The organism is Streptomyces endocoffeicus (assembly GCF_016741935.1).
Taxonomy (GTDB): Bacteria; Actinomycetota; Actinomycetes; order Streptomycetales; family Streptomycetaceae; genus Streptomyces; species Streptomyces endocoffeicus.
Window position 1 is genome coordinate 169,976 of sequence record NZ_JAERRG010000001.1, and the last position, 113,011, is coordinate 282,986.

General features: G+C 69.9%; 103 protein-coding genes, 1 tRNA gene and 3 pseudogenes (2 of these 107 cut by a window edge). 53 read left to right on the forward strand and 54 right to left on the reverse strand.

All coding sequences use genetic code 11. The features are described from left to right. The 4 genes from JK364_RS00805 to JK364_RS00820 all read right to left on the reverse strand — a co-directional run. A protein-coding gene (locus JK364_RS00805) for a hypothetical protein (protein WP_201849011.1) crosses the window boundary here: on the reverse strand, positions 1–11 show its beginning. The gene continues 175 nt to the left of window position 1, outside the view; only the first 11 of its 186 coding nucleotides appear in the window; it begins with the start codon at positions 9–11; the stop codon falls past the left edge of the window. Positions 12–57: 46 nt separating this feature from the next. Continuing rightward, positions 58–1,626: a murein biosynthesis integral membrane protein MurJ gene (gene murJ, locus JK364_RS00810; RefSeq protein WP_230991384.1), complete on the reverse strand. Its 1,569-nt coding sequence runs from the start codon at positions 1,624–1,626 to the stop codon at positions 58–60. Between the two features lie 489 nt (positions 1,627–2,115). Further along, entirely contained in the window at positions 2,116–2,715 is a 600-nt protein-coding gene (locus JK364_RS00815; protein WP_201846437.1) for an ALF repeat-containing protein, read from the reverse strand. A gap of 76 nt (positions 2,716–2,791) precedes the next feature. Then, complete coding sequence (locus JK364_RS00820) at positions 2,792–2,944, reverse strand: hypothetical protein (RefSeq protein ID WP_201846439.1); 153 nt, start codon at positions 2,942–2,944, stop codon at positions 2,792–2,794. 113 nt (positions 2,945–3,057) lie between these two features. On the opposite strand from JK364_RS00820, the gene JK364_RS00825 reads away from it, so the two are divergent. After that, positions 3,058–3,996 carry a 4-hydroxybenzoate octaprenyltransferase gene (locus JK364_RS00825; RefSeq protein WP_201846441.1) on the forward strand — a complete coding sequence of 313 codons (939 nt, stop codon included), beginning with the start codon at positions 3,058–3,060 and terminating at the stop codon, positions 3,994–3,996. A gap of 24 nt (positions 3,997–4,020) precedes the next feature. Next, positions 4,021–4,914: an oxygenase MpaB family protein gene (locus tag JK364_RS00830; protein ID WP_307841120.1), complete on the forward strand. Its 894-nt coding sequence runs from the start codon at positions 4,021–4,023 to the stop codon at positions 4,912–4,914. 56 nt (positions 4,915–4,970) lie between these two features. Here the strand turns inward: JK364_RS00830 and JK364_RS00835 are convergent, their stop codons facing one another. From JK364_RS00835 to JK364_RS00860, 6 genes and pseudogenes are all read right to left on the reverse strand, one after another. Continuing rightward, the gene (locus tag JK364_RS00835; protein WP_201849013.1) at positions 4,971–6,083 is read right to left on the reverse strand and encodes a glycerate kinase; all 1,113 of its coding nucleotides are present in this window, start codon (positions 6,081–6,083) and stop codon (positions 4,971–4,973) included. 59 nt (positions 6,084–6,142) lie between these two features. Further along, the gene (alc, locus tag JK364_RS00840; RefSeq protein ID WP_201846443.1) at positions 6,143–7,342 is read right to left on the reverse strand and encodes an allantoicase; all 1,200 of its coding nucleotides are present in this window, start codon (positions 7,340–7,342) and stop codon (positions 6,143–6,145) included. 24 nt (positions 7,343–7,366) lie between these two features. Then, a complete protein-coding gene (gene gcl, locus JK364_RS00845) occupies positions 7,367–9,145 on the reverse strand; it encodes a glyoxylate carboligase (RefSeq protein ID WP_201846445.1) in 1,779 nt (592 codons plus the stop codon). Positions 9,146–9,183: 38 nt separating this feature from the next. After that, positions 9,184–10,107, reverse strand: a pseudogene (locus tag JK364_RS00850) (2-hydroxy-3-oxopropionate reductase); the annotation flags it as partial. A 45-nt stretch (positions 10,108–10,152) separates the two neighbouring features. Beyond that, positions 10,153–10,983, reverse strand: a complete 831-nt coding sequence (locus JK364_RS00855) for a hydroxypyruvate isomerase family protein (RefSeq protein ID WP_201846449.1) — start codon at positions 10,981–10,983, stop codon at positions 10,153–10,155. Then, positions 10,983–11,372: an allophanate hydrolase-related protein gene (locus JK364_RS00860; protein WP_201846451.1), complete on the reverse strand. Its 390-nt coding sequence runs from the start codon at positions 11,370–11,372 to the stop codon at positions 10,983–10,985. Before JK364_RS00860 ends, JK364_RS00855 begins: the two co-directional genes overlap by 1 nt. Positions 11,373–11,845: 473 nt before the next feature. Here JK364_RS00860 and JK364_RS00865 point away from each other — a divergent pair, with 473 nt between their 5' ends. Next, positions 11,846–12,112, forward strand: coding sequence for a DUF3311 domain-containing protein (locus tag JK364_RS00865; RefSeq protein ID WP_307841121.1), 267 nt, complete (start codon positions 11,846–11,848; stop codon positions 12,110–12,112). Then, positions 12,109–13,611, forward strand: a complete 1,503-nt coding sequence (locus JK364_RS00870) for a sodium:solute symporter family protein (protein ID WP_201846453.1) — start codon at positions 12,109–12,111, stop codon at positions 13,609–13,611. Before JK364_RS00865 ends, JK364_RS00870 begins: the two co-directional genes overlap by 4 nt. Positions 13,612–13,725: 114 nt before the next feature. On the opposite strand, the gene JK364_RS00875 is transcribed toward JK364_RS00870, so the two are convergent. From JK364_RS00875 to JK364_RS00920, 10 genes are all read right to left on the reverse strand, one after another. Next, positions 13,726–14,499, reverse strand: a complete 774-nt coding sequence (locus tag JK364_RS00875; RefSeq protein ID WP_201846455.1) for an HpcH/HpaI aldolase family protein — start codon at positions 14,497–14,499, stop codon at positions 13,726–13,728. Between the two features lie 2 nt (positions 14,500–14,501). Continuing rightward, positions 14,502–15,374, reverse strand: a complete 873-nt coding sequence (locus JK364_RS00880) for a class II fructose-bisphosphate aldolase (RefSeq protein WP_201846457.1) — start codon at positions 15,372–15,374, stop codon at positions 14,502–14,504. Continuing rightward, complete coding sequence (locus JK364_RS00885; protein ID WP_201846459.1) at positions 15,358–16,776, reverse strand: four-carbon acid sugar kinase family protein; 1,419 nt, start codon at positions 16,774–16,776, stop codon at positions 15,358–15,360. Before JK364_RS00885 ends, JK364_RS00880 begins: the two co-directional genes overlap by 17 nt. 11 nt (positions 16,777–16,787) lie before the next feature. Continuing rightward, positions 16,788–17,948 (reverse strand): M24 family metallopeptidase, encoded by a 1,161-nt coding sequence (locus tag JK364_RS00890; protein ID WP_201846461.1) that lies wholly within the window; start codon positions 17,946–17,948, stop codon positions 16,788–16,790. 157 nt (positions 17,949–18,105) lie between these two features. Beyond that, a complete protein-coding gene (locus JK364_RS00895) occupies positions 18,106–19,539 on the reverse strand; it encodes a sugar porter family MFS transporter (protein WP_230991244.1) in 1,434 nt (477 codons plus the stop codon). A 163-nt stretch (positions 19,540–19,702) separates the two neighbouring features. Beyond that, positions 19,703–20,515 (reverse strand): SDR family NAD(P)-dependent oxidoreductase, encoded by an 813-nt coding sequence (locus JK364_RS00900; RefSeq protein ID WP_201846463.1) that lies wholly within the window; start codon positions 20,513–20,515, stop codon positions 19,703–19,705. A gap of 102 nt (positions 20,516–20,617) precedes the next feature. Then, positions 20,618–21,106, reverse strand: coding sequence for a VOC family protein (locus JK364_RS00905; RefSeq protein ID WP_201846464.1), 489 nt, complete (start codon positions 21,104–21,106; stop codon positions 20,618–20,620). Beyond that, positions 21,106–21,822, reverse strand: coding sequence for an SDR family oxidoreductase (locus tag JK364_RS00910; RefSeq protein ID WP_230991389.1), 717 nt, complete (start codon positions 21,820–21,822; stop codon positions 21,106–21,108). The genes JK364_RS00905 and JK364_RS00910 overlap by 1 nt, the downstream gene beginning before the upstream one ends. Before the next feature lie 2 nt (positions 21,823–21,824). Further along, a complete protein-coding gene (locus JK364_RS00915; protein ID WP_201846469.1) occupies positions 21,825–22,280 on the reverse strand; it encodes an SDR family oxidoreductase in 456 nt (151 codons plus the stop codon). 774 nt (positions 22,281–23,054) lie between these two features. Then, positions 23,055–23,741 carry a FadR/GntR family transcriptional regulator gene (locus tag JK364_RS00920; RefSeq protein ID WP_201846471.1) on the reverse strand — a complete coding sequence of 229 codons (687 nt, stop codon included), beginning with the start codon at positions 23,739–23,741 and terminating at the stop codon, positions 23,055–23,057. Positions 23,742–24,129: 388 nt separating this feature from the next. Between JK364_RS00920 and JK364_RS00925 the strand changes: the two genes are divergently transcribed. Continuing rightward, positions 24,130–24,870 carry a FadR/GntR family transcriptional regulator gene (locus JK364_RS00925; protein WP_230991245.1) on the forward strand — a complete coding sequence of 247 codons (741 nt, stop codon included), beginning with the start codon at positions 24,130–24,132 and terminating at the stop codon, positions 24,868–24,870. Between the two features lie 431 nt (positions 24,871–25,301). On the opposite strand, the gene JK364_RS00930 is transcribed toward JK364_RS00925, so the two are convergent. Beyond that, positions 25,302–25,664 carry a hypothetical protein gene (locus JK364_RS00930; RefSeq protein ID WP_201846473.1) on the reverse strand — a complete coding sequence of 121 codons (363 nt, stop codon included), beginning with the start codon at positions 25,662–25,664 and terminating at the stop codon, positions 25,302–25,304. 402 nt (positions 25,665–26,066) lie between these two features. Here JK364_RS00930 and JK364_RS00935 point away from each other — a divergent pair, with 402 nt between their 5' ends. Genes JK364_RS00935 through JK364_RS00945 form a run of 3 tightly spaced genes read left to right on the forward strand, consistent with a single transcriptional unit; the run spans position 26,067 to position 29,014 of the window. Continuing rightward, positions 26,067–27,083: a substrate-binding domain-containing protein gene (locus JK364_RS00935; RefSeq protein ID WP_201846474.1), complete on the forward strand. Its 1,017-nt coding sequence runs from the start codon at positions 26,067–26,069 to the stop codon at positions 27,081–27,083. A gap of 6 nt (positions 27,084–27,089) precedes the next feature. Continuing rightward, positions 27,090–28,154, forward strand: coding sequence for an ABC transporter permease (locus JK364_RS00940; RefSeq protein WP_201846476.1), 1,065 nt, complete (start codon positions 27,090–27,092; stop codon positions 28,152–28,154). Positions 28,155–28,162: 8 nt separating this feature from the next. Beyond that, positions 28,163–29,014 (forward strand): ATP-binding cassette domain-containing protein, encoded by an 852-nt coding sequence (locus JK364_RS00945; RefSeq protein ID WP_201846478.1) that lies wholly within the window; start codon positions 28,163–28,165, stop codon positions 29,012–29,014. A 321-nt stretch (positions 29,015–29,335) separates the two neighbouring features. Here the strand turns inward: JK364_RS00945 and JK364_RS00950 are convergent, their stop codons facing one another. Beyond that, positions 29,336–30,709 carry an MFS transporter gene (locus JK364_RS00950; protein WP_230991246.1) on the reverse strand — a complete coding sequence of 458 codons (1,374 nt, stop codon included), beginning with the start codon at positions 30,707–30,709 and terminating at the stop codon, positions 29,336–29,338. A 133-nt stretch (positions 30,710–30,842) separates the two neighbouring features. On the opposite strand from JK364_RS00950, the gene JK364_RS00955 reads away from it, so the two are divergent. Next, positions 30,843–31,325, forward strand: a complete 483-nt coding sequence (locus JK364_RS00955) for a winged helix-turn-helix transcriptional regulator (RefSeq protein ID WP_201846480.1) — start codon at positions 30,843–30,845, stop codon at positions 31,323–31,325. A 105-nt stretch (positions 31,326–31,430) separates the two neighbouring features. Next, positions 31,431–32,003 (forward strand): hypothetical protein, encoded by a 573-nt coding sequence (locus JK364_RS00960; RefSeq protein ID WP_201846482.1) that lies wholly within the window; start codon positions 31,431–31,433, stop codon positions 32,001–32,003. A gap of 19 nt (positions 32,004–32,022) precedes the next feature. On the opposite strand, the gene JK364_RS00965 is transcribed toward JK364_RS00960, so the two are convergent. After that, positions 32,023–32,631, reverse strand: coding sequence for an NADPH-dependent FMN reductase (locus JK364_RS00965; protein WP_201848801.1), 609 nt, complete (start codon positions 32,629–32,631; stop codon positions 32,023–32,025). A 148-nt stretch (positions 32,632–32,779) separates the two neighbouring features. Between JK364_RS00965 and JK364_RS00970 the strand changes: the two genes are divergently transcribed. After that, a complete protein-coding gene (locus JK364_RS00970) occupies positions 32,780–33,649 on the forward strand; it encodes a helix-turn-helix domain-containing protein (protein WP_201846484.1) in 870 nt (289 codons plus the stop codon). A gap of 118 nt (positions 33,650–33,767) precedes the next feature. Here the strand turns inward: JK364_RS00970 and JK364_RS00975 are convergent, their stop codons facing one another. Next, positions 33,768–34,337 (reverse strand): TetR/AcrR family transcriptional regulator, encoded by a 570-nt coding sequence (locus tag JK364_RS00975; RefSeq protein WP_201846487.1) that lies wholly within the window; start codon positions 34,335–34,337, stop codon positions 33,768–33,770. A 94-nt stretch (positions 34,338–34,431) separates the two neighbouring features. Between JK364_RS00975 and JK364_RS00980 the strand changes: the two genes are divergently transcribed. Both JK364_RS00980 and JK364_RS00985 read left to right on the forward strand, forming a co-directional pair. After that, on the forward strand, positions 34,432–35,361 hold the full coding sequence (locus JK364_RS00980; RefSeq protein WP_201846489.1) for an NADP-dependent oxidoreductase: 930 nt from the start codon (positions 34,432–34,434) through the stop codon (positions 35,359–35,361). A gap of 277 nt (positions 35,362–35,638) precedes the next feature. Continuing rightward, positions 35,639–37,060 carry a serine/threonine-protein kinase gene (locus JK364_RS00985; protein ID WP_201846491.1) on the forward strand — a complete coding sequence of 474 codons (1,422 nt, stop codon included), beginning with the start codon at positions 35,639–35,641 and terminating at the stop codon, positions 37,058–37,060. A 140-nt stretch (positions 37,061–37,200) separates the two neighbouring features. On the opposite strand, the gene JK364_RS00990 is transcribed toward JK364_RS00985, so the two are convergent. Next, positions 37,201–38,136 (reverse strand): LysR family transcriptional regulator, encoded by a 936-nt coding sequence (locus JK364_RS00990; RefSeq protein ID WP_201846493.1) that lies wholly within the window; start codon positions 38,134–38,136, stop codon positions 37,201–37,203. A 135-nt stretch (positions 38,137–38,271) separates the two neighbouring features. Here JK364_RS00990 and JK364_RS00995 point away from each other — a divergent pair, with 135 nt between their 5' ends. Further along, on the forward strand, positions 38,272–39,573 hold the full coding sequence (locus tag JK364_RS00995; RefSeq protein ID WP_201846495.1) for an MFS transporter: 1,302 nt from the start codon (positions 38,272–38,274) through the stop codon (positions 39,571–39,573). A gap of 1 nt (position 39,574) precedes the next feature. On the opposite strand, the gene JK364_RS01000 is transcribed toward JK364_RS00995, so the two are convergent. Further along, positions 39,575–39,988, reverse strand: coding sequence for a hypothetical protein (locus JK364_RS01000; RefSeq protein ID WP_201846497.1), 414 nt, complete (start codon positions 39,986–39,988; stop codon positions 39,575–39,577). A 140-nt stretch (positions 39,989–40,128) separates the two neighbouring features. On the opposite strand from JK364_RS01000, the gene JK364_RS01005 reads away from it, so the two are divergent. After that, on the forward strand, positions 40,129–40,566 hold the full coding sequence (locus JK364_RS01005) for an RNA polymerase subunit sigma-70 (protein ID WP_230991248.1): 438 nt from the start codon (positions 40,129–40,131) through the stop codon (positions 40,564–40,566). After that, entirely contained in the window at positions 40,544–41,149 is a 606-nt protein-coding gene (locus JK364_RS01010) for a hypothetical protein (protein ID WP_201846499.1), read from the forward strand. Before JK364_RS01005 ends, JK364_RS01010 begins: the two co-directional genes overlap by 23 nt. Before the next feature lie 122 nt (positions 41,150–41,271). Here JK364_RS01010 and JK364_RS01015 read toward each other — a convergent pair whose 3' ends face one another. Together JK364_RS01015 and JK364_RS01020 are read right to left on the reverse strand one after the other, a co-directional pair. Then, on the reverse strand, positions 41,272–42,864 hold the full coding sequence (locus JK364_RS01015) for an amidase (protein WP_201848805.1): 1,593 nt from the start codon (positions 42,862–42,864) through the stop codon (positions 41,272–41,274). Between the two features lie 179 nt (positions 42,865–43,043). Next, positions 43,044–43,457 (reverse strand): DUF4345 domain-containing protein, encoded by a 414-nt coding sequence (locus JK364_RS01020; protein WP_201846501.1) that lies wholly within the window; start codon positions 43,455–43,457, stop codon positions 43,044–43,046. A gap of 90 nt (positions 43,458–43,547) precedes the next feature. On the opposite strand from JK364_RS01020, the gene JK364_RS01025 reads away from it, so the two are divergent. Next, positions 43,548–44,186: a TetR/AcrR family transcriptional regulator gene (locus JK364_RS01025; protein WP_201846503.1), complete on the forward strand. Its 639-nt coding sequence runs from the start codon at positions 43,548–43,550 to the stop codon at positions 44,184–44,186. Here the strand turns inward: JK364_RS01025 and JK364_RS01030 are convergent. Continuing rightward, positions 44,168–44,935 carry an AraC family transcriptional regulator gene (locus JK364_RS01030; RefSeq protein WP_201846506.1) on the reverse strand — a complete coding sequence of 256 codons (768 nt, stop codon included), beginning with the start codon at positions 44,933–44,935 and terminating at the stop codon, positions 44,168–44,170. The two genes, JK364_RS01025 and JK364_RS01030, sit on opposite strands and share 19 nt — an antisense overlap. 98 nt (positions 44,936–45,033) lie before the next feature. Here JK364_RS01030 and JK364_RS01035 point away from each other — a divergent pair, with 98 nt between their 5' ends. The 3 genes from JK364_RS01035 (at position 45,034) to JK364_RS01045 (ending at position 48,439) form a co-directional block, all read left to right on the forward strand. Further along, positions 45,034–45,834, forward strand: coding sequence for a sulfite exporter TauE/SafE family protein (locus JK364_RS01035; protein ID WP_201846508.1), 801 nt, complete (start codon positions 45,034–45,036; stop codon positions 45,832–45,834). A gap of 268 nt (positions 45,835–46,102) precedes the next feature. Beyond that, on the forward strand, positions 46,103–46,984 hold the full coding sequence (locus tag JK364_RS01040; RefSeq protein ID WP_201846509.1) for a cation:dicarboxylate symporter family transporter: 882 nt from the start codon (positions 46,103–46,105) through the stop codon (positions 46,982–46,984). A 180-nt stretch (positions 46,985–47,164) separates the two neighbouring features. Continuing rightward, entirely contained in the window at positions 47,165–48,439 is a 1,275-nt protein-coding gene (locus JK364_RS01045; protein WP_201846510.1) for an alkaline phosphatase family protein, read from the forward strand. 111 nt (positions 48,440–48,550) lie between these two features. Here the strand turns inward: JK364_RS01045 and JK364_RS01050 are convergent, their stop codons facing one another. Both JK364_RS01050 and icmF read right to left on the reverse strand, forming a co-directional pair. Further along, positions 48,551–49,411, reverse strand: coding sequence for a 3-hydroxybutyryl-CoA dehydrogenase (locus tag JK364_RS01050; RefSeq protein ID WP_201846511.1), 861 nt, complete (start codon positions 49,409–49,411; stop codon positions 48,551–48,553). Positions 49,412–49,452: 41 nt separating this feature from the next. Next, complete coding sequence (icmF, locus tag JK364_RS01055; protein ID WP_201846512.1) at positions 49,453–52,683, reverse strand: fused isobutyryl-CoA mutase/GTPase IcmF; 3,231 nt, start codon at positions 52,681–52,683, stop codon at positions 49,453–49,455. Positions 52,684–53,057: 374 nt separating this feature from the next. Here icmF and JK364_RS01060 point away from each other — a divergent pair, with 374 nt between their 5' ends. After that, the gene (locus JK364_RS01060) at positions 53,058–55,475 is read left to right on the forward strand and encodes a SpoIIE family protein phosphatase (protein ID WP_230991250.1); all 2,418 of its coding nucleotides are present in this window, start codon (positions 53,058–53,060) and stop codon (positions 55,473–55,475) included. Here the strand turns inward: JK364_RS01060 and JK364_RS01065 are convergent. From JK364_RS01065 to JK364_RS01075, 3 genes are all read right to left on the reverse strand, one after another. Next, on the reverse strand, positions 55,472–56,605 hold the full coding sequence (locus tag JK364_RS01065) for a sensor histidine kinase (RefSeq protein ID WP_201846513.1): 1,134 nt from the start codon (positions 56,603–56,605) through the stop codon (positions 55,472–55,474). The genes JK364_RS01060 and JK364_RS01065 overlap by 4 nt on opposite strands. Then, positions 56,598–57,293: a response regulator transcription factor gene (locus tag JK364_RS01070; RefSeq protein ID WP_201846515.1), complete on the reverse strand. Its 696-nt coding sequence runs from the start codon at positions 57,291–57,293 to the stop codon at positions 56,598–56,600. Before JK364_RS01070 ends, JK364_RS01065 begins: the two co-directional genes overlap by 8 nt. 68 nt (positions 57,294–57,361) lie before the next feature. Beyond that, a complete protein-coding gene (locus tag JK364_RS01075; RefSeq protein ID WP_201846518.1) occupies positions 57,362–58,066 on the reverse strand; it encodes a VanZ family protein in 705 nt (234 codons plus the stop codon). A 161-nt stretch (positions 58,067–58,227) separates the two neighbouring features. Here JK364_RS01075 and JK364_RS01080 point away from each other — a divergent pair, with 161 nt between their 5' ends. After that, positions 58,228–58,830: a hypothetical protein gene (locus JK364_RS01080; RefSeq protein WP_201846520.1), complete on the forward strand. Its 603-nt coding sequence runs from the start codon at positions 58,228–58,230 to the stop codon at positions 58,828–58,830. An 82-nt stretch (positions 58,831–58,912) separates the two neighbouring features. Here JK364_RS01080 and JK364_RS01085 read toward each other — a convergent pair whose 3' ends face one another. Beyond that, positions 58,913–59,965 carry a hypothetical protein gene (locus tag JK364_RS01085; RefSeq protein ID WP_201846522.1) on the reverse strand — a complete coding sequence of 351 codons (1,053 nt, stop codon included), beginning with the start codon at positions 59,963–59,965 and terminating at the stop codon, positions 58,913–58,915. Positions 59,966–60,110: 145 nt separating this feature from the next. Here JK364_RS01085 and JK364_RS01090 point away from each other — a divergent pair, with 145 nt between their 5' ends. Continuing rightward, on the forward strand, positions 60,111–60,794 hold the full coding sequence (locus JK364_RS01090) for a DUF7019 family protein (RefSeq protein ID WP_201846524.1): 684 nt from the start codon (positions 60,111–60,113) through the stop codon (positions 60,792–60,794). Further along, positions 60,794–62,716 (forward strand): HEAT repeat domain-containing protein, encoded by a 1,923-nt coding sequence (locus JK364_RS01095; protein WP_201846525.1) that lies wholly within the window; start codon positions 60,794–60,796, stop codon positions 62,714–62,716. Before JK364_RS01090 ends, JK364_RS01095 begins: the two co-directional genes overlap by 1 nt. Positions 62,717–62,839: 123 nt before the next feature. On the opposite strand, the gene JK364_RS54950 is transcribed toward JK364_RS01095, so the two are convergent. From JK364_RS54950 to JK364_RS57980, 3 genes and pseudogenes are all read right to left on the reverse strand, one after another. Then, positions 62,840–63,379: a helix-turn-helix domain-containing protein gene (locus tag JK364_RS54950; protein ID WP_230991251.1), complete on the reverse strand. Its 540-nt coding sequence runs from the start codon at positions 63,377–63,379 to the stop codon at positions 62,840–62,842. 154 nt (positions 63,380–63,533) lie between these two features. Beyond that, entirely contained in the window at positions 63,534–64,526 is a 993-nt protein-coding gene (locus tag JK364_RS01105) for an aldo/keto reductase (RefSeq protein WP_201846527.1), read from the reverse strand. 339 nt (positions 64,527–64,865) lie between these two features. Beyond that, a pseudogene (locus JK364_RS57980) lies at positions 64,866–65,402 on the reverse strand (DUF4158 domain-containing protein); the annotation flags it as partial. 313 nt (positions 65,403–65,715) lie between these two features. Here JK364_RS57980 and JK364_RS01115 point away from each other — a divergent pair. Beyond that, a complete protein-coding gene (locus JK364_RS01115; protein ID WP_201846531.1) occupies positions 65,716–66,249 on the forward strand; it encodes an EF-hand domain-containing protein in 534 nt (177 codons plus the stop codon). A 58-nt stretch (positions 66,250–66,307) separates the two neighbouring features. On the opposite strand, the gene JK364_RS01120 is transcribed toward JK364_RS01115, so the two are convergent. Beyond that, positions 66,308–66,664 carry a hypothetical protein gene (locus JK364_RS01120; protein ID WP_201846534.1) on the reverse strand — a complete coding sequence of 119 codons (357 nt, stop codon included), beginning with the start codon at positions 66,662–66,664 and terminating at the stop codon, positions 66,308–66,310. Between the two features lie 213 nt (positions 66,665–66,877). Here JK364_RS01120 and JK364_RS01125 point away from each other — a divergent pair, with 213 nt between their 5' ends. The 5 genes from JK364_RS01125 (at position 66,878) to JK364_RS01145 (ending at position 73,766) form a co-directional block, all read left to right on the forward strand. Next, on the forward strand, positions 66,878–67,882 hold the full coding sequence (locus JK364_RS01125) for a LacI family DNA-binding transcriptional regulator (RefSeq protein ID WP_201846536.1): 1,005 nt from the start codon (positions 66,878–66,880) through the stop codon (positions 67,880–67,882). Positions 67,883–67,919: 37 nt separating this feature from the next. Further along, entirely contained in the window at positions 67,920–68,912 is a 993-nt protein-coding gene (locus JK364_RS01130) for a LacI family DNA-binding transcriptional regulator (RefSeq protein ID WP_201846538.1), read from the forward strand. A gap of 95 nt (positions 68,913–69,007) precedes the next feature. Next, the gene (locus tag JK364_RS01135; protein WP_201846539.1) at positions 69,008–70,375 is read left to right on the forward strand and encodes an MFS transporter; all 1,368 of its coding nucleotides are present in this window, start codon (positions 69,008–69,010) and stop codon (positions 70,373–70,375) included. Continuing rightward, a complete protein-coding gene (locus JK364_RS01140; RefSeq protein ID WP_201846541.1) occupies positions 70,372–71,904 on the forward strand; it encodes a sulfatase-like hydrolase/transferase in 1,533 nt (510 codons plus the stop codon). The genes JK364_RS01135 and JK364_RS01140 overlap by 4 nt, the downstream gene beginning before the upstream one ends. 110 nt (positions 71,905–72,014) lie before the next feature. Continuing rightward, positions 72,015–73,766, forward strand: coding sequence for a 3-keto-alpha-glucoside-1,2-lyase-like domain-containing protein (locus JK364_RS01145; protein WP_201846543.1), 1,752 nt, complete (start codon positions 72,015–72,017; stop codon positions 73,764–73,766). Between the two features lie 112 nt (positions 73,767–73,878). On the opposite strand, the gene JK364_RS01150 is transcribed toward JK364_RS01145, so the two are convergent. Further along, positions 73,879–74,922 carry a LacI family DNA-binding transcriptional regulator gene (locus JK364_RS01150; RefSeq protein WP_201846545.1) on the reverse strand — a complete coding sequence of 348 codons (1,044 nt, stop codon included), beginning with the start codon at positions 74,920–74,922 and terminating at the stop codon, positions 73,879–73,881. A 263-nt stretch (positions 74,923–75,185) separates the two neighbouring features. On the opposite strand from JK364_RS01150, the gene JK364_RS01155 reads away from it, so the two are divergent. The 9 genes from JK364_RS01155 (at position 75,186) to JK364_RS01195 (ending at position 89,354) form a co-directional block, all read left to right on the forward strand. Further along, on the forward strand, positions 75,186–76,334 hold the full coding sequence (locus JK364_RS01155) for a Gfo/Idh/MocA family protein (protein ID WP_201846547.1): 1,149 nt from the start codon (positions 75,186–75,188) through the stop codon (positions 76,332–76,334). Positions 76,335–76,504: 170 nt separating this feature from the next. Next, positions 76,505–77,842: an ABC transporter substrate-binding protein gene (locus JK364_RS01160; RefSeq protein WP_201846549.1), complete on the forward strand. Its 1,338-nt coding sequence runs from the start codon at positions 76,505–76,507 to the stop codon at positions 77,840–77,842. Continuing rightward, positions 77,839–78,810, forward strand: a complete 972-nt coding sequence (locus JK364_RS01165; RefSeq protein WP_201846551.1) for a carbohydrate ABC transporter permease — start codon at positions 77,839–77,841, stop codon at positions 78,808–78,810. The genes JK364_RS01160 and JK364_RS01165 overlap by 4 nt, the downstream gene beginning before the upstream one ends. Next, a complete protein-coding gene (locus JK364_RS01170; protein WP_201846553.1) occupies positions 78,807–79,643 on the forward strand; it encodes a carbohydrate ABC transporter permease in 837 nt (278 codons plus the stop codon). The genes JK364_RS01165 and JK364_RS01170 overlap by 4 nt, the downstream gene beginning before the upstream one ends. 8 nt (positions 79,644–79,651) lie before the next feature. Continuing rightward, positions 79,652–80,260 carry a hypothetical protein gene (locus tag JK364_RS01175; RefSeq protein WP_201846555.1) on the forward strand — a complete coding sequence of 203 codons (609 nt, stop codon included), beginning with the start codon at positions 79,652–79,654 and terminating at the stop codon, positions 80,258–80,260. Between the two features lie 55 nt (positions 80,261–80,315). Continuing rightward, the gene (locus JK364_RS01180) at positions 80,316–82,112 is read left to right on the forward strand and encodes a sugar-binding domain-containing protein (RefSeq protein WP_201846557.1); all 1,797 of its coding nucleotides are present in this window, start codon (positions 80,316–80,318) and stop codon (positions 82,110–82,112) included. A 33-nt stretch (positions 82,113–82,145) separates the two neighbouring features. Beyond that, positions 82,146–85,799, forward strand: coding sequence for an alpha-glucuronidase family glycosyl hydrolase (locus JK364_RS01185; protein ID WP_201846559.1), 3,654 nt, complete (start codon positions 82,146–82,148; stop codon positions 85,797–85,799). A 124-nt stretch (positions 85,800–85,923) separates the two neighbouring features. After that, positions 85,924–88,200 (forward strand): glycoside hydrolase family 43 protein, encoded by a 2,277-nt coding sequence (locus tag JK364_RS01190; protein ID WP_201846561.1) that lies wholly within the window; start codon positions 85,924–85,926, stop codon positions 88,198–88,200. A gap of 113 nt (positions 88,201–88,313) precedes the next feature. After that, positions 88,314–89,354 (forward strand): vWA domain-containing protein, encoded by a 1,041-nt coding sequence (locus JK364_RS01195; protein ID WP_201846563.1) that lies wholly within the window; start codon positions 88,314–88,316, stop codon positions 89,352–89,354. 92 nt (positions 89,355–89,446) lie between these two features. On the opposite strand, the gene JK364_RS01200 is transcribed toward JK364_RS01195, so the two are convergent. The 3 genes from JK364_RS01200 to JK364_RS01210 are packed head-to-tail and all read right to left on the reverse strand — an operon-like array spanning position 89,447 to position 91,265. Next, positions 89,447–90,343 (reverse strand): oxidoreductase, encoded by an 897-nt coding sequence (locus JK364_RS01200; protein WP_201846565.1) that lies wholly within the window; start codon positions 90,341–90,343, stop codon positions 89,447–89,449. After that, entirely contained in the window at positions 90,340–90,504 is a 165-nt protein-coding gene (locus tag JK364_RS01205) for a hypothetical protein (protein WP_201846568.1), read from the reverse strand. The genes JK364_RS01200 and JK364_RS01205 overlap by 4 nt, the downstream gene beginning before the upstream one ends. 17 nt (positions 90,505–90,521) lie before the next feature. Further along, positions 90,522–91,265 carry a GntR family transcriptional regulator gene (locus JK364_RS01210; RefSeq protein WP_201846570.1) on the reverse strand — a complete coding sequence of 248 codons (744 nt, stop codon included), beginning with the start codon at positions 91,263–91,265 and terminating at the stop codon, positions 90,522–90,524. A gap of 152 nt (positions 91,266–91,417) precedes the next feature. Here JK364_RS01210 and JK364_RS01215 point away from each other — a divergent pair, with 152 nt between their 5' ends. Next, positions 91,418–92,347 (forward strand): alpha/beta fold hydrolase, encoded by a 930-nt coding sequence (locus JK364_RS01215; protein ID WP_201846573.1) that lies wholly within the window; start codon positions 91,418–91,420, stop codon positions 92,345–92,347. Positions 92,348–92,444: 97 nt separating this feature from the next. Continuing rightward, on the forward strand, positions 92,445–92,702 hold the full coding sequence (locus JK364_RS01220; RefSeq protein WP_201846575.1) for a hypothetical protein: 258 nt from the start codon (positions 92,445–92,447) through the stop codon (positions 92,700–92,702). 82 nt (positions 92,703–92,784) lie between these two features. Here the strand turns inward: JK364_RS01220 and JK364_RS01225 are convergent, their stop codons facing one another. Beyond that, positions 92,785–93,258: a nuclear transport factor 2 family protein gene (locus JK364_RS01225; protein WP_201846577.1), complete on the reverse strand. Its 474-nt coding sequence runs from the start codon at positions 93,256–93,258 to the stop codon at positions 92,785–92,787. A 195-nt stretch (positions 93,259–93,453) separates the two neighbouring features. Beyond that, positions 93,454–94,440, reverse strand: a complete 987-nt coding sequence (locus JK364_RS01230) for an EamA family transporter (protein WP_230991254.1) — start codon at positions 94,438–94,440, stop codon at positions 93,454–93,456. A gap of 84 nt (positions 94,441–94,524) precedes the next feature. On the opposite strand from JK364_RS01230, the gene JK364_RS01235 reads away from it, so the two are divergent. The 5 genes from JK364_RS01235 to JK364_RS01255 all read left to right on the forward strand — a co-directional run bounded on the left by JK364_RS01235 (position 94,525) and on the right by JK364_RS01255 (position 99,880). After that, a complete protein-coding gene (locus JK364_RS01235; protein ID WP_201846580.1) occupies positions 94,525–95,424 on the forward strand; it encodes a LysR family transcriptional regulator in 900 nt (299 codons plus the stop codon). Between the two features lie 194 nt (positions 95,425–95,618). After that, complete coding sequence (locus JK364_RS01240) at positions 95,619–96,395, forward strand: (5-formylfuran-3-yl)methyl phosphate synthase (protein ID WP_201846583.1); 777 nt, start codon at positions 95,619–95,621, stop codon at positions 96,393–96,395. An 8-nt stretch (positions 96,396–96,403) separates the two neighbouring features. Next, complete coding sequence (locus tag JK364_RS01245; RefSeq protein WP_201846585.1) at positions 96,404–97,807, forward strand: aldehyde dehydrogenase family protein; 1,404 nt, start codon at positions 96,404–96,406, stop codon at positions 97,805–97,807. 31 nt (positions 97,808–97,838) lie between these two features. Next, positions 97,839–98,975: an NAD(P)-dependent alcohol dehydrogenase gene (locus JK364_RS01250; RefSeq protein ID WP_201846588.1), complete on the forward strand. Its 1,137-nt coding sequence runs from the start codon at positions 97,839–97,841 to the stop codon at positions 98,973–98,975. Next, positions 98,972–99,880, forward strand: a complete 909-nt coding sequence (locus tag JK364_RS01255) for a class I SAM-dependent methyltransferase (protein WP_201846590.1) — start codon at positions 98,972–98,974, stop codon at positions 99,878–99,880. Before JK364_RS01250 ends, JK364_RS01255 begins: the two co-directional genes overlap by 4 nt. 66 nt (positions 99,881–99,946) lie before the next feature. On the opposite strand, the pseudogene JK364_RS01260 reads toward JK364_RS01255, so the two are convergent. Further along, a pseudogene (locus JK364_RS01260) lies at positions 99,947–100,306 on the reverse strand (TetR/AcrR family transcriptional regulator); the annotation flags it as partial. Between the two features lie 188 nt (positions 100,307–100,494). On the opposite strand from JK364_RS01260, the gene JK364_RS01265 reads away from it, so the two are divergent. Then, positions 100,495–101,439, forward strand: coding sequence for an alpha/beta hydrolase family protein (locus JK364_RS01265; protein ID WP_201846592.1), 945 nt, complete (start codon positions 100,495–100,497; stop codon positions 101,437–101,439). 114 nt (positions 101,440–101,553) lie between these two features. Here JK364_RS01265 and JK364_RS01270 read toward each other — a convergent pair whose 3' ends face one another. Together JK364_RS01270 and JK364_RS01275 are read right to left on the reverse strand one after the other, a co-directional pair. After that, entirely contained in the window at positions 101,554–102,096 is a 543-nt protein-coding gene (locus JK364_RS01270) for an NADPH-dependent F420 reductase (protein ID WP_201846594.1), read from the reverse strand. 54 nt (positions 102,097–102,150) lie between these two features. After that, a complete protein-coding gene (locus JK364_RS01275) occupies positions 102,151–103,083 on the reverse strand; it encodes an NAD-dependent epimerase/dehydratase family protein (RefSeq protein ID WP_201846596.1) in 933 nt (310 codons plus the stop codon). Positions 103,084–103,219: 136 nt separating this feature from the next. On the opposite strand from JK364_RS01275, the gene JK364_RS01280 reads away from it, so the two are divergent. Both JK364_RS01280 and JK364_RS01285 read left to right on the forward strand, forming a co-directional pair. Further along, complete coding sequence (locus tag JK364_RS01280; RefSeq protein WP_201846598.1) at positions 103,220–104,152, forward strand: LysR family transcriptional regulator; 933 nt, start codon at positions 103,220–103,222, stop codon at positions 104,150–104,152. Next, positions 104,088–104,594: an SRPBCC family protein gene (locus JK364_RS01285; protein ID WP_201846601.1), complete on the forward strand. Its 507-nt coding sequence runs from the start codon at positions 104,088–104,090 to the stop codon at positions 104,592–104,594. The genes JK364_RS01280 and JK364_RS01285 overlap by 65 nt, the downstream gene beginning before the upstream one ends. A 103-nt stretch (positions 104,595–104,697) precedes the next feature. Here JK364_RS01285 and JK364_RS01290 read toward each other — a convergent pair whose 3' ends face one another. The 3 genes from JK364_RS01290 to JK364_RS01300 form a co-directional block, all read right to left on the reverse strand. Next, positions 104,698–105,207 (reverse strand): SRPBCC domain-containing protein, encoded by a 510-nt coding sequence (locus JK364_RS01290; RefSeq protein WP_201846603.1) that lies wholly within the window; start codon positions 105,205–105,207, stop codon positions 104,698–104,700. Between the two features lie 191 nt (positions 105,208–105,398). Continuing rightward, positions 105,399–106,559, reverse strand: coding sequence for a serine hydrolase domain-containing protein (locus JK364_RS01295; RefSeq protein WP_201846605.1), 1,161 nt, complete (start codon positions 106,557–106,559; stop codon positions 105,399–105,401). A gap of 286 nt (positions 106,560–106,845) precedes the next feature. Further along, positions 106,846–107,559 carry a GNAT family N-acetyltransferase gene (locus JK364_RS01300; protein ID WP_201846607.1) on the reverse strand — a complete coding sequence of 238 codons (714 nt, stop codon included), beginning with the start codon at positions 107,557–107,559 and terminating at the stop codon, positions 106,846–106,848. Positions 107,560–107,873: 314 nt separating this feature from the next. Between JK364_RS01300 and JK364_RS01305 the strand changes: the two genes are divergently transcribed. The 3 genes from JK364_RS01305 (at position 107,874) to JK364_RS01315 (ending at position 110,024) form a co-directional block, all read left to right on the forward strand. Beyond that, positions 107,874–107,951 (forward strand) — tRNA-Trp (locus tag JK364_RS01305). A gap of 293 nt (positions 107,952–108,244) precedes the next feature. Next, positions 108,245–109,378, forward strand: coding sequence for an FAD-dependent oxidoreductase (locus JK364_RS01310; protein ID WP_201846609.1), 1,134 nt, complete (start codon positions 108,245–108,247; stop codon positions 109,376–109,378). A gap of 103 nt (positions 109,379–109,481) precedes the next feature. Then, a complete protein-coding gene (locus tag JK364_RS01315; RefSeq protein WP_201846612.1) occupies positions 109,482–110,024 on the forward strand; it encodes an AAA family ATPase in 543 nt (180 codons plus the stop codon). Between the two features lie 206 nt (positions 110,025–110,230). On the opposite strand, the gene JK364_RS01320 is transcribed toward JK364_RS01315, so the two are convergent. After that, positions 110,231–111,199 carry an NADP-dependent oxidoreductase gene (locus tag JK364_RS01320; protein WP_201846614.1) on the reverse strand — a complete coding sequence of 323 codons (969 nt, stop codon included), beginning with the start codon at positions 111,197–111,199 and terminating at the stop codon, positions 110,231–110,233. 79 nt (positions 111,200–111,278) lie between these two features. Between JK364_RS01320 and JK364_RS01325 the strand changes: the two genes are divergently transcribed. Next, complete coding sequence (locus JK364_RS01325; RefSeq protein ID WP_307841122.1) at positions 111,279–111,866, forward strand: TetR/AcrR family transcriptional regulator; 588 nt, start codon at positions 111,279–111,281, stop codon at positions 111,864–111,866. A gap of 218 nt (positions 111,867–112,084) precedes the next feature. On the opposite strand, the gene JK364_RS01330 is transcribed toward JK364_RS01325, so the two are convergent. Next, positions 112,085–112,504, reverse strand: a complete 420-nt coding sequence (locus JK364_RS01330) for a nitronate monooxygenase (protein ID WP_230991255.1) — start codon at positions 112,502–112,504, stop codon at positions 112,085–112,087. A 128-nt stretch (positions 112,505–112,632) separates the two neighbouring features. Beyond that, a protein-coding gene (locus JK364_RS01335) for a glutaredoxin domain-containing protein (protein ID WP_201846621.1) crosses the window boundary here: on the reverse strand, positions 112,633–113,011 show its 3' portion. The gene runs 59 nt beyond the window's last position; the window shows 379 of its 438 coding nt (coding positions 60–438); its start codon lies beyond the right edge, outside the window; it ends in the stop codon at positions 112,633–112,635.

A 113,011-nucleotide genomic window follows, 5' to 3' on the forward strand; every position in this document is an offset into this window, starting at 1 on the left:
TTCTCGTACACACGAACCGCCTGATCGATTCCTCGGCTCAGTCTGATCGTGCCGGGGTCATCCCAGCCCTGGCAGGTTGCGCAGTTCCCCAATTCGCAAGAGTCGTGCAAGGAGCAGGAACAGCAGCAGCATGGTGATGCCGCCCGCAGTCAGTGCGAGAGCTGGTGTCCAGGAGACAGATGCCAGGCTGTGACTGCAGGAGCGGGCGATGAGCCACCCGGTCGAACCGGCCCCGGTGGCGGCCGCGGTCAGTTTGGCGTAGGTGCGGCAGATCCGCCGACCGTCGAGCAGCCCCTCGGTGCGTTGCCGCAGCCGTAGAGCGGTCAGCAGCAGACCGATCGCGTAGGACAGGCTGTACGCGGCGGCCATCCCGGTGACCGCACAACGGGGAGACAGCAGAAGATGGCAGGCCACAGCGAAAGCGATGTTGATGCCGTTGATCCACAGCGCTATGCGGAACGGTGTGCGGGTGTCTTCGAAGGCATAGAAGCCGCGCAGCAGGAGGTATTGAGCGGAGAATGGGATCAGTCCCAGGCCGAAGGCTTGCACCATGTGGCCCAGGGGGATGGTTGCCGCGGTGTTGGCAGCGCCGTGGGCGAACAGCAGTTGCGCGATCTGCGGGCCGAAGGCGACGAAGAAGAATGCCGCTGGAACGATGATGACGCCGCTGGTCCGCAGTGCTCGGGAGAGGTCGGCACGCAAGTCCTCGACACGGTGCTCGGTCACTGCCCGGCTCATGCGCGGAAGAAGAGCGGTGACAAGGGAGACGGTGACGATCGACTGGGGCAGCATCCAGATCTGCTGGCCGTAGCTGTAGGCGGTGTAGCCGACCCCGTCGTGGGGCAGGGCGGCGTCGGCGGAGGAGGCCAGGCGGGTGACCACCGTGCTCGCCACGAGGTTGGCCAGTACGAACAGCAAGGTCCAGCGGGCCGCGTTCACGCTCTTGCGCAGGCCGGTGCCCCGCCAGTCGAAACGCGGTCGAAGCCGGAATCCGGCTTCGCGGGCGTAAGGGATCAGGGCGAGCGCCTGGAGGGCCAGGGCAGTCGTGGTACCGATGCCGAGCAGCCGGACCTGGGCGTCCGTGATGTCCGTGGCCTTTTCGGGGGCGGTCATCATGCCGACGTACAGGCCGAACATGGTGATCAGAATGAGGTTGTTCAGAACCGGGGTCCACATCATCGCCCCGAACCGGTTCCGGGCGTTGAGGACCTGGCCGAAGATGCTGAACACGCCGTAGAAGAAGATCTGCGGAAGCAGGAAGCGGGCGAAGACGACCGTCAACTCGAATGCGTCGTGGGTGGCAGGTGTGTCGCGCTGGTAGACGCTGATGATCGCGGGAGCGGCCCATGTGGCCAGCGCGGTGCCGACGCCGAGGACACACAGCACGAGGGTGACCAGACGCTGTTCGAAGGCGGCTCCGCCGTCGGGGTCTTCTGTGCGGGCCCTGACCAGCTGCGGGACCAGGACGGAGTTCAGCGCACCACCGATCAGAAGGAAGTACAGGCTGGTGGGCACCGTGTTGGCCTGGTTGTAGGTGGTGGCCAGCAGCCCGGTGCCCAGTGCGGCGGCTTGCAGCACTTGCCGGATCAGTCCAGTAGCGCGCGAGACCACCGTCCCGACCGCCATCAGCGCGGACGAGCGCAACACTCCGCTGCCACCCTGGCCCCGCTTGGGTGCGGCATGCCTTCTGCGTCCGGTGCTTGACCGCTCTAACGCTTCGGGTGATGTCTCCTCGCTCATGGGCACAATTTACGACGAAGCCGCATGGGTTGGTCACTGATCCCAGGGCCCGCGTCCGTGTTCGTCCTGACCGGAGACGACGTCACCTTCACCCACCGGAGCCTGCTCGTGACCGGACTCGGGGAGGACGGCGACCTGCTCATGATCGGCCACCCGCCCGTTCGGGACGTCCTGGCCGTGACAAGCCCCTATTACCGCTACACCTGGGGCCGGCGCCTGCGCCCGTTCGACGGCCACGTCCTCGCCGAGAGCATCACCCAGCCGCTGGGGCCGGTTCGACGACCCGAACCTGGCCGACGTCGTCGCCAGCCAGACCGGACAGGACGCGGGTGTACGGGACTACGTCCTAGGCGCCCCGGGCGCAGCCCGCATCACCTAACCGGCCACCTCGTACTGCCCCACCTCACGGAAGTAGCGCAGGGTTTCCGGGGAGCCGTCGTCGAGGGCGGCGTTGGCTGCGGCGCGCAGGGCGTCACTGATGTTCGGAGCCGCGAGCATGCGAGCTATGTAGACGGCGTCGTCCTCGGCTTGGGCCAGTCGGTAGCCGGTCTCCAGCCAGGTGCGCATCTCCTCCGGGGAGTTGTTGTCGAGGAGCTTGTTGGCCTCCTCGATGACGCGCTTGTCATTGTTCTGCGTTGCCCCGTGGAGGATGCGGGCGATGGCGACCCGGTCGTCCTCGGCCTGAGCCAGTCGGTAGCCGGTCTTCAGGAAGGTGCGCATGTCGTCCACGGTGCCGTTGAGGGCCTCATTGGCCTCTCGGGCGACCCCCCGGCCGCTTCCCTCGTCCGCCAGGATGGCGGCGATCGCCGCACGCAGTTCGTCCTCCGACATCTCGTCCACCGGTGTGTCGGACGTGGTCGCCACGGTGGTGGTGACCGGGGCCGCCGAATCGTTGGCAAACGCCGGGGCGGTGAAGAGGAGGGCTGGGGTCAGGGCGGTGGCCACGACGAGCAGAACGGCACGCGTCGGTCTCATGAATATACGCCTCCGTGTTCGAACTTCGGGTATGCAGATGATCACCCATGCGCGCCAAAATCGCACGAGGAATCGGTTAGTCCGGAAAAACACACCCGCCGTCGCCGACGCCGTCGGTCACCGAATACGGGAAGCCGGCGCCCCGGTCCAGGTCACCCACCATCACATCGACCGGCCGCCGGTCCCCCGCGAACACCCGGCGGCCCGACTGCCCGTTCCGCGCGGTCATGGCGTACGTCGAGGAGCGGCGCGGCCGGAGCCCCGGTGCGGGTAACTCGCCCCAGCCGAGGCTAGGTTGGCCCGATAGGCAGGTAATCCCCCCGGAAAGGGACATGAATGGGTATGACCGTCGCCTCACAAGCCCAAGCCTCGGCTCAAGTCCCGGCCCAAGGCCGTGCCGCCCGGTTGGTGGGGCGGGCCCCCGCCGGGGTGCGGCCGTATCTGGAGTTGTTGCGGCTGGACCGGCCGGTGGGGGCCTGGCTGCTGGTGGTGCCCGGATGGATCGCCCTGGGAGCGATCGCCGGGCCCCGGGACGGGGGCCTGCTCGGGCTGCTGCTCCTGGTGTACGGGGTGCTGTCGAGAGGGTCCGCCAGCGGGCTCAACGATGTGCTGGACGCGCGGTTCGACGCACAGGTGCCGCGTACGGCGGGGCGGCCCGTCGCCTCCGGGCGGCTGGCGGCCGGGCGGGCGCTGGTGCTGTGTGTCGTGGTGGGGGCCGTCGCTCCGCTGGTGATGGGGTTCTGGAGTGTGGAGGCCGTGGTGTGGGCGGCGGCCGGGGCGCCCCTCGCGGCGGTGTATCCGTATATGAAGCGGGTCACCCACTGGCCGCATGTGTGGCTGGGGATCACCATCAACTGGACGGTGCCGCTGGTGTACGGCCTGCTCACCGGAGGGCTCGGGGGCGGGGGCGGGGTGCTGTACGGGGCGCTGATCTGCTGGGCCGTGGGGACGGACGTGATCTACGCCTGCCAGGACCGGGAGGCCGATGTGCGGGCCGGGGTGCGGTCGGCCGCCGTGCTGCTCGGGCGCCGTAGCCGGGTGCTGGTGGGCGGCGTGTACGCGGGGTGTGTGGCGCTGCTCGCCTGGTTCGGGGTCGTGGCCGGGCTCGGGCCGCTGTACTGGCCCGGGCTGTGCGTGGTCGCGGGGCAGTTGGGGTGGCAGGTATGGCGGGCCGACCCCGCGGACGTCGGAGCCTGCGGGCGGGCGTTCGGCACCAACCCCCTGTGCGGACTGCTCATCCTCGTGGCCGTGCTCGCCGGGCGGGTCGGTACCCTCGGCTGAGCGACACGGCCCCTGGAGGTGCTGGTGGGACTGCGGGAACGGATCGCGGCGGAACTCACGGCGACCATGCACGGCGGGGATCTCAAGCTGGAGCGGTACGCGGGGCCGCCCGGGGATCCCGGGCTGTTCGGGATCGCGCCGGGGGACCCGGTGTGGCGGGTGCACGGGCAGGCCACCGGGATGCTCACCGGGGGGTTCGCCGCGCTCATGCTCCAGTCGCTGCATCCGCTGGCCATGGCGGGGGTCGATCAGCACTCCGACTTCCGCGCCGATCCGGTCGGGCGGCTGAACGGAACCGTACGGTTCATCACCACGACCACCTTCGGCTCCTCGGCCGCCGCCCGCGAGGTGATCGACCTCGTCCGGCGGATCCACACCCGGGTGCACGGCACCGCCCCCGACGGCCGGCCGTACCGCGCGGACGACCCCGACCTGCTCACCTGGGTGCACACCGCCGAGGTACGCAGCTTCCTCGCCGGCCACCAGACCTACGCACCCCGGCCGCTCCGGCTGACCCCCGCCGAGTGCGACGCCTACTACCGCCAAGCCGCCCCCGTGGCCGAGGCGTTGGGCGCGCGGAACGTACCGCGCACGTCCCTCGAGGCCGAGCGCTACCTGACCCGCCTCCGCCCCCAACTCCACGCCACTCCGGCCGCGTTGGACTCGGTACTGTTCCTCCGCCGCTTCGGACGCACCCGACGGGAGCGGCTGGTCGCAGGCCTGCTCACGAACGCCTCCGTCGGACTCCTCCCCGACTGGGCCCGCACCGAACTCGGCATCCACCGCCCGGCCCCCGTCCGCACCGGCTGGGACCGGCCCCTGGCGACGGCCGTCGGACGCACCCTCCAGTGGGCGCTCGGGCCCTCCCGGATCCAGGCCGCCGCACGGGGGCGGCTGGCGGGGGCGCGGCAGGGATGACGTCGGCCGTGCCCGGACCTGGGCACGGGATGAGCCACGATGTGGCCGCGCCGGCTTCAGACGGGCAGGAAGTCGCTCGCTATGCGCGCCGCCGTCCGCTCCAGCAGGGGCCCCGCCTGCGCGAGGCAGCGGGGGATGTCGGGCTCCAGTTCGGTCAGGGCGTAGGCCCGATGGATGCCGACGGCCTTCAAGGAGTCGGGGTCCAGGGACAACCGGCCGCAGACGGCGACCACGGGCAGGCCGTGCGCGCGGGCCCGGGAGGCGACGCCCGCCGGTGCCTTGCCGTGGAGGGTCTGGTCGTCCAGGGAGCCCTCACCGGTGATCACCAAATCCGCTCGGGCCAGGGCCTCGCCGAAACCGAGCAGGTCCAGCATCACCTCCACTCCGGGGCGGAACCGGGCCCGCAGTGCGGTGAGGGCGCCGAAGCCGAGTCCGCCGGCCGCCCCGGCTCCGGGTTCCTCGGCCGTGCCGAGCGCTCCGCACGTTCGCGCGTAGTGGTGCAGGGCGCTCTCGAGGATGTCCACCTCCTTGGGGGAGGCGCCCTTTTGGGGCCCGTAGACCGCGGCCGCGCCCTTCGGCCCGAGCAACGGGTTGTCGACGTCGCTCGCCAGTACAAGGTCCACCTCCGCGAGCCGGGTGTCGAGTCCGGACAGGTCGGCCTTCGCGAGCCGGGCCAGGGCCGCCCCGCCGGGGCCGACCGGGGCGCCGGACGCGTCCAGGAACCGCGCGCCGAGCGCCGACAGCATCCCCGCGCCACCGTCCGTCGTCGCACTGCCGCCGACGCCCAGGGCGATCGAACGGGCCCCGGCGTCCAGCGCGGCGCGCAGTACTTCGCCGGTGCCGTACGACGTGGCGGTGAGCGGCGCGAAGACGTCCGCCGGGAGGTGTCGCAGCCCGGACGCCTCGGCCATTTCGACGACCGCGGCGCCGTTCCGCAGGGCGTAGGCGGCGGTCACCGGCGTGCCCTCGGGTCCGGTCACGCGTATCTGGCGTCGGCCGAACCCGGCCGCGACCGCGGCGTCCACCGTCCCGTCACCGCCGTCGGCGACCGGTACGGACGCGACCGACGCGTGGGGGGCCGCCCGCCGGAGCCCGGCGGTGAGCCGTTCGGCTACCTGAGCCGCGGTCAGCGACCCCTTGAACTTGTCCGCCGCGATCAGTACGCGCACCCGTTTTCCTCTCCTTCCGGGCCGGGCGGCGATCCGCCCGGCGTCGTCCGCCGGTGCGGTCAGGGGGCTGTCGCCACCAGGTCGCGTACGCGGGCGGCCACGGACGGCTCGCTCCCCTCCAGCGCTTTGGCCAGTCCGTCCGGATCGGTCAGCGGGCGCCTGTCGACGACGCCCCGCGCCCATTCCGGTGGAGCGCCGCACTCGGTGATCAGGACCCGAACCGCCTGGGCGGCGGGCAGCAGGTCGAACCAGCGGAGCCCGAGCGTGGCGAGGCCGGCGGGGGTGGGCTCGCCGAACAGCCGGAGCCGCGCCAGGCCACCGTCGGGATAGATGTCGAGCTTGACGTGGCTGACGGGGCGGGAGGCGTCGATACGGAAGCGGTGCCGGGTGTCCCGCTGCAGCCGGGTGCGCGGCAGCAGGTCGAACCAGGCCCCGGGATCGTCGGGGTCCGCCACCGCGGCGTCGATGCCCCGCAGCCGTGCCGAACCCGGGGAGTTACCGATGAAGTACGAGGTGTCGAGGGCCGCTTGGGCGAGGTGTCCGGGCGCGGCGAGTTCGACGATCACCCAGTCGTTGCCGCCACCGCGGCGTCGGCGGGTTTCCCAGCCGTCGCCCATCACCCGGGGCAGCCCCGGGGACAGCACGTTGTTGGGCGGGGAGTAGAAGCGGTCACTGGCGTCGACGACGCGGCCGCCGTTCTCCACCGCGCCCAGGTCCCAGGCGGAGCCGGTGAGGAACCGCGGGTCCGGGATCACATTGCCGTGGACACGCAGCCGGGCCACCCCGCCGTCGGGGTGGATGTTGAGGCGGACGTGGGTGAAACGCCGGTCGGCCTCGACCTCGAAGTGGTGTTCGGTGTCTCCGCGCAGCGGGCTCGGCGGAACGATCGGAACCCATTCGGCCTCTTCGAGTTCGGCCGGCGTGGGATAGCCCTCGGCGGCACACGCGTCGAGCGAACAGGACTCCGGATAGTTGCCGGTGAAGTGCGCCGTGTCGACGACGACACCGCGGATCACGCCCGGCGCGCCGAGCCGTACGACGGCCCAGTCGTGGTCGCCCGCCTCGTATTCGGGGCGGCGGCGCCGGGTTTCCCAGCCGTCCATGATCTGACCCTTGTGCCCGAAGGTGTGGGGCTGGAACACGGGTGCCGTGGGGCGCAGCAGATTTTCCTTCTCGGCGAAGAACTCGTCGTTGGCCGCGACGACACCGCCGCCGAGGGCGCGGGCGGCGAGGTCGGGAAGCCGGGTGAAGTCGCTCATGCTCTCTCTCCTGTTCCCGAGGGGTCAGCCGAGGGCCACGCGGACCGCCGTCGGGGCGTGGTCGGGGCCGGTGGCCACTTCCTCGAACTCCGTGACGTTGTCGAGTTCGGTTCCCATGGACACATTGGTGACGCGTTCGAGGATGACCTCGACGACCACCGGTACCCGGTACTCGGCCATGAGCTTCTTGGCCTCTTCGAGGGCGGGCGCGATGCGGTCGGGCTCGAAGACGCGGACGGCCTTGCAGCCCAGCCCTTCGGCGACCTTGACGTGGTCGACGCCGTAGCCGCCCACCTCGGGGGCGTTGACATTGTCGAAGGACAGCTGGACGCAGTAGTCCATGTCGAAGCCGCGCTGCGCCTGGCGGATCAGACCGAGGTAGGCGTTGTTGACGACGACGTGGAGGTAGGGGATCTGGAACTGGGCGCCGACGGCGAGTTCCTCGATCATGAATTGGAAGTCGTAGTCGCCGGAGAGGGCGACGACGGTGGCGTTCGGATCGGCGGTCGCGACGCCCAGGGCGGCGGGCACGGTCCAGCCCAGCGGCCCGGCCTGGCCGGCGTTGATCCAGTGCCGGGGGCGGTAGACATGGAGCATCTGCGCGGCCTGGATCTGGGAGAGGCCGATCGTGGAGACGTAGCGCGTGTCGGGCCCGAACGCCTTGTTCATCTCCTCGTAGACCCGCTGCGGCTTGACCGGCACCTGATCGAAGTGGGTCCTGCGGAGCATGGTGGCCTTGCGCTGCCGGCAGCTGTCGGCCCAGTCGCCGCGGTCCCTGAGGGCTCCGGCGGCCTGCAGCTCCCTCGCCGCCTCGACGAAGAGCTCCAGCGCGGGCCCGGCGTCGGAGACGATGCCGTAGTCGGGCGGGAAGACCCGGCCGATCTGGGTGGGTTCGATGTCGACGTGGACGAAGGTACGGCCCCGGGTGTAGGTGTCGACGCCGCCGGTGTGGCGGTTCGCCCAGCGGTTGCCGATGCCGAGGACGAAGTCGGACTCCAGCAGGGTGGCATTGCCGTAGCGGTGGGAGGTCTGCAGACCGACCATGCCCGCCATGAGCGGATGGTCGTCGGGGATGGTTCCCCAGCCCATCAGCGTGGGCACCACCGGCACCCCGGTCAGCTGGGCGAACTCCACCAGCAACTCGCTCGCGTCGGCGTTGATGATGCCGCCGCCGGCGACGATCAGCGGCCGTTCGGCGGCCTGGAGCAGCTCGACGGCCTTGTCGATCTGCGCCCGGGTGGCGGCCGGCCGGTGGGCCGGAAGCGGCTCGTATGTCTCCAGGTCGAACTCGATCTCCGCCATCTGGACGTCGATCGGCAGATCGATCAGCACCGGACCGGGCCGGCCGGAACGCATGAGGTGGAACGCCTGCTGGAGGGCGCCGGGCACCTGCGCGGGCTCCAGCACGGTCATCGCCATCTTGGTCAGCGGCCCCGCGATGGAGGCGATGTCGACGGCCTGGAAGTCCTCCTTGTGCAGCTTGGCCACGGGTGCCTGGCCGGTGATGCACAGGATCGGGACCGAGTCCGCGGCGGCCGAGTACAGACCGGTGATCATGTCGGTGCCCGCGGGGCCGCTGGTGCCCACGCAGACCCCGATGTTCCCGGCGTTCGCACGGGTGTAGCCCTCGGCCATGTGCGAGGCCCCCTCCACATGACGGGCGAGGACATGCGTCAGGCCGCCATTGGTGCGCATCGCGGAGTAGAAGGGATTGATCGCCGCACCGGGCAGGCCGAAGACATGGGTGGTTCCCTCACGCTTGAGGATCTCCACCGCCGCCTGGGCCGCGGTCATTCGAGCCATGGGGATGCTCCTGTCGATTGGTACGTCGGGGGGTGGGTTCAGTGGGTGGCGCGGCCGGCCAGGCGCTCGACGCCGCGCAGCAGGGCGGAGTGGTCGAGCCCGCCGTCGCCGCGGGCGCGGGCCGAGGCGATCAGCTGGGCGACGAGAGCGCCGACCGGCAGGGGCGCCCCCACGGCCCGTGCCGCGTCGGTGACGATGCCCATGTCCTTGTGGTGCAGGTCGATACGGAAGCCGGGCTTGAAGTCGCGGTCGAGCACCGCCTGCCGCTTGCGGGCCAGGACGGTGGAGCCGGCCAGGCCCCCGCCCAGGACCTCCAGTGCCGCCTTCAGGTCCACGCCGGCGTTCTCCAGGAAGACCACGGCCTCGGCCAGGGACTGCAGGTGGATGGCGACCATCAGCTGGTTGGCGGCCTTGACCGTCTGCCCGGCCCCGTGCGGGCCGACGTGCACGATGGTGGTGCCCAGTGCCTCGAACACCGGCCTGGCGTCGGCGAAGTCGTCCGGGTCGCCGCCGACCATGATGGACAGCGCCCCCTCGATGGCGCCCGCCTCGCCGCCGGACACCGGGGCGTCGAGCGTACGCAGGCCCTTGTCCCGTGCGGCGGCGTCCACCTCCAGCGAGGTCTGCGGGGTGATGCTGCTCATGTCGATCAGCAAGGTGCCCGGCCCGGCGTGTTCCAGGACGCCGCCCTCGCCGAGGACGACCTCCTTCACCTGCGGGTCGGCCGGGACCATGGTGATCACGACCTCGGCTTCGCGCACCGCCTCGGCGATGCTGTCGGCGCCCCGGCCACCGGCGGCGACCAGGGTGTCCACGGCCGCGCGGCCGCGGTTGTAGCCAGTGACGGTGTGTCCGGCCTTCACCAGGTTGGCGGCCATCGGGCCGCCCATGATGCCCAGGCCGATGAAGGCGATCTTCCGGGAAGTGGCGCTCATCGTGGGTTCCTTCGTGTCGTCCGTGTCGTCCGTGTCGTCGTGGTGGTCCGCGACAGCGGGCCGGGCACCGGGTCAGGCCTGGCGGTCGCTGCCGCGCCGCTCGCGTGGGAGCCAGTCGAAGCTGTCCGCGCTCGGGCCCTCGGGCTTGTACTCCAGGCCCACCCAGCCGGCGTAGCCCGCGGCCTCGAGGCGCAGCAGCAGCCCGTCGAGGTCCAGCCGTCCCGTACCGGGCGCGCCCCGCCCGGGTGCGTCGGCGATCTGGACATGGCCGATGCGATCGGCGTGGGCGGCGATCACCCCGGGCACGTCGTCACCGTTGACGGAGAGGTGGTAGAGGTCGGCCAGGAGACGGAGGTTGCGGCTGCCGGACTCGACCGCCACCCGGTCGATGACGGCGATCGCGTCCGCCGCGGTGAGCAGCGGGTACGCCGGGGCGCCGCTGACCGGCTCCAGCAGGATCGTGCCGCCGACGCGCTCGGCGGCCTTGGCCGCCAGTGCCAGGTTCTCCACCGCCAGGTCGTCCTGCTCCGCCGGGGCGGCGCCGTCGACCCGGTTGCCGTACAGCGCGTTGAACGAACGGCATCCCAGTTGCTCGCCGATCGCCACGGTGACGTCGATGTTGTCGCGGAACTCCGCGGCCCGGCCCGGCCAGGACACCAGGCCCCGGTCGCCCCCGGGCATGTCCCCGGCGAAGAAGTTCAGGCCGGTCAGGCGGACACCGGCGGCACGCACCGCCCGTACGAAGGCATCGGCCTCCGCGTCCGTCGGCACGGCCGTCGCATAGGGCCACCAGAACTCGACCGCGTCGAACCCCGCGGCCTTCGCGGCAGCCGGACGCTCGAGCAGCGGCAGCTCGGTGAACAGGATCGACAGATTGACGGTGCGGGGAAGTCGGTTCTTCATCAGTGCTCCCGGCCGAGGCTCATCAGGTACGGACGCCAGCCACCGAAGTCGGTGATCTCCTTGTGAACGCCCTTCTCGAGCTCGCCGCGGCGAAGGACCATCGAGAAGGACGAGGAACCGTCCTGGAGTTGGATGATCCAGAACTCCAGTTCCGGCGGCTCGCTGGGCAGCAGGTGGTCGCGCAGCACCTCGTCGGGGACGTCGTAGACCTCGCCTTCCACCGCGGTGGAGACACCGGGGTCGGGCAGCAGCCCGGGGCAGGTGTCCCGGATCGAGAAGAAGCGGTAGCCGGGGGCGGTGCGGGTCCGGGCCACGAGGGGGGCTCCGCGCAGGTGGTGATGGAAGGGGCCGCCCTCCATCGCCTGGCCGTTGAGGAACATGCGTGCCATGGGATCTCCCGTTTCTTGAGGGCGTGTGAGTACGGGTGATGGGCCGGCACCGGAGTGGGGTGCCGGTCAGCGGGGGTCGGCAGAGCACCGGAACCCTTCTGCGATGTGGATAGTATTTTCTGCATTGCGGAATAACAACCCCCGCCGACCACTCATCCCCGACACCCTCGCCTTACGTCCCACGCCTCGCGGTGTCAGACTCATCGGCACGGTGGCGACGCCCGGACGGCCGGGCGGAGCGGGGACGTAAAAAGTCTTGACAGGCCCCCACGGCGGACCTATACATCTGCCAATCGAAAAATAAATTCCGCATGGCGAAAAATACTTCGGCCCCGTCTCAGCTGCCGCCGAGGCCTTGGCCGACGGCCCCGGCCAGCGGCCTTGGCCAGCGGCAGGCGATCCGCTGAGGCGCCGCCTCCCCCACGCCATGCGCGGCGTCCCAACGGCCCCGTCCCGACCGCACCGCACGAGACGTGCCACCCACCCCAGACGGCCTCGCCCCACCAGTGGAGTACGGCCCGGCCCAGGAGGTTCTCGACGTGAAACCCATCCATCTGCTCGGCGCGATCCCGTTCCTCGGGATCCTCGGGGGGATCTTCTTCGCGAACCGGGTGACGCCCTATGTCCTCGGTATGCCGTTCAACCTCTTCTGGCTGGTCATGTGGGTCGTGCTGATCTCCGCGACCATGGCCGTCATCTACCACCTGGACCCGGCGAACCGGGAGGAGCAGAGCTCATGATCGCCCTCACCGTCATCTTCGCCTTCCTGCTCGCGGCCCTGGGCCTGGGCCTGCGCGCCCGCCGTGGCAGGGACATGGACCTCGAACAGTGGTCGGTGGGCGGCCGCGGCTTCGGAACGGTCTTCGTCTTCCTGCTGCTGGCCGGCGAGATCTACACGACCTTCACCTTCCTGGGCGCCTCGGGATGGGCCTACGGCAAGGGCGCGCCCGCGTACTACATCCTCTGTTACGCCTCACTGGCCTACGTCCTGTCGTACTGGCTGCTCCCGGCCGTGTGGCGCTACGCCAAGCAGCACCGGCTGATCTCGCAGTCCGACTTCTTCGTCGCCAAATTCAACAGCCCGCTGCTCGGCGCGCTGGTGGCCCTCGTCGGAGTCGTCGCGATGGTGCCCTACCTCGTCCTGCAGCTCAAAGGGCTGGGGATCATCGTGTCCGTCTCCTCCGACGGCCGTATCTCCTCCCACTGGGCCATCGTGATCGGCACAGTGGCACTGACCCTCTATGTGACGATCTCGGGCATCCACGGCTCGGCCTGGACCTCGGTGCTCAAAGACGTCGCCATCCTCGCGATCGTCCTCATCCTCGGCATCTACCTGCCGATGCACTACTTCGGCGGCGTCGGGGAGATGTTCCACGCGGTGGACAAGGCCCACCCCCAGCTCCTCACCCTCCCCTCCAGCGGCATGAGCACCTCGTGGTTCGCCTCCACCGTGCTGCTCTCGGCGGTCGGCTTCTACATGTGGCCGCACACCTTCAGCGCCTCCTACAGCGCCCAGAACGAACGCGTCTTCCGCCGCAACGCCATCTTCATGCCGCTCTACCAGCTCATCCTGCTCTTCGTCTTCTTCGCCGGATTCACCGCCATCCTGGTCGTGCCCGGCCTCAAGGGCGCCGACGCGGATCTGTCGCTGCTGCGCATCACCACCGCCACCTTCCCCTCCTGGTTCGTCGGCATCGTCGGTGGCGCCGGGCTGCTCACCGCACTGGTCCCCGGATCCCTGCTGCTCATGACCTCCGCGACCTGCCTGTCGAAGAACGTCTACCGCCTCGCCCGGCCCCACACCAGCGAGAAGCACATCGCCCGTCTCGCACAGCTGCTCGTCCCCGCCCTCGCCCTGGTCTCCCTCTACTTCACCTTCAACGGCGGCAGTTCGATCGTCTCGCTGCTGCTCATGGGCTACGCACTGGTCACCCAGCTCTTCCCGGCACTGCTGGCGAGCCTCGCGCCACGGCAGTTCGTCACCAAGGAGGGAGCAGCGGCGGGCATCGTCGTCGGAGTCACCACGGTCGCCGTCGTCACCCTCTCCGGAGTCACGGTGGGCAGTCTCCTGCCGGGACTCCCCCAGGCGGTGAAGGACCTCAACGTCGGTGTCATCGCCCTCGTCCTCAACACCGTGGTCATGGTGGCCACCTCCGCCGCCACCCGCACCGCGAGCCCCGTCCCCGTAACCGCCGCCGCCCTGCGCCCCGAACCCGAGGCCACGGCCGGCACCGGCTGACCCGCTCCCCCGCTTACGCGCCAGGCTGCTCTTGGTCGCCGACCTCGCCGGTGACCAAGAGCAGCCTGTGGAGTGGACGAGCTTGCCGGTCCCCTCCGCTCCCTGGGCTCAGGATCAGTCCTGCAACTGGCGGAATCCTTCCGCGATGCCACTCATACCCTTGTGCAGGATCGTGGTGTGGTTGAACAGCAGCATGGAAGCCCCGCGGGCACGCCACTGAATCGCGTCCTCCACGGTGTCGACCAGCACCGCGAGACGGCATGCGGGCGCCGACAGGACGCTCTCGACGATCTTGTCGATGGAGGCGGACACCTCGGGATGGTTCAGCTCGCCTGGCCTGCCGAGCGACATGGACAGGTCGCTCGGTCCGATCCAGACAGCGTTCAGACGCCCGGTTTCCGCGATGGCACCGATGTTGTCGACGGCTTCGACGTCTTCGGCCTGTGCGACGACCACGGTCCTGGCCGCCGCGTCGGTCAGGTGCTGGTGCAGGGGGATCGTGCCGGAGCGGCCGGCCCGCGTGCTGAGCGCCAGCCCGCGCGATCCATGGGGCGGGTAGTGAGCGGCGGATACGGCGGCGCGCGCTTCGGCCCGCGTCGAGATGTGCGGCACGACCACTCCGGTCGCTCCGGCGTCAAGCGCGCGCAGAACCGCCAGCGGGTCGTTGCTTCCGACGCGGACCAGCGCTGCTGTCCCGGCGGCGTCCGCCGCCCGTAGGTGGTGTTCCAGCTCCGCACTGTCGGAGGGGCCGTGTTCGGTATCGATGAGGACGAGGTCGAACCCGAGGTGACCGGCCAGTTCGACGACCGGTGCGCATGGCATCTTCACGATCAGTCCGGACACGGCGGTGTCCGCGGCGATGCGCGAAGCGAGGGGGGGTTGGGTCACGGTCACGTCTGCTCGCCCTCCGAGCGGGTGCGTCGGCCACCGTCTCCGGCGGCGGTGAAGAGTCCGAGCTTCTCGTCGACCACCCTGGTGGCGGCGGTGATGCCGAACCTGGTGAAGGCGGCCAGCCCGTCACCGGTGACCTCGCAGGTGTTGAGAGCCCGGATGTAGGCGCCTCGTACCTCTGCGTTCACGTTGACCTTGGCGATCCCCAGAGTGATGGCGGCGGCCACCTGCTCATCGGGAATGCCCGAGGCGCCGTGCAGGACGAGCGGGACGGGGCAGTGCCGTTGGATGTCCCGGAGCCGGGCGAGGTCGAGTGTCACCGGCCGGGAGGTCATCCCGTGCACATTGCCGATGGCGACGGCCAGTGCGTCCACCCCGGTCTCCTGGACGAAGCGGCCGGCTGCCTCCGGGTCGGTGCCACCTGCCGCTCGGGCCTGCGTCGAGGAGTCCTCATCACCTGCCACCTCGCCCAGTTCGGCCTCCACCCAGGCTCCGTAGGGCGCCGCCAGTTTCACCGCGCGCGACGTCAGCTCGATATTGGCGGGCAGGTCGAGATGGGAGCCGTCAATCATGACGGAGGTGTAGCCCCTGTCCAGACAGCGCCGGATCTCCTCCAGGTCCCGGCAGTGGTCCAGGTGTACACCGACCTGCCCCGGAGCCTGCTCGGCCAGTGTGAGCGCCACCTTGGCGAGCACCTCCTCGCCGGCATAGCCGAAGGAGGAGCTGCCCGCCTGGAGCAGGACGGGCACCTGCCGGGCGGCCGCGGCATCGAGCACCGCCTGGGCCAGCTCGATGTTGTAGACGCTGAACGCGCCGAGTGCCCGACCGCTCGCATGAGCCTGGGCGAGCACGTCGCTACCGAGCGACAGCACCTTGATCTCCTTCCAGGAGGGACAGCACGTCGGCGAGCGTGTTCGTGTCGCCGACATTGCCGGGGAAGACGACATAGGGCAGACCGGGACGTGCCGTGTCCGCACCCAGTCGGAGCACGGAGACCTGACCGGTGAACATCTGGCCCATCACCCGCGCCCGCCGCATCCCCAGACCGCGGACGGCCACTTCGTGCGAGGTGATCCCGCCCTTCGCGACGACATAGCGCAATAGCAGATCGGCGGGCAGCCGCGCGACGATCGAGCACACGGCGTCGGACACCTGACGGGCGACCGCGAGGCTGCGCTCGCGGTCATCGGCCACGGTACGCACGGTTCGCGAGGTCACGAGGACGGAATGGGCGTGGCGCAGACTCTGTTCCAGCGCGGTGGCACAGTCCGCGATGACCTTCTCGGCTCCGTCCCCGGAGGCGAGGAGCGTGTCGACATCGAGCTCTACCTCGGCCAGGCCGTGGCGCCGCACGGCAGCCTCGAGCTGACTGCTGGTGAGCGCCGTGTGGGAGCCGACCACCGTCAGACCGAACTCGCCCTCCTGGACGGCGGGGTCCGGGTCCGGCATCCCGGTTTCGGCCAACGGCGTGCCCGGCGGCTGCCCGATCAGGGCGCGCACGAACGACGGTCCGGTGCGGTAGAGGATGCGCCTCCCCGCCTGCTCCGCCCTCTGGCAGGCCAGGGCGAGCGACTCCAGATCGGATGCGGTGCGCGCATTGCCGATGACGACAGCGCCGTCACCCGCCGACGCGATCACCTGCGCGGCCTCGTGACCGCCGTCGCCGCGCAGCGTGTCCAGCGACACCGACTTCACCGCCGCCACGCTGTCCCCCAGGCGGGCCGCGACCCAACTGCGCAGGTCCCGCTCGCTGTATCCGAAGGTGGCGTCGCCGGCGAACTCCGTTTGCGCGGCCGGTACGAAGTCGCCGTCCCGCAGCACCCACTGGACGTCGTCCTCGGTCACCCTGCCCGCCTCCACGAACGCGGGAACGAAGACCACCGTGTCCACGGGCTGTCCGGCCTCGGCGCAGACGGCGCGCAGCGCGGTGAGCTCGGGTGCGAAGTGGCCGCGCAGTGTGGAGTCGCTGCGGCTGACGAAGACGGGGCGCACACTGGCCTGCTCTGCGGCCTCGAACGCGGTCCGCGCCATCTCCCGGTTCACCGCTTCGGCGTCGGACCGGGACAGGCTGCGGCTGTTGGTCCACACGAACGTCGGTTCGCGTCGGGCCGCGGAGCGGCGGAGTTCCTCGACGCCGGGCTTGATCAGGACGGTGACTCCGTGCACGGCCTGGGCGCCGGTGGGGTCGTCGTCGAGGATCACGAACCAGGCAGCGGAGTGCTCGTTGTAGCCGCGGATCCGGGACAGCGGGTCGGACGCCGGGCGAAGGTTCACGTCCGCCATGATCACAGGCCCTTGGGCCGGTTCCAGCCGCGCCCGGTGTCGCCGGGGGCCTCCCATCCCTGCTCGGTCACGATGAGGGTGTCCTCCAGCTTGACGAAGCCGGCCTCGGGGTTCTCCACCCAGGTCTCGATCGACAGGACGAGGCCGGGCTCCAAGGGGGCATCGGCGTGATCGGCGGGGTAGGGAACGGGCCCGGTGCCGGTCAGGCGCGGCGCCTCGTGGGTGATGAGCCCCATGCCGTGGGCCACGAAGAACATCTGGTCCTTGTGCGCGCATGCGGCGAGGGCATTCTCGGCCACGGCGAAGATGTCACCGCCACGCTTGCCGGGCCCCACGGCGGTGCGGGCCGCCTGCTGCACCGACTCGATCTCGGCGAGGAGGTCGGTCATCAGCGCCGTCGGCTCGCCTGCCACGGCCATGCGGGCCAGGTCGCCGATATAGCCCTCGTACATGCCACCGGAGTCGAGGGAGAGAACCTCTCCTTCCCGCCAGATCCGATCCGAAGGGGCCCGGTTGAGTTCCTGGCCGGTGGAGACGAGACAGTAGTCGAACACCATCCCGCGCTTGGTCTGCTCCAGCCGGAACCGCTCCACGATGTCCCGCTTGCTCATCCCGGGCCTCGACACCTCGAAGGTCGCGAGCATCGAGTCGATGATGCCGTTGGACGCCTTGCGCACCAGGTCCAGCTCCTCGGCCGACTTGATGGCGCGCATGGCCTCCAGCAGCTTCTGCGCCTCGACAAAGCGCACATCGGGCAGTTCGGCGCGCAGGATGTCCCAGGCGTCGGCCGGCAGGAATGCCTTCTCGACGGCGACGGTCGCCCTGTCCAGACCGCGCTGACGCAGACCCGCGGCAACAGCGCGAGCGGTGTCGGCGCTGGACCATGACACGTGCTGCACATCGGGCACCCAGAAGGGGAACACGTCACTGCCCCAGGCCTCATTGCCGCAGCCGACATAGAAGGACTCCTGCGGCTTGCCCTTGCGGTAGGTGAGTGCGGGCAGGTAGCGCGAGAGGCCGATGGCGTCCATGTTCGCGAAGAAGAAGTAGCGATACCCGCCCAGCATGTACTGAACGTTGAAGCGTGTGGTCGCGACGACCGCGTCCACTCCGGCCTCGTCCATGAGTCGGTCGAAGCGGGTGTGGTCAAAGGGCACGTTCATATGGGGTTCTCCTGCTCAGTGCTTCGGATGTCCGGATTGGGCCCGCGTCGCGAGCTTAAAACTTACTGGTCAACCGGTCAACCATTTTGGTTGACCATTGCCGGGGAAGACGTCACCGGCCGGTGGCGGGCGGTCGGACGTCGGGTGCCCGCCGCCCTCAGACCCTGGCGTAGCTCCGGAAGCGGCGCTCCAGGGACTCAAGGGTGTGGCCTCGGGTCTCCGGAAGGAGCTTGACCAGGAACGTCAGGGTGCCGAGGTTGATGACGGCGAAGACCAGGAAGGTCGTCCCTCCGCCCACGGCCTCGATGACCGGCGGAACCACCAAGGTCACCACGCCGCCCGCGATCCACTGGGCGAAGACCGCGATTCCGATGGCTCGGCCGCGGAAGCGCAGGGGGAAGATTTCCGAAGTCACCAGCCAGTAGCCGGTTCCGATCGCTCCCTGGAAGAAGAAGAGGAACGCCAGCATGGCCACGATGATCAGGTAGTTGCGTCCGGTGGACTCCGGGAGGAGGAAGCCGCCGCCGAGCACGGTGAGGGCGACGGTGACTCCCGTCTGCCCCGCGATGATCACAGGACGCCGGTTGACCCGGCCGTAGACGTAGATTCCGCAGGACACGGCGACGACGGCCACCACACCGTTCGCGATGGTGGTGGTGAGCGCGGCCTTGGTACCGAACCCGATCGACTCCAGCAGGGTGGGTGCCAGGTACACCATCGCGTTGACGCCGGTGAGTTGCATCCCCACGTTGAGCACGATTCCAATCATGAGAAGCCGCCGTACCCACGGCAGCCGCATCTCGCCGGTCTCCGCCTCATGCGTACGTTCGGTGATCTCGTCGAGTTCCGCCTGCGCGGCATCGTGCTCCCGGATGCGTCGCAGTACGGACAGGGCCTCGCCCGGCCGTCCCTTGGCGGCGAACCAGCGCGGTGATTCGGGCATGAACAGCATCCCGCACCACAACAGCACTGCCGGGATCGTGGCCAGGCCGAGCATGTAGCGCCAGGCGTGCTCGTTGTCGGAGAAGTTCGCGATCAGGGCGTTACTGGTGTAGGCGATCAGCTGGCCCGAGACGATCATCAGCTCGTTCTGGGAGACGAGCCGGCCTCGCCGATGTGCGGGAGAGAGCTCCGCGATGAACATCGGCACGGTGGCGGAGGCCCCGCCGACGGCGAGCCCCAGGATGACGCGGAAGACGACCATGCTGGTGGCGTCCGGCGACAGTGCCGTTCCAAGGGCCCCGCCGAAGAACACGACGGCGAAACTGAGGATGGCGCGCCTGCGGCCGAAGCGGTCGGCCAGGCGTCCGCCCAGAAGCGCTCCGAAAGCCGCACCGAAGACGAGAGAGGAGGCGACGACGCCCTCGGTGGTGGCGGTGAGCCCGAGACCGCCCTCCTCGGTCGAATCCCGCATGAACGGCAACGCCCCGGAGATGACGCCCGTGTCGTAGCCGAAAAGCAGAGCGCCCAGGGTGGCGATGGCTGTAATGACACGAACGAACCGCTCCGGCTTCGCGGCCCCGCCGGACGGCGCGTCCGGCGGCGACACCGTCGCGGTCTGGGTTCTGGTTGGTTCGGTCTCCGGCATCATGGCGTCATTGCCTCTCGTGGGTATCCCGCTCAGGGGCGCGGGGTGCTGTACTGTGCCGCTGCGCCGCGAGCGCGTTCGTGACGCGTTCATACACGGCGTGCTGGTATTGGCCCTCGGTGCCGTCGGCCCCGCGGCGGCCGCGGGACCGACGGCACCGAGGGGATCACCAGAGGGTCTGGCCGCCCTCGATGACGAGGTTGTGACCGGTCATGTAGTCCGACGCGGCGCCCGCCAGGTAGACGATCCCGCCCTGCAGATCGGTGAGTTCTCCCAGGCGCCCCGCGGGGATGTCCGTCAGCCACCGCTCCACCAGCGGGGCCAGGGCCTCGGACTCCTCGATGAGCGCGGTCCGGATGATGCCCGGAGACATACAGTTGACGCGGATGCCGCGCTCGGCCCATTCGGCTGCCAGGCTGCGGGTCAGGGTGACAACCGCTCCCTTGGACGCGTTGTAGGCGGCCTGCTTCTGCGGGTGGGGAACGATCAGCGACGCCATCGAGGCGGTGTTGATGATCTTTCCGTAGCCGCGCGGGAACATGGCCCGTGCCTCGTGCTGGCAGGCGAGGAAGGTGGCACGGGTGTTGAGGGCAAAGGTCCGGTCCCAGTCGTCGGCCGTGATGTCCTCGGCCGCGGCGTTGGGATTGATACCCGCGTTGTTGATGGCGATGTCCAGTCCGCCGAATGCGGACACGGTGTCGGCGACGAAGCGCTCGATCGCGGCGTCGTCGGAAACATCCGCCTGGAGCGAGATCGCTTCGATATTCTTGTCGGCGAGTTCCTGAGCGACGGCCTTCGCACGGTCGCCGTCCAGGTCGATCACGGCGATGCTGGCACCGGCTTCGCCGAGCGCGTGCGCGAAGGCCCTGCCGATTCCGGCTCCTCCCCCGGTGATCAGGGCGGACTTGCCATCGAGACGGAAGCGGTCGAGGATCGTCTTCCCTCCCAGACCGGTGTAGACGTCATCCTTAGTGGTCATGGAACTGCTCCTTATGAGAATGCGGGGGCTACTGGGCCAGGTGCGACTGGGCCGGCACAAGCGGACAAGGCCGCGAACTGAGGTCCAGTCCACCGCGGAGGGTTACGGCTGCTGATTGGAGAACGTGCGCTCGTAACCATGGGAGTGCAGTTCCAGCAGGTTGCCGAAGGGGTCCTCGAAATGGAGGAAGCGGTAGGGCTGGTCGCGGAACAGCGGCCAGATCCGGCTGGTACGGATGCGCCCGCCCAGCGAGCGGATGCGTTCTTCGGCGGCTTCGATGTCCGGAACGACGAAGCACAGGTGCGAGTAGCCGGCTCGCCAGTAGGAGGCGGGAACACTGGTGTCCACCGCCGGTGTGATGAACTCGAACAGTTCCAGGCCGACCCCGTTCGCGCCGACCATATGTGCCTGGCGCACGCTGCGGAATTCGGGACCGAAGACATCGCAGGCCGCGGCGTCCTCGTCCGCGTTGATCTCGAACGGTCCGGAGATCACTTGCAGCCCCAGAGCCTTGCCGTACCAGTCGATCGCTTCTTCGATCCGCGGCACACACAGGCCGATGTGGCCGATAACGCTGCTGACCTCTGACATCAGAACGGCACCTCTCCACCGCTGTTGGCCACCACCGTGGGCGCGGCGCCACGGGGCTGCGTGGCGAGATAAAGCGCCAACGACGCGGTCTCGCGCGTAGTCGCGAACCTCCGCAACGGGATCAGGTCGTAGATGTCCTTGTTGTATGCCTCAACTGTCTGGCCCTGAGCGGCCGCGATCGCCTCGGTCGCGGCCACGAAAAGCGGTGTCTCGGTGCGTCCGGGACACAGGGCACGGACCGTGGGTCCCTCGGCCTGGCCGGCGGCCATGGCCCGCACCCAGCCGGTGACCGCCCACTTGGAGGCGCAGTAGACCGCGTTCTCCCGCTCCGCGCGCAGGGAAGCCTGCGAGGAGACGGCGACATAGGCGCCGTGCGAGCGGGTCAGAGGTTCCCTCACGGCTTCGAAAAGGGCGGGAACGGTGGAGGCGTTGATCGTCAGGATGGCTCGCGAGCGTCGCTCGTCGACGTCTGCCAGGGCGACCGCGCCCGCGATTCCGTGTGAGGCCACCACTGCCTCCAACGGCTCGTCCGCGACACGCCGGCTGAGCAGACGGAGGTGGTCCTTGCTGGTCAGGTCGCCGGTGATCGTCTCAACGCCCCGCAGGTCGGCAAGGGACTCGGGCTTGAGATCGTGTGCGATCACGCCGTAGCCGCGCTCGACGGCGAGCTCGACGATGGCGCGGCCGATGCCACCGCCCGCACCCGTGATGAGCATGCTCACGCCGTCTCCCTGAGGTCGAAGGTGGAGCCGGTGACGTAGTCGGCGTCCGGGCTCGCGAGATACCGCAGGACCTGAGCCGCGTCCGCGGCCTGCCTGGCGACCACGATGTTGAGGCGGACGGCCGGGCCCAGCTCCACCGCGAGAGAGAGGACGGCACCACGGACGGACTCCACGGCCGCGACCGCATCGGGGTTGGCCCTGCCGCCGGGAGGCTCCGTCACGAGAACAGCGATCTGCCTCTTCTCTTTCCATGACGCGCCTGTCGCCAACTCCCGCAGACGCTCGAAAAGCTCCACATTCGTCTCAGTCACCCAGACGTGGAAGGGATCTTCCACTTCGCCGTAGCCGAGTACCACCACATGCATCGGCTCCTCGACATCCACGATGCCGTCCACGGGGCCGATCCTGATGACGTTGCCGCTCGACTGCGCATCAGAGCGCACGGAACTCATCGCACCTTCCTTCCATCGATATCCACCGGCCTCCAGCCGATCACCGGGGCGGCCCACCTTGCGATCACTGAGGCCCGCAAGCTTCTGGCCAGGCCTTCCGGCAAGGAGGATCTACCTGCAAGCCGAAATCGGTTAGCACGCATGTAACGTACGATCGGTACGGTCGACCGGTCAACCATTGACATGAAATTGGTCGACCTCTCGCCGCGGCCGCGTCGACCGGCTACGGACTCCGTCCTGCGCAGAGTCCGCACACAGCCATCAAGTGGTCGGTGCGGCGCGAGGCGCTGGAGTGGAACATGCCGTCACCGGCCGGCTCGGCCACTGGTCCGGCCGACGCGCCACAGCGGCCTCCCCAGCCGGGGCCCGGCTTCGCCCGCTACACCGCGGCCCACCCAGCCGCGAGCACATGGATCAGGCAGCCCGCGGGATCGCCGACCGCCACGTCTTTGAGGCGGCGTGCGTGAGCGTTCACAAGATGGTCCGCAAGCTACTTCCGGCAGCCAGAATACTGCCGCACAGAGAGGCGACGAAGGACGCGGACTTGCTCATGCCGCGGCGGCACGAGAACGCGGTACTACGCCGGAATGCCAGCGGCCGGGTACGCCATGAGCTTTTGATCGGTTCTGACCGGCTGTGGCCGGCTGCGCTGTCGAAAAATCGTGGACACCATCGAAGCCACCGCTACGTCGGGAACCACCGCCCCGGTGGCCTTCCGCTCCTGAGACCGCCTTCCCCCCCGTCAGCTCCACGCGGACCGCGGGGAGCGCCGCGTCATGCGCCGATCTCTTCCTCGCCACGGTCGGGCATGCTGGCGCGCAGCCGCCGCGTCGCCCGGTCCATGTGCGCGCGCATCGCTTGGCGGGCCGCCTCGGCGTCGCGGCGCTCCACCGCCTTCAAGATCGGTTCGTGCATCGCCAGTGACGTCTTCGTCTCCCCTGCCGTGCGGATGACTCGGGACGCCCATGCCCGCAGCAGAGACTGGATGTTGGTCAGCACGCTGGTCAGGACGGTGTTCCCGCTCGCCTCGGCCACCTGAAGATGGAACGCGATGTCGGCGGCCGCATAGGCGTCGAAATCATCGCCGGCGTCCCGCATCTGCCGCGCGAGGTCTTGCAGCCGTTCCAGCTGCTGCTCGGTGCGGCGCTCCGCGGCCCATCCGGCCAACTGGACCTCCAGGTGATGGCGGGCTTCCAAAAGGTCCTCCAGCGACTTCTCCCCCAGGAGAAGCCCCCACTCGATCACCTGCGGGAGCAGATCGGAGGTCGAACGGCTCAGATACGTGCCGTCACCCACCCGCTGTTCCAGCAGACCCAGGAGACTGAGTGACTTGATCGCCTCCCGCACCGTCGACCTGCCCGTCGACAAAGTCTCCGCCAGCTGCCGCTCCGACGGAATGCGCTGCCCCGGCTTGAGCTCTCCCGACAACAGATAACCGAGAAGCCTGCGGGTGAGCTCCACCCCCGGTCCATCCCGGCGAGCGGTGGGCCGAGGCCGCGGTAGCGGTGTTGCCATGGGAACTCCCCACATAAATGGTGGACCGGTACACCAATGCTAGTCCACAGTGGCGCTCGATCGGGGCCGCGCATCACAGAGTGCGGACGATCGCGCGGGGGCAGCCGACCCGTCCGGCGAGGCGGCCGGCACAGCGTGACTCCCCGGGAGGCGGCCATACGAGGCGACGGCACAGTCAAGGCATGAAATGGCAATCCGGTCGATCAATGCGCGGATATAAGCCCTTCCATGGCTTGCGAAACGCGATCCAGTCGGGCAACCGACATTGGAACACCGGTCTACCACTTTGGTATAGAGTGCCAGTCGTCCACATCTCACCCGTGAGGGATTCCGCATGGCAATACCAGTACCGCGGCCGCAGCCGGTCCCCCGGCGGGACGGACCGGGCGTGGAGCTCACCCGCAGGCTGCTCGACTACCTGCTGTCGGGAGAGCTGACGCCCGGCCAGCGCATCCCGTCGGAGCGGCAGCTCGCGGAAGCCCTGTCGACGGGCAGGTCGACGGTCCGTGAGGCGATCAAGTCGCTGAGTCTCCTGGGGCTTTTGGAGCAACGGGTGGGTGACGGCACGTATTTGAGCCGTTCGACCTCCGATCTCCTGCCGCAGGTGATCGAGTGGGGAATCCTGCTCGGGGAGAAGCGACTGGAGGATCTCCTGGAGGCGCGCCATCACCTCGAGGTGCAGTTGGCCGGGTGGGCCGCGGAGCGCCGCAGCAACGAGCAGCTGGAGCGGCTGCGGGAACTCGCGGGACGGATGAGGGATGCCGGCGATGATTTCGACGCTTACGTGGCCGCCGACATCGCGTTCCACCTCCAACTCGCGGAGGCGAGCGGGAACACCGTCCTGACCAGTGTGCTGACCAATATCCAGTCCTTGCTCCAGGCGTGGGCGACCAGGGTCATCCGCACCGCAGGCGAGACGCACACATCGCTGGCGATGCACGAGCCGATCCTCAAGGCGGTGGAGAACAGGGACGCGGAGGCAGCCCAGGAGGCGATGCGTGCGCATATGGAGCGTGCGACGCGACGTCTGCGGGACAGTATGCCCGAGAGTGGCAGCGCCGGAATGAGCGCCTGATCGGCTCTCGAGCACGGCTTCTCGTGCGGAAACGCCCCTGTTCTCCTGGAAGCGCTCAGCCAGAACGATGAGTTCCTCCTCTGACCCGCAGACCGTGATCAAGCAGCGATGCTCCGCGGTTCGCGGGTCCGCAGCCGCCCGATGCCGGCACTGGGCGGCTGCCCCGCAAGACCATCCTGATCGCCGGCTGGGCCCGGCAGCGCCGCGGCGCCGCGGCCACTGCGCGGAACTCCGCGAGAGGATCCGCAAGAGGCCCCGCGCGCGACCGATGAGCCGCCCACGGAGGTCGCTCGCCGACCAGGCAGCGGCCGCACCAGTGAACCTGAAACCACGTCAACCTGCCCTGACCGGCTACGGAACTTGACCTTGTGATGTTGGTCGGATCGTCGTGTCGTGCAGACCGGAGACCGCTGGACGCCGACCGTCCGGGATCAGAAGCGTGGCCGCAGCCAGTGACGCGCGGCGGTCAGTGTCACCTCGATGTCGTCGCTCCATGAACAGACTTCCAGCCATGACAGGTAGCCGCCCTGCGTGAAGGCCAGGACCTCGCCGGGGCACTCACCGGTCTCGGTGACCAGCTGTGCTTCGGCCGCCACGACAGTGCCGGGGCCGGTGGGCGCGGGATCGACCTCGCTGGTGTCGAGTTCGAAGTAAGCGGTCCCGCACCCGCATGTGCAGCGAGCTCGCACCCTGAGGTGCGGAACCTGCCGTCGGAGCACGCCATGAACCGGACTGTCCGTGTTCAGGACTGCCGCAAGGACGTCGGCTATGTCGGCAGGCAAGCTCTCGGTCATCCCGTCACCGTATCTGGCCAGGGGCTTTTGGCTCCGACCGCGCCCGGCCCATCGCCGTTCGGCCGACCAGGCGGCAGCAGGCAGGGGGATGACGTTCGGGTCGTCGTCAGTTATCCGCAGGCCGAGGCCGCAGTGGGCCCGTCCCCGGCGAGGACGGCGTCGAACGCGGCGGTCGCGGTCCGCACTGCTCTCGTCCACAAAATGGTCGACCGGTTGTCCAAACGGTTGACCGGTCGTCCACTGCGCTCTACTGTGAGCCCACCCCAAACCGGCCCCCTCTGAGCAGCCCAGATCGGCTGACGGCCGGCATCAGCGATCGAGAGAAGACACCACCTGGTCGGCCTCCGACCGGAGTCCCGATCCACCTCCCTTTCTCCTTCTACGCAGTGAGGCGCAGAATCAATGGACCGATCCCCAAGAGTCCGTAAGACCCGAGCGACCGCTCTTGTCGCCGCCTGTACGACTGGCATCCTGCTCGTCACCGGATGTACCAGCAGCACCGGTGGGAAGAACGCCGAAACGGCCTCGAACGGCATGGTGGCAGGCCGCGCCAAGACTCCGCGCATGACGATCGCGATGGTCACCCACGGGGTAGCCGGCGACCCCTACTGGGACGTCGTGCGCAAGGGGGCCGAGGCCGCAGCCGCCAAGGACAACGTCAAGCTCGTGTACTCCTCCGACCCCACGGCGTCCAACCAGGCCAACCTGGTCCGCAACGCCATCAACCAGAAGGTCGACGGGATCGCCGTCACCCTGGCCACACCCGACTCCATGCGGGGCGTCCTCGCCAAGGCCGAGGCGGCGGGCATCCCGGTGAGCGCCTTCAACCAGGGCCTTGACTACTGGAAGAAGTTGGGCGCGATCGGCTACTTCGGGTCGGACGAGAAGTTCGCCGGCCAGATGGTGGGAAACCGACTCAACAGCATGGGCGCCAAGCACGACCTGTGCCTCATCCACGCTCAGGGGACCGTGGCGCTGGAGGACCGATGTGCGGGCGTGAAGTCGACGTTCAAGGGAAAGACGGACATCCTCTACGTCAATGGCCAGGACATGTCCTCGGTGCAGTCGACGCTGACCGCGAAACTGCGGCAGGACCCGAGCATCGATCAAGTCACGGCCCTGCAGGCCACGATCGGGACGACCGCGCTGTCGTCGGTCAAGGACGCGAACAGCAAGGCGAAGGTCAACACCTTCGACCTGAACAAGGACATCGTGTCTGAGATCAAGAACGGATCGATCGAGTTCTCCCTGGACTTCCAGCCCTACCTCCAAGGCTACTTGGCCGTTGATTCCCTGTGGCTGAACAAGGTCAACGGCGACATCATCGGCGGCGGCCGGCCCACACTGACCGGCCCGGCGTTCGTCGACAAGTCGAACATCGCCAAGGTGTATAAGTACGCGCAGAATGGCACCAGGTGATCGACGATGAGTGCCCACACCACCACCCCTTCCCCGTCGGCCCGGTCCGCGACCCGCGTGCAGAACCGGACGGCACAGCGATCCCTGATGCGCAGATTCCTGGCCCGCCCGGAGGTCGGCGCCATGATCGGCGCGATCGCCGTCTACGCCTTCTTCTGGACGGTGGCACCCAGCTTCCGGGCAGTCGATTCTCTGTCCACCGTGCTGTATCAAGCCTCGACGCTCGGTCTGATGGCACTGCCGGTGGGCTTGCTCATGATCGGCGGCGAATTCGACCTGTCGGCCGGCGTGGCGGTGATCACCTCGTCCCTCACGGCGAGCATGTTCGCCTACCAGCTTTCGATGAACGTCTGGATGGGCGTCATCGCCGCGCTGCTCGTCTCGCTCGCCGTGGGTTTCTTTAATGGATACGTACTGGTCAAAACCAAGCTGCCGAGCTTTCTCGTCACCCTGGGGAGCTTCTTGATGCTCCAGGGCCTGAACCTCGCGATCACCAAGATCTTCACCGGCAACGTGGCCACGAACGACATCTCCGACATGCAGGGCTTCAATTCCGCCAAGGCGGTCTTCGCCTCCGACATCACCATCGTCGGCATCTCGATGAAGGTCACGGTGCTGTGGTGGCTCCTCTTCGTCGCCATCGCCACCTGGGTGCTGCTGCGCGCCAAGTTCGGTAACTGGGTCTTCGCCGTCGGCGGGCAGAACGAGAGCGCACGCGCGGTCGGTGTGCCGGTATCCGTCACCAAGATCGTGCTGTTCATGCTGGTGGGACTGGGAGCCTGGTTCGTCGGCATGCACCAGCTGTTCGAGTACAACACCGTGCAGTCCGGTGAGGGCATCGGCAACGAACTGCTCTACATCGTGGCCGCGGTGATCGGCGGCTGCCTGCTCACCGGCGGCTACGGCTCGGCGATCGGCCCGGCGTTCGGTGCGTTCATCTTCGGCATGGTCACCCAGGGCATCGTCTTCGCCGGTTGGAACCCCGACTGGTTCAAATTCTTCCTCGGCGTCATGCTCCTCGGCGCCATGCTGCTCAATACCTGGGTCCGACGCCAGGCATCCCGGAGGTGACCTCCACAATGACTGTCAACGAAACCACTGTGGCCGACACGAAGCCCATCATCGAACTGCATAACGTCGGCAAACTGTACGGCAACGTCCGCGCCCTGGGAGAGGTCGATCTCGCCGTCAAACCGGGCCAGGTCACCTGCGTCCTCGGCGACAACGGCGCCGGAAAGTCCACCCTCATCAAGATTATATCCGGGCTCCACCAGCACACCCAGGGCGAGTACCGCGTCGACGGCGAGCCGGTGCGGTTCTCCACCCCGCGCGAAGCCCTCGACATGGGGATCGCCACCGTCTACCAGGACCTGGCCGTCGTCCCTCTGATGCCGGTGTGGCGCAACTTCTTCCTCGGTTCCGAACTCACCCGCGGTCTGTGGCCACTGCGCCGTCTCGACATCGAGAAGATGAAGAAGATCGTGGATGAGGAACTGTGCGCCATGGGCATCGAGCTCGACGACCTCGAGCAGCCCATCGGCACCCTCTCCGGCGGCCAGCGGCAGTCCGTGGCGATCGCTCGCGCGGTCTACTTCGGCGCCCGGGTGCTGATCCTCGACGAGCCGACCGCGGCCCTGGGCGTCAAGCAGTCCGGCGTCGTGCTGAAGTACATCGCGGCCGCCCGCGACAAGGGACTGGGGGTCATCTTCATCACCCATAATCCCCACCATGCCTATATGGTCGGCGACCACTTCGCGGTACTGCGGCTCGGCGCCATGGAACTGAGCGCCGACCGCCGTCAGGTGTCCCTCGAAGAACTTACCAACCACATGGCGGGCGGTGGCGAACTGGCCGCGCTCAAGCACGAACTGGCCCAGGTCCGCGGCGTCGATGTCGAGGAACTCCCAGAGGAAGCGGACCTCTCCCTCTGAAAGAGGATCCATTCTCGGCGGCATGCACGAGCAGCGGAGCAGAGGACCGTGCGACCGCGGCTCGCGGCGTTGCCCATGGTCAGCTGTTCCGTGGCAAGCGAGGCGAGTTTTCAAGTGCCATGCGCTGATGCTCCCATGGCCGGACGCCGCACAGGCAGGTTCCGGAAGCACGATCGCATCGGTAGCACCGGCAGCACCGCTGCCGGTGCTGGCGCCGTCTCATGTCGCCAAAAGCCATGGAGTTTGTCGATCCAGTCCGGCTGCCCGGCCAGGAACGCGCAGACGAAGCACGGTCCGCTCCGCGTGCGAGCCGCGTAGGCCTCAAGGTCCATGGCCTGCCGGTCGGTTGACATCCGCACTCCGCTCGCCGGGGTGCTTCAGTGTGCTACGGCCACCCGGTTGCGAAGCCGAGTTCGGCCGCTCAACCGCCGAGTTGTCACCGGGCAGCCTCATACGGCGGGTCGTCGCCCACAGGAGCAGGGCGGCGAGGCTGAATGACGCGCCGAGAACTGTCACGGCGGGCCAGCCCGCCGTCGCGTAGGCGAGGGAGGAGCCGAGGGCACCGAGGCTGCTGCCCGCCGAGTAGAACACCATGTAGCCGCCGATGATCCTGCTGCCCGCGTCGGGCCGGACCGCGTGGATCAGGGTCTGGTTGGTGACGTGGACGGCCTGCACGGCGAAGTCCAGCAGGACGGCGCCGATCGCCAGCGCCCACAGCGATTGCCGGGTCAGGGCGATCGGGAGCCAGGAAAGCGCCAGCAGGGCGAGGCCGACACCGGTCGTGCGCTCGGCGAACCCCCGGTCGTTCCAGCGCCCGGCCACTCCGGCAGCGACCGCCCCGGCCGCCCCGGCGAGCCCGAACGCTCCGATCGCGGTGTGCGACAGCGACCAGGGCGGACCGCTCAGGGGCTGCGCCACGCCGCTCCACAGCGTGCTGAAGGCCGCGAACACCAGCAGGGCGAGCGCGCCCCGGATCCGCAGCAGCGGATGGCGGACGAACAGGGTGACGGTCGAGGCCACCAGTCGTCCGTACGACACCTCGCGCACCCCGGCGGACGGCGCGCCCGGAGGCAGAACACGACGCAGAGACAAGGCGAGGACGGCGGTGACGCCCGCGGACGCCAGGTAGACCGCCCGCCAGCCGGCGAGGTCGGCGAGGACGCCGGCGGCGGCGCGGGCCAGCAGAATTCCGGTGACGATACCGCCGGTGACCGTCCCGACGGCACGGCCGCGCCGGGCGGGCGGGGTCAGGGCGGCAGCCGCCGCGACCATCGTCTGGGCGACGACGGCGAGCAGCCCGACCACGGCGAGCGCGCCGAGCAGCGCCGCCACGCCCGGCGCCAGCCCGGCGGCCAGCAGCGCCAGTGCCAGCAGCCCGAGCTGACCGGTGACCAGCCGTCGGCGGTCGAGCCGGTCGCCGAGCGGCACAAGCGTCAACAGGCCCGCCGCATAGCCGAGTTGAGTCACGGCGACGATCACACCGAGCAGCCCCGAGCCGAGCGCGAACCGCTCACCGAGGGTCACCAGCAGGGGCTGGGCGAAGTAGACGGTGGCGACGGAGCTGCCGCAGGCGAGGGCGAGCAGGGGCACGAGCCTGGCGGGCGGGGACGCGTCCGACGCCGAAGCCGTGGCAGGCGCCCGGCGGCCGCCGGTCCCGCCGCACCCACCGACCGCACCGGAGCACTCGATCGCCATACCGACACACCTTCCACTCGGTTGCATCTTGCCTCGGTTGCATCTTGCTACCGTCGCGACAGTAGCCGCGCGAGGTAGCATGTTGCAACCATCCCTGGAAGGGGTCCGGGGAGCTGGAGGAGAGGAGCCACGGATGGTCGCCCGCACCCGTTTCGACGCCGACCCCTGTCCCGTCGCCCGGACGGTGAACGCCATCGGCGACTGGTGGTCGCTGCTGATCGTGCGGGACGCCTTCGACGGCAGCCGCCGCTTCGGCGAGTTCCAACGCAGTCTCGGCATCGCCAAGAACATCCTGGCGGCGCGGCTGCGCACACTGGAGGAGGCCGGAGTGCTGCGCGGCGAGCCCGCCCCGGACGGCGGGTCCCACCGCGAATACCTCCTCACGGACAAGGGCCGCGCCTTGTTCCCGGTGATCGTCGCTCTGCGCCAGTGGGGCGAGGAGCAGTGCTTCACCCCCGGCGAGGACCACTCCCGCCTGCTGGACCGCCGGACCGGCCGCCCGTTGCGCCCGGTGCGGATTGAGGCGGCGGACGGACGGCCGGTGGAGCCGGAGGACACGGTCGTGGAGAAGGTGCGGGAGAAGGTGCGGGAGAAGGAGGGCGGGAAGCGAGGGTGATCTCCGGCAGGTGACCGGGTTGTTGCCGCATCCGAGTCCCGCGCGCACACCGGCGGCAATACGATGCGATCACACGACCCCGCCTCTCCGTCACGGTGGCCCTTCATGAACAGCGTGTACTCGCCCATCCCGGAGCTCAATCTCCTCCGGGAGTTCAATGATCAGTTCGGGACGCACAGCTACGCGGATGGCTTCGAGCTGCTCGACTACGACGACAAGAACGAACTCAAGGGCTGGCTGCAAGATCCGAAGAACCCCAGCCGCGCCGAGTTCTTCGACCAGCTGATCCCCTTCGCACGCGCCACCGGCAGTGGTTCGGGCTACGCGCTGTGGCGGTTCGACGACCGGGCCGACCTCGCGGACCTTCCCGTCGTATTCCTCGGCGACGAGGGCGATGTGTGGGTCCATGCGCGCAACCTGCGAGAGCTGCTCCGGCTGCTCCCCGTCGAACGCGACGTCGCCTACGAGGACGAGGACCTCGACGAGCTCTTCCCGGCACGTCAGGAATACCTGATGTGGCTGGAACGGAACTTCGGTCTCACCCCGCCCGACGAGGACGAGGAAGCGGCCATCGGCAAGGCGGCCATGTGCGCGTTCGGCCCGCGGTTCGCCACATGGCTGGCACGGTTCACGAACGAAGGCGTGATCGATGACATGGTCAAGCTGCTGGACGGTTGAGCTCGGCGCGGGCGGGCGCTCAGGCGGTCTCGGCCCGGGTGCGACGTGCCTCGTCGAGGAGTTCGCCCCACCACAGCAGCTCGTCGAGCATCGCCTTCGCGGCGCCGTTCGGGCCCTCCGGGTCCCGTAGCTCGCCCTGCGGGCCGAAGAGCTCGTAGTAGCGGGGGAACGTCACGACGTTGCGCACCGTGTGGGCCTGGAGTTCGGCGAAGACCTGGCGGAGCTGCTCGATGGCGAGCAGGCCGCCGCTGGCTCCGCTGTAGCCGACGAAGCCGATCGGCTTGGCCTCCCACTCCGTGTAGTGCCAGTCGATCGCGGCCTTCAGGGAGGCGGGGAAGCTGCGGTTGTAGTCGGGCGTCACCACGACCACCGCGTCGGCCCGCTCGAGCCGCCTGGTGAGGTCCGCCATTCCGGCGGGGCGGGCCATACGGGGTTCGAGGGCGGGCGGCACCGCCGGGAGGGCCAGTGGCAGGGCGGTGTCGGCGAGATCGACGAGGTTCACCGTGAAGTGGCCGTACTCCTCGGCCCGTTCCGCGAACCACTTCGCGACCACCGGGCCGAAGCGGCCCTCCCGGACGCTGCCGATGATCACCGCGAGGTTGAGGGGTCCACCGTTCCGGGGCTCCATGGGCATGGTTGTTCAGCACCTTTCCTTGTGCTGGGGTCCGTTGGATCGCCTTCGAATCTGCCGGGGCCACCGCGTGCCAGGAAGGCCGGGCCGAGACTGGTAGTGGCACGGCCACGATCCGCACCGGCGCGGCTGTTACGTTCACCGCGTGAGCGACAACGAGCTGGGGCTCTTCCTCCGCAGCCGCCGCGAGGCCGTAGCCCCCGCCGACGTGGGGCTGCCCACCGGGCCGCGCCGCCGGACGCCGGGGCTGCGCCGGGCCGAGCTGGCCATGCTCGCCGGGGTCAGCGTGGAGTATGTGACCCGGCTGGAGCAGGGGCGCGACCGCAGACCGTCCGCGCCCGTGCTCTCCGCGCTCGCCGACGCGCTGCGGCTGACCGCGAGCGAGCGGGTCCATCTGCACCGGCTCTCCAAGGGCGCCGAGGGCGGGTTCACCTGCCGGGGCGGGGCGGTGCCCGGCCGTACGGTGCGGCCCACTGTGCGGGCGCTGCTGGACCGTCTCGAGCCCGCCCCGGCCGTTCTGCGCAACGGGCTGGGCGAACTCCTGGCCTGGACGGAGGCGTACGAACGGCTCACCCGGCCGCTGGGGCTCCTCGATGCCCACGATCCGGACGGCGGCCCGCCCAGCCTCGTCCGCTACGTCTTCACCGACCCGCGGGCACGCACCGCCTACCCCGACTGGGACCGGGTCGCCGATGACCAGGTGGCCGCACTCAAGCAGGGGCCGTTCCGCGCGGACCCCCATATCGCGGCGGTCGCCGACGAGCTGACCGTGACCGCCGGTCCGGACTTCGCCGAGCGGGTGACGACCCTGCCCGGTCTGCCGAGGGCGAACGGCGTCCTGCGTCTCATCCATCCCGGGGAGGGGGAACTCCGCCTGGCCTACGAGACGTTGGAGCTGCCCGCCGACGACGATCAGCGCTTGGTGGTGCACATCCCCGCCGACGGCGCCTCCGCCGCCGCGCTGGACCGGCTGACGGGCCGCCGGTCCGGGGCGCTGCGCGCGGTGTCCGGCTGAGACCGCCGGGGACCCTCATACCACCGGTCGGACGCGCCGTACTGGGGCATGGGGTGCTGGGGCATGAGGTGCTGGGGTTGCGGCCGTCGAGCCGTTCACCACACCGGCTCTGTCCGCGTCAGCACAAGGCACTGGCCGCCCGCACATCGCAGAGGGTCCGGCGCGCGACGTCACCGAAGTCGTCGCCGTCGATCGTGTCGCTCCAGCGCTCATAGGCGATCTTCAGCGCGAGCGCGCCCAGTTCCGCGGCCACGCACGAGGTCAGTTCGGGAACGCCGCGCCGCTTGAGCGCGTCGGTCATCGACGCGGTGAGACCGAGGCCCTTCAGCGCCTCGCGTTCCCGCAGTTCCGGATTGGCGGCGATCACTGCCCGCCTGCGGGCGCTCACTTCACGGCGAGCGGGGTGGAAGGCTTCCCTCCCGACCGCGTCCAGAGCATGTACCAGCGCCTCGAACGGCGTGGCGGCCGCCGGAGCCCCGGCAATCCCTTCGGCGAGCAGTCCGGCCATCGCGCCCCCTCCGAAGAGCACTTCCCGCTTGTCCTGGAAGTGCCGGAAGAAGGTGCTCTTCGTCAGCCCCGCGCGCTCCGCGATCTCGATCACTGTCGTGCTCTCGTAGCCCCGCTCCTCGAACAGTTCGAGGGCGGCGACAGTGAGTCGTTCCGGTGCGTTGGGTTGCCAGCGAGCCATGAGAACAGTGTACGGCACTTGGTCCCGTCACTCATGTTACGGTGATGGGACCAAGTCCTATCACCCGATCGTCTGTCCCGTTGGAGGTCCGCCCATGAGCCGAGCCGTCGTCTACCAGACGTTCGGAGGCCCCGAGGTACTGGAACTGCGAGACGCTCCGGAGCCGCACGCCGGCCCGGGCGAGGTGCGCGTCCGCGTAACAGCCGCCGGCCTGAACCCGATGGACTGGATCATCTCCTCGACCCCCGAGACAGCGGCGATGTTCGGCGTCACCGTGCCGTCGGGCTTCGGGTACGACTTCGCCGGCGTCATCGACGAAGTCGGAGCCGGCGTCGGCGGTTTCGCCGTGGGTGATCGCGTCTACGGAGGCGCGATGGGGAAGGCTGCCGCCGACTTCCTGGTCATGAAGACTCCGGCTCAGGCACCCGACGCGCTGTTTCACACACCGGACGGCATCAGCGACGAGGTGGCCGCCACGCTCCCGGTGGCCGGTCTGACCGCCGTCGCCGCCCTGGAGGCGATCGGGCCGCGGTCCGGTGACACCGTCCTGGTCGGCGGTGCCGCCGGCGGCGTGGGCGTGTTCGCCGTACAGCTCGCGAAACTCGCCGGCGCCAGAGTGATCGGGACCGCCTCGCAGAGCACATTCGAGTTCCTGCGGCAGCTCGGCGCCGAGCCCGTGGCGTACGGTCCGGGACTCGCGGACCGGGTGCGGATGCTGGCTCCCGACGGCGTGGCCGCCGCGACGGACCTGTTCGGCACCGAGACGGCCGAGACCGCGCTCGCGCTCGGCGTACCGCCTGAGCGGATCTCCACGATCGCCGCGGGCCCGAACCCTCCCGGCGGCGTACGCGCGACCGGGGGCAGCGAAGCCGGACCGGCCGGCCTGGAGCGGATCACCGACGCGATCCTCGCCGGCCGGATCACCGTGCCCATCGCCGCGACCTTCCCGATACAGCAGATCCGTGACGCCGTGGCACTGCAAGCCGGACGCCACGTCCACGGCAAGATCGCCATCACGCCGTGACCACACGTCTCCGCTGAGCAGCCGCGCCATGCCCCGTCGACCTATCCAGTCCGGCGGGTCCGGGTAACCCGGGCCGGCCGAGGCACAGTGAGAAGTGCACCATGCCACAGTGCGTCTTGAACCCTGGCGTTCAGACGTGATCAGGCCTGAACACCAGGGAACTGGCCGAGGGAAGTCTGCGTCTCCTGTTCATGCCGAAGTGCATGAGGCACATGACGGAGCGGGCAGGTCGGTCCCGAACGGAGGAGTGTTGACGGGTGGGGCACAGCCGCGGACAGTGATTGGCGAGCGATACAGGCTGATCCGTCGGCTAGGCGAGGGCGGGTTCGGCCAAGTGTGGAAGGCCCACGACTCGGCTCTGGGTGTGAACGTGGCGATCAAGCAGGTCCGCCTCGACGACTCGCTGCCGGATGAGACACGCGTGGAATTGTTGACCCGGGCGGGGAGAGAGGCCCGCAACGCGGCACGGCTGCGCGATCACCCTCATATCGTCACCGTGTACGACGTAGTCGAGGTGGACGACACCCCCTGGATAGTCATGCAGTTGGTGGACGGTCACTCGCTTGCGGAGGAGCTGGAGGAACACGGCCCACTGACGGTCGACCGGGCTGCCGACGTCGCCGGCGGGGTGCTGCGCGCGTTGGAAGCGGCCCACCGGGCAGGCGTGGTGCACCGGGACGTAAAGCCGGCCAATGTGATGCTCGCGAAAAGCGGAGAGGTTCTGCTCGCGGACTTCGGGATCGCCGTTGGACACACCGATCCGCGATTGACGGCCACCGCACTGGTCATCGGCTCGCCCGGCTATATAGCCCCTGAGCGCCTTCAGGGTGCGCAAAACGACGGCCGGGCAGACCTCTTCTCACTCGGCGCGACGCTGTATAAAGCGGTGGAGGGCGTGCTGCCGTTCCCAACGGACAATCCCATCGCAGCTCTCACCGAACCGCTCCCCACCCCTGCCAACGCCGACCGACTGACCACTCTGATCACTGGTCTTCTGGAGAAGGATCCCACCCGACGCCCCACCGTCGCCGAGGCGTTGGCCATGCTCGACGCTGCTCCCGACCTCCCGGAGCCCCCCTCCAAGAAGGTGACGAAGAATCCGGTTCCGCATAAACCCGTCACGATCACCAACAGCACGCGGGAGCTCGTGGAGGCGTACGAAAAAATTCCCTGGGGGGATAGGACCGTCAACGTGTCCTGCGCCGGAATCTTCATCGGCGGCATCGCCACGGACTTCGTCCTGAACCACTACTACGCCGCCTTCAATGGTCCGGCCTGGGTCGTGACGCCCTTCCTCCTATGGATCTCGGTCTTCTTTCTCCTCGGCTGCTACGTCGTCGCCAGTTCCTGGCTGAAGGCGCTGTACACCCGGTCCGATGTGGTCACCATCAATCACCACGGCATCACCTTCACCCACCGGCCCAAGTTGTCGCAGCTCAGGAGCTTCACGGTCCGATGGGAGACATTGGAAGGCATCTCCGTCGACAAAGGCTGCGTCGTAGCATGGTTCAACAAGACATTCGAGCCTACGGCCGAGTGGCAGACCGCGAACAGCGTAAAGCCCCATCAGGGTGGCGGATTCGACATATACACGCTGGCCGATAGCCCGTCTGCGGTCGATCCGAAACGGTTGCGCGACGGGCTGCAGAAGTTTGCTGGGGCTCGGTACGGCAACCCGAAGCGTGTGCCGAACCGCTGAGAACCCGTCGTTGAGCCGTCGTGTTCGCGGGGAACTCGAACCCACGAGCCCTTCAGGCCAGCGGCCGGACGCCGAGGGCGACGCCTGCCCCGAGCCGCGGTCCGGCGGTCCGGCCGCGGTGCTCGAAGACGCGGTGGTGTTCAGCGCGGGATCACCCAGCCCGGTGCCCAGGTCCCGGCGGCGTCGTGGCCGGGCGCTGTGGTGGTGAGGTGGGCGCGGAGGGTGGCCAGGGCCGGGTGGGGGTTGTCGCGGTGCCAGAGGAGCGAGTGCGGGTAGACGGGCGTCGGGTCGGTCACCGGGATGCGGCGCAGGCCATGGTCGGTGGGCCAGACCAGGCGGGTGTGCTCGCCCATGAAAGTGGCCAGGGCCGGGGTGTCGGCGACGGTGTCCAGGAGCGCGTCGGAGCCGAAGTTGGGGCCGGTCGCCTCGATGGTGAGGCCGAACTCGGCGACGAGGTCGTCGTAGTAGGCGGCCCACTCGGTACCGGGGACGATGCCGGGCATCCAGATCCGGTGCCCGGCGAGCTGGGCGACGGTCACCGACCGTGCGCCCGCCAGCGCGTGGGCGGGGCCGGTGAGGAGCTGGAGCGGCTCGTCGAGCACCCGGACGGACTCGATGTCTGGGGGAAAGGGCCGCCCGGGCGCGGCGACGGCGCGGAAGGACGCGTCGATCGCACCGGAACGGATGGCGGCGACGGCCGTCTCGATGTCGAACAGCATCACCACGTCGAGGTCGATCTCGGGGTGCGCGCGGTGGAAGCCGCGCATCAGGCCTGACGCCGCGCCACGCGAGGCGATCACGTCGACGCGCAGCGGACGGCGGCCGGTGCGCACGGACGCGACCGCGCGCTCGGCGACGCGCAGCAGCTCGCGCGCGTGCGGCAGGAACGCCTGCCCGTCGATGGTGAGCTCGGCACCACGGGGGGTGCGGGTGAACAGCCGCACGCCGAGGTCGCGCTCCAGCGCGGCGATGCGCTTGGAGACGGCCTGCTGGGTGACCGCCAGCTCGGCTGCGGCCTCTTGGAACTGCCCCGCCTCGGCGGCGGCGACGAAGGTCCGGACGGTGTCGAGGTCCATGCCGACAGCCCATGGACACAACCATCGGTTGTGGCAGACCGGTCCTGCGGTTGTTTGATCCCTGGATATGGTGCTCGCTTTGATGCTTCCGATCGCGGATCGGTTGTGCGAATGAGTGGCGAGGGGCGACGGGGTATGGGGAGCGGGCACTGGCCGGGACATCTGCTCGGACATCGGTTGGGGCGGCGGTTCGGGTGGCTCTGGGGGGCGTACGGGACCAGCGCGCTCGGCACATGGCTCGCCTTCGGCGCCTTCCCGCTGCTCGCCATCCAGGTGCTGCACGCCGGACCGGCCGAGGTCGCCGCGCTCTCCTCCGTCGGGGCCGCGGTGGGCGCGGCCGTGGCGGTGCCGCTCGGCCCGTGGGTGGAGTTCCGCCGCAAGCGGCCGGTGCTGATCACGACGGACCTGGTGCGGTGCGCGGCGCTGCTGACGATCCCCGTCGCGTTCGCGCTCGGCGCGCTCACCTTCGTCCAGCTCCTGCTGGTCTCGGTCGTCGTCGCGGCGGCCGACATCACCTTCCGCGCCGCCTCCGGCGCGTATCTGAAGACGCTGCTGCCGGCCGAGGACCTGCTCGTCGCCAACGCCCGGTTCGAGTCCACGGCCTGGACGACCACGATCATCGGACCGCCGCTGGGCGGCGCCGCGATCGGGCTCCTCGGTCCGGTGGCGACGGTGGTGGCCGACGCGGTCAGCTACCTGCTCTCGGCCCTGGGCATCCGCGCGATGGGCGGCCGCGAGCCGCGCCCGGAGCGCCGGGAGGCCGCGCGCATGAGGACCGGGGACCTGCTCGACGGCTGGCGTTACATCCTCGCCGACGCGGCGCTGCGTCCGCTGTTCTTCAACACCGCCTTGTTCAACGGCCTGGTGATGGCCGCCCAGCCGCTGCTGGCCGTCCTGATGCTCGGCCGACTCGGGTTCGCGCCGTGGCAGTACGGCCTCGTCTTCGCCGCGCCCTCGATCGGCGGGCTGCTCGGTTCGTGGCTGGCCCGACCACTCGTCACCCGGTTCGGGCAGCACCAGGTCCTGGTCGCGGTCGGGGCACTGCGCGCGATCTGGCCCGTCGGCCTGGCCTTCGTGAAGCCGGGGACCGGCGGGCTGCTGCTGGTGATGGGCGTCGAGCTCGGGCTCATCTTCTGCTGCGGAGTCTTCAACCCCGTCTACGCCACCTACCGCCTCGAGCGCACCGCGCCCGATCGGGTCACTCGCACGCTGTCCGCCTGGGCGGTGACGACCAAGGCCTCGACCGCGCTCCTGACGGCCGTCTGGGGCGTGCTTGGCGGCCTGCTCGGCCCGCGTACGGCCATCGCCCTGGGCGGCGTGCTCCTGCTGGCGACCCCGCTGCTGCTCCCCCGCCGCGCGGCAGCGCACCTCCCGGAACCGGAGCCGGAACCAGGGCCGGAAGGAGCGGCAGCGCACGATGGGTCGCGATGGGGCTGACTCAGTTCCGTGGCATGTGTCCGGGACCGGCATCGGCTGCCATCCGCTCTGCCCACTCGCGCTGGGTCACGGCTCGCTCAATACGGCTGACGACGTCCTTCTTGGACGCCGTGTCCAAGGTCTCCGGGATCTTGTCGAAGGCGTCGGGAAGGACGTCGAGGAGACCCCAGATCTGTTCGCCGGTGCTGACGGTCAGCAGTAGCTGACACCTCCACTGTGGCGACACTTCGGGACGGTGGCGGAGCCGGTGCACGAGTGTCGGGAACAGGTAGTGCCTCGCCTCGGCCGCGAGGTGCTCCCGGAGCCAGTCGACCGGGAGGCGCTGACTGAAGCCATATGTGGCGGCCTCCTGTTCCAGGTCGAGGAGTTGACCGGTGCCGACGGCTCGGACGGTGCGGGGAAGAGTTGGGGCCATGCCGAGATGATGTCAAGCAGCGCATCCACGTCGTCATGCGCTCATGATGCCCGCGCTCGGAGGGGGAGGCCGCTCATCGCCCGGCACGGCCGAACGTTTCCGGATGCTCCTCCGTCCTAGGAGGGACAGGGAGGGAACGCATGACCGGACGCCGCCGTACGCTACGCCGTATCGGGCGCCGCGCCGACGCCACTGACCCCCGCCGGCCCGAACGACACACCCCCGACACCCGCACGCCCGACAGGACGGATGTGGACGTCTCACGCGTGCGGGCGATCCTGGCGCTGGGCGGGGTGCCGTGGGGCGACCTCGATGACGGGGTGCAGGAGGTACGGCTGAAGCTGCTGGAACAACGCGCCGATCCGGCACGCGCGGCGGTCCGCGACACCTCCGCGTGGAGCAGCGTCGTCGCCTCCCGCGTCGCCGCGGACTGGCACCGGGCCGGTGCGCGCGACGACGGGCTGCTCGACATCCCCGAGGGCACGGTCAAAAGCCGCCTGCACACGGCCGTGGCCGCGCTGCGCACCCGGCTGCGCGAGACGGAGGTGATCCACGGTGACCGAACCGACCGAGACTGAGGAGGCCCGGCTGCGACGGGCGTTCGCGCTGATCGGGGAGGAGGCCGGACGCCCGGGCCGCACCGCGGCGCCCGCGGACCCGCCGGCCGCGGTCCGCACCGTCACAACGGCGTCCCGTCCCCGGCGTGGACAGCGGCGTGTCCGGGTGGCACTCGCCATTGCGGCAGCCGCGTGTGCCGCCACCATCACCGTGACCGTGGCGGTCACCGCCGACGGCGGCTCCGGAACCGATTCCGACGCGACAGGCCGGGGACAGACCTTCCCGGAGGCTCTCGCCTGCGCGACCGCCGTCGTGGAGGGCGACCTCACCACGGTGCGCCCCGCCGGCCAGGGCCGGATACAGGTAACCGTGTCCGTGGACCGGTGGTTCAAGCCCAGCACAGGCCCTGCCACGGCACGGTTCGACCTCGCCGACCCCGCCGAGGCATACGCCACAGGGGACCACCTCCTGCTCCTCGTCCCCCGGCGGAAAGGCCAGATTCCCGACGCCTACCGAGGCCAGGAGGTACGGCCGATGCGCGACCGGATCACCCGCGCCCTGCCGGAAGCAGCTCACACCACCTGCCCTCCGGAGTTCCATTGAGGCAGGGGGACCGCCATGCCGGGGGACGGGCCGAGGGACTCGTGCTCGTCCGCCGTACCCGCGACCGCGACCACCGCCTGGCCTGGCCCGGCCAGGCCCGGTGCCGTACATCGCGCACAGGGTCAGAGGCCCACGTCGGCGGGACGGTATGTCGGCGCTCTGCGGACCCGGCCGGCCTGCTCGTAGGCGTAGGCCAGGCGGAGCAGGGTCGGCTCGCTCCACGCCGTGCCCATGAACGTCAGGCCGACCGGCAAGCCGAAGGCGAAGCCCGCCGGGACGCTGATCGCGGGGTATCCGGCGAGTGCGGCGGGCGTGGACGCGCCGCCGCCGTAGCTGTCCCCGCGGACCAGGTCGATCTTGGCCGGTGGTCCGGTGGTCGGCATCACCAGCGCATCGAGGCGGAAGCGCCGTAGCACCGCGTCGATGCCTTCGGCACGCGACAGCCGGTGGTTGGTGGCCAGCGCCTCGCGGTACTCGCTCTCGGTGAAGTCCAGCCGGTGCACCGCCTCCAGACCGTCCTGCCGCACATAGCGGAGCTCGCGGTCGGCGTGTGCGCGGTTGAACGCGATCAGCTCCGCCAGGCCGCGCGGGTGGTCGCCGGGGGCGCCGGCCAGATAGGCGTTCAGTGCCCGCTTGATCTCGTACACCTGAACGACCTTCGAGCTGGGGAGGTCCTCGAGCCGCTCGGCCGTCGGGATGTCGGCCGGGTCGACCACGGTCGCGCCGGCGGCGCGCAGCGTGGCGATCGCCCGCTCCGCGATCTCGTCGGCGTGGTCGCTGTAGCCGAAGTACACGGTTCGCGGTACGCCGATCCGCGCACCACGCAGTCCGTCGGCGTCCAGGAAACGGGTGTAGTCACGATGGAAGTGGCCACGGCTCGCCCCGGTCGCCGGATCACGGTCGTCGATGCCGACGAGGACGCCGAGCAGGATCGCGGCGTCGCGGACCGTGCGCGCGATCGGGCCGACACTGTCCTGGCTGGGCACGCCGGGGATCACTCCGCCGCGCCCGACCAGTCCAACGGTCGGCTTCACCCCGACGACGCAGTTCGCCGAGGCGGGGTCGATGATCGAACCGTTGGTCTCGGTACCGATCCCGGCGACACACAGGTCGGCCGCGACGGCGACCGCCGTACCGGAGCTGGACTCGTTCGGAGACCGATCCAGCTTGTAGGGGTTCCGGGTCTGCCCACCGCGGGCGCTCCAGCCGGCGTGGTGGGTGAGCGACATCCCACCGGCCCACTCGCTCAGGTTGGTCTTGCCGAGGATGACGGCACCGGCCGCGCGCAACCTGGCCGCGACCGTGGCGTCCCTTGCCGGCCGGAGGCTCTCCAGGGCGAGTGATCCGGCGGTTGTGTGCATGCGGTCCGCGGTCTCCACCAGGTCCTTCAGCAGAACGGGCATGCCGTGGAGGGGCCCACGGGGATGTTGCCCGGCATCCAGCCGCCGGGCCTCTCGCAGCGCGTCGGGATTGACCTCGATCACCGCGTGCAGGAGTGGATCGATACGTTCGATCCGCTCCAGGTAGTAACGGGTCAGCCGTTCCGCGTCGAGCCGCCCCTCGTCCATCCGCCCGCGCAGCTCGGTCATGCCCAGTTCGTCCAGGCTTCCGATGGCAGGGCGGGCTTGGGCGGAGGCCGCGCCGAGCCAGGGCGTGGCCGCCGCGGCGGTGCCGAGCGCGAGCATGCTCCGGCGCGTGGTGTTGATCCGGTCCATTCGGTACGGCGTACTCATGGATCGGCACGCTAGAGGTGCCACCGATGTACCGCGCTCCGACTGTCCCCCGGCTCTTCACTGGTGATATCCCCCTGCCGCACCGGGGGCACGCCGGAGACCGGGAGGTGCCGGCGGCGAGCCCGGCCGCGCTCACACGGTCCGGGCGAGCTCAGGCGCTTTCATCGACCGGCGGGCACGGCCTCCACATCGCCGCGCAGGGTCCGCTCCTCCGCGTCGGCCAGCCAGAGGAAGACCGGCGGCAGGCCGAGCTCGATCACCGCCAGTGCGATCTGGAACCACTGCGGCCAGCCGTGCACGGCGAGCGAGAGCAGCCGGCCCACGCCGCCCAGCAGGAAGACGCCGGCCAGCCACCGCACCGCCCGAGCCGGGATCGGGTGCTGCCGCGTTGCCCAGAGCCAGGCCAGCCCGTAGCCGACGAAGCTGGCCCCCATGAACCGGCCCCAGCTGTCGACCGTCGGGCCGGCCGAACCGGCGCCGGGGATCGCCGCGTTGCCGAGTGCCACGTGGTAGAGGCCGATCGTCACGCAGGCCCAGCCCATCAGCTGTGTGAGTACGCGCAGAGTTCTGGCCATGATCCCTCCAAGCCGTCCCGGCAGAGCTTAGTTGACACGCGTCTACTAGATTGGGCGCGCTGGTTGACTCGTGTCAACTAAGCTGCGTTCGTGCCTCCTCGCCAGCGACTCACCCCCGCCGACCGCCGCGCCCAACTCCTCGCCGTCGGCGCACGGCTCTTCGCCGCACGCCCCTACGCCGATGTGCTGATGGAGGAGGTCGCCGAACAGGCCGGTGTCTCCCGGGCCCTGCTCTACCGTCACTTCCCCAGCAAGCACGCCCTTTTCGCGGCCGTCTACCAGCAGGCCGCGGACAAGCTGCTCGCCGAGACGCGGTTCGACCCCGCCGACTCCCTGGTGGAGCAGCTCATCCAGGGCATGGACGTCCATCTCGACTACTTCGTGGCGAACCGCAACGCCGTCCTCGCCGCGAACCGGGTCCTGGCGGGCGACCCGGTGATCCAGACGATCATGACGAACGAGCTGGACGCGCTCCGTGCGCGGCTGCTGGCCGTACTCCCACTCGCGGACGAGAGCGCCCGTGAGGCCGTGTCCGGCGTCCTGAAGAGCTGGCTGGTCTTCGTCCAGGTCCTCTGCGTCGACTGGCTCACCCACGAGACCTGCACCCGCACCCAACTGCGCGACGTCTGCGTCGGCGCGGCTGTCGGCGCCCTCCGGCCACTGCTCGCCGAGGACCCCGCACCCGACTGGCCGCCACAGGAGTACCCGGCCTATCCGGCGGCCCGGTAGGCGCTCGGCGGGCGGCCCAGCAGGGTGCGGAAGGCGGTGGTGAACGCCGCCGGGCTGTCGTAGCCGAGGTCGGCCGCGATCCGGGTGACCGGCGCACCGGCGGCCAGGTGCCGCAGGGAGTGCACGACGCAGGCCCGTTGCCGCCACTGCGCGAAGTTCAGCCCGGTGGCGCCGCGGAACCGCCGGCCCAGGGTGCGTTCGCTGATGCCCAGGGCGGCGGCCCAGCGGGCGGGCGGATCGTGGACGTCGGGGTGGCGCAGGAAGGCGTCGCACAGCCGCCGAAGTGCCGGGTCGGCGGGCAACGGGATGTCCAGGGGCAGCGGCGCCAGGTCGGCCAGTTCGTGCAGGAGCAGGCCGACCATGGCCGCGTCGCGGCCGTGCTCCGGGTAGCGCGGCCGCATGTCGACGGCTGCCAGGAGGAGTTCGCGCAGCAGCGCGGAGACCTCGACGACCCGGCAGCGGGCGGGGAACCATGGCACGGCGGCGGGCTCGATGTAGAGGCTGCGGGTGCTGACCCCGGGCATGGAGACCTGGTGCTGGGTCCCGGCCGGGATCAGCACCGCCCGATCGGGGGGCACCGTCCACGTGCCCTCCGCCGTCGCCAGCTCCATGACGCCGGTCGCGGCGTACAGCACCTGGGCCCGGCGGTGCTCGTGGTACGGCAGCAGATGGCCGGGCGGGTAGTCGGTGCCGATGGCCAGGACGGCACGGTCAATGGCGTCGACCTCGTCGATGTGGACGTTGCGCACACCGCCAGACTAGGGCCCGGCTCCGCTGTCGGATTGACAAAGGTTGCTGGCGATCATTCGATTGCCCGCCATATGGCCAGGTCCGTAGCGTCGTGGCAGTGCTGACCTCATACCTCATGCTTCTTCTCTTCGGCTGCCTGACCGGGATTACCACGGTGCTCTTCGGGTTCGGCGGCGGCTTCGTCACCGTCCCCGTCGTCTACGGCCTCTGGAGCGTCACGGCGCACTCCGGCGCCGACGCGATGCACGTGGCGGTGGCGACGTCGACGGCGGTCATGGTCGTCAACTCGGTCTTCGCCACCCTGTCGCAGTGGCGCCAGGGTCGGCTGCGCCGGGAGTACATCTGGCCGATGGCCGCATTCGTCCTGGTCGGCGCGGTGGCCGGGTCCCTCGCGGCGACCCGGATCGGCGACACCGCGCTGCGGGTACTGTTCGCCGCGTATCTGCTGGCGACGATCGCCGACAGCCTGCTGCGCAAGGGCTTCCTGTCCGTCCCGCGGGCCCGAGAGCCGCGTCCGCTCAGCCGCCCGGCCAGGACGCTGGGCGGGGTCGGGATCGGCTCGGTCGCCGCCTGCCTGGGCGTCGGCGGCAGCGTCATGACCGTGCCGCTGCTGCGCCGCCGGGGCCTGCCGATGGCCGAGGCGACGGCGATGGCCAACCCGCTCAGCGTGCCCGTCGCCGTGGTCGGCAGCGCCGTCTACGCCCTCGCCGCCCCCGCCCTGCATGCCCGGGCCGGACGGCTCGGCTATATCGACCTGCTCGCCTGCGCCGCGCTACTCGGCGGCTCGCTGCCCACCATCGCCCTGGCCCGCCGCGCCGCGGCCCGCGTCCCGGACCGGGTGCACTCCGTCGCCTACGTCGCCCTGCTGGTGATCGTCCTGCTCGTCATGGGGATCTGAACGGCAGGTTGCAGGTCACCACGTCCTCGTCGTCGTCGACGAGGACGAGGACGTGGACGTGGATCCCATGCGTCGCGACACTCCTCGACGTCCTTCGTCAGCGGTTCCCCCGATGGGGGCAATCGCCAGTTCACACCGCCGCCCAGCGCCGTTCACCTGCCGACCCGATGGCGTTCGATGCCGGTCGCGTTGACGGGCGCAGGCTCTGGATCCGGACGCGGATACCCCTTCCATCATCCCGTCGCGTCCCCGTGGAGATGAGGTAGATATGGCCGATCCGGGAACACGGGCTCGGGTTCCGGTCCGCCGGCGCTGGTACCGCCAGTTGTATGTGTGGGTTCTGGCGGGAATGGTGCTCGGAGCCGCGACCGGCCTGCTCGCTCCCGAGTTCGGCAGATCGATGGAGGTCCTTGGCGACACCTTCGTCAGCCTGCTCACGATGCTGCTCGGGCCGATCATCTTCTGCATGGTCGTCGGGGGCATCGCCGCCGTCGCGAACCTGTGCCAGGTCGGGAAGGTCGCCCTCAGGTCGATCGTCTACTTCGAGGTCGTCACCACCATCGCGCTCATCCTCGGTCTCGCCGTGGTCAACCTGGTGCGCCCGGGCGACGGCATGGGCGTGGACGCCCACTCGCTGAAGGTGAGCGCCGAAGTCGCCCAGCACACCGATGCCGGGCAGACGCTGAAATGGACGGACTACTTCACGCAGCTCGTCCCGGACAACATCGTCGGCAGCTTCGCCGAGGGCGCCGTGCTGCAGATCCTGTTCTTCGCCGTCCTCTTCGGGATCGCGCTGGCGGTGATCGGCGAGCCGGCCCGCCCCATCGCCCGTGGCATCGAGGGTCTGTCCCGAGTGCTGTTCACCATCGTCCGGTTGGTGACCTACGCGGCTCCGGTCGGCGTGTTCGGCGCGATGGCCTACACGACGGGGAGCCTCGGTACGGCCACCGTCGGTGCCCTGCTGAAGCTGATCGGCACCTTCTACGCCACATCCGTGGTGTTCATGGTCGTCGTATTCGGATCGGTGCTGCTGCTGGTGGGACTCAGCCCGCTGCGGACCCTGCGGTATTTCCGTTCGGAGATCCTGCTCTCAGCAGTACCGCGGCGATCGTCCACGCCGTCGCCGCGGGTCTCGGCATCGCGTGCGTGACCCACGGAGCCGCCGATGCCGCCCTGCGGCTGGGCCGGGTCGCACGACTCCACCTGGCCCCGGAGCCCGCGACCCGTCCCGTCCCGTCCCGTCCCGTCCCGTCCGCCTCATCCTGCGCCGGGGACGCTCCCTGAGCGGTCCCGAGCAGGCGTTCGTCACCCTGGCCCGAGAAGGAACCCCATGATGGAAACGATCAACGTCAACGACCGGACCTACCGCGTCCCCCAGGAGCCGACGGTGGTCTTCACCATCGACGGCGGCGACCCGGACTATCTCGACGACGCCCTGCACCGCGGGATCATGCCGCGCCTGGCCGCGATGCTCGCCGACGGCGGCCAGTACCGCCTCGGCGCCTCCGAGATGCCCAGCCTGACCAACCCCAACAACCTGTCGATCGTCACCGGTGTCCCACCCGCTCTCCACGGCATCCCCGGCAACTACTGCCGGCTGGAGAACGGCGCCCTCGAGCTGTTGAACGATCCGAAGTTCCTCCGCGCACCCAGCATCCACGCCGCCCTGGCGGAGCACGGCGTGCCGACCTTGATGGTCACCGCCAAAGAGAAACTGCGCCGGCTCCTCGGCCACGGTGGAGTCCCCAGCGTGAGCGTCGAGAAGGCGAACGAGACCGGACTGCCCGAGTACGGCATCCCCGACCTCCCGCAACTCGTCGGCACCCGGCCCCCGGGCATCTACGACTGGAACGCCAGCCACTACGCCATGCGGATCGGGCTCGCGGTCCACCGCGCCCACCCGGATCTGCGACTGCTCTACGTCTCCCTCACCGACCGCGTGCAGCACGCGGCAGCGCCCGGCGACGAGCTCGCGGACCGATTCCTCATCGAGTTCGACACCCTCCTCGGCGAATACCTCGACGAGGGCTTCGTCGTCGGCATCACCGCCGACCACGGCATGAACGCCAAGCACGCCGACGACGACACACCCACTGTCCACTATCTGGCCGACATCCTGGAGCAGGCAGGTGTGGAAGTGCACGACGTGGTCCTCCCCATCACCGACCCTTACGTCCGCCATCACGGGGCTCTGGGCTCCTTCGCCTGGATCTACCTACCGGAGACCGAACACGCCCACGCCCGGGAGGTGCTCACCGGACTTCCCGGCATCGAGGAGATCTGGAACCGCGCCGACGCCTCGACCGTGTACGAGCATCCACAGGACCGGATAGGCGACCTCGCCGTCACCGCCTCGGCACACGTCGCGCTCGGCGGCCGAAAGCGGGACCACGATCTCTCGGGACTCCATGGCGCCCTCCGCTCCCACGGTGGCCGCCACGAGCAGCCCATCCCCCTGATCACCAGCCGGCCCGTCTCCGGACCGCTCGCCGCCCGCTACCACGCGGGAGTGCTTCGCAGCCGCGACCTCCACGACCTCGTACTCAACCACCTGACAAGGCCGGACCACGAGATCGCCTCGGCAGCGGCCACGACAGCGAGCTGACCCAGCTCGTCGGCCGACCGCACGGCAGTCGAGAGCGCCGATCCGCATCGCGCATTCCACCGCGTGCTGGAGACGGCGTGCGCCGAGCCCTGGATGGCTGACGGCCTTGTCTCAGGCATCGTAGGTGTAGAAGCCACGACCGCTCTTGCGGCCGAGGTGGCCTGCCGCGACCATGCGGCGCAGCAGGGCGGGCGGTGCGTACAGGGGTTCCTTGAACTCCTCGTACATCGACTCGGCCACCGCCTGGGCGGTGTCGAGTCCGATGAGGTCGAGCAGGCGGAGCGGCCCCATGGGGTGGGCGCAGCCGAGTTCCATGCCCCGGTCGATGTCGTCCGGGCGTGCCGAGCCCGATTCCACCATGCGCACCGCGCTCAGCAGGTAGGGCACGAGGAGGGCGTTGACGACGAAGCCGGAGCGGTCGGGTGCCTGGATGGTCTGCTTGCCGAGCCGCTGGACGAGGTCGCGGGTGCGCTGCACGGTCTCCTGGCTGGTGGTGAGCGCGGGGATGACCTCGACCAGCTGCTGCACGGGCACGGGGTTGAAGAAGTGCATGCCGATGAGCTGGGCGGGCCGTTCCGTGGTGACGGCGAGGTCGACGATGGGAATCGAGGAGGTGTTGGTGGCGAGGATCGCCGCCGGGTCTGCCACGACCTTGTCGAGGGCGCGCAGGACGTCGGTCTTGATGTCGCGGTTCTCGGCGACGGCCTCGATGACGAACTGGCGGTCGGTCAGGTCACTGAGGTCGTGGGTGAAGGAGAGCCGGGCGAGGGCCTGGTCCCGCTGCTCCTCGCTGAGCTTGCCACGCCGTACGCCTCCGTCGAGGGAGGCGGTCAGACGACGGCGGCCCGCCTCGACGGCGTCCGGGGTGGCTTCGGCGACACGGACATCGATGCCATGGCGGGCGGCGACTTCGGCGATGCCGGAGCCCATGAGGCCGCAGCCGACGACGCCGAGACGGGTAACGGGATCCATCTGAGGTCCTATCCGGTGAGCAGGTGGTGTGCCTGGGCTGGTCAGACGTTGCGGCGGTACTGGCCGCCGACCTCGAAGAAGGCGTCGGTGATCTGCTGCAGCGAGCAGACCCGGGCGGCGTCCATGAGGACGGCGAAGACATTGCGGTCGGTCACCGCCGCGTCCTTGAGGGCGGCCAGTGCGTCGTGGGCCGTCTCGTGGTGGCGGGCCTGGAAGTCCCGTACGCGCGCGAGCTGGGACTTCTTCTCCTGCTCGGTGGCGCGCGCCAGCTCGATGGCGTCGGGCTCGGCGGTGTCCGCATGCGGGTCGCGGAAGGTGTTGACGCCGATGATCGGCAGGGTGCCGTCGTGCTTGCGCTGCTCGTACAGCATCGACTCGTCCTGGATACGGCCGCGCTGGTAGCCGGTCTCCATGGCGCCGAGTACGCCGCCGCGCTCGCTGATCCGCTCGAACTCCGCGAGTACGGCGTCCTCCACCAGGTCGGTGAGCTCGTCGATGATGAACGACCCCTGCAGAGGGTTCTCGTTCATCGCCAGACCCCACTCCCGGTTGATGATCAGCTGGATGGCCAGGGCCCGGCGGACCGAGTCCTCGGTGGGGGTGGTGACCGCCTCGTCGTAGGCGTTGGTGTGCAGGCTGTTGCAGTTGTCGTAGATCGCGATGAGCGCCTGCAGGGTGGTGCGGATGTCGTTGAAGTCCATCTCCTGGGCGTGCAGCGAGCGGCCGGAGGTCTGGACGTGGTACTTCAGCTTCTGACTGCGCTCGTTCGCGCCGTACTTCTCCTTCATCGCCACGGCCCAGATGCGGCGGGCGACCCGGCCGAGGACGGAGTACTCGGGGTCCATGCCATTGGAGAAGAAGAACGACAGGTTCGGGGAGAAGTCGTCGATGTCCATGCCCCGGGCGAGGTACGCCTCGACGTAGGTGAAGCCATTGGCCAGGGTGAAGGCCAGCTGGCTGATGGGGTTCGCGCCGGCCTCGGCGATGTGATAGCCGGAGATGGACACCGAGTAGAAGTTGCGGACCTTGTGGGCGATGAACCACTCCTGGATGTCGGCCATCATCCGCAGGCTGAATTCGGTGGAGAACAGGCAGGTGTTCTGCCCCTGGTCCTCCTTGAGGATGTCGGCCTGCACCGTGCCGCGCACGCTTCCCAGGGCGTGCGCACGGAGTTCGGCCGTCTCCTCGGGCGACGGTTCGCGGCCCTCGGTCTCCCGGAACCGGTCGATCTGCTGGTCGACGGCGGTGTTGAGGAAGAAGGCCAGGATGGTCGGCGCGGGTCCGTTGATCGTCATGGAGACCGAGGTGGTGGGCGCGACGAGGTCAAAGCCGTCGTAGAGCGTCTTCATGTCCTCCAGCGTGGCCACCGAGACGCCGGATGTGCCGACCTTGCCGTAGTTGTCGGGGCGTTCGTCGGGGTCGCGGCCGTAGAGGGTGACGGAGTCGAAGGCGGTGGACAGGCGGGTGGCCGGCTGGCCCTCGGAGAGCAGCTTGAAGCGCCGGTTGGTGCGGAACGGGTCGCCCTCGCCGGCGAACATCCGCGCCGGGTCCTCGCTGTCGCGCTTGAAGGGGAACACCCCGGCGGTGAACGGGAAGTGGCCGGGCAGGTTCTCTCCGCGCCAGAACCGCACCAGTTCCCCGTGGTCGGTGAAGCGGGGCAGGGCGACCCGGGGGATCTTGTTGCCCGACAGGGACTCGCGGGTCAGCTTGGTACGGATCTCCTTGTCCCGGATCTTCACGACCTGCTCATCGCCGGAGTAGGAGGCGATGACGGCGGGCCAGTTCCCGATCTGCTCCGTGATGTCGTACGGGAGCTGCCCGCGGGCGTCCTCGAGCAGCGACCGCACGTTCCCGGCGTCGGAGCCCGCCTCCACGAGTTCGGCCGTGACCGCCTCCAGACGCTGCACGCGCCTTGCCGCTTCGGCCAGTTGACCGGTCTCGGCGTGGTAGCCACGGACCGTCTCGCTGATCTCGGCGAGGTAGCGCACCCGCTCCGCGGGAACCACCTGCCGGATGCCGGAGGAGTGACGCACATCGACCGGCGCCAGGCTGCCCTCGGACAGCGGCAGGCCCTTCTCGGCCAGGACGGTCTTCAGGTGCTGGTGGAGCGCGGTGACGCCGTCGTCGTTGAACGTGGCCGCCGAGGAGCCGTACACCGGCATGTCCTCGGGCCGCAGGGTGAACGCCTCTCGGTTGCGGATCAGTTGACGGGCCACGTCACGGAGGGCGTCCTTGGCGCCGCGCCGCTCGAATTTGTTGATCGCCACGACGTCGGCGAAGTCGAGCATGTCGATCTTCTCCAGCTGCGAGGCGGCGCCGAACTCGGGAGTCATCACGTACATCGAGGTGTCGACGAACGGCACGATCGCCGCGTCGCCCTGGCCGATGCCCGGCGTCTCCACGACCACCAGGTCGAATCCGGCCGCCTTCAGCACATCGATCACGTCGGACAGGTGCTCGGGCAGCTCACGGCCGCCGCGGGTGGCCAGACTCCGGAAGAACACCCGGTTGCCGTCGAGGGAGTTCATGCGGATGCGGTCGCCGAGCAGCGCCCCTCCCCCGCGGCGGCGGGTCGGGTCGACGGCGATCACCGCGATCCGCAGTTTGTCCTGCTGATCCACGCGGAAGCGGCGCACCAGCTCGTCGGTGAGCGACGACTTGCCCGAACCGCCGGTGCCGGTGATGCCGAGCACCGGGGTGACCCGCGCCCCGGCCACGGCGCGCAACTGCTCCAGGAAGTCCGTTGGCAGCTTGCCGAGTTCGGCGCCGGTGATGGCGCGGGCGATCGCGAACCGGTCGCCCGCCAGCACGGCGGCGACATCGGCCGGCTGACGATCCCAGAGGCCGAAGTCGCAGTCCTTCACCACCGAGTTGACCATCCCGGCCAGGCCCAACCGCTGCCCGTCCTCGGGAGAGAAGATGGTCACTCCGCTGCCGCGCAGCCGGTCGATCTCCTCGGGCACGATCACACCGCCCCCACCGCCCACGACACGGACGTGCTCCGCGCCCTGCTCGCGCAGCGACTCCACGAGGTACTCGAAGTACTCGACATGGCCGCCCTGGTAGGACGAGACCGCGACACCGTGCGCGTCTTCCTCCAGCGTGGCGTCCACGACCTCCCGCACCGACCGGTTGTGACCGAGGTGGATCACCTCCGCGCCCTGGGACTGGAAGATCCGCCGCATGATGTTGATCGACGCGTCGTGCCCGTCGAACAGCGCCGAAGCGGTAACCAGGCGGACGGGGTGCACAGGGCGGTGCAGATCGTTCATGAGGGCCTTCCAGAAAGGTCAGAGGCGCCGACTGAAGAAATAGTAGGACGTCCTAGTAACTTACTGGAGGCGGGGAGAGTGTGAAGAGGAGCACAGAGGCAGTGCGAGTGGCGTCCACGCCTTCAGGGCACCGCGAACCAGCTCCGCAACCCTGGAGGCCGGCGGGTCGGCGATAACCCCGACGCCGAAAGGCGTGCCGCCGTCACCCCATACGGGCGTAACGTATGCATATGGGTGATGTTCGGTGTCAATGGTGTGATGCGTTGCTACCGGATCAGGCCGGCCACAATCGGCGGTACTGCGGCCCAGCTCACCGACAGGCGGCCTGGCGGGCGCGGCGTCGATGGCCGGCGGCGGCCCGGACGCGGGAGACGATGGTGCTCGCGGGCGCGGATCTGCTGGCCCGAGTGCAGGCGGTGGCGCGGCAGACGGGTGATCCGTCCCCGGCGCGGGAGGCCGCGGTGGGCTGTCACTGTGCCGCGGTGGCGGAGGTTCCCGGGCTGGCCGAGCGGTTGGTGCGGTACGCGGTGCTTGCCGATCGGCAGGCTGGAGCCAGCTGGGCGCGGATCGGCGCCGCCTTGGGGACCAGCGGCGAGGCGGCCAGGCGCCGCTTCGGGCGTATGCGCGACCTCCCGGGAGAAGGGCGGGGGCCACGGGACGGCGCCACGCCTGCTGTCGGCTCCGGTACGGAGCTGCTGGATGCGCTCCTGTGCGAGGCGGTGCGGGAAACGGGCGCGTCCGCGGGTCTGGTGTACCTGCTGCCGCCGGGCGGGCAGGTGCTGCGGCTGGCCATGACGACCGGGGTGCCGCCGAAGGTCGCCGCGCTCTGGGAACGGTTGCTGCTTCCGGCCTCGGGTCCCGTGGCGGACGCGGTCCGTGAGCGGCGCCTGGTGTGGCTCGCCAGCCAGACGGAGCTCGCGCGCCGCTACCCGAGGGCAGCGCTGGTGTGGCCCTACCCCGTAGCGCTGGTCGCCGCACCGCTCACCTCCGGTACCCGTGCCTGGGGCGGACTGGTGCTGCTGTGGCCCGAACCGCGCCCATCGCACCTGAGCGCGCATGAGCGCGCCGTGATCCGCTCCACCTGCGACCGTGCGGGCGCGCTCCTGCGGCATGCCGCCGCGGACGGGCACCCGATATCACCCGCGGAGCCGCGGGTGGCGGCCCCGCCGCGTGCCCGGACCGCCGCGCGGGCCGCGGTGGACTCCGGCGACCGCCCTACGGAGGGCTGCCTTACGGAGGGCTGTTGCGTGCTGGACGCGGAGGGCCGGATCAGCTTCATCAGCGCCACCGCCGCCGACCTGGTCGGTGGCGGCGTCCCGGATCTGCTGGGTGCCCTGCTGTGGGAGGCACTGCCATGGCTGGACGACCCGGTCTTCGAGGACCGCTACCGGGCCGCGGTCCTCGGCCGCCGGCCCACGTCCTTCACCGCTCTGCGCCCGCCGGACCGGTGGCTGTCCTTCCAGCTCTGTCCGGACGCCTCCGGCGTCAGCGTGCGCGTCTCCCCCACCGACCACACCACCCCCATGGACCACCCGGAGCCGGAGCGCGCGTCGAACGTCGCCACACCGACCCGGGCCGGCACGCTGTACGACCTGATGCACCTGGCCGGCGCGCTCACCAAGGCCGTCAGCGTGCGGGACGTAGTCGAGCTGACCGCCGACCTGGTCCTGCCGGCCTTCGGCGCCCAGGGCTTCGTCCTGTCCGTCGCCGAGGGCGACCGGTTGCGTGTCGTCGGCCACCGCGGCTACCCGGCCCAGGTCATCAACCGCCTCGACATCCCTCCCCTCCGGGACGAGTCAGCCCCCACCGTGCGCGCTGTGACCACGGGAGCACCCCTCTTCTTCGCCTCCCCCCGCGAGATGGCACAGCTCGCCCCCGACATCCCACGGCTGACCAAGAGGGCGGCCTGGGCCTTCCTGCCGCTGCTGGCCCCCAGCCGCCCGGTCGGCTGCTGCGTGGTCTCCTACGACCAGCCCCACGACTTCACCCCCGACGAACGCGCCGTCCTGACCTCTCTCGCCGGACTGATCGCCCAGGCCCTCGATCGCGCCCGCCTCTACGACGCCGAACACCAGCTCGCCCACAGTCTGCAGAGCGGCCTGCTCCCCGCCGCCCTCCCCACCGTGCCCGGCCTGGAGGTAGCGGCCCGCTATCTGCCCACGGCTCGCGGCATGGACATCGGCGGCGACTTCTACGACCTCATCCGCTGCGACGCCACCACCGTCGCCGCGGCCATCGGCGACGTCCAAGGCCACAACGTGAACGCCGCCGTCCTCATGGGACAGGTCCGGACCGCCGTCCACGCCACCGCCGGCGCGCCCCCCGGCGAAGTCCTGGCCCGCACCAACCGCCTGCTCACCGACCTCGACCCCGGCCTGTTCACCAGCTGTCTCTACGCCCACATCGACCTGGCACACCACCGTGCCCACCTGGCCACCGCCGGCCACCCGCCCCCACTCCTGCGCCACCCCGGCGGCCACACCGAGATCCTCCACCTGCCACCCGGTCTCCTGCTGGGCATCGACCCCGACACCGACTACCCGGCCACCGAGATCCCCCTGCCGCCCGGCGCCGTGCTGGCCCTCTACACCGACGGCCTCGTCGAAAGCCCCGGCGTCGACCTCGACGACGCGACCACCAGCCTCGCCGACGAGCTCGCACACGCCCCGGACCAGCCCATGACCACCCTGGCCGACACGCTCATCCGCCACGACCCACACACCGATCCCCGCAGCGACGACATCGCCCTCCTCCTGCTCCACCTGCGACCGGACTTCCAGTCAACGATCTAGTGGGCCCCGCCCGGGGACGAGGCCCGCGGCGTGCCGGGAAGCCGGATCGTGACGAGGAGGCCGCCGGTGGGGCGGGGGGTGAGGTCGAGGGTGCCGTCGTGTGCCCGGACGACGCTGTGCACGATGGCCAGCCCGAGACCGACGCCGGGATGCTCGTCGGTGCGTATGCGTTCCGTCGCACGTTGGAAGGGTTCGGTGAGGGCCGGTACGAGTTCCGATGGGAGCGGGTGGCCGGTGTTCTCGACCCGCAGCACGCTCGCGTCGTGCCGCGGTTCGGTGTGGACCGTTACGGTGCCGCCCGCGGGGAGGTTGTGGACGATGGCGTTCTGGACGAGGTTCATCACCATCCGCAGGATGAGCGCCGCGGAGCCGACGGTCCGTGTGGTCTCGCCGGTGACATCGAGCGTGATCCGGCGCTTCTCGGCGAGGGGAAGCAGCGTTTCGGCGGCTTCTTCGGCTATGAGGGAGAGGTCGACGGACTCGCGGGTGAAGCTCCTGCGGTCGGCGCGGCTGAGCAGCAGCAGGGCCTCGGTGAGGTTGATCGCCCGCGTGTTGACCGTGTGGAGGCGTTCGATGAGTTCGCCCTGGTCCCGCGTGGGGTCGTTGCGGGCGGCGTCGAGGAGTGTCTGGGTGATCGCCAGCGGGGTGCGCAGTTCGTGGGAGGCGTTCACGGCGAATCTCTGCTGCTCGGCGACCTGGGACTCGAGTTGTTCGAGCATGGTGTCGAACGCGTCGGCGAGTTCGCGGAATTCGTCCTGGCGGCCCTTCATGTGGATCCGGTGGGACAGCGACCCGTTCGAGGCCGTCCGTGCCGCGGATGCGATCCGTGTGAGTGGTGCGAGCATCCGGCCGGCGAGGATCCATCCGCCCAGGAGGCCGAACACGAGGAGGAAGGCCAGTGCCGTGGCCGCGGCGGGGGCGAAGCCGTGCAGGAGGTCGGAGCGGTTGGGCCCGGTGATGATCACAGGGCCGAACGTCTTCTGGAGGGATCTGGGGTCTCGGCCGTCCGGTAGCCAGCGCAGCACGAATACCCACATCACGGCCAGCAGGAGAGCGCCGGCGAGGAGGAGGAATCCGGCGTAGCTGATGGTGAGTTTCAGCCGGGCGCTGAGCCCTGGGCGTCTATTCATGGGTGCCGCCGGGGTGGGTGGTGTCCCTGCCGGTGTCGATCCGGTAGCCGACACCGGGCACCGTGGCGATGAGCCAGGGTTCGCCGAGTCGTTTGCGCAGGGCGGAGACGGTGATGCGGACGGCGTTGGTGAAGGGGTCGGCGTTGTTGTCCCAGGCCCGCTCCAGTAGCTCTTCGGCGCTGACGACACCGCCTTCGGCGGCGGCGAGGACTTCGAGCACGGCGAACTGCTTGCGGGTGAGCGCGACGTAGCGCCCGTCGCGGAAGACCTCCCGGCGGAAGGGGTCCAGCCGCAGGCCCGCGATCTCGCGGACCGGGGGCCGGGCGTGCGCGCGTCTGCGGTCGAGCGCCCGCAGCCGCAGGACGAGCTCCCGCAGCTCGAACGGTTTGGTGAGGTAGTCGTCGGCGCCGAGCTCGAACCCGGAAGCCTTGTCGTCGATCCGGTCGGCGGCGGTGAGCATGAGGATCGGGATGCCGCTGCCGGAAGCGACGATGCGCCGGGCGATCTCGTCGCCGGAGGGGCCGGGGATGTCTCGGTCGAGGACCGCGAGGTCGTAGGTGTGGATGCTGAGCAGTTCCAGGGCGGAGTCGCCGTCGCCGGCGATGTCGGCGGCGATCGCCTCCAGCCGCAGACCGTCACGGACGGCTTCGGCCAGATAGGGCTCGTCCTCCACGATCAGCACGCGCATGTCCGAAGCCTAAGCGGCACAACATATCGCCGGCGTATGCGCGGACGTGCGCACACCGGACGCACGGCTCAGCCTGCCGGTGCGGGCGTGGGACGAGGCTGGTCGGTCGGCGCTTCCGCCGTGGTGCGCCACCAGGGGCGCGACGCCAGCGCGGCCAGCACGGCGCCGGCGGCGTTGACCAGTACGTCGTCCACGGAGGACACCCGGTCCAGCCGCAGGACGTACTGTGCGGTTTCGACCAGGACCGAGCAGCCCGCCCCGAGCGCCAGGACCCGCGGCACGGACGCCAGCGCCGCGAACCGCATCGGGGCGAAGAACCCCAGCGCCGCGAAGACCAGCAGGTTGCCGACGATCCCGAGCGGCCCCATCGTGACCAGGTCCCGCAGCGGTACCAGGCTCACCCGCGGCGGGACGGTGCCGACCCCGGCACCCGGCATCATGGTCATCCACAGGAACGGCACCGTCCCGTGGACCATGCCCACCTCGGCCAGCGACATCCGCCACGCCGATGCGACGCCGGCGGCACGGCGACGGCGCGCCAGAGCCCACACCACCAGCGCGGCGGGCGGCAGCGCGACCAACGTCATGAGCACCACACCGTTGAACGTGTCGAAGCAGCCGTGCCACCGCCCCGCCACGCACATCGGAGCGGACATCATGAGCGGCCGCCGCACGACGAACACGGCGCCCGCCAGGCCGAGGACCGCCAGGCCGAGGAGCACGATCGAGCGTGTGCGGCGGGGTGGTGCCGACAGGGATGCGTTGTGGTTCATGCCCCCTATGGGAGTCGGAGAGCCGTTGCGGCGGCGTATGCGATTTTCGATACGCCCGCGATACAGCCTCCAGGACGAGCCCGCCGTCACGCCCGCGCATCCGCCCCGGGTGAACCTCCGGATCCCGGCGCGGCCGTCCACTCCATGGCAGAGTCATGCGCATGCGGACCTTGACGCCAGAGGCGTGCGGACACTTCGTCGCGACCGCCCTCTTCCTGGGTGCTGTCGTGTCGCTGACCGCCTGCGGGGAGCAGCGCGGCACGGACGTGGCGGCCAGTTCCCCGGCCACATCCCCGAGTTCCGGCCCCAGTTCCCCCGGCGCTTCTCCTTACGTGGAGCCCGGGACCGTCGACGGTGCCCCGCACCAGGGCGACAACAATGCCTACCGTCGCTCCGGCGAGATGTCCGCCGCCAGTGCCAGGGACGCGCGGAAGGAAGCCGACCGCATCGAGCCCGTGCTCAAGCGACTCTGGGAGCAGAAGAAATGGGACCCGAAGAGCGTACGTGCGGCGCTGCTTGAGCTGGGGTACGAAGAGGAGCGGACCGGGCCGAAGGGTGAGCGTCTCGGCGGGACGCTCACCGTACGGAAGATGTTTCCCCGCTACGAGGTCGACCACAACGTCACGCCCGAAGGAGCCCTGATAGGGCTTCGCGTCCATGACGATGCCTGCGTCACGGCGTTCGTGCAGAAGACCAACTTCGAGGTCAAGACCAACGGGCCATTCATGGAGACCGGCTGTTTCGAGCCGCCCTACGGCCACTGAGGGACGGTGCGGGGCACGTTCGGCGAGGCTCCCCGGCCGGGCTCGGACTGTCCGCGGGAAAGCGTCGGATCCTCGGCTCCCGCTAGAAGGGGCGAGCGTACGGGTGGTCTTTCACCCGGTCGTAGATCCCGCGCAGCCACGGTTCCCGGACCGCGGGGATCCGGGCCAGCGTGTGGAGGAATACGCCCCAGTCGGGCCGAAGCGGCTGCCACGGATACCGCGGCAGCGGATCGTCGCGTTGGACACCATCAGGCAACCCACCTGTCACGGGGAGCAGGAGCGGTTCGTCAGGAGAGGCCAGTCGTTTCCACGCGTCAGCGGGCATGGGCACGGTCTCGGCGGTAGTGGGGGCGAGCCATCGCTCCCCCGTCCGTGGGTGCCGCGGCACCAGCAAGATACGGCGCGTCGATTCCCGGGCCGGGAGGCCCGGCCCCGCCAGCGCCACCGTCTTGGCCGGCGTCCCAGCGGGGAGCAGCGCATCGAGTGCGTGGCCGAACGTATCCGTGACCGGGCCGTTGGGAAGAGCCACGGGTGTGCCTTCCGAGGCTGCCAGCAGGTGTGCCAGTGCGGCCCCCACGGCCGCGGCCCATCGTGGGTCCCAGCTGCCATCCGGGGCGACCGGCGGTAGGGCCTGCCATTTCCGCCATTCCCAGCCGGTGGTCCGGCCGGTGGGCTGGTTGTCCGGCAGGGCACGTACGGCGTTCGGGGCGAACCACACCGACTGCCACAGCGAACAGTCGTCCACACGGGCGGCCACCGGCAGACCGCATTGCGCGCAGGCGAGGTTCGGGCCGTCGCGCCCGTCCAGCCCGCAGCAGTAGCCGCCGCATCGATCGGGGATCAGCACGGTGCCGCGCGCATCACCTGGTGCGATGACGATCGCTCCCGGGGGGCCGAAGGAGAGCGCGCGCTCTGGCGCGAACACACCGCGAGCGGCCGCTTCGTCCTCGCCGATCTCACTCCACGGGCGCCACGGCGGCCCGGAGGGCTCCGGGTCCACGGCATACGTCCCCGGCTCCATGAGGACCGGGAGCAGTCCGTTGCCCCACTTCTGATGGGCGTGGACGGGCAGCGCGACCCGCGCGAGCCGGCCGCTGAGGACAGCGTCGCATCCCGCACACACGAAGACCGTCATCCACCCTCCCGCCTCCGACATGCGAATTATCTCGGTCGAGCGTTCGACAGCCAACGGCTTATCCATCGCCACGCGGCGTCGACGGGCAGTCGCGCGGGCTTTCGGCGTAACCTGTGGCGTCCAATGTCACCGGGGGGTCATCGGCGTGCGGTACTACCTCTATGTGTCCCAGTCGAAGCTGGAGATGCTGTTCCAACAGATCCCGCAGAAGCTCCTCGGGCGGCTGGCTGCCGAGGCGAAGGTGGATCTGAAGGTACTGAGTCTCGCCCTGCAAAAGCCGGCGGGCCCCGCGGCGGGCACCTACGGTCAGCTGGATGTCATCGAGGAATACCTCGACCGGGAGTACGACATCGGGTGGATGGCGGAGCCGAGCTCCTGGTTTCGGGGCGATCTCGGGCTGCGGATCGCCGGATACGGCCAGCCGACGGGCCCGGTGTTCATGACCGGCCGGGAGGGCCGCACGGTCATCGCGCTGATCGGGTCCGCGCACCACCTCGTGGGGCAGCGAACACCGGCCGAGGGTATCTCGGTGGCCCACTCCATGCTGCCGTCGCTGTTCCGGCTGCTGCGCGAGGCCCCGGAGGAATGGCCGCGCGACGAACCCACCGCGATCAGTGGGCGGGGACATCCGGCCGATGAACGGGAGGCCCTGGAACAAGTCCTGGAGTTTTCGGCGTCGCTGAGGGGCCCGGCCGTGTACTGCGAGTTCCTGGCACGCCGTCTGCTGCACGGTACCGTCACCGACCCGGGCGGCGAGGAGTTGGACATCGTCGTCGGTACGCCGCTGTACGTCGCGATGGCCGAGGGCGACGAAGGCCAGGGGCGCTGATGGGCGGCGGCGAAGTGGTCCGCATGCGGCTTGGCGGCGATATCGATGGCCTGTGCCGGATGGTGCGGTCCCGCGACCGCGTCCTGGCCCGGCAGGCGATCCAGATGCTCGCCGACCTGGGAGACCGGCGGGCGTCCGATGTGCTGCTGCGCTGCGTCCAGAGGAAGGCCTTCGACCGGCAGTGGCTGTGGCTGGCCGCTGTCGACGCCCTGGGACGGCTGCGTGAGCGGCGCGCGGTCCCGGCGCTCATCGGGCTGCTGAAGAGTGGCGAGCTGGAGAACCCGGGTCAGGAGGAGACCGTGCTGCGGGCGCTCGGCTCCATCGGCGGCCCCGAGGCCGTACACGTCCTGCTCGACACGTTGGGGAAGGGCAGTCCGCGCGGTGTGGTGCTCCAGGCTCTGGCGAACCTCCGCGACCCGGTGACCGTCCCGGCCCTCCTGATCGCCCTGTGGGGGCTGCTGCCGCTGCGCGGCACGGAGGCGGTGGGCGTCCTGGGGGAACTGCGGGACCCTCGTACGGCGCCGGCGCTGCTGTACCTCGTCGACTCCGACGGCTCACCACCTGCTTTGCGCCGGGCGGCGCTCGAGGCGCTCACGATGCTGCCCGACGACAGCGCGTGGCCGGTCCCGCCGAACATGACCACAATGCTGCTCCGGAACGCGCTGCGTGATCCGGACGTCGGGATGGCCCGGATGGCCGCCGCACTGCTGACCAGGACCCATGAGGGCCGACGCGCCCTCCATTTCGCCCTCCTCGCCCACCGCCCCTACGAGGAGGAACCCGCCCGTATCGCGGTGTGTTCCGTCATCCGCGACGTCCCCCAGCTCTTCGGTGCGGGGGATGCGGCGGCACTGGCCAGACTGGTCACTGGTGCCTCCCTGCCCGCGGAGCGCAGAGCGGCCGCCCATGCGCTGGTTGCTGTCGGCAGTGACGAGGCAGCGGCCGTGCTGCTGGAGGCGCTGGCCGACGGCCACGTCACGGAGACCGTGGCGAAGGTGATCGCCGAGCTCCCTTCGCCACCGATCGAGCGGCTGTCGAGGCTGCTCGCCGGTCCCCCCAGCGGCCCTCAACGCCTCGGTGCCACCATCGCTTTGGGCCTCATCGGGCACGAGCCCGCCGCCCCTCTGCTCCTTCCGTCCCTGACCTACGCGGCCCCGCTTGTTCTGCGCTGCGCCGCCATCGACGCCCTCGGCGCCCTGCGCCATCGCCCTGCCACCGACCGTCTCACCGCGCTCGCACGGGATGATGCCGAACCGGCCCGCCTCAGGGCCCGCGCCGTACGCGCTCTGGGTCTCATCACCGCGCCGGAGTCCCAGCCCGTCCTGCTCGCGGCGCTGCATGACGACACCTCGGAAGCGGTGCGCCCGCGGGCGGCGGAGGCACTCGGCGCCTACCCCACCCGCGAAGTGGCGGACCGGCTGGGGGAACTGGCCATGGCGGACGGCTGCGACGAGGCCGCGCAGGCCGCGCTCCGTGCCCTGGGCAGGATGGGTGCCGTTGCCGTACCGACGCTCAATGCGCTGGCACATCACCTGTCGGCACGGCCGCACAGCGGCCTGTTGCGTCCCTTGGCCGAAGCCATCGCCTCTCGCCCGGATCGCCGCTTGATCCCGGCCCTGGCACGATTGTCCGCCTCGGACATTCCCCGGCACATCTCCGTGACCGCGGCTGAAGCCCTCGCTGACCGCCGACTGCCGGAGTGCGTGCCCCACCTCGCCCTCCTTCTGGCCGACGACAAGAGTTATTGGTGTCACCCCATCGCCCTCCGCGCCCTCGCGTGCATCGGTGGTCAGCAAGCCACCGACGCCATCGTGGCCTATTACGAGGACACCAGTACCCACCGTGAGGAGGTGCGTGAGGCGCTCACCGCCCTCGCTGCCATCCGGCGAGGCGGGCACAGGGCTCCTCCTACGCGACGCTGATGCTCACCGGCGGCCACGGCGTGCGGATGCGGTACGACTACCGCCATGACACCGCGGGCAGCGACAGCGGGGTCTCGACCACGTCACCGCGCTGGCTGCGGCTGACGCGGTCGGGCCAGACCATCACCGGCTACGAGTCCGCCGACGGCGAGCGGTGGTCGAAGGTCGGCACGACGCGGTTGTCCGGGCAGCCCAGGACCGTACGGGTCGGCCTCCTGTTCTTGGAGCTGCGGCACAAGGTCGAGATCCACCGGATGACCGGTCGGGTGATCGAGTGCCCGATCGACGAGATGAACCGGCCGCGCGGCGCGAAGGATGCGGCACTGCGGATTCCGCCGTCTGGGCCGGTAGACGCTGTTCGCCGGGTGGGGTGGCGAGCTGGCGACGTGCCGGAAGTTCGCCCCGACCGCCCGGCCCACACGCATAGGCGGTCGCATCGGCGGACGCGGCACGGTAGCGGTCCCGGCCGCCGTTGCGGGCGATCTCCCAGACGGTCGAAGGCGATCTGCCCAGCCGCCGGGCCAGCTGCCGGGCAGATTCTCCGGCGGCGACGCCGCGGGATATCTCCTCGCGCTCGCCGCCGGTCAAATGCCGTGGTGATCGCTGCTGCCGGGTGAGGCGGACGCCGCCGCGCTGGTGCAGGAACCGGCGGACGTGGTGCATCGGCGCGCTCCGGCAACCGGGGCGCGATCCTGGCCGTCGAGCTGTGCGGGGCACCGCCCGCCCGACCCCGGCTGGTCGTGACCGGCGAGGTCACCGGTGGGCGCGACGTCAACGACGTCGTCGAGCTGGACGTCGTGCGCGTCGAGCCCACCGGCTAACCCCGAGCGACCTCAGCGGTGTGCGCGGGGGTGTAGCGCTCGCCCATCACCTGGTCGCTCAGCGGGTCCAGCGCGGCCAGCGCCTCGGCGTCCAGGGTGAGCTCCAGCGCGGCCGCGTTCTGCTCCAGCCGGGCAGGGCTGCGGGTGCCCGGAATGGTCGCCACCGCCACCCCGAGCCGCTCGGCCTGGGCGTACACCCAGGCCAGCGCCACCTGGGCCGGGGTGGCACCCAGCCGGTCGGCCACCTCGCGCACGGTCCGCGCGATCTTCTCGTTCGCCTCGCCCGCCTCACCGGCGAAGCGGGGGTTGGTGCGCCGGAAGTCCTTCTCGCCCAGTGTGGAGCGGTCCAGGGTGCCGGTCAGGAACCCCCGCCCCAGCGGCGAGTACGGCACCAGCCCGACCCCCAGCTCGGCCATCACCGGGGTGACCGCCTCGACGTCGCGGGTCCACAGCGAGTACTCGCTCTGCACCGCGGTGATCGGGTGCACCGCGTGCGCCCGGCGCAGCAGCTCGCCGTCGACCTCGGACAGGCCCAGATGGCGGACCTTGCCCGCCTCGACCAGCTCGGCCATCGCCCCGACGGTCTCCTCGATCTCCACGTCCTGGGGCGGGCGGTGGGCGTAGTACAGGTCGATCACCTCGACGCCCAGCCGCAGCAGCGAGGCGTCGCAGGAGCGCAGCACGTAGTCCCGGGCACCGCGGATGCGGCGTGCCCGGTCGCCGGCACTGCGGTCGATGCCGAACTTGGTGGCCAGCTGCACCTGGTCCCGGCGGCCGTGGATGGCCCGGCCCACCAGCACCTCGTTGTGCCCGGTGCCGTAGGCGTCGGCGGTGTCCAGGAACGTGATGCCCAGCTCCAGGGCCCGGTCGATGGTGGCCAGGCCGCCGTCCCAGTCAGCGGCGCCATAGCTCTCGCTCATCCCCATGCACCCCAGGCCCATCGCGCTGACGGTGAGACCGGGCGAGCCGAGCGTGGTTCGGGTGATCATGCGCGGATACTCCTCCTGCCCGGCGGACCGGGCGGTACCTTGAGCACTGACGAACGCCTGCGAAACTAGGACTTGGAGCGCGCTCGAAGTCAAGCCGGAGGACCGGCCCCCGCCGGCGGGTCAGGCGCGGCGGGAGCGGGTGAGGGTGAAGCGGTCCACCGGCAGCAGGTCGCCACAGTCCCCGGACACCGCGTATTTCCCGGCCGGCTTCACCAGCGGGTGCGGCGGCCCAGCGGCCGGACCTTCGTGCGGGCCATGGTGTCCTCTTCGCTTACCGGCCCCGGGTATCCGCGCGCGACCTCCGCCTCGACAACGAACGGCCCGACAGGTCGGGTACGTCGCCCTGGCCACCGCCTCGTACAGGCGCCGCTGGGCCGCCGTACGGGCCTCCGACACCTGCCGGGCCAGCACCGAGACACCCTGCAGCAGCACCCGGTTCCTCCGCGGCCACGTCACCGCGTTGCTGAACAGCGCCACCGGCCCCTCGGCGTGCGTCCACGCCCGCCCATACAGGAAGCTGCGGAACTCCCGCCCCCACTTCCGGTCGGTGAAGTCCCGGTACTGTACTTGAACCGCCTCTGGATCTCGTCCGCGTGCTCGTACACCGTCGAGCGCCGCTCGGCGTACCGCTTCACGCACGAGGCGTCCGCGATGCCGAGCTGCCCGGCCAGGTACTCCACGGCCCCCACGGCACCGCGAGCGGGTCCTCGCCCAGGAACCGGCCGACGTAGCGGACCGTGCAGATCTGCGCCGCCATGCCCAGCCGGTGCGCTCCGTACGACGCAGCGCGATCAGATCACGGTCGTCATCGTCGAGGAAGAAGAACCGCTCCAGCTCCGGGCGCGTGGGCACCTCGGAGAACGTCCCGTACGCCAACTACTCACACCCGGAGGCGATGAGCGGGCCGAGCAACCGGTGGACCGGAGGTGACCCTTGACGGCGCGGGAGCCGGCGAGTTCCCTGCGCCTGGGCGATGCGCTCGCTGCCCTCGACCGGGCGGATATCTTTCGAGTGAAAGAAGGGGGATAACCACCGTATGAGCAAGCCGTTCGGCCAAATAGTGAGCAAGGCAGCCGGACACGAACTTCCGGCCGCGCCCAACACACGGCGGTTGCTTCCGTACTCCACCCAACCGCCCTGAGCAGCCCACGGATTGAAGTAGACGGATCGAAGAAGGGTGACAACATTCATGCGCACGGAGGCCATCAAGCGGGTCGCACACGTCTTCTCCCTCTTCGACGTCAATGGCAACGGCGTCCTCGAAGCGGATGACTTCGACCTCATGGCGAACAATGTCATCGAGGCCGCGCCCGACGCGGACGAGGCGGCGAAGGACGCGATGCGCGCGGCGTTCCGCCAGTACTGGACGACCCTGGCCATGGAACTGGACGCCAACGGCGACGGCAAGATCACTTACGAAGAGTATGCAGCCCGCGTGCTCTCGCCCGAGCGCTTCGACTCGACGATCGGCGTGTTCGCCGAGGCGCTCGCCGCACTCGGCGACCCGGACGGCGATGGACTGATCGAACGCCCCGCGTTCGTCGCGTTGATGAGGGCGATCGGCTTCGAGCGCGCGAACATCGACGCGACCTTCGACGCCTTCGGCCCCTCAGGCCTGGACCGGATCCAGGTGGCCATCTGGGTCGCCGGGATCAAGGACTACTACGCCCCGGACAAGGCGGGCATCCCGGGCGACCTCCTGGTCCCGGGCCCGGCGATCTGACCACCGGAACCGACGGCAGGGTTCGTGCGAGGAGAAGACCGGCCCCGCCGAATTGCCGTCAGTCGCTGACCACTTTCCGGAACTTGCGCACGAGCTTGACGACGCCCCAGACAATGAGGCATCCCAGGACCAGCAGAAACAGGATCGCCTGCCACAGGGGCATCTTCTTCTTTCCGGTGGACGAACCGCCGTCGTCGCCGCTCGAGGAGTAGCCGCCGCCCCTCGACTTCTTGTAGCCACCGCTCTTGCTCACACCACCGCCACCCTTGCTGACGCCACCGCCGCCGCTGCCACCGCCTCGCTTCGACGACAGCGCGACGTACGAGACGGAGTCACGCGCCGATGCCGCCTGGGCCGTGGCGGGCGCCACCGAGAGCAGGGCGCCGATCAGGAGGAGTGTGGTTGCCAAACGCATGAGAGATCCCCGTGATGGTAGGTCGGAATGTTGATCGCGCCAGGGCGCGGCGTTGCACCCTAGGTCATGGCGCGGTGCTGTCGAAACCCGGGTTCCGGTCCGCCCGCGGGCTAGACTTCCGTCGTGGTGGAAGGGGCTTGGTCAGCTGTGCGCGGACGGCCGTCTGAGGCGGGTGCGGACTCCGCGACGCGCGGTTCCGCGACCTTGCGCGACGTGGCCGCCCTCGCCGGTGTCTCGGTGAGCACGGTGTCGAACGTGGCCCGCGGCCGCGGGAACGTCCGGGAGGAGACCCGGCAGCGGGTGCAGGGCGCGATCGACGAGCTCGGGTACCGCCCCAACCTGGCCGCGCGGCGGCTGCGTTCGGGACGCTCCCATGTGTTGGGGCTCGCCCTGCCGAGCGTCACGGTCCCGTACTTCCGCGAATTCGCCGACTCCGTGCTGCGCGAGGCCCAGGAGCACGGAATGTCCGTGCGCATCACGCAGACACACGGCGACGTGCGGCGCGAGCGCGGTGTCTGCGACGACCCGTATCTGCGGCACGTGGACGGAATCCTGCTCGTTCCCGTGGCGCTCGGCCAGGAGGACATGCGGGCGTTGCCGGTGACGAAGCCGCTGATCGTGGCCACGGCGTCGTTCACCGCGGGCCGCGTCGACTCCTTCGACACGGACCGGTTCGAGGCGGCGCGCGCGGTCGTGGCCCATCTGGTCGCGGGCGGGCGGCGCCGCATCGCCGCCCTGGCCCCGGGCGAGGTGCTGCCCGCGGAGAGCGACGAGCGCTATCAGGGATACGTCACCGGGCTGCGCGACGCCGGGCTGCCGGTGAGCCGCCGACGGGTGGTGAGCACGGAGACCGTCACGTTCGCGGCGGGCGCCGACGCGGTGCGGACGCTGATCGAGCGGGCGCCCGACACGGACGCCGTGTTCGCGCTCGGCGACGCGCTCGCCCTGGGCGCGCTCCGCGGTCTGCGGGACGCGGGGCGCGCCGTGCCGGGGGATGTCGCCGTGGTCGGGTTCGGCGATGTCGCGCAGGCCGCGTACTGCGCTCCCACCCTCACCACCGTCGACCCGGGGCGGGAGGAGATGGCGCACCGCGCCGTCTCGCTCCTGGCGGAGCGCGCACAGGCGCGGACGACCGGCGCGGTGCTCCCCGAACCGGGACACCACACGGTCGGGTTCCGCCTTGTCGAACGGGAGTCGAGCGCCGTTGCCAGTGAATGAGCCGGAGTCGTCCCGTGGCCGGCCGACGGTGGTGCGCATGCGCGACGTGGCCGCCGTCGTCGGTGTGTCCGTCAAGACCGTGTCCAACGTCGTCAATGCCACCGGGCAGGTGAACGAGGCGACCGTCCGAGCCGTGCGCGCCGCGGTCGAGGAGCTCGGCTACCGCCCCAACCCCCTGGCCCGCGGCCTCAATTCGAGGGCGACGGACACGGTGACGCTCGCCCTGCCGGGCCTCGGGTACGGCTACTGCGCGCCCCTCGCCGCCGCGGTCTTCGATCTCGCGGAGGCCGAGGGCATCAGCGTGGTGATGGAGCCCACCGGTGGCGATCGCGAGCGGGAGCTGGAGGTGCTGCGCAATCGCGGGGGCCTCTCGGACGGTGTGCTGCTGATGCCGACCGCGATCACCGCGCGGGACCTGAAGGGCCTGCCGTCCCCCGGCCCCGCGGTGCTGCTCGGATCGCGCCGGGTGGAGGGCCCCTTCGACAGCGTCACGTCGCGGGACACCCTCGCGGCCGAGGCCGCGGTGCGGCTGCTTCTCGACCGTGGCGCCTCGCGCGTCGTGCTGCTGGGCGGTGAGCGGAAGGCGGGCGGCGACAGTGCGGCCGCCCTGCGCACCGACGGATACCGGCGCGCGCTGACGGCGGCGGGGCGGAAGTCCGACCCGTCTCTCGTCGTGGAGACGTCACAGCCCTCCCGGGGCGACGGGCATGCGGCGATCGCCCAACTCCTGGGCGGGAAAACGCCGTTCGACGCGGTGCTCGCGCTCGAGGAGCCGCTCGCGCACGGCGCGTTGCACGCGCTGCGCAGGGCCGGCCGGGACGTACCGGGGCAGGTCCAGGTCGTCGCGTTCGGCAACGACGAGGACGCGGAGTACTCCTCGCCCGGCCTGACGACCGTCCGGGCCGATGTCCGCACGATCGCCCGGCGCGCGCTCGACCTGCTCACGGCGCGGGTCCGGGAGGGCGCCCGCCCGCGGAGCCACGTCGAGGTGCCGCTCACCATAACCGAACGCGAGTCAACATTTTCCTAACGCCCGGTCATTGACGGCGAACGTCAGGCGGTCCTACCGTTCCACGGCAATGCAACGGTTACCGTAACCGTTGGAATCCTCAGTGGAGCCGCCGTATGCCAAGGCCAGACCCACCTCGGATCACCCCCGCCGCGCGTCGTACCGTGCTCGCCGGCTTCCTCGGTTCGACCTTCGAGTGGTTCGACTTCGGGCTCTACGGAACCACCGCGGCACTCGTCTTCGGCCACGTCTTCTTCCCGGCGCAGAGCAGCGCGATCGGCTCCCTGCTGGCCCTCACGACGACCGCCGTCGGGTTCTTCGCCCGGCCCATCGGCGGCCTGGTCTTCGGGCACTTCGGCGACCGGGTCGGCCGCAAGAAGCTCCTGATTCTCACGATGCTGCTCATGGGCATCCCGACGTTTGTGATCGGCCTGCTGCCCGGTTACGCCACGATCGGCGCGGCCGCCCCCGTCATCCTGCTGTTCCTGCGCGTACTGCAGGGCATCGGCCTCGGCGGCGAGTACGCCGGTGCCGCGCTCGCCACGATCGAGTCGGTGCCGAAGGAGCGGCGCGGCTTCTTCGGCTCCATCCCGCAACTCGGCAATCCCGTGGGCGGCATCTTCAGCAGCGGGCTGGTGCTGCTGTGCACCTGGCTCTCCACGGGCACGCAGTACGAGGACTGGGTGTGGCGGGTCCCGTTCCTGCTCAGCGGAGTCCTGCTCGTCTACACCCTCGTGGTGCGCACACGCCTCGCCGAGAGCGGGGACTTCATACGCCTTCAGAAGAAGCGCGGGGTGGAGAGGGCGCCGCTGATCACGCTCCTGCGCGACCACTGGGCGCCGCTGCTCCTCGCGCTGGGCGCGCGTTCGGCCGATGCCATCACGGGCAATGTCGTCGGGCCTGTGGTGACGGCGTACATCGTCACCTACCTGCACCGGAGCGACAGCATCGGGATCGTCGGAACGATGATCCCGAGCATCATCTGCCTGCCGCTGATGCTCTACCTCGGCAGGGTCGGTGACCGGTTCGGGGTGCGCCGCACCTTCGTGTGGAGTGTGCTGTCGATGGCCGTGACCACCTTCCCCCTGTTCGCTCTGCTGCAGACCGGGACGCTCTTCTGGATGGTGCTCGGGATCACGCTCTTCCGGCTGTGCAACTCGGCCCAATTCGCCGTCCAGAGCACGTTCTTGGCCGAGCTGTTCCCCACCGAGGTGCGCTACACGGCGGTGTCGTTCGTCTACCAGGTCGGCTCGATCCTCGGCGGTCTCACCCCGCCGGTCGCGTACGCCATGCTCGTGGCGTCCGACGGCTCGCCGTGGTGGCTGGCCCTCACCGTGGTCGTCTCGGTTCTGTTCAGCGCTGCCTGCGCGGCCGTCATCGGCCTGCGGATCTCCCGCGCCGACGTCCGTATCACCGACGGCCCGTCGACCAACGGCCCGTCGACCGACGGCGCCGCCCTCGCCGAAAGGACCACTCGAGCGTGACCGCGTGCCACCGGCCCGACATCGTCCTCGTCCTGACCGACCAGCACCGTGCCGACGTCAGCGCCCGTGAGGGATTCCCGCTGGACACCACGCCGTTCCTCGACGAGCTGGGACGCTCCGGGGCCTGGTTCGACCGCGCCTACACGACCTCACCGCTGTGCTGCCCCGCGCGCACCAGCCTGCTGACCGGACGGTTCCCCAGCGCGCACCGCGTGACCCAGAACCCGGCGAATCCGCTCGCGGTCCGCGACGCCGATCTCTTCAGTGAGGCCCGCGCCGCCGGTTACGCCACGGCGATGATCGGCAAGAACCACACCTATCTCGACTCCTCGTCCGTGGACCACTGGGTCGAGTTCACGCATGACGGCCAAGTGGCCACTCCCTCACAGGCGTTGAACAAGGAGTTCGACAAGTGGCTGGCGGCGCTGCGGCACCGCACCCACGAGAAGCCCACGCCGTTCCCGGTCGAGGCCCAGAACCCGCACCGTATCGTCGACGAAGCGCTGGCCTGGGTGGCCGGTGTCCCGGAGGACCGGCCGTTCCTGCTGACGGTGTCCATCCCCGAGCCGCACAATCCGTATCAGGTGCCCGAGCCCTACTTCTCGCTGTTCCCCGAGGAGTCGCTGCCGCCGACCCGCACCGGGGCCGAGGTACTGGAGGGGAAGTCCTTCCCCTGGCAGTACCTGCGCAGTCTGGGCGAGCACGCGGTGGCCGACTACGCGGGAGCCATCGCCCCGTCGCGCTCCAACTACTTCGGCATGCTGCGGCTCATCGACGACGAACTGCGGCGTCTGCTCGCGGGGTTGGAGAGCCGGCACCGCGTACGCGAACGCGTCGTCGTCGCCACCGCGGACCACGGCGACTTCGTCGGCGAGTACGGACTGGTGCGCAAGGGCGCCGAGATCCCGGACATCCTGGCCAGAGTCCCCCTGGTCGTCAACGGGGACGCGGTGCGGCCCGCCGGCACGCCGCGTCCGGAGCACGTCTCGCTCGCGGACCTCATGCCCACACTCTGCGAGGCGATGGGGCGCGAGCTGCCCGACGGCGTGCAGGGGCGCAGCCTGTGGCCGTTGCTGACCGGACGCCCCTTCCCGGCGGAGGAGTTCAGCAGCGCCTACGTGGAACAGGGCATGGGAGGACTCCCGTACGGGCCGGAGGACGTGGCCGACCAGATGCCCGGACTCATCTTCGACGGCCCGGACGGCGAGCCCCGCTGGGATGAGCTCAACGCGGCCACGCAGAGCGGACGCCGCCGCAAGGTCCGCAGCGGGGACTGGACCCTGTACGCCGACATCGTCGGGGACTTCCGTCTGTACAACCTGCGCGAGGACCCGCTGGAACTGGTGGACCGCTGGTCGGACCCGGCGGCCGCCGACGAACGGGTCAGGCTGCTGTCCCTGCTGGCCGTATGGCAGATGCGGGCCGAGGACCCGCTGCCGACGGTCCCCGGCGGCTACCGGCTCAAGCGGGACCCCCGCAACCACCTCGCTCCCTACCGGCATTCCGAGGGAAAGGGACAATCGTCATGAGACAGCGACGGCACCCGCGTGCCGGAAGAACCAGCAGGACCGGAAGAACCGGAAGAACCGGAGGAGCCCGGTGGGCGCTGGGGCTCCTCCTCGCCCTGCTGCTGACGGCCATGACCACCGCCGTCCAGCCGCTCACCGCCGCGGCGAACGACCCGGGCGACAGCTTCTACACCAGGGCGTCGAGCAATGAGTTCCTCGCCTACTCCCGCATCATCCGCCTCCAGCACAGCGGTTCCGCCAACGGGACGCTCATCGGCACCTTCGAGCACGCGGCCAAGGACGGCACCGCGTCCGACTTCGTCATCCGCACCTCGAAGGACGACGGCAGGACATGGAAGACGCTCGCGACGCTGGACGACCCGCTGGAAGGCGAGAACCACCCGTCGGACCAGTTCTGGCAGCCGTTCCTCTTCGAACTCCCCAGGAAGATGGGCGAGTTCCCGGCGGGCACCCTGCTGCTGGCCGGCAACATCGCGCCCAGCGAGAAGGTCCGTACCGACTTCGTCCTGTGGCGGAGCACGGACCACGGGGCGCACTGGACCTTCCAGTCGATCCTGCAGACCGGTGGCGGCAGCGTCGGCGCACCGCACGGCGGATCCGGAGTCTGGGAGCCGTTCCTGACCGTCGACGGCGCCGGCCGCCTGGCCATGTACTTCTCCGATGAGCGGCGCGAGCCCGAATACGCCCAGATCATCGCCCATGTGGTGTCGAACGACGGCGGTGTCACCTGGAGCGCGCGCCCCGACGGATCCACGAACTTCGCACCCGGACTCGTCGTCGATGTCCGGAGTGATGTGGACACCGACCGTCCGGGGATGCCGACCGTCGCCACGCTGCCGGACGGGCGGATGGTCATGGCGTACGAGATCTGCGGCGCGGGCCGCAACTGCGAAGCCCATACGAAGACGTCCACCGACGGGGGTGCGACCTGGGGCGCCGGACCCTCGGACCTCGGAAAGATGGCCGTCACGTCCGACGGCCGGTACCTCGGGAGCAGCCCGTACATCGTGTGGAGCCCGGCGGGCGGCCCCTCGGGACGGCTGCTGCTGACCGGGATGCGGACCCGCTTCACCGAAACGAACGCCTTCAGTCCCGAGGACCGGCAGGCCGTCTTCATCAACGACCCCGACCTGTCCGGGCCCTGGTCCTGGACCCCGGCGCCCTTCGGGCCGGTCGCCGACCCCGCCCAGAACTGCAGCACCAGCTACAGCCCGCACCTGCTCCTGGACGCCTCGGGCAGGACGGTCCGCTTCACCACCGCGACCGCCACCGGGCCGACCGGCTGCATGGAGGCCACCGCGGTGGCCGGCACCGGGGTTCTGCCCTACTCCGATGCCTTCGCGAGGGGGAGGTCCGGCTGGGTCGACTACGGGGGCTGCTGGGCGACGTCGGGCGGTGTCCTGTCCGAGACGTGCGGTGGCACCGGCGGGAACAAGTCGATCGCGGGCTCCACCGGGTGGACCGACTACCGCCTCACGGGCGACGTACGCATCGACGGCGGAGCGCAGGCCGGATTCATCGTGCGGGCGTCCGACCCGGGCAAGGGGGCCGACGCCCTCGACGGCTACTACGTCGGTGTGTCTTCGCAACGGATCGTCCTCGGCAGGCAGAACGGTGCCTGGAAGGAGCTGGCGCGGACGGACATCCCGGGCGGCCTGTCCCCCGGGACGTGGTACCACCTGACGGTGAAGGCGGTGGGCTGCACCCTCACGGTGACCGGCCGGCCCTCGGCCTCCACCGCCACGCCGGTCGGCTTCACCCACAGGGATCCGGACTGTTCCTTCACCCGGGGCGCGATCGGGGTACGCGACCAGGCCGCGACCGCGAGCTGGCGGCATGTGACCGTCACCAGGAGCGGCTGAGCGCCCGTGCGCCGAGGGACCGTCCTTCGTCCGGCGGCCCCTCGGTCCGGATCGGCCAAGAATCGGTCCGGACCGGCGAAAGTCGGTCTGGACCGGCGAAAGTCGGTCCGGATCAGCGGAAGAGCTCTTGGCGCCCGCCATTCGTGGACTCCCGGGCGTGCAGCCAGTGCGGAGCCGTGTGCACCTCGAACGGCAGGGGTACGTCCGAGCGGATGCGGGCCGCCAGGCACTTCACGGCGAGCGAGGCGATCGCGGCCTTGTCGGGGACCACGGAGGTCAGGGACGGCGTGTTGTAGAGCGCCTCGTCGGAGCCGTCGATGCTCGCCACGGCGACGTCGTCCGGGATGTGCGACCCCGCTTCGAACAGGGCCCGCTGGGCGCCGACCGCCAGCAGGTCGCTGAAGCAGAAGACCGCGTCCGGCCGCACGCCGGCCGGCAGGGCGGCGAGAGCGCGCATCGCCAGCAGGCCGTTGTGCCGGTCGAACTCCTTGACGGAGGGGGCGAGCCGGGGGTCGTACGTCAGCCCGGCTTCGTGCAGGGCGAGCTGGAAGCCCTCCAGGCGCTGACGGCTGGTCGCCGACGCCTGCCGGTCCACGCCGATGGCGGCGATCCGCGTACGGCCGAGGCCGGCCAGGTGCGCGGTGGCCTCGCGCGCCGCCGCGACGTTGTCGATCAGGACGTGGTCGGCTCCCACCTGGTCGCGTTCGTAGCTGCGCTCGCCGAGCAGGACCAGCGGGAACTCGTTGGCCACGGCCGCGAGTTCGTCGGGCGAGACACCCAGGGGCGACAGGATCACGCCGTCCAGCAGGGACGCGCCGACGCCGGTCGCCAGGCGCAGTTCCTCCGTCGCGTCGCCCGACGTCTCCTCGATCAGGACCGTCAAGCCCAGCTGCGCGGCCTCGGCCCGTACGTGCTGGGCGAGTTCGGCGAAGTACGGCGTGGCCAGATCCGGGACGGCGAGGCCGATCAGGCCGCTGTGCCCGGTGCGCAGGCGTCGGGCCGACGGGTTCGGCCGGTAGCCGAGTTCGTGCACGGCCTTCAGTACGCGCTTCCGCGTGGCCTCGGACACTCGGGGAGCATCGCGTACAACGTTGGACACGGTCTTGATCGAAACCCCTGCCCGCTCCGCCACGTCCTTGAGTGTCACCGCGGCCACTGACCGAACCCCCTCACCTGTGTTTCTCCGCATTATGCACCGGCTTCGGCGGGCTGTCAGCGCCGGGACGGCTCGGAATCCCGTTCCTGACAAGGGGTTGACCGTGGCGAGATTTCGCGGTTACAACGTTGGAACCAATCGATAGCAAGCGGTTGCTACCGGAGGCGTCACGCGGGCGGCCGACGGCTGTCCGTCGGACGGTCCGGGCTGCCCGCCCGTGCCCATGGCGCCGCGCTCACCACCCACCTCATGAGAGGGTCCGCATGTCTTCGCACCACTCCACCACCCCACTGCGCACCGCCGTGGTCGGCACCGGAGGCATCGCGCGCTCCAGCCATCTGCCCGCGCTGCGGACGCTGGCCGACGCGGGCGAGGTGGAGATCGTCGCCGCCGTCGACGTCGACGTGGACGCGGTGCGCGCGTTCGCCGCCGGCGCCGGGATCCCGTACGCCTCGACGGACCTCGACGCGACCCTGGCCGAACTGCGCCCGGACCTCGTGGTGCTGTGCACCCCGCCCGCCGTGCACCGCGACCAGGCGGTGGCCGCTCTGAAGGCGGGCGCCTGGGTGTGGTGCGAGAAGCCGCCGTGCCCGTCCCTCGCCGACTTCGACGCGATCGAGGCCGCCGAGAAGGCCGGGGACGCGGGACCGTACGCCTCCATCGTCTTCCAGCACCGCTTCGGCTCCGGCGCACGCCATGTGCGGCGACTGCTGCGCGAGGGGGCGTTCGGCCGCCCGCTCGTCGCGCACTGTCAGACGACCTGGTACCGGGACACCGCCTACTACTCCGTTCCGTGGCGCGGGCGGTGGGCCACCGAGGGCGGCGGTCCCGCCATGGGGCACGGCATCCACCAGATGGATCTGCTGCTCGACCTGATGGGTCCCTGGAGCGAGGTGCGGGGGATGGCGGCGCGGCTCGTGCACGACGTGGAGACCGAGGACGTGTCCACGGCACAGGTGCGGTTCGCGAGCGGTGCCGTGGCCACCGTGGTCAACAGCGTGCTCAGCCCGGACGAGGTCAGCCGCGTCCGCGTCGACTGCGAGCACGCCACGGTCGAGCTGACCCATCTGTACGGCTACCGCAACGCGGACTGGCGCATCACCGCGGCCCCCGGCGTCCCCGAGGAGACGGTGGCGGCCTGGCGCGACTTCGGCACGGACGAGCCGAGTTCGCATCTGGCCCAACTCCGGGCCCTCGTGGCCGACATCAGGGCGGGACGGCGCCACGCCACCAGCGGTGCGGGCGGGCGTCAGACGCTCGAGTTCATCACCGCCCTGTACAAGTCCGCGTTCACCGGCGCCCCGGTCCACGCGGGGGAGATCGGCCCCGGCGACCCCTACTACACCGAGCTGCACGGCGGCGCCCAGGGCTGGGCCCCCGCCACCACCCGCACGGAAGAGGCCCCCGCATGACGCCCGCACCGACCCACGCCCACCGCGACCGCATCACCGCGCCCCACGAGAAGCCCGTCCGCTCCCCCGCCGACACCCTCCCCCGCGGCTAGCCGCCCATCCCGGCATCCAACGCCCGCCACGACTTCCCCCCGCAGCGCCCACTCCCCCTTTCCCCCTGGAAGGCCCCCATGCCCGAGCCTCCGAACGGCCGGCTCCACCAGCCGAGCCGCCGGGCCGTCCTCGCCGCGGCCGCCGCCGGCCTCAGTACGGCCCTGACCTCCACCCTCTCCGGCTGCTCCGCCGCGAGCGGCAGCACCTCAGACGGCATCACCCTCACGTTCTCCTGGTGGGGGAACGACGACCGTGCCGCGCGTACCGAGAAGGCGGTACGTCTCTTCGAGAAGGAGCACCCGGGCGTCACCGTCCGCACATCCAATGGTGAATTCAGCTCCTATCTGCAGAAGTTGTCCACCCAAGCCGCGGGCGGCGGGATACCCGATGTGGTCCAGCTCGACTACCGGCAGATCTCGCAGTACGCGGGCGGCGAAGCGATCAGGCCGCTGGACGACGTCATCAAGGCCAGGACGATCCGCACGTCCGAGATGGACAAGGGCCTGCTGCGCACCGGCACCTACGAGGGCGGGCAGTATGCCGTGCCCATGGGCCGTGGCATCACCGGATACGCCTATGACTCCGCCGTCTACAAGAAGGCCGGAATCCCCACGCCCCGGCCGAGTTGGACCTGGCAGGACTGGGGCGAGGCCAACAAGAAGATCGCCGCCCTGGGTCTGAAATCCCCCGACGGACGCCCCTACACGGGCTCCAACGACGGCGGCGCCAACGAGGACGTCTTCGAGACCTGGCTGCGCGGCCGCGGCCGTAATCTCTACGCGAGCCAGACCGAACTCGGCTTCACCCAGGACGACCTGGCCGCCTTCTGGTCGTTCTGCGACAGACTCCGCAGGGAGGGCGCCATCGCCCAGGCCCGGGACACCGTGCAGGCCAAGAGCACCGAGACCAGCCCCATCGGCCGCCGCCTCGCGGCCGCCGACTTCACCTGGGACGCGCCGTTCCCCGGGTACACGGGCCTGCTCGGCGAGGACATCCACTTCGCGCCCGTGCCCACGACCGGCGGCCACCAGGGCACGTACTTCAAGCCGACCATGCTCATCGGTATCGGCGCGAACAGCGAGCATCCCAAGGAAGCGGCCCAGTTGATCGACTTCCTCCTCAACGACCCACGGGCGGGCGACATCCTCGGCTTCTCCCGCTCCACCCCGCCCAACCGCAAGATCGCCGCCCGGGTCGCCAAGACGCTCCAGGGACCGGAGCGGGAGATCTACGACTACGCGCAGACGATGGAGAAGTACGGCGTGGACGCCCCGCCGACCGCACCGCCGCCCGGCGACCTCGCGATCCAGACGGCGTTCAAACGGGGCTACCAACGCGTGATGTACGGCATGGCCACCCCGCGGCAGGCGGCGCGCGAACTCATCGACGAGGCGAACCGGGAGCTGAGGTCATGAGCACGGTGTCGACGACGAGGGCGCCCGCGCGCGTCGACCGCACGACGGATCCGCGCCCGCGGAAGAGCAAGCGGCGCCAGGTCCGTGAACGGCAGTGGCCCGCCTATGTGTTCCTCTCCCCGTGGATGATCGGCGCGGTCGTGCTGACCCTGGTGCCGATGGCCGTGTCGCTGTACCTGTCGTTCACGGACTACAACCTGTTCGACCCGCCGCACTGGGTGGGCTTGCGCAACTACCAGGAGATGCTGTTCGAGGATCCGCGCTACTGGCGGTCGGTCGGCACCACCATGCTGTACGTCGTCGTGGCCGTTCCGCTGAAGCTGGGCCTCGCCCTCGGCGTGGCGATGCTTCTGAAGAACCTCGGCCGGGGCCGGGGCTTCTACCGCTCCGCGTTCTACGCGCCGTCGCTGCTCGGGGCGAGCATGTCCATCGCCCTGGTGTGGAAGGCGCTGTTCAACGACGGCGGCACGATCCCCGACGTCCTGGACGCGGTCGGCATCAACGCCGGCGGCTGGGTCGGCAACCCCCACCTCGCGGTGTACGCGGTCGTCCTGCTGACGGTGTGGCAGTTCGGCGCACCCATGGTGATCTTCCTGGCGGGCCTCCAGCAGATCTCGCCCGACCTCTACGAGGCCGCGGCGCTCGACGGCGCGGGCCGCTGGCGGCAGTTCGTGTCCATCACCGTGCCGATGCTGTCCCCGGTCGTCTTCTTCAACCTGGTCCTCGAGGTCATCAACTCGTTCCAGGTCTTCACCCCGGCCTTCGCCATCAGCGGCGGCGACGGCGGACCCGCCGACTCCACGATGTTCTACACGCTCTACCTGTACGAGCGCGGCTTCACGGCCTCGCACATGGGCTACGCCGCGGCGATGGCCTGGCTGCTGCTGATCGCCATCGGCGCGATCACCCTGATCCTGTTCCGGACCTCCCGGTCCTGGGTCTTCTACGCGGACGAGGGGGAACGATGAACATCGCCACGAAGCGGTGGCTGCCGCACACCGTCGCGGCCGTGTGCCTGCTCGTCCTGCTGTACCCGCTGGCCTGGCTGCTGGCCACCTCGCTCAAGCCGGCCGACGAGGTGGTGACGAGCCTGGACCTGCTGCCCAGCCACCTGGAGTGGTCGAACTACACGACCGCCCTGGACGGGGTCTCCGGCGTCACCGTCAGCCGCCTGCTCGGCAACACCCTGCTGATCGCGGGGGGCGCGGTGGTCGGCAACGTCCTGTCCTGCTCGCTGGCCGCCTACGCCTTCGCCCGGCTGCGCTTCCGCATGAGCAAGGTGATGTTCGCCTTCATGGTGGCGACGCTGATGCTGCCGCACCACGTCGTGCTGATTCCGCAGTACATCATCTTCAACCGCCTCGGCCTGGTGGACAGTTTCTGGCCGCTGATCCTGCCGAAGTTCCTGGCCACCGAGGCGTTCTTCGTCTTCCTCATCGTCCAGTTCATGCGCGGCCTTCCGCGCGAGCTGGAGGAGTCCGCGCGGATCGACGGCTGCGGTCCCTTCCGCGCGTATTGGTCGATCACGCTGCCGCTGGCCCGGCCCGCGCTGATCACCACGGCCATCTTCACGTTCATCTGGACGTGGAACGACTTCTTCACGCAGATGATCTATCTCTTCGCGCCGGAGAAGTTCACCATCACGCTCGCCCTGCGCAGCTTCGTCGACCAGTCCAGCACCTCCGCGTACGGCCCCATGTTCGCCATGTCGGTGATCTCGGTGCTGCCGATCGTGCTGTTCTTCTTCGTCTTCCAGCGCTACCTCGTGCAGGGCATGGCCACGTCCGGACTGAAGGGGTGAGGCACACCATGGCCCACGCACCGATCGCGCACCGGCGCGAGCGCCGGGAACCCGGAGAGGTCTTCGGCTCCGGCTTCAGCCTCTTCGCCGACATGCTGCTCGTCGGCCTGCTCACCAGCCTCGCCTGCCTGCCGGTCGTCACGGCCCCGGCCGCGTTCGCCGCCGCGTCCGCGACGCTCCGGCAGGCCGCGGGCAGCGGCGTCCAGGTCAGGGCCGGTACGTACGGCGCTCACCTCCGTGCCCATCTGTCCGCGCGCTCGGCGGCGCTCGGTCTGGTGCCGCCGCTGCTCGCGGTGGTCGTCCTGGTCGATGCCGCGCTGATGCGCGCCGCACTGCCCGGAGCGGCCGTCATGGCGCCCGCCCTCGCGCTGCTCGTCCTGGGGGCCACGATCGTGGCGCTGCGGGCGACCGCGCTCAGGACACCGCACCCGCTGTCCGCACGCGAGGCGCTGCTTCGCTCGGCCGCGGACCCGCGCGGCAGTCTTCTCCTGGCCGGTGCCGTGCTCCTCGGCGGGCTCCTGGCCTGGTCGATTCCGCTGCTGGTCCCGCTGCTGCCGGGTCCGCTGGCGTTCGCCGCCACGGTGGTGGACATCCGCTCGGACGCCCTGGAGAACTGAACCGCGGCGCGCCACCTTCCCCCTCGCCCACGCACCACATCACCGGAGTTCACGCATGCCCTACCCGCACCTGGACGCCGCAGGCCATCCGAGGCCGCAGCTGATCCGCGATCCCGACTGGCGCGACCTCGGCGGTCCCTGGCAGTTCGCCCACGACGACGAGGACCACGGCCGCGCCGACCGGTGGATGGATCCGGCGGCCTCCGCGCCGTTCACCGGCACCGTCACCGTGCCCTACCCGCCCGAGTCCGCGGCCTCGGGCGTGGCGGACACCGGCTTCCACCCCGTGCTCTGGTACCGGCGCACGATCGAGGTGCCCCGGCCGGCCGCCGGGCGGCGGCTCCTGCTGCACTTCGGTGCGGTCGACCACCGGGCCGAGGTCTGGCTGAACGGCCGCCCGGTGGGGCGTCACGAGGGCGGGCACACCGGCTTCACCTGCGATCTGACCGACGCGGTCGACCGGGACGGCGAGCAGACAGTCGTGGTCCGCGCCGAGGACCAGCCGCTCGACGCGGCGCAGCCCCGCGGCAAGCAGGACTGGCGCCGGGATCCGCATGTCATCTGGTACCACCGCACCTCCGGGATCTGGCAGCCGGTGTGGCTGGAAGAGGTCCCGGCCGAGCACATCACGCTCCTGCACTGGACCCCCGAGGTGGCCCACGCCCGCGTCCGCTGCCGGCTGCGTCTCGGCCACTGGCCGCGGCGCCCGCTGACCGTGACGGTCCGCCTCACGCGGGGCGAGCGGGTGCTCGCCGAGCAGCGGACGCTGTTCGAGGGCCAGGAGACGGAGTTCGACGTCGCGGTGCCCGCCCTGCGCCACGGGCAGGACCTCGACGATCTGCTCTGGAGTCCGGAGCGGCCGCAACTCATCGACGCCGTGGTGGAGTTGCGCGACGCGGCCGACGACACCCCGGTCGACCGCGTCACGTCCTACCTCGGCCTGCGCGACATCGGCTGGGACGACGGCGTCTTCCTCCTCAACCACAAGCCGTACTTCCTCCGGTTCGCGCTCCAGCAGGGCTACTGGCCCGCATCGCATCTGTCGGCCTCGGCCGGTGAATTGCGCCGCGACGTCGAACTGGCCAAGGAGATCGGCCTCAACGGGCTGCGCGTCCACCAGAAGGTCGAGGATCCGCGCTTCCTGTACTGGGCCGACCGGCTCGGGCTGCTGCTGTGGGAGGAGATGCCGTCGGCGTACGCGTTCGGCGCGCGGTCCGTCGAGCGCGTGGTCGCCGAGTGGACCGAAGCCGTCTCCCGCGACCTCAGCCACCCCTCGATCGTCGCCTGGGTCCCGATCAACGAGTCCTGGTCCGTGCCGAACCCGGCGCTCGTCCCCGCACAGCGCCACTTCATGGACGCCCTCTACCACCTGACCAAGGCCCTGGACCCCTCCCGCCCCGCCGTCTCCAACGATGGCTGGGAGATCTCCGCCGCCGACATCTGGGGCGTCCACGACTACACCCAGCGCGGGGACGTACTGCGCGAGCGCTACGGCCACGCCTCGCTGCGGCAGGGCGAGATCACCGAGCGGTGGCCCGGCGCCAAACGCCTGACCCTGGACGGCGTCCGCCACCAGGGGCAGCCCGTCGTCCTCAGCGAGTTCGGCGGCGCGACCTTCGAACCTGCGGAGGGCGCCGAGTGGTTCGGCTACGACACCGTGGCCACGAAGGAGGACTTCGCCGAACGCCTCGCGGACCTGGTGGCCGCCGCGGTGGACTCCGGGCTCGCGGGCTTCTGCTACACCCAGTTCACCGACACCGAACAAGAGACCAACGGCCTGCTCACACCGGACCGCCGGCCGAAGATCCCCGTGTCCGAACTGCGCGAAATCCTCACCCGAACCCCTGCATAGCGTGTCTCGTTCTTCCGTAGAGGAGAAACCGCAATGGCACGATCCGAGTACAGCCGCCGCCGGGTGCTCCAGGCATCCGCTCTCGCCTTCGCCACGGTGCTGAGCCCATGGAGCACGGCAGCCGGCCTCGCCGCGTCGGCGGGCATCCCCGATGAGGACGGCCACGATCTATGGCTGCGCTACCGCCCCACTGCCGATCCCCGGCGGCTCGAGGAGTACCGGAAGGCCCTGGCCGGTCTGGCACGTCAGGGCGAGGGCCGGGTCATGGGGAACGCCGAGCTGGAGCTGCGGCGGGCCATCGAGGGCCTCACCGGCAGCGCACCGGTGCGGGTTGCCGCCGATCGAGCCCCGGTCGTCATCGGCACGGTGGACGAGTCGCCGGTCGTGCGATCCGAGGTGAGTCCCGATCGGCTGGCCCGGATCGGTGCGCAGGGGTTCGTGATCGAGATGACCGGCACACCGGGCAGGCGGCCACGACTGGTCATCGGGGCCCACAGCGATCGGGGCGTGCTGGCCGGGGTCTTCCATCTCATCCGTCTGCTGCAGCTCGAGCGTCCACTGCACAGGTTGTCCGTGCTGCAGAAGCCGCGCACCGCACTGCGCATGATGAATCACTGGGACAACTTCGACGGGTCGATCGAGCGTGGCTACGCGGGCACTTCGATCTTCGAGTGGGACAAGCTGCCGGACATCTCCGACCGGGTCGTCGACTATGCGCGGTCCATGGCATCGATCGGCATCAACGCATCGGTGCTCAACAACGTGAACGCCAGTGCCGACTTCATCACCAGCGGGATGCTGACCAGACTCAGACCCCTGGCGGCACTTCTCCACGCGTGGGGGATCTCGACCTGGCTGTCCGTCAACTACGCCAGCCCGATGATCCTGACCGCGGACGACGCCGATCCGATCACGACGGCCGATCCCGCCGATCGACGGGTCCAGCGGTGGTGGCAGGACAAGAGCGCCGAGATCTTCAAGACCCTGCCCGGCTTCGGTGGGTTCCTGGTGAAGGCGAACTCGGAGGGGCAGCCCGGCCCGCTCGACTACGGACGCACCCATGCCGAGGGCGCGAACATGCTGGCCCGCACGGTCGCACCGCACGACGGGCGGATCGTCTGGCGCAGCTTCGTCCACGAGGATTTCGGCGACTGGGCGGAGTACCAGTACCGGGTGTTCGCCCCGCTGGACGGCACGTTCGACGACAACGTCATCCTGCAGACCAAGTACGGACCGATCGACTTCCAGATCCGCGAGCCCGTACACCCCCTGTTCGGCGCCATGCGCCACACCAACCAGATGCTGGAACTCCAGCTCACTCAGGAGTACACCGGCCACGAGATTCACACGACCTATCTGGCTCCGCTGTGGCGGGAGGTGCTGACCTTCCCGACGCGGGGGCCCGGCACCGGACCGACCGTCGCCGACATCCTCTCGGACGGCGATGACCGAGCGCCGCGGGCGGGCATCGCCGGAGTCAGCAACTTCGGCAACGCCCGCGACTGGACCGGCTCTCTGCTGGGAGCGGCGAACACCTACGCCTTCGGCAGGATGTGCTGGAACCCGGACGCCGATCCCCGGGACCTGGCCGCGGAGTGGGCCGGGCAGACCTTCGGCACCGACCGCGCGGTGACCGAGATGGTGGCCGACATTCTGGTGCACTCGCGCCGGACGTACGAGGACTACACCTCGCCGCTGGGGATGGGCTATCTCACCGACCCCGGCGGCGACCATCTCGACCCGAGCCCGCTGGGCACCCTCTTCCAGTCACACCACACCACGGCCGAGGGCACCGGCTTCGACCGCACCGAGGCGACCGGCAGCGGCTTCACCGGGCTCTACCCACGGCCCTGGCGGAAGCGCTACGAGTCCACGGCGACCTGTCCCGACGAGCTGCTGCTGTTCATGCACTGGGTGCCGTACGGCCACCGACTGCGGTCGGGCAAGACGGTCATCCAGCACATCTACGATACGCACTTCACCGGGGTCGACCGCGTCGACCGGTTCCTCGCCGGGTGGAGCGAACTGTCCGGGGAGGTCGACCGGCAGCGCCATGCCGCCGTCGAGGCGGGCTTCGAGGCCCAGCGGGAGCACGCGACGTTCTGGCGCGACACGGTGGTCGGATTCTTCTTCGACAGGAGCCGCATCGTCGACGCGAAGCGGGAATGGCTGCAGGCGGGGCTGAACGGCTCGCGGGTGCTGCTCGGCGGCCGGCCGAACCTCTTGCCGGTCACCGTCACCAACGCCTCGGCGCGGGACCTCGACATCACGGTCGCACTGCGGCCACCGTCCGAGGACTGGCGCACCGAGCCCGCCGAACAGTCCGCGGCCGGCGCCGTGACCGCGACGTTCGAGCTGCCGGTCACACCCCCCTTGCCGGGCACCGTCGCCGCCCTGGACCTGGACGTGGCGCCGAAGCTCACCCGGCTCGACGGCCGGCCGCCGTCCCTGGTCGTCGCCCCCGACGGCGGGCGCTGCCTCATGGCGCTCAACGCCGGTCCACGGAACGGCACTTCGATGCCCGGCTACGGCGCGCTGACCCCCGAGTCGGCCTGGTCCGCGTCGGCCGGCCACGGCTGGGTCGGTGCCGCCCCGTCGGCCAGGGACCGCGGTGGCGAGCCCCTGTTGCGCGACCATCTCTGGCACAACTCGTCCCGGGTGCTGCGCGTCGCCCTGCCGGCCGGCAAGCACACCGGATACGCGCTGGTCGGGGACACCGGTGCCACGGCCTCGCCGACCCGGGTCGCGGTGAACGGCGTCACCGTCGCCACCAGTCCGAAGCAGCCCGGCGGAACCTTCACCTGGCTGGAGCTTCCCCTCGAGGGAGGTGCCACCGGCCGCACCGCGGACATCACGTTCACGGGCGTGGGCGGCCCCTGGCGGCTGTCCGCGTTCGCCGTCACGGATCCGACCGCCCCGGCACCGTCCCTGGTGGTGCTGAGGGCGGCGGCGGATCCGGTGTGGTGGACGGGCCGGGCCAACCCGGTCACGGTGCTGGTACGCAACACCGGTGCCGAGGACCGCGACGTCACCGCCCGGCTGGTCACCCCCGACGGCTGGTCCGGCACCGAGCGGACCGTGACGGTCGCCGCCGGAGCCGAGCGAGAGCTGACGGTCACCGCGACCCCGGTGGCCACTCCGGGATTCGCCACCGTCGAGATCCGGCTCACCAGCGGCGACGAGGAGATCGAGCACGGCCGGTCGGTGTCCGTGGTCACCACGCCGCACCCCGATGACGCGGCCTCGGCGTTCGACGCCGGCCCGCCGTCCAGCCCGCTGCTGACCGGGTACACCAGGCTGTCGCCCGAGGACGACTACACCGACGACCGTGGCTTCGGCTGGGTCGGCGACCGGCCGCTCACCCGTGACCGGGGCAACGCCGACGACCTGCGCCGCGACATCGTCATGCGGAAGGGCAAGCCCAGCGTTCTGCGCGTCCCGGTGCCGGCCGGCAAGCACACGGTGTGGGTGCTCACCGGCGACTCCCTCACCGATTCGGGTGTCACCACCATCTCCGAGGACGGCACGGTCCTCGGACGCTCCGGCGACGACAGCCTGCCCAGCCGCGCCTTCGTCTGGTTCTCCTTCGATCTCGACGGCGGCGCGGACGGGCGCACCGCCGACCTGGAAATCACCGGCTCGAAGCTGAACGGCCTCTGGCGCATCGCGGCCCTGGTCGTCGTCTGAGCCCACCCCCGCGCCGTACACCCACGTGTTCCTCCGGGCGCGGCCCGCGACCCGGCATCACCGATATCTCCGGCACCCCCGGTATCGCCGGCACCCCCGGTATCCACAAAGGAGAGCTCCCGATATGACATCGAAGTCAGCACGATTCCCCGCGGTCCGGGGCAGACCCGGCGTCGTCCTCCTCGCCCTGCTCATGGTCCTCGGCCTCGGCAGTGCGCATCCCGGACCGGCCGCGGCCGATCCCGCCGATCCGCCCGGGACGTACCAGAACCCCGTGATGGACGACGTCGCGGACGCCTTCTCCGACCCATCGATCATCCGGGGCAAGGACGGCTACTGGTACGCCTACGCCACCCAGACCAGCATGCGCCGGGACAACCAGGGAGGCCCCTGGGAGTCGCAGCACTTCATGCCGATCACGCGCTCGGCCGACCTCGTCAACTGGACCTACGTCGGTGACGTCTTCGGGCCCGACAACCACCCGGAATGGCGCGACTTCAAGAGCACCTACTACTGGGCACCCGACATCCGGTACATCAACGGCACGTACTACCTCTACTACTCGGTCGCCGGAGACGACAAGAACACCATCGCGCTGGCCACCGCGGACCACCCGGCCGGCCCGTGGAAGGACATCGGCCACCCCGTGCTGCCGTACGGGACGACGGTCAACCAGATCGATCCGTCGGTGTTCCTCGACTCCGACGGCCAGAAGTACCTCTACTACGGCTCCTTCCGCGACGGCGGCATCCAGGCGGTGCGCCTGAACGAGGAGGGCACCGCGCCGGTCGGCACTCCGGTGCAGGTGGTCGGCGCCCGGCGCGGCGAGGCCGCGTACGTGGTGAAGCGGGACGGCTGGTACTACCTGTTCTACTCGGGCCTGGGATGCTGTGCCCGTGACAAGGGCGCCTATCCGGTGTTCGTCGGGCGGGCGAAGAACCCGATGGGCCCGTTCACCGACGCCGAGGGGGTCGGCCTGGCCGACCTGCACCCCGGCGGCACGATCGTCAACGCGCCGAACGGCAACAAATGGGTCGCGACGGGCCACTCGGCGAACGTCGTCGACAAGTCCGGCCAGGACTGGATCCTCACCAATGGATTCGACCGCCACGAGAGCGATCCGAACTGGGGCGGACGGCCGGCCATGATGGACCGGCTCGACTGGATCGACGGCTGGCCGACCGTGCGCGCGGGCGCCTGGACCAGCGAGGAGCGGCAGACCGCTCCTGCGAGCGGCTGGGGCTCGGGGAGCACCTTCGACGACGGCCTTGTCGACTTCGACGTCCTCGGACACGGTTCCTGGACCACGGGTTCGGATCCCGACTCGGGGCGCTATGCCCGCGGCCGGTCCCGGGCCGCGGCCCCGCAGCTGCTGCTGCCGCGGCGGGCCCCGGACGGCGATGTGAGGATCGAGGCCGACGTGCGGGTGCGCGACGACGACGGCCGGGTGGGCCTTGTCCTGGCGTCCGCGGGCCGGTCCAACCACGCCGTGGCCTGGCTGGATTCCACCGGCACACTCTCCGTCGAGGTCACCCGGGACCGGAAGGTGGTGCGGAAGCGGACGGCTCGCCTGCACGCGGACGCCGATCCGCGGACCTGGCACTCGCTCACGGCCGAGATCCGCGACGGGGCGGCGCACATACAGGTCAGCTCGGCCATGCTCGACATGCCACTGGCCGAACTGAAGGTGGACGTACCCAAGGACTGGCGCCGCGGCGGAGTCGCCTCGACCCGCGGCTCCGGCGAGGCGGACAACGTCGGCGTGACCCGGCTCTACACACCGGTGACCGCCAAACAGCCCGACCCCGAAGTCGGAGCCCGGCTGCCGGAGTACGACGAGGACTTCGACGACGGCCGGCTGGACGGCTGGAAGTGGTTCGGCCCCGCCGACGGGAAGGTCGCCGATGGCCAGTACGTGTGGCCGACGCAGGATGCCGACTTCTCCGGCAAGGGGACCATGGCATCGGCGCTGCTTCGTGACGCTCCGACCGGCACCTACACGGTCGAGACCAAGCTGCACTTCCCGATCAGCGACGCCCCCGACGGGCGCAGCCAGGCCGGGATCATCGCCTTCCAGAGCCCGGAGGACTCGATCCATCTGGCTCCGACCCGGACCGGCCCATCACGGCAGGCTTTCCTGTGGATCGGCCGGGACCGTGACAGCTGGCCGGAGCTGCAGCTCGGCCCGTCGGCCGACACCATGTGGCTGCGGCTGCGCCATACCGTCGATCCGAAGACCGGCGAGCACAGGTTCCGGCCGGCCACGAGTCGGGACGGGAAGCACTACATCTGGGGTGGGGTCTGGCATCTGCCCGCCGGTTCCGACCCGTCCATCGGCCTCGTCTCCCTGGCCGGCAAGGGAGTTACCGCACGCTTCGACTACGTGCGCTTCTACTCCTGACACCGCGCCACTCCCCTGCCCGTGCACCAGTTCCCACGCATCGGAGTCCAAGATCGATTGTCAGTGGTGGGTGAGAAGGTAGGAGCATCGAGAAGGAAAAAGGGGGAGCGTCCATGTCCGGAAACCAGAACTACATCAATCACGTTGCTCTTGTGCTGGATGCCAGTTCGTCCATGTCACACTTGAGCGGCAAGGTCGTCGAAGTCGCCGACCAGCAGATTGCGTATCTGGCTCGCCGATCGAAGGAACTGGACCAGGAAACCCGCGTCACGGTGTATGTCTTCGCCGACAAGGTGGAGTGCGTCATCTACGACAAGGACGTGCTGCGGATGCCGTCCCTGAAGCAGCTTTACCGGGTCGGTGGAATGACCGCTCTGCTGGCGGCCACTCTGAAATCGCAGCGGGAGCTGGCGCAGACAGCTCAACTGTACGGCGACCACAGCTTCCTGACGTTCGTGCTGACGGACGGCCAGGAGAACGCGAGTCATCGCTGCCCGGATGCCCCTACCAAAAGCCCACGTGAACTGGTGCAGGCCGTGGCCACGATGATGGACACGCAGGAGGACAACTGGACGCTGGCCGTCCTTGTGCCGGACCAGATGGGCAAGCGCGAGGCCATGCAGTGCGGCTTCCCGAGGGACAACATCGCCATCTGGGACGCCACGAGCACACAGGGTCTGGAGGAGGCAGGGCAGGTCATCCAGCAGGCCACCGAGAACTTTATGGTGGGCCGCGCCCAGGGCATCCGGGGATCGCGGTCGGTGTTCTCCACGGGTGCGGAGGCGGTCAACAAGGACACCATCAAGGCGGCCGGCCTCACCCCCGTGGACCCGTCGGAATACCAGCTGATTCCGGTGGCTCGCGAAGCGGCGATCCGGGAATGGGTCATCGAATGCGGGCACACTTTCCGTACCGGCTGTGCGTTCTATCAGCTGAGCAAGTCGGAGAAAATCCAGGCGCGGAAGCAGATCGCGGTGCTGGAGAAGAAGACGGACCGGGTGTACACGGGGCCGGCGGCCCGGTCCCTGCTCGGCCTGCCGGACACGGAAGTTCGCGTCAATCCGGATCGCAACGACGACTTCACGATATTCGTGCAGAGCACCAGCGTGAACCGGAAGCTGGTACCGCACACGCGGCTGCTGCTCATGATCTGAGCCGACGCGGGCTGGGCCCCGAGCCCAGCCCGCCGAGGTGAGCCGAGGTGCCGCGCCCCCGTTGTCCGGAGGCGCGGCACCTCTGGCGTGAGTCAGCCGGGTCCATCACCGGCGGCCGCGAGGAGTGGCACCACCAGATCGCTGATCGGCGTCGGAATGCCGTGGACCCGTCCACGGCGCAGTACGACACCGTTGCGGGTGTCCCATTCGAGCGGCCGGTTGGCTTCGCGGTCGGCGAGGATGGAGGTGCCCATATCGGCCGGGTAGGCCTGAAAGCTGTCAACGATCTCTCGCGGCACCTCGTCGCTCAGTGCCGCGCCCTCGGCTCGGGCAACCTCGAGGCACTCCCGTAGGTAGGCCAGGGACAGCTCGGCGATATCGGCCCTGGCAAACATGCCGGCGCGGCGGCCCGTGAGGACCATCAATCCGGCGACCGCGTTCTGCAGCAGCTTGCGCCACGCCACAGACGTGAAGTCCGTGGCCAGGTCGACTGAACACCGAGTGCCGCGCAGAGCCTCGAGCACCACACTAGACGCCGGCGTGTCCGGCAGGGTGAGGCGCGCTTCGCCGCGCAACCACACCGAACCGTCGGACTGCGCTTGGGCGGGGAACCACACGACCGAGGGGATGACCCGGGCGCCGGAGAGGTACGGCGCGACAATCGACCCTTGCTCGACGCCGTTCTGCAGAACACAGACAACGGTTTCCGCACCGCACAATGCCGTCAGCCATGGTGCCGCCGCCTCGACCTGCGTCGACTTGACGGCGAGGAAGACAAGGTCGACCGCTCCATCGGTCTGTGCCGGGTCGATCCGTACGGGCCCCGGCACGACGACGCGGCCTTCGCCCACATGCAGCTCGAGGCGTTCACGCGCCGTGCGGCCACAAATCCTCGGCGTACGGCCGACCTCATGCAGCACCGCCGCCACGGTCGTGCCGATCGCCCCCGGCCCCACCACCGCGACGGTTGGATCCAACGACATCATCATCTCCCCAGACGCCTGCGGGAGTTCTGCACGACGAGCGCGAGCCGGTCTGGTTCCGGCGGGACGCCCTCGTTGTCGGTGCGGACCCGGTAGACCCGTAGGCCCTCGTCGATGGTGGTCCCGGCCATGTCGAACACGGCGAGGTCGATGCGTGCGGCGGCCATTCGGGGCTCCTCGTGGATCAGGGCCGTGTGCTGCGGACCAGGGGGGTCCGCATGTCAGGGGCGTTCTGGATCGTGAACGCGACCTCGGCGGGCAGGTAGCGGTCGTCGTGGTATTCGATGACCACGCCCTCGCCGTTCCGTGTGGTGCGACGTTGCCGGAGCAGCGGCGAGCCCTCAGGGACGCCCAGCCACGCCGCGTCGACCGCGTCCGCGGCGACCGCGTCGATGACATGCGACGCCGCCGCGAACACCACGCCGCGGGACTGCAGGAACTCCCACTGCGACCCGGCGTCCGAATCGAACTCGAACAACAGCCGACCGACGGATTCGACGTACAGGGCACGCTCGAGCATCGTCGGCACGTCGTCCAGCGTCCGCAGCCGCAGACCGTGCACGACCATGGAGCCCTCATCGAGCCGCAGTGCGGCGGCGGCGTCCGAGTCGGCGGTGCGGAGTCCCAGTTCCAACGTGCGCTGCCCAGGGGTCCGGCCCAGTGAACGAGCCCATGACGAATACGACATCAACGTGTCGAAGGGCTGACCGACCGCGTCGGCGCGGACGGTCGAGCGTCGTCCGCGACTACTGGAGATCGCTCCTTCCGCGCGCAGCGTCGCCAGCGCTTGCCGCACCGGTGCACGCGACGCGTTCCACTCCGCGCACAGTTCCGCTTCCGACGGCACGGTCTGCCCGGCGAGAAGCTTCCCGCCGCGGATCCGTTCCCGAAGACTTTCCGCGATCGCAGCGTGCAGGGCCATGGTCATACCGGCATCGTCACATGTACGTACACGTTGGTCAAGCTCACTTGTCGCACGCTCGGCGCAGAGTGCTCGCGCGGTGAACAAGAGTCAAAAAATGAGCAGATCCCAGAGCTCTTGCTTGCGTACCGCCCTTCGCAATAGCCAACCTACTTGGCATGACAAGTTTGACGCGAATCGAAACGGTCACGACGAACGACCTCGACATCGCCTACGAACGACACGGACGCCCGGGCGCCCCTCCGGTCATCCTTCTGCACGGATTCCCGTACGACGTGCGCAGCTACGACGAAGTCGCCCGGATCCTCGCCGCAGCGGATGCCGAGGTGTTCGTTCCGTACCTGCGCGGGTTCGGACCCACCCGCTTCAGACGCCCCACGACCATCCGGTCCGGCCAGCAAGCAGCCCTTGCCCGCGACCTCATCGCGATGATCGAGGCCCTCGACCTCGACCGCCCAGTCGTCGCGGGGTACGACTGGGGCGGACGCGCCGCGACCGTAACAGCGATGCTCCGACCCGACCTGATCACCGGACTCGTCAGCGTCGACGGCTACAACGTCCACGATCTGGCCAACAGCGACGCCCCAACGCCGCCGGACCAGGAACGGAAGCTCTGGTACAACTACTACCTGCACTCCGAACGTGGCCGTCGCGGGCTCGAACAACACCGCGAGGCATTCGCTCGCCTGCTCTGGGAGGAATGGTCGCCCGGATGGGACTTCACGGACAAGGAGTTCGCCGCGAGCGCCCCCTCGCTCCATAACGCCGACTTCGTCGCCGTCGCCGTCCACTCCTACCGGCACCGGTTCCAACTCGCCACCGGCGCGCCGGAATACCAAGCCGACGAGGACCGCATCGCGCCACTTCCACGGATCCAGGTCCCCACCATCACTGTCAGCGCACTTGACGACGGGCTCCGCGCGCCGAAACCGACCGCCGAACACGCCGCGCGCTTCCCCAACCTGATCGACGACATACGCCTTCGCGTCGGCCACAACCCACCCCAGGAAGCACCCGGCGCATTCGCGGACGCGGTCGCCAGAGTCCGCTTCGCCCACCGAATTCCTCGCCGCCGGTCGACCGAGTGACAGGTGTCCCGCGAGTCGCGGCCTCTATCCAGGAGTGAAGTGCTCACTCATCGGGCCGCACCCGCGGGTGCGGTCGGCGATCGGAAGGGAGAAGGGCATGGCCACGTACAACACGGAAATCTTCACCGGCGGAGGGGGCTGGCAGCAGGACGAGCCCCTCAGCATCAGCATCAGCAACCGCGCAGAGGTTGTCCCGCAGAACGGTGGCCCCGCGACGGGGACCACCGTCACATGGAGCGGCTCCGACGCGGGGTCGGGCAGCGTCACCTTCTTCGACGGCGGCACTCGCTTCGAGGGCACCGCCCAGTTCCCTGACGAAGGACCCGTCGGCTACCGGGGAACCCTGACCGGCTGACCAGCGGCCACGGTGACGGCCGCGGCCAGATGGGCCGCGGCCGGTCCCGGTCGCCGTCCTCATCCGTCCCGGACCAGGGCGACTACCGCTGAGCGGCAGCCTGGTGCGCATGGCGACTCACATCGCCGATCAGGTTGATGCGGACCCGTCGCTCCACGAAGCACCACTGCCCATCACGGCGCTCGAAGCGGTCACGGTACCGACCGGCGGCGATGGGTTGCAGTGGCAGGTCGGGCAGTGCCTGGAACACGGTGACGTACGAACGCGAGACCGCCGTGCCCGCCTGTTCATCGACCTCGATGGCAACATTGGTGGTGACATGCTGGGTGCGCGGCGTGCCGTCGGCGTAGACGATCAAAGTGTCCTTGAACATCTTCTCGATCGCGTCGCGCCCGCTGACTGGCTCGCCAGTGCCCGTGAAGGTGGCTTCGGCGAGAAGCGTGCCGACTCCCGCGAAATCGCCGTCGTCCACGAGTTCGGCGTACCGTGCGATCAAGTTCTCGATCGCACGGTAGCTCAATCTCGGATCGTCGGGCATGCCGGTGGACGTGGACATGGTCTCCTCCAAGCAAAGCGGGAGATCTTCAGCGTGCTGCCCCTGGCGACAACACGGCTGCGAATCGGCCGGTTGCGACAGGCCAGCTTGCCATGTTCTGACGCCTGAATGAACGCTGCTGCCGATCGATCGGATCGCCGCCGGCCGGCCGCACCGCTCGGGCGAGTACAAGAGGGCCACCGCGGCGCTGACGGATCACAGCGGCCGGCCGCCTTGGCACACGGCGGCCCGGTCCTGATCAAGTGGTGCGGGCTCTGGATCAGTTTCATACCGGCAAGCTGGTGCCTCTTGGGAGGATGCCGCGGGACGGACACCGGCGCGGGTGGCGCCGACGCTGGCCACGACCACGAGAACCAGGCCAAGTGTCGCGGCTGCCCCGGGGCGCTGGCCGAGAACGAGCAGCCCGACCATGAGGGCGATGGCGGGCTCGAGGCTCATCAGAGTGCCGAACGCGGACGTGGTCAGACGACGCAGGGCGAGAAACTCGAGAGCGAAGGGGATGACGGGGCTGAGCACCGCCAGAGCCAGCATGGTCCACAGCGGTGACCACGTCAGGCGTTCGGCGAGGCCCGGGGCGGCGATGGCCAGCCCCACCACCGCGGCGACCGGCATGGAGACAGCCAGTCCTCTCAGGCCGGTGACGCGATCACCCACTCGTTGGGTCAGCAGAATGTACGCGGCCCAGCACCCCGCGGCGAGCAGCGCGCTCCCCACCCCCACAAGGTCGGCGCCGCCGTGCCAGGGTTCGGTCAGCAGCACGACGCCCGTCGCCGCCGCGGCCGCCCAGACGAGGCGTCCCTTCCTCGGCCCGAAGAGGGAGACAGTGAGCGGTCCCAAGAATTCCAGCGCGCTTGCGGTCCCCAGCGGGAGGCGTGCGATCGCCTGCATGAAGAAGACCATCATTCCGGCGGTCACGAGACCGAGCACCATGCAGGCAAGAAGATCCCGGGAGCTGAAATCACGAGGCCGGGGACGGATGGCGACCAGCAGAATCAGCCCCGCCCAGCCCAGGCGCAGCCCCGCGGTTCCCAGCGCGCCGAGCTGTCCGAACAGCGGAACCGTCAGAGCCGATCCGAGCTGCACGGTGCACATCGAGGTGGCAGCCATGAGGAAACCGGCCCCGGCACCGGCATGGCGCGAGCGATGGGAAGGAAGAGCCTCAGGCGGTTCGGGAGCGTTCATGGGCTCCAGTAGAGATCCTCGACACCGTCCACGTCCACGTGCCGATCCCGAATGATTCGTTCGGGATTCATGGACAATGGAGGAATGGAAACACGCCGCCTGCAGATGCTGGCCGAGCTGGCCCGGCGAGGCTCGATGCGCGCCGTGGCCGAGGCCACCGCCACGACCACCTCGACGGTTTCCCAGCAGATCGCCGCCTTGGCCCAGGACATGGGCACGGCACTGATCGAGCCGCATGGACGCAGGGTCAGGCTCACGCCGGCGGGCCGCCGGCTGGCGGAACACGCCGTGACGATCCTCGCGGCGGTCGAGGCCGCACAGCGGGACCTGAGTCCCGACGCCCCGCCGACCGGCACGGTGCGCGTGGCAGGCTTCGCCATGGCCATCCGATCCCAACTGCTGCCCATCATCAGCGACTTGTCGACAAGCCATCCCGAGCTCAGCATCATGGTCCGCGAGCACGAACCCGCCGAAGCCCTCCATCTGCTGGCGAACGACGAGGCCGACCTCGCGCTCACCTACGACTACAACCTGGCATCGGCCGAGCCGGACCCCGCGGTCGTGACCACCCCACTGTGGACCGCTCCCTGGGGTCTGGGCGTTCCTGACCACGCCGCCCGTCCCTCGGTATCGGGCGCCCCGGAGGTCTTCCGCTGGTTCCGCACGGCGGATTGGATCGGCAACTCGCGCAACACCGGTGACGAGACCGTCATCCGGACACTCGCGTCCATGGCCGACTTCACTCCCCACCTCACGCACCAGGCGGACAACCTCGACCTCGTACAGGGCATGATCGCGGCGGGGATGGGCGTAGGGCTGCTGCCGATGGGCATCTCCACGTTGCCCGGTGTCCATCTGCTGCCGCTCACCGCGCCGGACGTTGTCCTGCGCGCCTTCGCCGTCGCCCGCCGGGGTCGCGACAGCTGGCCTCCGCTGGCCCTGCTGACCGACCTGATCATCCGGCGATCGGCGCAGAGCGCATAGTCCCGATCGCCGCACCGTCCACCGGCCACCGGCCACCGGCCACCGGCGTGGACGGTGCGCCGGGGGCGCGGGGGGTCACGGCAATGACCCGTCCGGACTCCGCGCGCCCTGCCCATGGCCACGGGACGCGGCAATGATGAGCGGACCGCGCGTGATCCACACGACTCCGCATACCTGCCCCCTGGACAGGTGGCATGCGGTGGAAGGAATCCACGTTGTTGCTCCTCATCTCCCCGGACAGCGTCGAGGAGGCCCTCGACTGCGCGAAGGCGGCGGAACACCTCGACATCGTCGATGTCAAAAAGCCCGACGAGGGCTCGCTCGGCGCGAACTTCCCCTGGGTCATCCGGCAGATCCGCGACACGGTCCCGGCGGACAAGCCGGTCTCCGCCACCGTGGGAGACGTCCCCTACAAGCCCGGCACAGTCGCCCAGGCGGCACTGGGCGCAACGGTCTCCGGAGCTACCTACATCAAGGTCGGCCTCTACGGATGCACGACGCCCGAACAGGCCATCGATGTCATGCGCGGGGTCGTCCGGGCGGTGAAGGACCATCAGCCGGACGCGTTCGTCGTCGCCTCCGGCTACGCCGACGCCCACCGCATCGGCTGCGTCAACCCGCTCGCGCTGCCCGACATCGCCCGCCGCTCCGGCTGTGACGCGGCCATGCTCGACACCGCGATCAAGGACGGGACACGGCTCTTCGACCACGTTCCGCCCGACCTCTGCGCGGAGTTTGTCCGGCAGGCCCACGATGTCGGTCTGCGCGCCGCCCTCGCGGGCAGCGTCAAAGCCGCGGACCTCGCCGCGCTGACCCGCATCGGCACCGACATCGTGGGGGTGCGCGGCGCGGTCTGCGAGGGCGGCGACCGCGCCGCCGGAAGGATCCAGCCGCAGCTGGTGGCCGCCTTCCGGGCGGAGATGGACCGGCACGCCCGGGAACACACGGCGTCCGTCCCCACCGCGGGCTGACCGCCGGGATGCCGACCAGCCCGCCCCCTGGCACGCCCGGGACCCGCGCCGGGTGCTTCGCCGTCCTCGATCCGGCCACCGGCGAGGCCTTCGATGAGGCCCCCGACCAGCAGCCGGAGGAGCTGGACGCCATCGTCGGCCGGGCCCGCGCCGCCTGGCGCGGCTGGCGCGCCGACCCCGCCGCCCGCACCACCGCGCTGCTCGCGGCAGCCGACGCCGTGGAGGCCGCCGGGGCCGACCTCGCCCCGCTGCTCACCCGGGAACAGGGCAAACCCCTGGCCGAGTCCTACGCGGAGGTCGCCCGCACGGCGGCCCGCCTGCGCTACTTCGCCGAGTTGGGCCCCGAAACCCAGCCGATCACGGACGGCCGGCCGGTACGCAGTGAGATCCGCTGGCGACCGCTCGGGCCCGTCGCCGCGATCGTCCCGTGGAACTTTCCCCTCCAGCTCGCCTCGGCGAAGTTCGCGCCGGCGCTCGCCGCGGGCAACACGATGGTGCTCAAGCCCTCCCCGTTCACGCCGCTCGCCACACGGCTGCTGGCGTCCGTCCTCTCCACCGCCCTCCCCCCGGACGTCCTGACCATCGTCACCGGCCGCGAACCGCTCGGCGCCCGTCTCGCCTCGCATCCGGGGATCCGCCACGTGACCTTCACCGGCTCGGTTCCCACCGGACGGGCCGTCGCACGGGCCGCGACGGCCTCGCTCGCCCCGGTCACCCTGGAACTGGGCGGAAACGACGCCGCCATCCTGCTGGAGGACGTGGAGGTGGAGCGGTTCGCGGACCGGCTGTTCTGGGCGGCGTTCCGCAACTGCGGACAGGTCTGCATGGCGGTCAAACGCCTCTACGCCCCGGCCCGGCTCTACTCCCAGGTGGTCGAAGCCCTCGCCCAGCGCGCGAAGTCCGCCGTCGTCGGACCCGGGCTCGACCCCGGCTCGCGGCTGGGCCCGGTCGGCAACGCCCCTCAACTGGCCCGCGTCGAGCACTACACGGCCCGGGCCCTGGCAGACGGTGCGCGGGCCGTGGCCGGCAGCCACCGGCTGGACCGGCCCGGCTACTTCTTCGCCCCCACCATCCTGGCCGATGTCCCGCCCGACAGCCCCGTGGTCACGCAGGAGCAGTTCGGTCCGGTCCTGCCGGTGCTGCCGTACGCCGACCTCGACGAAGCCATCGCAGCCGCCAACGACACCGGCTTCGGGCTGGGCGGCTCGGTATGGGGCACCGACCTGGACCGGGCCGAGGCGGTGGCCGACCGGCTGGAATGCGGGACGGCGTGGATCAACCACCACGCCGAAACCTCCCTCGCCCAGCCCTTCGCGGGCATCAAGGACAGCGGTGTCGGCGTGGCGGGCGGACCGTGGGGGCTGTATGGCAACCTCAGCCCGTTCGTCGTGCACCGTCCGGTTGAGGTGTGATGGATGAGGCGTGACGGATGAGGTGTGACGGATGAGGTTCACCGCGGCGGTACTGCGCTCCTACGAGAGCCGGTTCACCCTCGAGGAGGTGATGCTGCACGCGGGGCCGGGTGACGGCGAGATCCTGGTGAAGATCGCGGGCTGTGGAATGTGCCGCACCGATCTCGCGGTCCGGCACTCGGCCGGCCGCTCACCGCTCCCGGCCGTCCTCGGCCACGAAGGAGCCGGGATCGTGGTGGAGACAGGAGGCCCGGACACCGGCCTGAGCACCGGCGACCACGTCGTTCTGAGCTTCGACTCCTGCGGACACTGCCGGAACTGCATGGGCGCGGCCCCCGCCTACTGCGACTCCTTCGCCACACTCAACCTCTTCGGAGGGCGCAAGGAGCACGCGGCGCGGTTCACCGACGCGGACGGAGGCGCATTGGCACCCCGGTGGTTCGGCCAGTCCTCCTTCGCCCAATACGCGATGGTCCCGGCCCGCAACGCCGTCCGGGTCGATCCCACACTGCCCATCGAACTCCTCGGACCGCTCGGCTGCTCCTTACTCACCGGCGCCGGAGCGGTCTTCCACTCCTTCGGTGTCGGCCCCGGCGACACCATCGCGGTCTACGGCGCCGGAGCGGTCGGTCTGGCCGCGGTGATGGCGGCCACCGCCGCCGGAGCGGTGGCCGTGGCCGTCGACCGGCACCCCGAGCGGCTGGCCCTCGCCGAGCGGCTCCACGCGATCCCACTGCACGCCCCATCGGCCGACCCGCCCAACCTGCCTGACCTGCCAGACCTGGCCACCCGCGTCCAGCAACTGACCGACGGCGGCACACACTACGCGCTGGACACCACAGGCTCCCCCCATCTGATCAACAACGCCCTTCGGGCCCTGCGCCCGACCGGCCACCTCGGCCTGGTGGCACGCCTCCACACCCCACTGCCACTCGAACCGGGGACCTTGGACCGGGGCCGGAGGATCTCCCACATCTGCGAAGGGGACGCGGTGCCGGGACTGCTGATCCCCCGGCTGGCCAGGCTCTGGCAGGCCGGGCGGTTCCCCTTCGACCAGCTGATCCGCACCTACCCCCTCACCGACATCAACCAGGCCGAACGCGACTGCGACGCGGGCCGCGTGGTCAAACCCGTCCTGATTCCCGCGGGGCCAAGGGAGGACATATGACCGACACAGCGCATCACAACACCGGTGTGGAAGGCGTGGAAGGGGGTGTCGGCCTGACCGCTCTCATGGTCGCCGCGGCCCGGGCGATCGAGACCCACCGCCACGACAGCCTGGCACAAGACATCTACGCAGAGCACTTCGTCCACGCCGCACCGGCCTGCGCGGACTGGCCGGTGCGCATACACCAGGTCGCGGACGGAGACGCGAACCCGCTGTGGGGACGCTTCGCCCGCTACTTCGGTCTGCGGACGAGGGTCCTCGACGACTTCCTGCTCCAGTCGGTGCGCGCGCACGGAGCCCGCCAAGTGGTCCTGCTCGGGGCGGGGTTGGATGCGCGGGCGTTCCGACTCGACTGGCCTCCCGGCTGTGTGATCTTCGAAATCGACAGGGAAGGCGTGCTGGCGTTCAAGCACAAGGTCCTCGGCGGACTGCCGACCGCCCCGAAGGCAGCCCGTGTACCGATCCCGGTCGACCTGCGCGCCGACTGGGCCGCAGCACTGACCGACGCGGGCTTCGACACAGCCGCACCCAGCGCCTGGCTGGCCGAAGGGCTGCTGTTCTACCTGCCCAGCACCTCCGAGACGAACCTCATCCACACGGTGGACCGGCTGAGCGCACGAGGCAGCACGCTGGCATTCGAGGTCAAACTCGACAAGGACTTGCTCGAATACCGCGACAGCCCCCTCTACACCGCGACGAAACACCAGATCGGCATCGATCTGCTCAACCTGTTCAGCCGAGAACCACGGCCCGACTCCGCAGGCGATCTCGCGGGCAAGGGCTGGACCACAACCGTCCGGACGCCCTTCGACTACACCCGCCAATTCGGACGCGGCCCACGCCCCGAACACAACGACGCACTGGCGGGCAACCGATGGGTGTTCGCCCACAAACCCCGCCCCTGAGCATCCTCAGGAGCGTTCAGGCCCTACCGTCGGCATCCGTCGAGCAGGAGCCGGATGGTGAGCCGCGCGTCGTACTGCGGCCAGCCCATGCTTGGTCGCCACGAAGTCCACGAAGAGGTCCACCCATTGACGCAGCGCGGCGAACGGTGACGTCGCCGTCGCAAGCAGGGTGGGCCCGGCTTCGGCGCAGGCGTCGACCTGGTGCCGGTACACGGCCACGACGAGGTCCGCGCGCGTGGGGAAGTGCCGGTAGATCGTGCCCATGCCGACGTCCGCCTCGGCGGCGATCCGTCGCACCGGCGCGTCCACTCCGTCCGCGGCGAACACCGACGCCGCGGCATCGAGCAGGGCCTGCTCGTTCCGCCGGGCGTCCGCGCGCTTGGCCCAGTGCGGGGTCGCCGACAACCGCTCGTCACCTTCACTCACGCGGCACTCCCGTTCCACGGTTCCACTGGCACCACCGGCCCCACTTGCCAAGCGGAACACCGCTCCGTATATTCGGAACAGCACTCCGTTTCGGAGTGTATCCGGTGGAATCATGCCGCCGGAGCCTGCACCGCCTGCGCATTCCGCCACGGACGCGGCGCTCATCGCCATGGGAAGGTAGCCCCCGAATGCCCGCACCCGACACGGTCGCCCCGAGCACCGTTCCCGCCCCGACCACTGCGATCATCAGCGTCAAGCCGGTCGTCCTGCCCGCGCCGGAGCGCGGCGACGACCTGCGGGTGCGCGTGTCGGCGCCCGCCTCCGGCACCGGCCTCCCGGTCGTCGTCCTCGCCCACGGCTTCGGCCTGTCGATGTCCTCCTATGACCCGCTGGTCGACTTCTGGGCCGCCAACGGCTTCGTCGTCATACAGCCCACGTTCCTCGATTCGCTGACCCTCGGCATCACTCCCACCGACCCGCGGTACCCCGACATCTGGCGCGTCCGGGTCCAGGACGTCGAGCGCGTACTCGACGAGCTCGACCACATCGTCGCCGCGGTCCCGGGACTCAGTGACCGCGTCGACCGCGACCGCATCGCCGTCGCGGGCCACTCCTGGGGCGGACAGACCGTCAGCATGCTTCTCGGCGCGCGCGTTGTCGGCGAGGACGGGCAGCCTGGGCCGGACAAGACCGATCCGCGCGTGAAAGCCGGTCTGCTACTCGCCACGACCGGTATCGGCGGCGAGACATTGACGCCGTTCGCCGTGGAGAACTTCTCCTTCATGAGCCCCGACTTCGACCGGCTGGCCACCCCGGCCCTCGTGATCGCGGGCGATCACGACCAGTCCCTGCTCTCGACCCGCGGCCCGGACTGGTTCACCGACGTATACACGTACAGCCCCGGTGCCCAGAGCCTGCTCACCGTGTTCGGGGCCGAGCACTCCCTCGGCGGAATCCACGGCTACAACGCCAAGGACACCACGGACGAGAGCTCCGAGCGTGTCGCTCTGATTCGGAAGGCTTCGTGGGCCTATCTCCGCGGCGCCCTCGGCATCGACGACACGGCATGGAAGCAGGTGCGGACCGAGCTCGCGGAGGCCGCCGACCCGGTCGGACGCGTCGACAGCAAGTAAGGCGCACCATCGGCGCGGGCCGCCGCGCAGGACGACCTGTGCGGCGGCCCGCGCGAATCCGGCTGACCCGGCGGGGGTGCCCGCGGTACGCCGCCGCCGGACCCATCGATTCGATCAGAGTTCGCCGGGAACGGCGAACCGGTAGAAGACGCCGCCGACCGGCTGGATGCCCATGAGCAGCCATACCGCGTTCTCGAAGTCGCGGGCTCGTGAGAGATCCCCGACCCGCACCGGGTCGTAGCCGGCGTCACGGATGAGCCGCTCGGTGACCTCGCGGGCGCCCTCGTCCGCGACATACCAGTTGCTCGGCCGCACCCGCTGCTCGCGCACCGCGCCGAACAGGCCCGCGAAGTTCATATTGAAACTCTTGGCCACCGGACCGCGGGTGAAGGACTTCACCTCATCCGCGTACGACGGAAAGTCGCCGTGCCGCGCGGGCATGATATTGGTCGCGTCGATCGCGGTTTTCCCCTCGATCCCCGACACCTTGCTCAGTGCGTCGGAGATCTTGTCGCCGGGAACCGCCACCAGGACGACATCAGCGTCCGAGGCGTCCCCGCCGTCACGGCCGAGTTCGTCAACATCGTGGCCCGCGGCCCGCCACAGACCGGCCAGCCCTCCGCCGATCATTCCTCTTCCGATCGTGACAATCTTCATTTCCATTCTCCTTTGGATTGAGCCTTTATGTGTGCCGGTTGTCTGTGTGGTGTTTCACGCGCCGTCGGCGGCCACCGAGTTCCTGACGGCGTCCAGACCGGCGCCATGGGAGACGATGGGCTTGTATCCGAGTTCGGCCACGGCCTTGTCCGTCCGCAGGAGGCACGGCTGCCCGAGGAACCACCGAGCGGGTACGGGGACCTCGCGGGCGGCGGTCTCGGCGTCCAGGTCGGGGATCGGCCCATCGGCGCCGTGGATCCCGAACAAGGTCTCCAAGAACTCGCGCAGGTTGACCGGGTGCTGGTCGGTGACGAAATACGCCTGCCCCGGCCGGCCGTGTCGCCATCCGAGCACCAGGCCCTCGACGGCGTTGTCGACGAAGGTGACATCGGTCGTGTGCCGGGCTCCCTCGATCCAGGCGAACTGTCCCGCCTTCGCCGCCGCCACCAGGCCCTCGGTGAGGATGCTGCCGGGGCCCCAGACGAACCGCGGGCGGATCGAGACCGTGGCGAAGCCGGGGGCATTCGCATCGAGCACGATCTGCTCGGCGACCGCCTTCACGGCGCAGTAGGCCGCCTCGGAGTCCGGCCGCAGCGGCGCGCTCTCGTCGACGTCCACCAGCGGGTCGCCGGCCAGGAGGGCCGCTTCGCTCCCGCAGTGGACGAACCGGGGAACCCGCGCGTCACGAGCCGCGTCGACCGCTGCCTGGGTGCCGCGGACCGACACCAGTTCATGGCGCTCACGGTCGGCGGTGATGTCCGTCTCGGCGGCCAGGTGGAACATCACATCGCTGCCCGTCACCTGGTTCCGCCACGTGGCCGGTTCGGTCAACTCGCCCCGCACGGGCTCCGCGCCCAGCGCCGACACCTTCGCGGCCGACCCCTCGCTCCTGACCAGAACACGGACCGCGTGCCCCTCGCCGAGGAGTCGGCGTACCAGCACCTGACCGATGAACCCCGAACCGCCCGTGACGAACGCCCCTGCCATGAAAACCTCCTTCACCGTGTGCTCGCCCTCTCGCCCGCCGTGGGGCGAGAAGCTGTCACGGGGTTCAGCGATCAGGGGCGTCAAGGTCTTCCCTCGACAACAATCATGTTTTGAGGGCCTGCTATAAAATTGCCGAATGGCTTCTCTTCGCGCGTTGGAGTGCCTCGTCGCGGTCGCGGACACCGGATCGATCACCCAGGCCGCATTGCTGCTGCATTCCTCGCAGCCCGCCGTCTCCCATCAGATCGCCTCGCTGGAACGCGAGACCCGAACGGTCCTGCTACGCCGCGAACCGCGAGGGGTCAAGCTCACCCCCGCGGGGCGTGCGGCCGTCGCCGACGCCAGGCGGGCGATCGAGGCGGCCGCCTCCGCGGTCAGGTCAGCACGTGCGGCCGGTCAAGCCGCCGGCGGAATGCTGCGGCTGGCCTGCGCACAGAGCCTCAGCGTCGCGCTGCTCGCCCCGGTTATCCACGAATGGCACCGCCGCCACCCGGAGGTGGCGATCACCCTGCGCGAGTCCACCGCGATGGACGAACTGCTCCGTTTCGTCGACTCCGACGAGGCCGACGTGGCGCTGCTGCCCGGCTCCCCACCGGGCAACTTCACGGTCACCGCCGTCGCCGAGGAAGAGATCGTATTGACCGCGCCCGCCGGCCACCCACTGGCCGAGCAACCGGCCGTACGTCTGGAGGACCTCGAAGGCGCGCCGCTGGTCCACTTCGCACCGGACAACGGCCTCAGCGGTTGGCTGGACGGGACCCTGGCCCGCGCCGGAGTCCACCCCGAGACGGTGATGCGGACCTCGGTGACCACCGCGGCACCACAACTCGCCGCCGCCGGCCTGGGAATCGCCGTGACCCCGGTCAGCGCGGTCAGCGACGGCTTCCCCGGCGCAGTGCGCTCGTTCACCCCCCGGTGGGTCAGGCAGTTGGTCGCGGTGACGTCCGCCGAACCCGACCCACTCCTCGCCCGATTCCTCGCCCACCTGCGCGGCCACGGCGTACGTGTACCTCGCGACGTACGGAATCAGCTCGCGGAGGGCGGCCCGTCGGCCGGGCCGTCCCGGTAGCGGTCGACCACGCGGGTGCCATCTGGTATGGCAGCTGCTCGTCGACGCCGAGAACTGGTCGAGCTATTTTCCTCCAGAGGATCAGGTCAAGATCCTCAGTGGTGAGCCGGCACTGGCGCTCGGAACCGAGTACAGCCGGGTGACGGTCGGATTTCCCATGAGTCTGAGGGTGACGGAGTACGAGCCCTTCAACAGGCTCTCGTGGGAGACCGTGGTCGACGGCGACGAAACCGGTTCGAGCGCTTACCACGGCTGGGTAATCACGCCCACTGATGGTGGTTGCCACGTGCTGACCGAGGAAACGCAGCAGGGCCCCTTCTTCCTCGAGGAACTCGGGCGCAAGCATCCCGGTGCGCTCTACCGCTATCACCAGGACTGGGTCGAACGCCTCGCCCGTGCCGCAGAGGCGGAAGCGGCGAGGCCCGCGAATCGATCCGCATAACCGCATGGGCGTGGGCGACGCCCCCTGTACCGCTACGCCGCCCGCATCGTCGGCGGCGTAGCGGTATTCCGCACCCCCCACGCCGTAGGACTGCGGCGGCTAATCAACTTCCAGCGGTGTATCCAGGCTCGGTCGCGACTTTGGCGAGCGCTGCGAGAAGCTTCTCGTGTGTGCGCCAGAAAACGTCCGGTGCCGGCTTCGCCAATTCGATCCAGAGCGGGCCCTGCATCGTCTCTTCGGTCCAGAGGTGGCATCCCTTCGGAGTGGGGGTGATGATCCAGGCATGATAGGCCCTGGATTCCTCCGAAGCCTTAGGATGGCCACCCCAGGCGATGCGTGTCATAGGCTCAAATTCCTGTACGGACGCGAAGACGTCTTGCCCGGCCAGGTTGGTTTCGAACCGTGTGCCAAGGCGCAGTGACTCGTGGCCGTCAAGCAGCTGGACATGCTCCACGCCCGGGTAGTAGCTGGGCCAATTCTTGGGATCCACGAGCAGGGACCAAATCCTTTCGGGAGGAGCTGCGACCTCAAGCTCGTTGGTGAAGTGGATCGGAGATCGGCTCGGAACCATGCCCTCGGGCCAATTGATAACTTCGAACACGTCGACTTCCAAAGGTTGCACTGATTGCGGGCCGCTGCGGGCTCGCAATCATGGGGGAAATCATTCGCCGGATCGGCTGCATCGATTATGAGCCTAGGACAAAAGCCGAAACTTGAATACGTACACTTCCGAATTGCTCCCATAGGACTCCTGGATGGGTCCCTTCGTGCGACGGCATCGAGGGCGACGATCGCCGACGGCGGCTACCTGGCCACCGGACTCCGGCACAGTTCCTGGTCCACGAGTGTGCTCATGGCCTGCTGGGTGTCCTGGCCGCCGTCACTGGTGGCGTACACCACGGCGGTCCGGGTCCCGTCCCGGGTGACGCCGCCCCAGGTGTGATAGCCGAGCAGTTCGCCCGGGTGACCGAAGTAGCCGCCGCCGCAGGAGAGCGGGATCTCGCCCAGACCGAGTCCGTACCTCACACCCAGCTCGGGCGCGGGCTTGGTGGTCGTCATCTCGTCGAGCTGCGCCGGAGCCAGCAGACGGCCGCCGAGCAGTGCGGCGTAGAACCGGTTGAGGTCGTGCGTGGTGCTGATGATCGACCCGGAACCGACGGCCATACTCGGATTGAGCGTCGTGACGTCGATGCCGGTGCCGGTGCCGGTGCCGAACGCGGCGTAGCCGTGGGCGTGCGGGCCCGGGATGGACTGGAAGGTGCCGGGCGTACTGGTGTCCCTCAGGCCCAGCGGTCGGATGATCCGGGCGTTCACCTCCTGTGCCCAGCTCCGGCCGGTGACCTCGTGGATGATCATTGCGGCGAGAATGTAGTTGGTGTTGGAGTACGACCAGTCAGTGCCCGGGGGGAAGTTGGGAGGGTGCCGCATCGCCAGCCTCACCAACTTCTCGGGGGTGTAGGTGCGGAACCGCTCGGCTCGATAGCCGTCCGCGCTGTTCAATGCGGGTATCTCCGGTTTGACGTCAGGGATGCCGCTGGTGTGCTGCAGCAGCTGCCGCACGGTGATCCGGCCGCCGTCGTTGCCGTTGCCCTGGACCGCTCCCGGCAGCCACTGCTCGACGGTGTCCTCCAGGGACATTCGCCCCTCACCGACGAGTTGCAGCACGACCGTGGCGGTGAAGGTCTTGGTGGCGCTGCCGATCCGGAGCCTGCCGTTGTGCGGCATCGGCCTCCCGGTGCCCCTCACGGCCGTCCCGGCGCGTGCGCTGTCACGTGTGTGCGGTGACGTCACCTCGGCGAACACACCGACGGCCCCGGTGTCGTGGATCGCGTCCACCTGCTGTTGGAGCGGATCGGCCTGCTGGGGCTTCGCCGCCGCCGTCAGCCCGGTCGATGCGGCGAGGAGGACCACGGCCAGGCCGGTCAGGCCGAGTGGGCCCCGCCGACGCGTTCCTGACACATGCATGTACGTTCCCTTTTCTGCTCAGGTCGCCCGCGCGTCCAGGGACCGCTCAGACTGTGGCGCGCGGCCGCCTCGCTCCCCGGAGCCGGTGGCCGAGGACCATCCCACCAGCGGGGAGGGGGTCGGCCCATCCGGCTTTCCCCCCGATGTGCCGATGCGCTGTCCTCAGTACGCTGCCTGGGGCTACCCGTACAAGCGCGGATCCACTGTCCGTCGTGGCGGCGAGCGTTATCCGCCGCAGGAACGGTCATAGCCGCGGGCTGATCACGCGATCCGGGTGGCGGTACCGTCACGGAGTGCGGAAGCCGCGAAAGGTCACGTGCTTCCGGCTCGCGAAGCCGAGCCGTTCGTAGAGCGCGATCGCGCCGGTGTTCGTCTCGGCCACGTGCAGGAAGGGGCGTTCGTTGCGAGCCAGGACGTGTGCGACGAGGGCACTGATCAGGCAGGCCGCGTGGCCTCGCCCGCGTGCCTCGGGGGCCGTGCAGACGGCGCTGATCTCGGTCCATCCCGGGGGCCGGAGCCGTTCGCCCGCCATGGCCACGAGGTTGTCGCCGTCGCGGATGCCGAGGTAGGTGCCGAGTTCGAGGGTGCGCGGCCAGAATGGTCCCGGTTGGGTCCGTGCGACCAGGTCGAGCATCTGGGGCACATCGGCCGCACCCAGTTCGACCACGTCGGTGCCGTTCGCCGCATGGGGCTGGTCGGGGCGGCCGCTGCCGGGCCAGATCATCTGCCGGCCCTCGAGGACGAAAACCCGCTCCCAGTCCGGAGGAGGGGACGCCCGGCAGCTGAACATGTCGGCGAACGCGTCCCGTCCGAGGAGCCGCGCGAGACCCGCCCAGTCCGCCGCGTCCGCGTCGGCGGGTACCGCGGAGAAGGTCGCGACTCCCGGCAGGTAGGTGGCAGCCCGGCCCAGTCGGCGCCCCAGACCTGCGTGGCGGCCGCGCAGCGACTCGCCCACCGGGTCCTCGAGTGCCGCGGTGTCACCGCGGTCGCCGCTCGTCATCGTGATGTGCCTTTCCCACTGTGCGCGGTCGGCCGAGCGGTGCGATACCACCCGGGCGCGTTTCCCCGTCTGGATTCCCGCCGACGCGTCCGGTAGTGGCGCCGGGGTGATGGAACCATAACCGCCCCCGGGCCCGTCGCTTCGCGAGGGGGCGGGCGCCCTCCCGGCCTCTCCACGGCCCGGATCGCCCGGCCATCGACGGACTGGTCGTCATCCACCGCTCAGCCGCTCGGCCCCTCGGCCGCTCAGCCGCTCAGCCGCGCAGAAATCCTGTGGCCGGTCACGGTCGGCGGGTGTCAGACTGATCGCGTCAAAGGGGCGTAGCTCAGCCCGGCCAGAGCAGCGGACTCCAAACCCGCGCGCCGCAGGTTCGAATCCTGCCGCCCCTGCCATGCAATGCGCCACCGTTGCCGACGGGCCCCTGCGTCGGCAGAGGTACCGCGCTCGCTATTTGGCGGCAAGTGAGCCATGGGGCCACGGACGCTTGCCGCGTCAGCTGGCGCGCTGAGCCTTCCCTTTCCGGTCAGTGCTTTGAGCTGGGGTGATCGGACGGAAAAGCCGCGGTGTCGGTCACACATCGGTGGCTGTCGGTCCGTTGTCGGTGGCCGGTCGGCGAGGCCTGGAACCTTTCACATCGATCCTGCCGGGTGCCCATCCGGCAGGCATGCGACAGCAAGGAACCACCATGACCACTGACGTCACGATCATCGGTGCCGGACTCGGCGGCCTCACGCTCGCCCGCGTCCTGCACGTCCACGGCATCCCGGCCACCGTCTACGAGGCGGAGGCCTCCCCGGCGGCGCGCACGCAGGGCGGGATGCTCGACATCCACGAGGACAGCGGACAGCCGGCTCTCGAGGCGGCCGGCCTGGCGGACGAGTTCCGCGGCCTCGTTCTGGAGGGCCGCCAGGCGATACGGGTCCTCGACCGGGACGGGACCGTCCTGTTCGAGAAAGCCGACGACGATACGGGTGGCAACCCCGAGGTGCTGCGCGGCGAGCTGCGGCAGATGCTCCTCGACTCGCTCCCGGCCGAGACCGTACGGTGGGGCCACAAGGTCAGCGGGACGCGATCCCTCGACGGGGGCCGCCACCAGGTGACCTTCGCCGACGGCCGCACCGTCACCACCGGCCTGCTGGTCGGCGCGGACGGCGCGTGGTCCCGAGTCCGGCCACTGCTGTCCGACGCCACCCCCGAGTACATCGGTATGTCGGCCGTCGAGACGTACCTGGTCGACGCCGACACCCGCCACCCGGCCGGCGCGAAAGCGGTCGGCGGCGGATCGCTGTTCGCGCTCGCGCCGGGCAGGGGATTCCTGGCTCACCGGGAGAAGGGCGGCACCCTGCACACCTACGTGATGCTCGCCCGGCCGCGGGACTGGTTCGCGGACATCGACTTCACCGATTCCGCCGCGGCCACCGCACGGATCGCGCGGGAGTTCACCGGCTGGGCGCCGGAGCTCACCGCGCTGATTGCCGACGGTGACACCGCCCCGGTGCCGCGCCCCCTCTTCGCCCTGCCCGTCGAGCACCGGTGGGAGCGGGTGCCGGGGGTGACCCTGCTCGGCGATGCCGCCCACCTCTCGCTCCCGAACGGCGAGGGCGCCAACCTGGCCATGTACGACGCCGCAGAACTCGGCAAGGCCCTCGCCGCACACCCCGACGACGTCGAGACCGCGCTCACCGAATACGAGCAGGCCATGTTCCCGCGCAGCGCCGCGGCCGCCACCGAAGGCGTCTACGTCCACGAGTTGTTCTACGGAGACGACGCACCCCACGGCCTGATCAACATGTTCACCGGAGGCGAGCAGACCCCGTGAGCCGCCGGCTCCCGCAGTCACCTCGGCACGCCCCCCGCACTGAGATACACGGCCAATCGATATCGGATCGCCACAGACGGATGTGTGATGGCAGGCTGCCTCCATGGATCACGCGGAAGTACTGCTCATCGGAGGGCGGGCCGGAGTCGGCAAGACGACGGTGGGATGGGAGGTATCGGCCGTACTGCGGGCCGCAGCCGTCTCACACGCGGTCATCGATGGCGACTTCATGGGACAGGTCCATCCGGCCCCGGAGGGAGATCCTCACTGCTCGGAAATCACCGAAAGCAACCTGACGGCCGTGTGGGCGAACTTCGCCCGGCGCGGCTACCGCCGACTGATCTACACCAACACCGTGAGTGTGCTGCCCGAGTCCACGGGAATGTTCGAGCGCGCCATGGGAACGGGGACGCGGATCATACGGGTTCTGCTCACCGCCTCCGATGCCACCGCCCGGGAGCGGCTGGTGCGCCGGGAACTCGGCTCGGAGCTGGAGCAGGAGCTGAAGGGCAGTGCTCGCAAGGCACGGCTGCTGGACCAGCAGGCCACCGCGGAGACTGTACGGGTGGCGACGGATGGGCGTGCTGTCGTCGATATCGCGCGTGAGGTGGTGACCGCGACCGGCTGGGCCGATTCGATCATTTGAGGACCGGTGCACGATCCGCGGTACAGATCCCGCATCGCGGCCCGAACGCTCAACCCCTCTGGCCGGCACCGGAGTTCAGGAGCCGCCGGCCGCCGTAACGCGGCCATCTCGTCGGTGCGGCCCTGCTGTCCGGCCCGGCCGCAGGGACCGGAGCTCAGGCGGTGTCCGCGTGCCGCGTCACACGCTCCTGAGTCCGGCCCGCGCTGTCAGGGCTGGGGTCGGAGGTCGATGACGACCTTGCCGCGGACGTGCCGGGCCGCCTGGAGCTCGACGGCCGTGCGGATGTCCTCGACGGGGTAGGTCGCTGCGAGGGGTACACGCAGGCGGCCTGCCGCGACAAGGCGCGCGATGTTCTCGAGGGCGTCGGGCGCGGCGTTGGCGCCGTTGGCGGCGGGAACGCCGTCGACCTGGCCCGCGATGGTGCAGATGCGGTCGTCCGGGACTTCCAGCTCGCGCGCGACGTGCACCGTATCCGTGCCGTGCAGGTCCAGGGCTGCGGTGACGGCGCCCGCACCGAGGCCGCGGACCCTGTCGGCCAGGCCCTCGCCGTACGCGACCGGCTCGGCGCCGAGGCTTCGCAGGTACTCCGCTGACGACGGCGAGCCGGTCCCGATGACGCGCGCGCCCGCGATCCGTGCCAGCTGGACTGCGAACACTCCGACTCCGCCGCCGGCGCCGCCGATCAGCACCGTGTCGTCCGGACCGAGGTCAAGGACGTCGAGAGCGGCGGACGCGGTGCTGCCCGCGATCGCAAGCGTGGCGGCGGTGCGGTCGTCGACGCCGTCCGGGGTGTGGTGGGCGATGCCGCTGGCGATGTTCCCGTTCGCGTCGAGGACGACGTGGTCGGCGACCGCCCGGGACAGGGCCGCCCCGAACACGCGGTCACCGACCGCGTAGCCGCTCGCGCCGGCACCGACCTGGTCCACGGCTCCGGCGTAATCGGTCCCGAACCCGCAGGGCAGGCTCAGACCGAACCGTGCCGCGGTCTCGGCGTCGGAGGTCATGAACCAGTCCATCGGGTTCAGCCCGGCTGCTGACACGCGGACGCGGATCTGCCCGTCGCCCGCCCGGGGTTCAGGCACGTCCTTGAGGGCCAAGACCTCCGGGCCGCCGAACGAGTCGAGCAGAACGGCCCTGCTCGCGCCGTCCCGGAGTGTGTTGCCGTGTTGCCGCATGTCCTACTCGTTTCCTCGTGTTCGTGGAGCCACCCGAAACGGACTATGCTCCGCTTATGGAATCCAGCATAACCGGAGCGTGATCCGTTTGACGAGTTCGAAGCCGCGAGCGACGCGGGCCGACGCCGCCCGCAACCGCGATCAGCTGCTTGAGGTCGCGACACGCGTGCTCGCCTCGCCCGACGCCGAGACGTCCCTGCGCGCTATCGCTCGCGAGGCCGGTGTGGGCATCGGGACGCTCTATCGCCACTTCCCGACGCGCGAGTCCCTTGTGGAGGCCGTCTACCGCGACCAAGTCGTCCGCCTCACGAACGGCGCCCACGACTTGCTCGCCAACGAGGCCCCGGCCGTTGCGATGCGACGTTGGATGGACCTCTTCGGTCACTGGGTCGCGACGAAGAACGGCATGCTCGACACCCTGCCGGCCCTGATCGAGTCGGGCGCGGTCGGCCACGCACAGACCAGGGACGCGCTCCTGAACGCGATATCGACGATTCTCGACGCAGGCCGCACAGCTGGAGACCTCCGGCCCGACGTCACCGCCGACGAGATCGCAGCCAGCCTGATCGGAATCTTCACCGTCGCGCACCAGTCCGGCCACGCGGTCACAGCCGATCGGCTCCTGGACATCCTCCTGGATGGCCTTCGCCCTCGGAGGCACCCGTGAGGACCAGCCGAATAAAGGCGACTGCCAGGACCGGTCCGTTCGGGAATCCTGTCTTGCCGGCCCTCTGTCGGCACGCCTCTCGGCTGCTTGGGCATTCCGCAAGTCTCAATAGCCGCACTTGCCAGTATCCTGGGCTTCATCGCGGACGGCCGGATCGAACCGGTCGTGGAGGAGATCCAAGGGGCTGACCCCGGCCTCCTCGGCGTTCACACTCTCCGTCAGCTCAGCAGCGACCGAGGCCGCGAGTCCAGGATCGCCTCGGCCTCGTCGCTGATCGTCCGGACCACGTCCGCGGCGGGGCGGACGGCATCGACGAAGAACGCCGATTGACCGTAGATGATTGAGCTCGTGTCGGGGTCGGGTGGGGCCTCGAAGGGATTGACGTCTTCCGGGGACGCGAATTCCTCTTTGCGGCCCCGCAGCGTCGCCTCACGCTCTGACCACTCGGCAATACGCCCTGCGGCCAGCACCGGAACATCGGGATAACGTCTCACAACCCCGGCCAGGAACGGCAGCAGGCCCATCGTCCCGGTGTGGCCACCGGCCTCGGTCCCCTGCGCCACCAGCACATCGGCGCCCGCGGCGACGACCGCTTCCGCGTCGTCGAGGTTCTGTGAACCGCCGCTGTGCAGGCCCATGGGGGCTGCCATCACAGGGTGAGCGATACCGAACATCTCGGTAAACCTCGTGCGCAACACGAGTCGACGTCAGCGGACCCGGCGAGCCCAAGCCCACCAGCAACGCGGTGGACGGTCGGTATCGCCGGTCACGCCGAGCGGGAGAGCTGTTCGCGTACCCATGCGGGGTCGGGGTTGGTGTGTGGCCGGCCTGCCACGACGACCGTCGGTACGGTCTCGTTGCCGTCGTTGGCCGCCCTTACTGTTGCCGCCCCAGCCGGGTCACGCCAGATGTTGACCCAGTGCGCCTGGCGGGCGCCGCGGCCCAGGCGGATGCGCAGGCGGAGGCAGAACGCGCAGCCCGGTCGCCAGAAGACGACCGGGCGGCCGTCTTCCTCGCTGCGTCGTTGTGCCTCCGGTGCACTGATCGACCTCGGGAAGATCAGGGGCGAGTTCACGCCTGCGAGCAGTACGAACACCAGCAGGAGCGCTACGGCTGTGCCGGGGTTTCCGCTGGAGATCAGGCCA

What these genes read in the sequence shown, in the direction of transcription:
- murJ (WP_230991384.1), bottom strand. Translation starts at nt 1,626, where the DNA reads ATGGCGGTCGGGACGGTGGTCTCGCGCGCTACTGGACTGATCCGGCAA.
- JK364_RS00815 (WP_201846437.1), bottom strand. Translation starts at nt 2,715, where the DNA reads ATGAGACCGACGCGTGCCGTTCTGCTCGTCGTGGCCACCGCCCTGACC.
- JK364_RS00820 (WP_201846439.1), bottom strand. Translation starts at nt 2,944, where the DNA reads ATGACCGCGCGGAACGGGCAGTCGGGCCGCCGGGTGTTCGCGGGGGAC.
- JK364_RS00825 (WP_201846441.1), top strand. Translation starts at nt 3,058, where the DNA reads ATGACCGTCGCCTCACAAGCCCAAGCCTCGGCTCAAGTCCCGGCCCAA.
- alc (WP_201846443.1), bottom strand. Translation starts at nt 7,342, where the DNA reads ATGAGCGACTTCACCCGGCTTCCCGACCTCGCCGCCCGCGCCCTCGGC.
- gcl (WP_201846445.1), bottom strand. Translation starts at nt 9,145, where the DNA reads ATGGCTCGAATGACCGCGGCCCAGGCGGCGGTGGAGATCCTCAAGCGT.
- JK364_RS00855 (WP_201846449.1), bottom strand. Translation starts at nt 10,983, where the DNA reads ATGAAGAACCGACTTCCCCGCACCGTCAATCTGTCGATCCTGTTCACC.
- JK364_RS00860 (WP_201846451.1), bottom strand. Translation starts at nt 11,372, where the DNA reads ATGGCACGCATGTTCCTCAACGGCCAGGCGATGGAGGGCGGCCCCTTC.
- JK364_RS00870 (WP_201846453.1), top strand. Translation starts at nt 12,109, where the DNA reads ATGATCGCCCTCACCGTCATCTTCGCCTTCCTGCTCGCGGCCCTGGGC.
- JK364_RS00890 (WP_201846461.1), bottom strand. Translation starts at nt 17,948, where the DNA reads ATGAACGTGCCCTTTGACCACACCCGCTTCGACCGACTCATGGACGAG.
- JK364_RS00895 (WP_230991244.1), bottom strand. Translation starts at nt 19,539, where the DNA reads ATGATGCCGGAGACCGAACCAACCAGAACCCAGACCGCGACGGTGTCG.
- JK364_RS00900 (WP_201846463.1), bottom strand. Translation starts at nt 20,515, where the DNA reads ATGACCACTAAGGATGACGTCTACACCGGTCTGGGAGGGAAGACGATC.
- JK364_RS00905 (WP_201846464.1), bottom strand. Translation starts at nt 21,106, where the DNA reads ATGTCAGAGGTCAGCAGCGTTATCGGCCACATCGGCCTGTGTGTGCCG.
- JK364_RS00910 (WP_230991389.1), bottom strand. Translation starts at nt 21,822, where the DNA reads ATGCTCATCACGGGTGCGGGCGGTGGCATCGGCCGCGCCATCGTCGAG.
- JK364_RS00915 (WP_201846469.1), bottom strand. Translation starts at nt 22,280, where the DNA reads ATGAGTTCCGTGCGCTCTGATGCGCAGTCGAGCGGCAACGTCATCAGG.
- JK364_RS00925 (WP_230991245.1), top strand. Translation starts at nt 24,130, where the DNA reads ATGGCAATACCAGTACCGCGGCCGCAGCCGGTCCCCCGGCGGGACGGA.
- JK364_RS00930 (WP_201846473.1), bottom strand. Translation starts at nt 25,664, where the DNA reads ATGACCGAGAGCTTGCCTGCCGACATAGCCGACGTCCTTGCGGCAGTC.
- JK364_RS00935 (WP_201846474.1), top strand. Translation starts at nt 26,067, where the DNA reads ATGGACCGATCCCCAAGAGTCCGTAAGACCCGAGCGACCGCTCTTGTC.
- JK364_RS00940 (WP_201846476.1), top strand. Translation starts at nt 27,090, where the DNA reads ATGAGTGCCCACACCACCACCCCTTCCCCGTCGGCCCGGTCCGCGACC.
- JK364_RS00945 (WP_201846478.1), top strand. Translation starts at nt 28,163, where the DNA reads ATGACTGTCAACGAAACCACTGTGGCCGACACGAAGCCCATCATCGAA.
- JK364_RS00950 (WP_230991246.1), bottom strand. Translation starts at nt 30,709, where the DNA reads ATGGCGATCGAGTGCTCCGGTGCGGTCGGTGGGTGCGGCGGGACCGGC.
- JK364_RS00955 (WP_201846480.1), top strand. Translation starts at nt 30,843, where the DNA reads ATGGTCGCCCGCACCCGTTTCGACGCCGACCCCTGTCCCGTCGCCCGG.
- JK364_RS00960 (WP_201846482.1), top strand. Translation starts at nt 31,431, where the DNA reads ATGAACAGCGTGTACTCGCCCATCCCGGAGCTCAATCTCCTCCGGGAG.
- JK364_RS00965 (WP_201848801.1), bottom strand. Translation starts at nt 32,631, where the DNA reads ATGGAGCCCCGGAACGGTGGACCCCTCAACCTCGCGGTGATCATCGGC.
- JK364_RS00975 (WP_201846487.1), bottom strand. Translation starts at nt 34,337, where the DNA reads ATGGCTCGCTGGCAACCCAACGCACCGGAACGACTCACTGTCGCCGCC.
- JK364_RS00980 (WP_201846489.1), top strand. Translation starts at nt 34,432, where the DNA reads ATGAGCCGAGCCGTCGTCTACCAGACGTTCGGAGGCCCCGAGGTACTG.
- JK364_RS00990 (WP_201846493.1), bottom strand. Translation starts at nt 38,136, where the DNA reads ATGGACCTCGACACCGTCCGGACCTTCGTCGCCGCCGCCGAGGCGGGG.
- JK364_RS00995 (WP_201846495.1), top strand. Translation starts at nt 38,272, where the DNA reads ATGGGGAGCGGGCACTGGCCGGGACATCTGCTCGGACATCGGTTGGGG.
- JK364_RS01000 (WP_201846497.1), bottom strand. Translation starts at nt 39,988, where the DNA reads ATGGCCCCAACTCTTCCCCGCACCGTCCGAGCCGTCGGCACCGGTCAA.
- JK364_RS01005 (WP_230991248.1), top strand. Translation starts at nt 40,129, where the DNA reads ATGACCGGACGCCGCCGTACGCTACGCCGTATCGGGCGCCGCGCCGAC.
- JK364_RS01015 (WP_201848805.1), bottom strand. Translation starts at nt 42,864, where the DNA reads ATGGACCGGATCAACACCACGCGCCGGAGCATGCTCGCGCTCGGCACC.
- JK364_RS01020 (WP_201846501.1), bottom strand. Translation starts at nt 43,457, where the DNA reads ATGGCCAGAACTCTGCGCGTACTCACACAGCTGATGGGCTGGGCCTGC.
- JK364_RS01040 (WP_201846509.1), top strand. Translation starts at nt 46,103, where the DNA reads ATGGCCGATCCGGGAACACGGGCTCGGGTTCCGGTCCGCCGGCGCTGG.
- JK364_RS01045 (WP_201846510.1), top strand. Translation starts at nt 47,165, where the DNA reads ATGATGGAAACGATCAACGTCAACGACCGGACCTACCGCGTCCCCCAG.
- JK364_RS01050 (WP_201846511.1), bottom strand. Translation starts at nt 49,411, where the DNA reads ATGGATCCCGTTACCCGTCTCGGCGTCGTCGGCTGCGGCCTCATGGGC.
- icmF (WP_201846512.1), bottom strand. Translation starts at nt 52,683, where the DNA reads ATGAACGATCTGCACCGCCCTGTGCACCCCGTCCGCCTGGTTACCGCT.
- JK364_RS01060 (WP_230991250.1), top strand. Translation starts at nt 53,058, where the DNA reads ATGGTGCTCGCGGGCGCGGATCTGCTGGCCCGAGTGCAGGCGGTGGCG.
- JK364_RS01065 (WP_201846513.1), bottom strand. Translation starts at nt 56,605, where the DNA reads ATGAATAGACGCCCAGGGCTCAGCGCCCGGCTGAAACTCACCATCAGC.
- JK364_RS01070 (WP_201846515.1), bottom strand. Translation starts at nt 57,293, where the DNA reads ATGCGCGTGCTGATCGTGGAGGACGAGCCCTATCTGGCCGAAGCCGTC.
- JK364_RS01075 (WP_201846518.1), bottom strand. Translation starts at nt 58,066, where the DNA reads ATGAACCACAACGCATCCCTGTCGGCACCACCCCGCCGCACACGCTCG.
- JK364_RS01080 (WP_201846520.1), top strand. Translation starts at nt 58,228, where the DNA reads ATGCGGACCTTGACGCCAGAGGCGTGCGGACACTTCGTCGCGACCGCC.
- JK364_RS01085 (WP_201846522.1), bottom strand. Translation starts at nt 59,965, where the DNA reads ATGACGGTCTTCGTGTGTGCGGGATGCGACGCTGTCCTCAGCGGCCGG.
- JK364_RS01095 (WP_201846525.1), top strand. Translation starts at nt 60,794, where the DNA reads ATGGGCGGCGGCGAAGTGGTCCGCATGCGGCTTGGCGGCGATATCGAT.
- JK364_RS54950 (WP_230991251.1), bottom strand. Translation starts at nt 63,379, where the DNA reads ATGCACCACGTCCGCCGGTTCCTGCACCAGCGCGGCGGCGTCCGCCTC.
- JK364_RS01105 (WP_201846527.1), bottom strand. Translation starts at nt 64,526, where the DNA reads ATGATCACCCGAACCACGCTCGGCTCGCCCGGTCTCACCGTCAGCGCG.
- JK364_RS01115 (WP_201846531.1), top strand. Translation starts at nt 65,716, where the DNA reads ATGCGCACGGAGGCCATCAAGCGGGTCGCACACGTCTTCTCCCTCTTC.
- JK364_RS01120 (WP_201846534.1), bottom strand. Translation starts at nt 66,664, where the DNA reads ATGCGTTTGGCAACCACACTCCTCCTGATCGGCGCCCTGCTCTCGGTG.
- JK364_RS01130 (WP_201846538.1), top strand. Translation starts at nt 67,920, where the DNA reads ATGCGCGACGTGGCCGCCGTCGTCGGTGTGTCCGTCAAGACCGTGTCC.
- JK364_RS01135 (WP_201846539.1), top strand. Translation starts at nt 69,008, where the DNA reads ATGCCAAGGCCAGACCCACCTCGGATCACCCCCGCCGCGCGTCGTACC.
- JK364_RS01145 (WP_201846543.1), top strand. Translation starts at nt 72,015, where the DNA reads ATGACCACCGCCGTCCAGCCGCTCACCGCCGCGGCGAACGACCCGGGC.
- JK364_RS01155 (WP_201846547.1), top strand. Translation starts at nt 75,186, where the DNA reads ATGTCTTCGCACCACTCCACCACCCCACTGCGCACCGCCGTGGTCGGC.
- JK364_RS01160 (WP_201846549.1), top strand. Translation starts at nt 76,505, where the DNA reads ATGCCCGAGCCTCCGAACGGCCGGCTCCACCAGCCGAGCCGCCGGGCC.
- JK364_RS01165 (WP_201846551.1), top strand. Translation starts at nt 77,839, where the DNA reads ATGAGCACGGTGTCGACGACGAGGGCGCCCGCGCGCGTCGACCGCACG.
- JK364_RS01170 (WP_201846553.1), top strand. Translation starts at nt 78,807, where the DNA reads ATGAACATCGCCACGAAGCGGTGGCTGCCGCACACCGTCGCGGCCGTG.
- JK364_RS01175 (WP_201846555.1), top strand. Translation starts at nt 79,652, where the DNA reads ATGGCCCACGCACCGATCGCGCACCGGCGCGAGCGCCGGGAACCCGGA.
- JK364_RS01180 (WP_201846557.1), top strand. Translation starts at nt 80,316, where the DNA reads ATGCCCTACCCGCACCTGGACGCCGCAGGCCATCCGAGGCCGCAGCTG.
- JK364_RS01185 (WP_201846559.1), top strand. Translation starts at nt 82,146, where the DNA reads ATGGCACGATCCGAGTACAGCCGCCGCCGGGTGCTCCAGGCATCCGCT.
- JK364_RS01190 (WP_201846561.1), top strand. Translation starts at nt 85,924, where the DNA reads ATGACATCGAAGTCAGCACGATTCCCCGCGGTCCGGGGCAGACCCGGC.
- JK364_RS01195 (WP_201846563.1), top strand. Translation starts at nt 88,314, where the DNA reads ATGTCCGGAAACCAGAACTACATCAATCACGTTGCTCTTGTGCTGGAT.
- JK364_RS01200 (WP_201846565.1), bottom strand. Translation starts at nt 90,343, where the DNA reads ATGATGATGTCGTTGGATCCAACCGTCGCGGTGGTGGGGCCGGGGGCG.
- JK364_RS01205 (WP_201846568.1), bottom strand. Translation starts at nt 90,504, where the DNA reads ATGGCCGCCGCACGCATCGACCTCGCCGTGTTCGACATGGCCGGGACC.
- JK364_RS01210 (WP_201846570.1), bottom strand. Translation starts at nt 91,265, where the DNA reads ATGACCATGGCCCTGCACGCTGCGATCGCGGAAAGTCTTCGGGAACGG.
- JK364_RS01215 (WP_201846573.1), top strand. Translation starts at nt 91,418, where the DNA reads ATGACAAGTTTGACGCGAATCGAAACGGTCACGACGAACGACCTCGAC.
- JK364_RS01220 (WP_201846575.1), top strand. Translation starts at nt 92,445, where the DNA reads ATGGCCACGTACAACACGGAAATCTTCACCGGCGGAGGGGGCTGGCAG.
- JK364_RS01225 (WP_201846577.1), bottom strand. Translation starts at nt 93,258, where the DNA reads ATGTCCACGTCCACCGGCATGCCCGACGATCCGAGATTGAGCTACCGT.
- JK364_RS01230 (WP_230991254.1), bottom strand. Translation starts at nt 94,440, where the DNA reads ATGAACGCTCCCGAACCGCCTGAGGCTCTTCCTTCCCATCGCTCGCGC.
- JK364_RS01235 (WP_201846580.1), top strand. Translation starts at nt 94,525, where the DNA reads ATGGAAACACGCCGCCTGCAGATGCTGGCCGAGCTGGCCCGGCGAGGC.
- JK364_RS01240 (WP_201846583.1), top strand. Translation starts at nt 95,619, where the DNA reads ATGCGGTGGAAGGAATCCACGTTGTTGCTCCTCATCTCCCCGGACAGC.
- JK364_RS01245 (WP_201846585.1), top strand. Translation starts at nt 96,404, where the DNA reads ATGCCGACCAGCCCGCCCCCTGGCACGCCCGGGACCCGCGCCGGGTGC.
- JK364_RS01250 (WP_201846588.1), top strand. Translation starts at nt 97,839, where the DNA reads ATGAGGTTCACCGCGGCGGTACTGCGCTCCTACGAGAGCCGGTTCACC.
- JK364_RS01255 (WP_201846590.1), top strand. Translation starts at nt 98,972, where the DNA reads ATGACCGACACAGCGCATCACAACACCGGTGTGGAAGGCGTGGAAGGG.
- JK364_RS01265 (WP_201846592.1), top strand. Translation starts at nt 100,495, where the DNA reads ATGCCCGCACCCGACACGGTCGCCCCGAGCACCGTTCCCGCCCCGACC.
- JK364_RS01270 (WP_201846594.1), bottom strand. Translation starts at nt 102,096, where the DNA reads ATGAAGATTGTCACGATCGGAAGAGGAATGATCGGCGGAGGGCTGGCC.
- JK364_RS01275 (WP_201846596.1), bottom strand. Translation starts at nt 103,083, where the DNA reads ATGGCAGGGGCGTTCGTCACGGGCGGTTCGGGGTTCATCGGTCAGGTG.
- JK364_RS01280 (WP_201846598.1), top strand. Translation starts at nt 103,220, where the DNA reads ATGGCTTCTCTTCGCGCGTTGGAGTGCCTCGTCGCGGTCGCGGACACC.
- JK364_RS01295 (WP_201846605.1), bottom strand. Translation starts at nt 106,559, where the DNA reads ATGCATGTGTCAGGAACGCGTCGGCGGGGCCCACTCGGCCTGACCGGC.
- JK364_RS01300 (WP_201846607.1), bottom strand. Translation starts at nt 107,559, where the DNA reads ATGACGAGCGGCGACCGCGGTGACACCGCGGCACTCGAGGACCCGGTG.
- JK364_RS01310 (WP_201846609.1), top strand. Translation starts at nt 108,245, where the DNA reads ATGACCACTGACGTCACGATCATCGGTGCCGGACTCGGCGGCCTCACG.
- JK364_RS01315 (WP_201846612.1), top strand. Translation starts at nt 109,482, where the DNA reads ATGGATCACGCGGAAGTACTGCTCATCGGAGGGCGGGCCGGAGTCGGC.
- JK364_RS01320 (WP_201846614.1), bottom strand. Translation starts at nt 111,199, where the DNA reads ATGCGGCAACACGGCAACACACTCCGGGACGGCGCGAGCAGGGCCGTT.
- JK364_RS01330 (WP_230991255.1), bottom strand. Translation starts at nt 112,504, where the DNA reads ATGGGCCTGCACAGCGGCGGTTCACAGAACCTCGACGACGCGGAAGCG.